Below are 115,343 nucleotides of genomic sequence, written 5' to 3'. Positions count from 1 at the left end.
TGATGTAATGATGTCATTATATCCATCACCACTTAAATCACCAATAGCAATTGATACCGGACTTAATCCTGATGCAAAGTTTACTCTTGGATCAAAGGAAGTTGCATCAATAGTTCCGCCACCCGGAAATGTTACAATGAATGGTTTTGCTGAATAGGCAGTAAGTCCACTTGGAACCAGAACTGAAATATTCTGATAGGTGGCGCCAGTGGGAACGGTTACCGTAAGTGTAGTAGCAGTTGCGTTGATGACGTTGCCTTTTGCGGCTCCGAAATAGACAATATTGTTTGTGTTAAGAGGGTCAAAGTTTGTACCGTTAATTGTAACAGAGCTTCCTCTTGCGCCGCTGGATGGAGTGAATGACGTGATGGTTGGCTGAGCCAATGACCAGCATGAAATGAAAATCATTGCGGAGAACAGCAGTAATTTTATTCTGGAAAATCTGAGAAGGGGTGTCATTTCAAAGTGCTTAAATTGAATCAGGTAAATTTAATCCAGTTGCCAGCAAATTTTCATCAAGAGAAAGAATTGTATCAAAGATTTTAGCCAACTACGCTTTTTACCTAGTGAATGATACTTAAACTAAAGTGATATATACAAAATATTGATTTGGAAAGGCATAAAAAAATGGCTCACGATCAACTCGCAAGCCATTCTTTCTCTGTTTTTGTTTTTTATTCCTTGATGCCAACAAGATCCAGCATGAAAGCCTGACGTAACGCTTCGTCCTTTATGGCGCGGAAACGACCCGAAGCACCACCATGACCTGCATCCATATTCGTGGACAGAAACAAGAGACTCTTATCTGTTTTCATGTCACGTAATTTGGCAACCCACTTAGCTGGTTCCCAATATTGTACCTGGCTGTCATGCAGACCTGTCGTGACTAATAGATTTGTATAATCCTTTTTTTCCACCTGGTCATATGGAGAATAAGAAAGCATGTATTCATATTGCTCCTGAATATTTGGGTTACCCCATTCGCGCCATTCGAAAGTCGTCAAAGGAATACTCTCGTCCATCATCGTAGAGATCACATCAACAAAGGGTACGGCAGCGATGATCCCTTTATAAAGATCAGGGCGCATGTTGGTGATGGCACCCATCAATAATCCGCCCGCGCTTCCACCATAGGCAAATAATTTATCCTTCGATGCATACTTGGATGAGATCAAATACTCTGAACAATCAATAAAATCATTGAAAGTGTTTTTCTTGTTCATCATTTTCCCATTCTCATACCACTGTCCTCCCATTTCCTGACCGCCGCGCACATGTGAGATAGCATATACAAATCCACGATCGAGCAGGCTTAGGCGATTCGAACTAAACGATGCATAAGAACTTGAACCATATGAGCCGTAAGAATATTGAAGAGTGGGATTCGTTCCGTCTTTCTTGAACTTGTCTTTTCTGTAAACGATCGAAAGCGGAATCTTTGCTCCATCACGGGCCGTCACCATCACTCTTTCTGTTTGATAATTGTTTGGATTAAATCCACCCAGTACTTCTCGCTGCTTTAATAACTTCTTTTCATGTGTATCCATTGTATAATCATATACAGATGAAGGGGTCGTCATAGATTGATAATTATATCGGATCAGATTCGTATCAAACTCACGATTATTGTCTATACCCGCAACATATGCTGGTTCTCCAAAGTCGATCGTTGATTCCGATTTGTCTGCCCATTTGATCAGGCGGATCTTTACCAACCCTTCACTTTGGTCCTCCACCGCAAGATAATTTTTGAAAAGCTCATAGCCACCGAAAAAGATATCAGCTCTGTGTGGAATAACATCTTTCCAGTTTTCTTTTGCTGGCTTTTCGGGAGAAGCTTCCACCAAACGATAATTGGTTGCATTTAAATTCGTACGGATATAAAACTTATCATTGGCATGATCAACGCTATAATCAACATCGTTTTGCAAAGGTTCAATCAATATCAATTTGCTGTTGACGTCGTCAGCGCTCATGAATTGGGCAAAAGAAGCGTCAGTACGACCTGAAGTAACGATCATGTACTTGTCTGACTTTGTCTTGTAGATATAACATGACAAGGTTTGATCCTTTTCCTCATAGATCATCTTATCATCTTTTGTGGATGAACCCAATGTATGACGGAAAATCTTATCGCTCCTAAGTGAATTTGGATCCTGAGTTCCAAAGAAAAGAGTCTTATTATCATTTGCCCACTCAACATTTCCGGTAGTGTTTCCTATTTTGTCAGATAACATTTGACCCGTTGTCATGTTTTTAAATTTTAAGGTATAGAACCTCCTTCCAATAGTATCTATTGCCAGTGCAATGAGTTCATGATTTGGACTATTGGAGATAGACATGCTGAAATACTTTTGATTCTTCCCAAGATCATTGCCATTTACGATGACCTCTTCAGGACTTTCAAGCGAACCTTTCTTGCGGCAATAAATTGGATAATCATATCCTTCTTCATAACGGGTGTAGTAATAGTATTCTCCATCCTTAACAGGAACGGATTCATCCTTCTCTTTGATCCGCCCCTTCATTTCTTCATATAGTTTTGTTTGAAGTGCTTTCGTGCCGGACATCATAGTGTCGAGGTAGCGATTTTCAGCAGTCAAATAATTAATAACAGCAGTGTCTTCTCGCTCTTTTAACCAATAGTAGCTATCGATGCGTTTGTGGCCGTGCTTGGCTACAATTTCAAAAGGCTGTTTTTTCGCAACCGGAGGCTTTACATCCGGACGTTGAGTGCTTTCTTTTCCCGGAGAGCAGGCGCCCAGGAAAGTGATGACGGAAAATAATAGAATGACATTGCGTAGACTTCCTGACATATGGTGGATTTTAGGCATTCAAGATCGTAAAAATCCCACCACCAATCCAACAATATCCTCTGACTTTACAACTTATCTCTTTAAGGAGATGTATCCGTTCTGTGTTTTTCTGCCAGATTTGAAATCAATTCGGTAGAAATAGGTGCCACTTGGCAACTGACTTCCATTTTTACTAAGTCCGTTGAATACTCTGTCGAGGTTATTATAGTTGTCAATTTCAAAAACTGAATCTCCCCAACGATTGAATACGGTAATATGATTCTCTTTTGTGTCTTCTAATACATCGATATTCTGAATGATCCATGAATCGTTTTTTCCGTCATTGTTTGGAGATATCGCATTGTAGATCATGATGTCCCCTGCAAAATCAACTGTAAATTCTTTTTGTGAACAGAAACCTGAAAGATCACAAGCTTCTACCGTGAACATATCCGTACCGGAAAATGTGATCCCTGAATAATTAATGGTAAGTACTGAGCTTGAACTGATAGAGGTTGGTGCTCCACTGATAGGAGCAATCTTTACGTTAAACGTCGAAGCATCGAGATTACCATCTTCATCACTGATCTGATTGAGCAGATCGATGGTAACTGTTCCTCCAGGTCCTGTCGTGGAGAATACTGGTCGAATGATCGGAGGATGATTGACAGTACAATTGTTGATAGTAGCAGTTACGGGCGTCCGTACGCTTTCGCATGTTCCATTGTTGATGGCAACGTAGAAAATAGTCGTAGCAGATATCAAAGGAGTTATGTAAGCGCTGTTCGTTTGTGCACTTGCTGCTCCTCCGGATGCTACCTGATACCATCGGTACTGGCCAGCGCTTCCTCCTGTTGCATTGACTGTAACCGAAGCAGTAGGTCCGCAAGCTGAATTACCAGTAGTTGTTGGTGGATTGACGGTAACAATGGTTGCGGTTACTGGAGTGCGTGTGCTTTCACAGGTTCCGTTATTTATGGCTACATAATAAACTGTGGTGGCTGAGATGACGGGTGTTGTGAAAGTGCTATTGACCTGAGCACTCGCTGGTCCACCAGAAGAGGCAGTATACCATCTATATTGTCCGGCACTTCCGCCACTGGCACTTACAGTAATGGAAGCAGATGGCGCGCATCCTGAATTATTAGTAGTCGTAGGTGGAGTGACGATATCAATTGTTGCAGTTACGGCTGTGCGTGTGCTTTCACAGGTACCATTGTTAATAGCAACATAATAAACTGTAGTGGTTGAGATCACAGGTGTTGTAAAAGTGCTATTCACCTGCGCACTGGCGGGTCCTCCGGAAGAGGCAGTATACCACCGATATTGCCCTGCACTTCCACCCGATGCACTCACAACAACCGCTGAAGAAGGGCCGCATGCTGAACCAGGAGTGGTGGTAGGTGGTGTTACCGTATTTATGATCGCCTGAACAGATGTCCTAGTGCTTTCGCAGGTACCATTATTGATCGCAACATAAAAAGTTGTTGTTGTTGAAATAGAAGGAGTGACAAAAGTATTGTTCACCTGAGTACTGGCAACTCCACCTGAGGATACGGAGTACCAGCGGTATTGGCCCGCACTTCCACCTGTTGCAGTAAGCGTTACCGTGTTTGTTGGTCCACATGCGGAGTTTGGCGTTGCTCCTGGCGCTGTTGGCAGTGCATTGACAGTAAGATTTGCAACACTTGAAGTAATGGGTTTCGCGCCAGTTGAAGATACAATGCATCGATAAGATCCTTGCGCAGCTGTTCCTGTTGTTGCTGTATTAATTCCCAGGGTAGTCGTAGTGGTTCCTGAATATCCCCCTGTGTTTGTAAGATTATTCCAAAGCCCAAAGGTTCCGTCAAATTTTTGCCATTGATATGTAACAGTAGTGAATGCGGATGCAGCGATGGTAAAAGATGTTGTTGATCCAAGACATACCGATGTTGTGGTGGGTTGTGTATCTATTGTAAACTCTGTAAACATAACATTGTCAAGCCTGGATTGTGTGTTGATGGAAGAACCATACCGTCCGCGGATATCAAAATTTAAAAGACTTGTTAAAACATTCTGAATCTCTGCCTGAGTAGCAGCAGTTCCGGTAGATGAATTTGCTGTTTTCCAGTTACCTGAAAGCTCATTCAGATTAACTGCATACTTTGTCCAGGTGGGATATACTCCTGGTGTAGGTGTTACCGGGCTAAAATAATAAATCGAAATGCCGGCACTGTTAGTAAGAATAATATCGGCACGCTGAACAGCTGCCTGAGTTGTTACAACAGATACATCAAAAGAGATTGTTCCATTGTAATATGATGAACGATTGCCGGTGAATTTTCCGGGAGCTCTGTAATACCAGAAAGTGGATGCCAACGCTGGGTCGATACCAAAAACATAACCCCCTGGATTACCACCTGTGGCGCTGTACTGAATTCCTGTTGAGGAGGAAGGAGCTATCCAGCCCTCATTATTACTTGTAAAATCACTCACAATCTGAGCAGATCCACTTAAGATTGAGAATACAGCAATTCCAAAGACGAGTAGAAATCTCTTCATTTCCTTTAATGTCTCAAGAGGCTTGAAGGTAACAAACAGGGTATTATAAGAACGCTCCATTACCAATAGGTTTTTACACTATCACGCAGTTCGATCTGAAAACGTAATGGTGATGATTAAAAATTTAAACTAACTGGCTGGGGGAGAGCGAAGTTAAATATTTTTTTAAATAATAATGAGAGAAGTAAATGCGACCTAGAATGTTTTCAAAACCTTGTCGTGGTTGCTGAGTAATCCAAGAGAAATACCTAGCGTAACCTCATGGCTTGTAAAATTCAGGCTTGATTCGGAACTGCCGGGCAATTCAAATACATATCCAAAGCGAAGCCCTTTTACAAAGACCTGAGCCAGCAATCCGTATGTTTTAAAATTGCGGGTGAAAAGCCCTGCTGTATAGTATTCTTTGAAGTTAATACTCGCATTCAAATCTGCGGAAATAGGAGAAGCTTGTGTTCCACGAAGCAATACTGATGGTTTGAATCTTACATTTTCTGAAAGAAATATAATATAGGATCCAAACAAATAGAAGTTCTGCTTGTAAACCTGAATCTCCTGACCACCCTGACTTACCGTGGAAGGAAGCAGTCGCGGAACCGACAGGCCAATCATATAACGGTCATTTTTCAAAAGTAAGCCAGCACCGAAATTGATTTTTGATTCACTAAGACTTGTTGTAAAGACGGGATCATTTGGATCTCTGAGTGATAAACCTGTAGGATCATTTGTATAACGGATCAGTCCTGCCTGCATACCAAACGAGAGCGTAGCATTACTCAATTGAAGTTTGTACGAATAAAGAGTATTGAATTCGGTATTCTTTGAATCACCAATCTTATCCTGAATTACCTGTATTCCTAAACCTACTTTGTTTTGGAATACAGACATGTGACTGCTAAAGTTTGCCGTCGTTGGATTTCCATCAAGTCCAGCCCATTGTGTACGATATTGAATTCCTGCATTGAACATATTATTACTTCCTGCATATGCCGGATTGATAATCATAGGATTATTCAGGTACTGGGCATAAATAGGATCCTGCTGGGCCTCAGTGGTCAATGCAATTAAGGAAGCAGAAATAAAAAACAGTAAACGTTTATTCATAATTTCTAATGTCAAATTATTTCCTCAACGAAATGTATCCACTCTTCTCTTCGGTGCCGCTGCTGAAAATGATTTTATAAAAATAAGTCCCCGCCGGCAATTCGCTACCACTATTGTTAAGTCCCTTGAAGACACGATCTACATTATTGTAATCAGTTACTTCAAAAACAGGATCGCCCCACCTGTTAAAGATAGTGACTTTATTTTTTTGTGTAGAGGGCAACAGGTTGATGTATTCAATATAAAAATATCGTTTAAGCCATCGCCATTTGGTGAGATGGCGTTGTAAACATGATAATCTCCTGCAACATCGACCGTAAAATCCTGCTGGGCACAATGAGCTGCCTGATCGCAGGCTTCCAACCTGAGGCGGTCGGTTCCAGCAAAGGAGATCCCGGCATAATCAACTGTCAGCATTCCTGCCGTTACCGTTGCTCTTGCTCCACTCACGGGTTGCTGCACCACTCTGATTGAACTAACATTAATAGGATTATTTATCGTCGTCACCAATGATGTAATATCTAATGAAACTTCTCCACCAATCTGGGTGGCAAGTGATGCAGTCGAGATCGAGGGGGTGCAGGATTTTATTTCTGCTGTCACCGAAGTTCTGGCGCTCTCACATGTACCGTTGTTAATACTTACGTAATACGTTGTGGTAACTGTAAGAATGGGTGTTGTGTACGAGCTGCTGGTTTGTCCGGGGATGGCACTGCCTCCTGTTGCCAATGTGTACCACCGATATTGCCCCGCAGTTCCGCCAGTTGCAGAAAGAGCCACGGTTGAAGAGGGAGCGCAAGCTGAGCCTGAAATCGTAACAGGTGGAGGTGGTAAAGAAATGGCTGTGGCGATTACTGAAGTCCGTGAACTTTCACACGTAGCGATTCTTCTGGATACATAGTAAGTTGTTGTATTCGTCAACGGTGGTGTCGAGTAGGTGTTATTGACCTGACCTGCAATCGCAGTGCCTCCCGATGCAACTGTATACCACCTGTATTCACCGTTTGTTCCGCCAGTCGCGGTTAAGATAACGTTCGTGTTTGCGCATCCGGAATTCCCAGAAGTACCTGGCGCTGTGGGAACAGAATTGATAAACAATCCCCGATCAGTGGATATAACTTCAGTTGCCAGTGTTCCATTAACACGACAACGATATCTTCCGATTCCAAAACTGGCCGTTGTATTTATGGTCAATGTGCTAGTAGTAACGCCAGAATAATTTGCGCCATTAACGATGTCTGTAAATGATATCGGACTGTTAGGGCTAAACTGCCATTGATAGGTAATATTAGAAGCACCAACAGCGGTACAATTAAAAGTTGCGGGACTTCCTTCACAGGCAGTAAAATCAACTGGCTGCTGAGTGATGGTTAGTACTGGTGCAGAAGCGTCGTTCAAAACTCTTGCAAAGTCGTTTCGTACCACTCCATCATAATGCGAAAAATTTCCCACGATAAGTATTTTCTGATCCGCCTGAATGGCCATGTCGTAGATCTCATATTGAGAAATGTTAATACCTGTTGTAAAGGAGCAATCCAAAGTACCGTCAGAATTTAGTCTGGCCAATCCGCTTCTCGAATAGGTGTTGTAATGGGAAAAGTTTCCGGCAATAATGATTTTACCATTGCTCAACAGCTGTACAGAATACGTTTGAATGTCAGTGCTATAGTCGAGACCATTGGTGAGATCGAAAGATGAATCAAGGCTACCGTTAGCATTCAAGCGTGCAATGCCTCCGGCAGGCACTCCATTATATTCGGTGAATTGACCGACAATAATAATCTTGCCGTCCGGCTGAAGAGCCATGTCGAATATGGGATCATCGACGTTTGTCCCAGGATCAAAACTTGGATCATTGGTGCCATCTGAGTTCAGCCTGTCAATTCCAAAATGGCCTGCTACTATGATTTTTCCATCAGGCTGGATTTTTATAACTTCTACTCCAAATGATGCATCGGGATCAGTGAATGAATTGTCTTTCAAACCGTTCGACTGAAGTCTGATCAATGAATATTCTCCTTCAAAGGAATCATAAAGCCCTACAACAATTTTGCCATCAGGCTGAAGCCCAAGAGCATTAACATAAAGACCACCCGTTATCGCTGGGCTGATAAATCCGGGATCTTGAGTTCCATCAGCCAGATATCTGGCAACTCCAAGCTCTTGTGCGGAGAGAATCTTGTCATCTGGTTGTATCAGCAATGTTTGTTTTGACAGATATCCTATCGGAGAAGGCGTAAAACTATTGTCGATCGTTCCATCCGAATTGAATCTATAGATACCGTCCGTGTACTGTACCCCATTGATAGTATTCTCGAATAGACCAACAATCATTTTTCCTGTTGATTGAAGTTCAATCATATTAATACCGTTTTGATCATTGACATGAGGATCGAAAGGAGCATCAATTCTGCCATCGATACGCGGTCCGCACTGATCATCGATGCCGACAATATAAGTAGCAATAAGTATCAGATCAGGAGCCAATGGACTTGAAACTTCTACTTCATAATAACCAACATCGGCAGTGGTAATAGAAGGAATGGAGAATGTTGGAGAATTCTCACCGGTAAGAAATCCTCCGTTTGCATACCATTGATATTGATTGGCAGTACCCGGAGTTGATAAAGGAATAACTAATGGAGATCCCAGCGAAAGTAAAAACGAGCCTCCAGGCAGTGGAGCCTGTGGACTGTAAGTAACGGCATCACTTAATATATTCGGCTCAATGTCTTCGAATGTGAAATAATTATTTGAAATATCTCCTTCCAAGTCGTTGCCTAAATTTGGAAGGTTGACAAACCTATTGTTCTCGATATTTAAGAATTGTAAGGCTGTACCCGCCAGACTTGCCGGAACATCTCCATGAAGGAGATTATTAGCAACGTTGAGCCGTACCAGGTTGGTCAGATCTCCCATTTCTACTGGCAATGTTCCAACAAGATTATTTTCGAAAAGATCAATTTCTGTCACATGACAACCAACTATTTTTACCCCGAGCCAATTAGAGGGATTTACTCCTAGCCAGTTTTCATTATCCATCCAGTTGGGCCCATCCGTTGCATTGTAAAGAGCTTCAAGGGCAGCGAGCTCTGCAGCAGGTATGCACGGTGCATCAAGGACTGTGAAATCAAATTCACTTGGAGAATCGAACAGGCATCCTTTAGAAACTCCAACGGGACCTGTTTCTGCACCAAGTGGAACGGTAGTAGTAATGGATGTCGACGTACTGCCAGTGATAACCCCTTCAACACCTGCGGCAGTTGGTCCTGAGAAAAATACTTTGAGGGTTGTCATGTCTGTACTGAAATTTCTTCCAGTAAAGACAACTGTGGCGCCAACATCTCCATCTTCCGGATTAGTACCACTTGAATAAATACCAGGTCTTGAGACCTGCTGAATCTCTGTATCACTCAATGCTCTTGACCACAGTACGATTTCCGCAGCATCTCCGTTGAAGAATTGTGTTGGTGTTTGAAAATCATTACTCGCTCCAAAGAACAAAGGCTCACTATCATAAGCAATGCTTGCCGTACTGGTGTTTTGTGTCACCATACAACCATTGATGTAGAGCTTTTGAGTATTCGTTGCATCATCAAATGAAAAACCGAGCTGATACCATTCTCCAATGATGGGAGTAAAGGCAGTGCTGATGATGGTACCTAATCCACCTGTGTTTCCGATAGCACCCCGCAGCTGACCACTTTCAAACCACATCTCATAAGAATCAAGGCCTGCTACACCGAGATGTTTATTAACCAGCATCTGTACCCCTGACGTATTATTAAACTTGAAGTAGCCTGATATCGTAACATTCACCCCACGAAGTGTAGCAGCGTCGGCGACGGAAATGTGGGAAGATCCATTAAAAGCATAGGCATCATCAGCATTGCCGAAACGATCCGCAGTAAGGATAGCGCCAACGGCAGTTCCTGTATTTCCATTACCACTCAGATCAAATGTATTATCTGATAAGCCCCAGTAACCTGCAAGTCCTGATGTGGGAATATTTGCCGGAAGAAAGTCAGGCGAATAATTCACTGAACTGGTAGCAACCAAACATCCGACTGTGACAGTTATTTTTCCAAATACTGCTCCGACAGGAATAGTCGCACTGATCGTCGTTGCGGTACTGCCTGTGACCGTTGCTAATAAACTTCCTCCATTAAACCTTACGATATTTTCAGAAGGCACTATACTGAAATTGGTACCTGTGATCGTGATAGGATTTCCTGGAATACCTCGTTGAGGTGAAAAAGAAGTTATCGTGACAGGAGTATTGAAGACATTAGAAACAGTACTCACCTTCTGCATGAACATATCCACGCTGCCGGCAGTGCCACTTTGATTATAAAAGCAGGATCCTGGCGCAAAATCGACCGCACCAATAAATCCACCTGTAACATAGACTTCACCCGTTGATGAACTTAAAATGCTTCCGGCAAAATCTATATTGACACCTCCAATGTTATAAGCCCATACAAAGTCTCCATTATTGGAAAGTTTGGAAACAAAAATGTCTGGCTGCGCAGTTGAGACAGCTGTGATATTGAATGTGCCCGCACCTGGATCAAAATCTGCTGTACCTGTAAATTCACCAGTTGTTAAAATGTTTCCGGATGGATCGAGGTCGATTGATTTCCCATAGGTTTCTTCCGACGTAGCGGTGTTGGGCCCACCCATTCTCACGGCCCAGATAAAATTACCACTAGCATCTAATTTCTGAACATAGGCTTCAGTGTAGTTTGCAAGAATGGTGAGATTGAATGTTCCGGCACCAGGATTGAAATCTACAGTTCCAGCAAAGTATCCTGTTGAATAAATATTTCCTGATGCATCAGTCGTTACACCAAATCCCCAGTCGGTACCGGTTCCGCCGAAAGTTTTTGTCCATACAAATCCTCCGTTTACATCCAGCTTGGTGATAAAGATATCGTCACTTCCGTAAACAGGCGCCGTGGAAGTACCCGGTCCTGGATCAAGGTCAATGGCTCCATTGTATCGTCCTGTTAGAATTACATTATTGGAAGCATCAAGTGCAAGTGAGTAAGAAGTATCGAAGCCTGTTCCTCCAAAGCTTTTCGCCCACACATAATTTCCGGAAGCGTCCAGCTTTACAACAAAAGTATCGTGATTTGAAGTGCTGCTATTCAGAATTGCTGTTCCTGCACCGGGATCAAAATCAACATTGCCTGCAAATATTCCGACAGTATAAACATTACCAGAAGCATCGGTCTTTATTCCAAAACCCTCATCGAGACTTGTGTTTCCAAACTTTTGTGCCCAAACATAATCTCCGTTGATATCCAGTTTCAATACATAAACATCCCGATTACCAAGAGAAGTAAGATTGTTGACGCCAGTACCCGGATTGAAGTCGGCAGTTCCAACAAACATTCCGGTTATTAAAATGTTTCCAGAATTATCAATCGTGACAGCATTACCCTGATCGATGTTTGTGCCTCCAAATGCTTTTGCCCAAATAAGTTGTCCGTCGGAATTGAACTTGGTAATGTATGAATCACGTTGACCGGCGGAAGCTGTATTTAAGGTAAAGACACCTGAAGAAGGATCAAAGTCAGCCGAAGTTGTAAAGTATCCTGTATAGTAAAGATTTCCGGCAGCATCTTTTGCAACGAAAGTTCCAAGATCAGAACTTGATCCTCCGATTTTTCTCGCCCAATTTACATATGGGGTTTGCTGGGCATACACAGATAGAGCAAGACTAAAACTGATGATAAGAAGGGCGGTGGCCTTAAGGAATTTCAAGATTTTGGGTGTTTTTAGCTTGAATCAAATCTCACCTGATTTAATCTTCCTTGAAATCACATAATGATGTGAGGTATTTTTAGACCAGCTTCTCGTGAATGGCTTTGGAGACTGCTTCTGTCTGGGAATGGACATGAAGCTTTTCGTAGATCTTTTTGATGTGAGTGCGAACCGTATCCAGACTGATGTCAAGATGGGAAGCCATTAATTTGTAACTGTTGCCCTGACTTAATAAGGTCAAAATCTCTTTTTCACGGGCGGTCAGCTGATATGGATTCTCCTGGATATTCTGCATGGAATCAATAACCATCCGTGCAACCGAAGGTGACATCGGCGCGCCGCCATCCATCACTTCCTCAATAGCATTAAACAATTTGGTGGAAATATGCTTTTTCAGCAGATAACCCGATGCTCCTGCACGGATAGCCTGAAACACATGCATATTGTCATCGAATACTGTCAGCATGAGAATTGGAACTGATGAATTGATGGTCCGGATCTGCTTCACCGCTTCAATTCCTGTCATTTCTGGCATGTCAATATCCATCAGGATGATATCAGGCTGATGAACTGCTACCTGTTCTTTTACCAGCAATACGTTCTCATAAGCATCGGAAAGACGGAGCGATCCATTTAATTGAAGCAGGCTAGCCAGGCTTTCGCGAAGCAACTTATTATCCTCGTAGATCAGAACCGACAGCGCCTTAGACATATATATTATGTGTGTAAATAAGTACTATTTATGAAGCCATTGAAATACCCCAATCATGTGATCGGAACTTTCAACAAAACGATAGTCCCGTTTCCGGGCTTTGAATCAATTTCCAGTGAAGCCTTGATGTTATGGGCCCGATGCTTCATGTTTTTCAAGCCATTACCCTTCTCATGATTGATGATTGCAAAGCCCTGTCCATCATCTTTCACTTCGAGATAAATGGACTTTCCTTCATTGTTTAGTGAGATCGTGATCTTTTTTCCCTGACTGTATTTTGCGGCATTGTTAACTGCTTCTTTGAAGATCAGGTAAAAATCCTTTCGTGTTCCAAGGTCCATTTTAATATCATTGAAATCACCAAGCTGAAGAAACTCATATTGAATATCCAATGGCTCCAGAATTTCTGTAGTAAATTCTTTCATTCTGAGGATCACCTTACTCATGGTGTCGTTCTCAGGATTGATTGCCCATACAATATCACTCATGCTTTCCTGAATCACCGATGCATTCTCGCGGATGTTCTTAAGATATTTCTGTGAGATGAGCGGTTCATTTTTTTCGAGTGCGATCCTGCTCATGATGTTGATACTTGATAGGGTAGATCCCATATCATCATGCAAGTCACGGGCTACTTTACTCCTTATCTGATCTTCAATAAAATATCTTCCAATCTTTGCGCCGCAGATAGCAGCAATCTCTTTCAGCATATTTAAGTGCCATGAGCTGAAGAAATTTCTGCTGATGTGTTCAGACTGAATCACTGCAAAAACTCTGTTCTCAACAATAACGGGGATTGCGATCTCCGAAAATTTCTTTCCGTCAACCTGAACGTATTGAACTGATGCATTACCTGTTTGAGCTGCCTTTCCTATAATTCCTGTCCCCACGGGGATTTCGACAAACAAACCCTTTTGAGTCGTTCCATCGATTGACAAGCCACCAGATGATTTTAGTATCAGCTTATTTTCTTCTTCCGAAAGAATGTACGCTTTGCAGTTCTGGAAGTGAAGGAGGTCAATACAATGATTGACAACAGTTGTAAAGACCTGATCGATTGTTTTCTGATTGTACATCGATGTGGCCACCTGTTTTAATATTTTTTGCGCCACCACCTTTCGCTGTAGCGAACGGATCCAAAGCATCAGGGAAGACAGAACAAGTAAACTCATGATGAGAATGAACCACCATGTTTCCCAGAAAGGAGGATCAATCACAAAGTTGATGCTGGCAATATTGGCAGAGGTTCTTCCGCTATGGTCAGTCGCGCGGATTTTAAAAGTATAAGAGCCATTGTTGAGGTTGGTATATTTTGCAATATGACCATTGCCGCTGTTGATCCACTGCTTATCATAGCCTTCCAGTTGATAGTAATAATTTACTTTTTGAGGAAGCGAATAAGTAAGTGCCGAGAACTGAAAGGTTATATCATTTTGATGATGAGTGAAAAGATGGCTTGTGTGAGTATTCAGCATGCTGTCACCAACCAGCAAAGAGGTGATGACTACAGGAAACCCGGCAGTAGAAATTGAAAGACTGTCGGGATTAAACCGTATGAATCCATTCGCGATACCGGACATTAATTCACCACCGCTACTTTTCGATAAGGGATTGCTGTAGTTTGAGAAGGGGAGTCCGTTGCTGGCATCATAATGTTTTATGACCTCTCCACTTGTCTTAATGGTTGTAAGTCCTTTGAATGATGCCAGCCATAGGTTTCCATGGGAGTCAGTCTCAATGGCATTAATAGTATTCTCCGGCAATCCGTTTTCAATTGAAAAACTTATGAACTCTTCATCTGGTTTTGTGCCGTAACGAAATTTACTTACCCCACCTGAATTAGTGGCTATCCAGATATCGCCATTCAAATCCTGAGTAAGGTCATTAATAAGCGAAGAATGGAGACTATTAATATTCGAGACATCTGCATTGAAATGGCTGAACTCTTTTTTCTTAAGGTCATAGCGGTAGACGCCAAAACCAAACTCCCCAATCCAGACTGCGTTATGTGACGGATCAGAAAGGAGTGATGTTACCCGCCTGCCAAAGAACTCTTCCTTAGCATTTGGGTTGGACCATGTTTTGGTTTTTGAATTAAAGAAGAACAATCCATTGTGAAGAGAAGCGAACCAGAAATTGCCTTCAGCATCTTCAATCATTTCAATAAAACTTGTATCCATATTTTTGTCAGGATACGGAAACATTGTAAATTTTTTTGTTAACCTGTCGAACAGGAAAATATTTTTATAAGTGAGCACCCAAAAATTGCCCTTACTATCTTCAAAAGTCTGGGAGCATTTGGTCAATGGAATGCCCAACGCAGAAGGGTATTGTTCTAATGCACCATTCCGCTTGTCAATTACCAGTAATTTGTTTCCTGCGTACGAGCTTACATAGAACTTTTCATCTTGTTTGCTGTCAGTGATGTGAAAAAGGTTTCCAGTCACAGGACGAATGCTGTCAGGATAGATCTTTACATATCGGAAAACATCAAGCCGCGAGTCATATTTCCGAATGCCTTCCGATGTACCAATCCAGGTGGTGCCATCCGGATCTTTATATACTACTTTAATACTGTTAAGATGGATTGAAAACGGATCCTCTTTTTCTGTTGCTAACGGGATTGCATGAAGCGTTTTCTGATTGATAGAAATTAGTCTCTGGGTAGTGGGCATTATTAAAGAAGCATCAGGTTCCATCATGATCTGATTGGTCCTGTCTAAAATGACATCTTTGAGTGTTTTTGTATTGCAGTCGTAAGCGAAAGGTTTGTTTTGAGTGAAGAATAAAACATTTCTTCGGGCATCAAAGGCCATCGCAGTAAAATCAACGGGATCTTCCCCGCCGATGTATTCGAATTGCTTTGTTTTGATATCAAAGCTGAAAAGTCCTGCTGTTGTTCCAAGCCAAAGCTGATGATCAGATCGCGGTAATACTTTTTGAATTGCGGTGTATTGCTCCTGGTTTCTGGATGGAAGTTCCTTCTTTACAAACTCACGCCATGGAAAATAGCTAAACTCTTTGGTCTTGGGATCATAAACCGAAAGGTCACGGGCATCCAGTGCCATCCATACTTTTTGATCAGGATCAATATAAATGTCCCAGACAAGACTACTGGCAATAGTTCCTTTTTCCTGATAGTCGACATCTTTTTCACGGGTAAAAAATGCGATTCTGTCAGTTTCAGGATCCAATACCGTAAGCCCATTCCATGTCGCTATCCACAATCTTCCAAGGTTATCCTGTTCGATATCATTAATGTGTTCATGAGAAATGGAACGAAAAGGAATTCCTGGTTTATATATTTTAAACTCATACCCATCATATCGATTCAGACCGTTGGCGGTGCCGACCCAGAGAAATCTGTTTTTGTCTTTCAGAAAGGAGGTAACGCGATTATCGGAAAGGCCCTGAGTCTCCGTTATTTTTTCAAAATGATGGTACTGACCACAGACAATAAGCGGACAAAGGTTTATTAAAAGTAAGGGCAGGATCAGGTAACGCATGAAGTTTCTAAGTTACGGTCTGAATCTGTAGCTCAAAAATGAGAATACCTGTTAAACTTAATCTTTTTAAAGCCTGATGAGGGTTTTTGGATTTGCGCAAGCTTGCAGAGGCATTTACGTTTCTAACACGATTTTCTTAGTTTTGAGTACTTTTTAAACTAATGGCAGAAAACACCTACAAGTCCAACACCTTCAAGAAACCCGAGAAAGAAAAAAAGAGTAAAAACGGAAAGCCGAAGTCACGATTAAATCTTGATTTCTTCAGAGACCCCCGGTTCCACCTGGCTTTGGGATTTTTTCTTTTGATCGTCTCGCTGTATTTCTTTACTGCATTCATCTCATATCTGTTTACCGGTAAGGCTGATCAAAGCGTTGTCGAAGGAATGGGAGGAACCGCTATGGTTGAATCCGGAAAAGATACTGACAATTGGCTCGGTCTTTATGGAGCGATTACATCTCATTACTTTATTTTCCGCTGGTTTGGTATCTCTGCATTCTTTATTCCACCATTATTATTCTTACTCGGATTCAGACTCGTTTTTAAACGCGAGCTTCTGACATTTTTCTCAGCGTTTGTTTTTTCCCTCTTTGCTGGATTGTGGTTGAGCTTGCTGCTTGGCTATCTCACTCATAGCATTACTGGCGCTACCGAGATCAGTTTTCTCAGTGGAGGTCTTGGGTATGAGCTTGCTTATCTCGCCAATAGTTTCTTAGGCTGGGGAACATTTTTATTTCTTGTACTCACGCTCTTCATCTTCATAATTTATTTCTTCAACGTAACCTCCATCAACGCATTCCAGGTGAAAGATCCCAAGCCAATGGGAAATGAAGCACTGGAATCTACTGATGATCTGAATATCGTTCCTACATATTCTGATGATCGCGATAACTGGCAGGGTGAACCTGAGCCGGAACCATTCCTTGTTGTCAAGAATGCTGACGAGCCTGTTGCTCCGGATAACGATACAATTGTTCCGATCCCAGCTTTGGATCTGGAAGTCACTCCCGTGAAACCTGAAAAGAAAAAAGAAGAGCCTGTATTTATTGTTGAGGAGGCGAAAACGGATACTGACATTGTTGCGGAAGGACTTGTGGAAGCGCAAGGATTCTATGATCCAACACTTGATCTGGCGAGTTATAAATTTCCTCCATTGGAATTGCTCAATGAGTATGAAGTAGGAAAGGTTCAGGTTACACAGGAAGAGCTTAATCAGAATAAGGATAAGATCATTGCTACTCTCACCAATTTCAAGATTGGCATTCAGAGCATCAAGGCAACCATCGGACCTACTGTTACCCTTTATGAGATTGTGCCGGAAGCAGGTGTCAAGATTTCCCGAATCAAGAATCTTGAAGACGACATCGCTCTAAGTTTATCGGCATTAGGAATTCGTATCATCGCACCGATCCCCGGAAAGGGAACGATTGGTATTGAAGTGCCTAATAAGAACCGTGAAATGGTAAGTATACGTTCAGTACTTGCGACAGAACGTTTTCAAAAGACAGATAAAGATCTTCCTATCGCCATTGGTAAGACGATCTCAAACGAGCTGCTGATCATTGACCTTGCCAAGATGCCTCACTTGCTGGTAGCAGGTGCTACAGGTCAGGGAAAATCAGTGGGATTGAATGTAATCCTTACTTCATTGCTTTATAAGATGCATCCAAGTCAGCTGAAGTTTGTTTTGGTGGATCCGAAGAAAGTGGAAATGTCATTGTTCAGTAAGATTGAAAGACATTATCTGGCGAAGCTGCCGAACAGTGAAGAAGCGATTATTACGGATACCAAGAAAGTTGTTCATACCCTCAATTCACTTTGTATTGAGATGGAGAACCGCTATGAAATATTAAAAGATGCCGGCGTCAGGAACATTAAGGAATACAATGTTAAGTTCATTGCAAGAAAACTGAATCCTAAAGAAGGACACCGTTTTCTTCCTTACATCGTTCTTGTGATTGATGAGTTGGCAGACTTGATGATGACTGCTGGTAAAGAGGTTGAAACTCCTATTGCACGTCTTGCCCAGCTGGCACGTGCCATCGGTATCCATCTTGTGGTGGCTACCCAGCGACCTTCTGTGAACGTTATCACGGGTGTGATCAAAGCTAACTTTCCTGCACGTCTGTCGTTCCGTGTAACTTCTAAAGTTGACTCCAGAACAATCCTTGATTCCGGTGGTGCCGATCAGTTGGTGGGAATGGGAGATATGCTCTTCTCCTCAGGATCTGATGTCATACGCATTCAAAGTCCCTTTGTAGATACTCCTGAAATTGAAAAGGTCTGTGACTTTATCGGAGCTCAGCGTGGATATACTTCCGCTTACATGCTTCCTGAATTTGAAGGAGAGGATAATGCAGCCAGTGATATAGATTTATCTGACCGGGATGCCCTTTTTGAAGAGGCTGCAAGGCTCATCGTCATGCATCAGCAGGGCAGTACTTCTCTGATCCAGCGGAAGCTGAAGTTGGGCTATAACCGGGCCGGGCGTTTGATCGACCAACTCGAAGCCGCAGGTATCGTCGGACCGTTTGAAGGATCCAAAGCCCGTGAAGTTCTTGTAAAAGATGACATGAGTTTGGAACAATTATTGAGTAGTCTTAAGGAAAGGCACGGTCAATAATTAAATTTGTGCCCTTGACCTGTTAAAACCCATTCCTGCTGATGAAAAAGCTATTTTCTCTCATACTGTTCTCCATCATTTCCAACGGACTTTTCGCACAATACGATCCAAAGGCGCTGGAAATACTCGAAGCGATGGCAAAGAGGTATAAGGTGATTCCTTCTTTTGAGGCCACTTTTTCCTATATACTCACCAATGATGTTGAGAAAATCAATGAGGAGTTCAAGGGTAAGATGACGGTGAAGGGCGACAAGTACAAGCTGACCTTGCCAGAACAGGAAGTTGTCAACAATGGCACTACTATCTGGACCTATCTGCCAGACGCCAAAGAAGTTAATATCGATAATTTCGATCCTAAATCAGATGATCTGAATCCTTCCAAGTTCTATGATATTTATAAGAAAGGCTTCAAGTATGTACAGCTGGAAGATAAAACTGAAGGCGGTGTATTGTGTGAAGTGGTAGATCTTATCCCTGAAAAGAAGGATGCGCAATATTTCAAAGTGAGAATGAATATTGTAAAGAAAGATAAGAGTGTTCAAAGCTGGGTAATGTTTGATAAAGCTGGCAATCGCTACAAGTATCTGATCACGAAATTCAATCCATCGGTGAAAGTGGAAGATTCATTCTTTACGTTTGATCCAAAGAAGTACCCTGGCGTTGAAGTGATTGACCTCAGATAAATCTGTTATAGCTAATCGTAAAGTGAGGTGGGTGCTTGCGATTGCTAATTGACAATTTAATTTTCATAATGACGCGTCAGGAACTCATCAATCAAATCAGGAAAAAGCGCTCCTATCTTTGTGTTGGTCTCGACACAGATCTAACGAAAATTCCTTCCCATCTTTTAAAAGAATCGGATCCTGTATTTGAATTCAACAAGCAGATCATTGATGCCACCCATCAGTATTGCGTTGCTTATAAACCGAATCTTGCATTCTATGAAGCACTGGGTCCAAAAGGTCTTGAGAGTCTTCAGAAAACCATTGAATACATCCCAAAGGATATCTTCACAATAGCCGATGCGAAGCGCGGTGATATTGGCAATACATCATCTTTATATGCGAAAGCTTTTTTCGAGCAGATGAATTTTGATTCAGTTACTGTTGCTCCTTACATGGGTGAAGATTCTGTAAAGCCATTTCTGGAATTTGCAAACAAATGGGTGATCCTTCTTGCTCATACTTCAAATACGGGCAGTGCTGACTTTCAACTGATGGAATCAAAATCAGGAAAGAAGTTCTATGAAGAAGTTATTATTAAATCGCAAGCATGGGGCTCACCGGAAAACCTGATGTATGTTGTCGGTGCAACGCGGGCAGATAAAGTTGCAGAGATCAGAAAGATCGCCCCTCAACATTTTTTTCTTGTGCCAGGTGTTGGTGCACAGGGTGGAAGCCTTGAAGAAATATCAAAATTGGGAATGAATAGCGATTGCGGTCTGTTGGTTAACTCCTCCCGAGGAATCATCTATTCTTCATCAGGAAAAGATTTTGCTCAAATGGCTGAAAAGGAATCTGCGAAGCTGAAATTTGAGATGAGCAATTACCTGGAACAAAATAACATCTGACAACAGCTCTCAGGATTTTGCTCTCTTACAAAAACCTGAAATGCACGAATCTTTTCTATCCTATCTCTGGCAACTCCAGTATTTTGATAAACGCGATCTGAAAACAACGGATCACGAAAAGATTGAGATTTATCATCCTGGATTTATAAATACAAACGCCGGCCCTGATTTTTCGAATTCACGTATTAAGATTGGTTCGATGGACTGGGTGGGCAGTGTCGAAATTCATACAGTTTCCTCTGAGTGGTTTGCCCATCACCATGATACTGACAGAGCATATGATAATGTGATACTTCATCTGGTGTGGCAACATGACAAGGAAATTGTAAGAACTGATAACACAATATTGCCAACGCTTGAACTCAAAGGCAGAGTGGACGAATCACTTATCAAAACCTATCGTCAATTGGTTAGCAGCTCCTTTTCTATTCCCTGCCAGCGGTCTATCATGAATGTCGAAGGCCTTACAAGACTTTCGATGATAGAGAAAGCAATGCTGGAGCGATTGGAACGGAAAGCAATTGAGATCACTGCGATATATTCTCAAAATGGAAATAGCTGGGAAGAAACTTTTTATCAGCTGCTTGCACGCAACTTTGGTTTTAAGATCAATTCTGAACCATTTTTTCAACTCGCGAAACTGCTTCCTTTAAAGATCATTCAAAAGCAAGCAGACAAAAAGGAGCAGGTGGAGGCATTACTATTTGGTCAGGCGGGATTTCTGGAGCCAACTAAGGGTGATGAGTATTTTTTAAAACTTCGACGGGAACATATTCTGCTGACGCAGAAATATTCATTATTGCAGAATAAAATGTCGAAAGCGCAGTGGAGGTTTCTCAGATTGCGCCCGGCAAATTTTCCATCGCTTCGGCTTGCACAATTTGCCAGCATTCTTCATTCGAGGCAGAATATCTTTTCCGCAATACTGGGATTGGAGGATATAAAGTCAATTGCAAATTTGTTTTCAGTAACAGTTTCTGATTACTGGTTGCATCATTATCAATTCTCAAAGCAATCCAAAAGTGATGTACACGAATTGGGAAAATCCAGCATTGAGAATATTATTATCAATACTATCGTGCCCGTCTGGGTTGCCTACGGAAGAATGACCCATGAACAGCGATGGATCGATCTTTCTGTTCATATTCTCCAGCAACTGCCTGCTGAAGAGAATAATATCACACGAGCGTGGAAAGGCGTGGGCATGGATGCGAATAATTCTTTCGACTCGCAGGGATTGATAGAATTATATAATAACTTTTGCCAGCAAAAGAACTGCCTTAACTGTACTATTGGGGCATCACTGATGCGTCCTGCAAAATGACTTATTTAATAGCATTCATAAATCTTCTTGTATTGGGATGTGTTGCAGGCTCGATTTATAATCGTCAGCCGGATAACATGAAGCCTCTCTACAGAACTGCCTTGGTGGTCAAGTTGCTTGCTGGTTTCGCTGTAGGATGGCTTTACTTTTATTATTATGGTGAAGGAGATACAATAACATACTGGCAGGATGGGAAAATTGTTTCTGATTTAATAATGGATAATCCATCAGGTGCTTTGAGATTTTTCTGGAATGAAAACGCAGATCCTGAACTCCTCCCCGGACTTATTAATCTTCAGCAACGATCACTCTTTTTTGCCAAGATCTCTGGTATCCTGTCTCTGCTCACAAGTGGAAACTATTGGCTGATGTCAATACTGATCTCGTCTGTTTCATTTTTGGGAGCATGGTATATATTCAGGAGGGTTACTGATTTCTTTCCATCATCAGATCAGGCGGCAGCTTTGTCATTCTTATTTTTCCCCTCGGTGGTTTTTTGGTCTTCAGGATTAATTAAAGAAAGCCTCGGGCTGGCATCTATATTTTTTTTAACGGCGATCTTTCTGAATCTATGCCAGTACAAAAAAGTAAAGTGGGGGGATGGAGTTCTGATAATTCTTTCGTTGTGGATTGGTTGGAATCTAAAATACTATTGGATAGGTGTCTTTGTACCGGTAATTCTTACAACAGCTATAATTATAAGACTGAAGCATTCTTTTGTCTTTTTTCAACGGTTTGATGGGGCAAGCTGGGTGGTTCTGTTTGTAATTATTTTTCTTACAGGAACCAGCATTCACCCCAATTTCTATCCTAATCGGTTTTTGGAAGTCATCGTTGAGAATAACCGTGAGTTTATGCTGTTGACATATCCCGACAATGCGGTTCATTACAATGATCTGTCTGCTACGTTTGGCAGTGTATTGATGAATTCTCCCCAGGCACTCGTAGCCGGATTCTTCCGTCCTTTTATCTGGGAGGGTCATCATATTATCTCCGTTGCAGCGGGTGTTGAGAATACGGTCTTATTGATATTGTTCATCACTTCAATAATTTCTATTAAACGATTCTTTAGTTCACCTGACCGGTTAATGGCCCTGGCTGCTATTGCTTACTGTGTTGTCCTTGGAATTTTTCTTGCATTATCTACTCCGAATTTTGGCACGTTATCACGCTATAAGATTGGCTTTCTTCCTTTCCTTGTCTTTTTAACTGTGTATAAAAACCCTTTCGTGAATAAAATGACGGGTTTGGCCGGTCGCTGATTCGCGCTACCTTTGTTGATCATTAATTAAGCGATGGAAAATCCTGTTATCATTTTTGGAGCAAATTATCTTGGAAGAGTTGCTAAAGAAATTTTCGAAAGCAACGAAGTAGTAGTCTATGGTTTTCTTGACGACAACAAAAAATTACACAATACTGAGATTGACGATGCGGTTATTCTTGGAAGCACAGATGATGATGGTTTCCTGAAGCTCATTGGTAAGAAATGTGAGGCCTTCGTTGCGGTCGACGATAATAAACTCAGAAAGACAATCGTGAAGATGCTCCAGGAAGTGAGGCACATTCAGCCGGTAAATGCTACGCATAAGCAAGCCATGCTTTCTCCAAAAGGAATCATCGGTCATGGGAATTTCTTCGATATAGGTTTTAGTTCAGGCCCTGGTTCTACGATCGGGAGTCATTGCCTGATGCATGCAAAAAGTCATGTAGGTGCTGAGTCGGTTATTGGCGATTTTGTTCAGATAGGAGCAGGCACCATCGTCAGTCCGAACGTTACCATCGAAGATGAAGTTTTTATCGGATCAGGATCTGTGATCATTTCAGGAATTACCATTGGTAAAGGGGCGCGAATTGGCGCTGGTTCTGTAGTCATCGGGCCGGTGAAGGAAGGCGAAACAGTATTTGGTAACCCTGCACAAAAAATTAAGAGTTAGATGAAAATTTCTCCGACAGATCTTATTCTCAATTCTGATGGCAGCGTTTATCATCTCAACCTGCTGCCTGAAAATATTTCGAACACGATCATTACAGTCGGTGATCCCGGAAGAGTACATAAGGTCAGTCAGTACTTTGATGATGTTGAGTTTGAGATGAATAAGAGGGAGTTCATTACACACACTGGTACGATCGGTGGCAAGCGGATCACGGTGATGAGTACAGGCATGGGTACTGACAATATTGAAATATTTTTCAATGAAATCGATGCGCTCGTGAATATTGATTTGAAAACCCGTGAGCCCAGAACTAAAAAGAAAAAGCTAAAGGTCATCCGAATCGGAACCTCCGGTGCCTTGCAAGAGGATATCAAACTTGGTTCTCATCTTGTCAGCGATAATGCTGTGGGCTTTGATAATCTGATGACGTTCTATAATCTTCCCATGAATGCTCAAGAGGTAAAGCTTTCAAAAAAACTCAAGACTGCAACAGGACTTCCTTTTGCTCCCTATGTAGTGAAAGGGTCTCAGGAACTTTTGGAAACGATCGGTAAGGGAATGATTGTAGGTAATACAGTAACATGTCCTGGATTTTATGCCCCGCAGGGAAGAAGCCTTCGTCTGTCTTTAAAATTTCCGAAGCTTCTGGAAGATCTTAATTACTTCCATGTAGATGATTTCTGGCTTACCAATTTTGAAATGGAAACTGCCGGGTACTATGCTCTTGGAAGATTGCTAGGGCACGATGTGATCAGCGTTAATGCGATCCTGGCCAACCGGATCACCAATAAGTTTTCCAAAGATCCTGACAAGGTTGTGGATTCTTTGATTAAAACGGTGTTGGAGAGAATCTAGGTGGATTTGAAGATCATGGCGTTTTGGACTCTGAATTATCAGTATCCATCAAAAAAACAGCCTTCAAGAAGCCGAAAGCCGTCTTTTCCAGTGCTTTGCCTTAGTCTTCCCCATATCTTCTCAGACTCTACCCATTTGAAACAGGGGGAGTGACCGCTAGGTGACCACTCTTTTGATTGAGTTTCTTTGAATTGACGCTGGAAACATCGGTGCACGCTCAAAAAGCGTGCAACTGATCAAATTATTAAGTTTTTGGATTTCTTAAACTAATAATCGCCAATTAGAGTGTTTTTGCCAGCGATTCCATCTTTATAATATGCTTCGCTGCCTTGAACGAATCATTATTATAAAATCCGGAGAGAATCCTGTGGGCAATTTGCTCTACTACAAGTTCTTCTTCTGACTTTCCTTCCTTACCGATCCAGAAAACCCTCTTCGGATGATTTTTCATATCGTCAACATAGGATTTCGCATGTGAGTATTGATCATCGGTGAAGGTGATCGTGAAGCAGGTACGGACTTGTTGTGTTTCCATGATGGTTTCGTGTTTACAAGACTAATGCCACAATTAAAGTACTATTTTAAAGAAAATATTCAGATTTAGTCAATAGTGACGACCGCTTACGGGCGTTTATGTTCGCACTTGAGACAGATCGCCTGTGAGGTTAACTTGCGGCTTCATATGAGAGAGCACTTTATTCATACCCTGAAAAACGGGATCAGAATTATTCATAACCGTGTTACCAGCACTAAAATTGTCCATTGCGGCATCATGCTGGATATTGGAAGCAGGGATGAAACTCTGGTTAACCAGGGAATCGCTCATTTCTGGGAGCACATGGCCTTCAAAGGAACCCGCAAGCGAAAAGCCTTTCATATTCTCAATCGCCTTGAGACATTGGGTGGAGAGTTAAACGCATTTACTGACAAGGAGAAAATAATGTTCTTCGCTTCTCTTCGTGACGACCATTTTGAAAGAGCACTGGAGCTTCTTACTGATATCACGTTTGAATCTATTTTTCCTGCCACTCAGATTGATCGTGAACGGCATGTGATCCTGGAAGAAATGTCGATGTATGTCGATGATCCGGATGGTTCTCTTCAGGATGAGTTTGATGCAGTAGTATTCGCAGGTCATTCACTGGGAATGAATATTCTGGGAACAGAAAAAACAGTTAAAGGATTTAGGCACAAGGATTTTAAAGCATTTATCAAACAACATATTGATACCCGCCGAATTGTTTTTTCAGTGGTGGGTAATATTTCTCAGGAGGAAGTGATTAGGTTAACAGAAAAACACCTGGGTCATATTCCAAGGATCATCTCATCCCAAAAGAGGAAGAAGTTTTCTGGCTATAAACCAAAAGAAGTAACACTCAAACGTCCCATCAAACAGTCGCGCTGCGCCATTGGAAGAACCTCATATTCACTTCAGGATTCTAAAAGGGGAGCATTTTATCTGTTGAATAATATCCTCGGAGGATCGGGCATGAATTCACGATTGAATCTTTCCCTTCGTGAGAAGCATGGCTTTGTTTATTCTATTGGTTCCATGACAGTCCCTTTCACAGATACGGGTTTGTTCGCCATTACCTTTGGCACGGAACCAACTCAATTAAAGAAGAGCATCAAGCTTGTAAAGGAGGAGTTGCGCAAGCTAAGGGATGAAAAGATGGGTACAAAGCAATTGTCTTCCGCGAAGGAGCAGATCATGGGTCAGGTCGCAATGGCGGAGGAGAGTAATATCAGTTTTATGATGATGATGGCAAGGAGTATTCTTGACCTTGGAAAGATCCAGTCACTTGATGAGATCTTTGCAAGAATTCAGGGAACTTCTGCAGAAGATATTATGAGGATGTCCAATGAAATGTTTGACGAGGATAAGTTGAGCATATTAATCATGGAACCTGAGCAGTAGTATACAAGATTGACTCATATGAATTTAATCAGCGAAGCTTTATCCCAATATTCCGAGGATCACACATCTCAGGAATCTCCTTTATTAAAACGAATCAATCGTGATACACATGCCGGCATTTTAAAGCCTCGAATGCTTTCAGGGCATCTACAGGGAAGATTGCTTTCTATGGTCAGTAAAATGATCCGCCCAAAAACGATTCTGGAAATAGGTACTTATACAGGATACTCTGCGCTTTGTCTTCTGGAAGGATTGACTCATCATGGAAAATTAATAACACTGGATATTAATGAAGAACTGGAAGGACGCGTTCGTGGTTATTTCAAGGAGTCGGAGAGAGGTGAAGATATTGATTTCAGAATCGGAAATGCTTTGAAGATAATTCCTGAGCTAACAGGACCTTTTGACCTGGTATGGATTGATGCTGATAAGGAAAACTATGGGAATTATTATGACCTGGTTATTGACAAGGTTCCTTCCGGAGGATTTATACTAGCCGACAATGTGCTGTGGAGTGGAAAAGTGGTGGAGGCAAAGATTGATAAAGACACTCGTGCGATCATGGATTTCAATAAGAGAGTTCAGGATGATCGTCGCATAGAGAATATTTTACTGCCAGTGAGGGATGGCATCATGATGATGAGGAAGGTGTAGTTAATAGCTTCCCTTTTCGCTTTCCGCGAATTCCTCTATCTTTGTTGCCAATGAAGTTTTTTGCTCCAGCACTTATTTTTTGCGGAGCGGCCGCCTTTGGCCAATCTCCGCAAGTGCCCGCCAAAATGCAGTTTGCAGGTCTCACCCTGACAATCCGTGATGATGCGAGGCGGGAAATCCAAAAGGATGTAGATGCACTGACACTGCACCCCAAATATTTCAATATAAAAGTTGAGCGGGCGCGTACATACTTTCCTATCATTGAAAAGATTTTTGCAGACGAACGTCTTCCTGAAGATTTTAAATACTTAGCCTTACAGGAAAGTGCTTTGATACCAGACGCTGTATCTTCTTCAAACGCGGTTGGTTTCTGGCAGTTCAAAGAATCCACTGCTCATGAGGTGGGACTTCGTGTTGATAAAGAGATTGACGAACGAATGAACATCGCCAGTGCAAGTCGTGGGGCGGCCCGTTATCTTAAACAATGCAATCATTATTTTAATAACTGGGTGTATGCTCTTCAGTCCTATCAGATGGGAGCGGGCGGCGTTATGCGTGCCGTTGGTGACAAAGATATTGGTGGAAGGCACATGGAAATTAATGCTGAGACATATTGGTATGTGAAGAAATTTATTGCTCATAAGGTAGCTTTTGAAAATGCTACCAGTGGCAAGGGTACCATTGAAGTAACCAGAGTAGCTTCTTCCGGTGGAAAAACTTTGCAAGAGATTTCTGCTGAGACATCTGTCGATGAACAGAAGCTTCGGGATTTTAACAAATGGCTTAAGACGGAACGAATTCCTGTTGATAAAGAATATGCAGTGCTCATTCCAAATGGTGATGGAGTCTCAGACTTTGGAGTTCTGACAATAGCCTCTACGGCAAAAACGAAACCTTCAACCGAAGCCACTTCGATACAGGCGCAGGAAAAGATTGAAGTGAATGGCGTCCCAGTCATTCGGGCGATAAAAGGCGAAACTCCCCAATCAATTGCTACACGCGCAGGCATCAGTATCAGTTCATTTCTTCATTATAATGATATGGAAATTGACAGGCCTGTGAAGGCTGGTGAATTGTATTTCCTGGAGAAGAAAAAGAAAAAGGCAGATGAAGAATTATACACATTAAAAGCAGGTGAAGATATCTGGTTGGTTAGTCAGCGCTTTGGTGTTCAGGAAAAATCCATACTCAGATTCAATAAACTAGAGAAAGGATCGAGGGTGTCCTCTGGCGTTACACTTTATCTTAACAATCGTAAGCCTGCAGGAGTCAAAGAAGATGAAGATGATGGTACTATTGCTGTGCTGGATGAAGATGATTCCTTTAACTGGGATCAGCCGGGATCGAAGAAGACTACTGCGGTAGTTGTTCCTTTAGCTTCAATAACTAAGCAATCTACTCCGGTTGAGGTTATTACAGATATTCCGGTTATAAGGGATGTTAAAATTGACAGCGTAACTGTTTCCGGTCCTTCTGTGTCGATTCATGAGGTGAAATCGAGTGACACATTATATAGTGTTGCCAGGCAGTATGGGGTCACTATTAAAGAACTGATGGATTGGAACGAAAAGAAGGATTTCGCCCTTTCTGTAGGCGAAAAATTAAAAGTTCGTTCTCGTTAACCGTTTTTAGCCGTTTTAGATAATAACCTTACCTCAGAATCCCCATTATTTTTCAATAGGGTTTTGTTTTTGGATAAAAAAGATAATTTTGCGGCACTCCATATTACAAGGAGTCAGGTATTTAACTAAAGAAGATGAGCACAGCGGTGAGGACAATAGACTTAGTAATGCTGGTGGATGACAACGACACCGATAACTTCATCAGTAAACGGATAGTAGAGATTACAAAATTTGCGAAAAGAGTTGAGGTAAAGAATTCAGGAAAAAGTGCTTTGGATTACCTCACAGAGAATCAGAATACTCCCGAAAATCTTCCAAATATCATCTTCCTTGATATCAATATGCCAGTAGTCGACGGCTTTGTTTTTCTATATGAATTTGAAAAATTCAAAGAGCTCGTCCGTACTAAATGCAAGGTTATTATTCTCTCAAGCTCTGACAATAAGCGCGATATTGATCGGATCGTTAATAACAATTACGTTATTAAATTCATCACCAAGCCACTGACAGAATTGGCGCTGGATGAAATCAAATTGAACAATATTTGATCACGGAGGTCGGTTTCGTACTTTTGCCTTCGAAACCCTCCAATCATGATAAAAAATTTCCGAAAGGTCTGTTTACTGGCTTTTGCAATCGCTTTACTTTTTCTTTTGTTGCCACTGAAACTCTTGCGCAGAATATCAAGGTAGACACCACGTCTAAATGGAAGAAAGCTTTCAAGGCTGGACTTAATCTCAATCAGGCGGCCTTCTCTTCCAATTGGAAAGCCGGTGGTGTGAATTCTTTTGGTTTCAACGCACTGTTAAATTTTAAGGCTAATTATAAGAATGGGAAAACTTCCTGGGATAATGAAATTGACTTGCTGTATGGTATGGTCAATAACGGTGGTCAGGGTTATCGTAAAACTGTCGATCGTATTTTCCTGGACACAAAAATCGGGCACGCGCTATCAGATAAATGGGACCTGTTCTTTGCTGCAAATGTAGTATCGCAGTTTGCAAAAGGTTATAAGTACGTGAAGGATGTTAATGGCATAGAACAAGGTCAGTTAATATCAGATTCATTTGCTCCCACTTTTCTCACTGCATCAATAGGAGCTGAGTATCATCCGGTGGAATATTTTAAAGTCCGTTTATCACCTTTCGCTCCGCGTGTTACTTTTTTAGGCAATAACGATGGGCGATATGCTGCAGTGGATTCTATTCGTCCTTACGGTGTGGATGTAGGCAGATCCACCCGTTTTGAGTGGTACGCATTCCAGATGCTTGCGGAATTTAATAAGGACATCGCAACCAATATCAATTTAAAATGGCGTTACGTCCTCTTTGCTAACTATGAGACCCTTGAAGCAAAGAAAATTGACCACCGTGTTGATTTGAATCTCACCGCAAAGGTGAATAAGTACATCAACGTAAGCATCGGCGGTATTTTCCTGTATGATTATGATCAGGATGCAGACGCGCAGTATAGTCAGGCATTATCACTTGGAATTCTCTATACGTTTCAAAACTACGAGGAGAAGAAATAGTTCCGGAATACACTGATCGTTATTTATGGTAGAGATCCGACCGGCGCTGCCGAAAGATATTCCCTTGTTAAGAGAGATTTCCATTCAAACACAAATAGACACGTTCGCCAAGGATAATACTCCTGAGAATATGGCTGCCTACGTTCGTGATGCTTACGAACCGCTGAAGTTTGAACGTGAGTTCTATGAACCTGATTCCATTTATTATATCGCTTGGGAGGGAGAGGAGGCAGCGGGATTTTTGCGTTTGCGTGTAACAGATGAAGCAGAGGCTCACCTGGGGAAGAGCGCCCTTGAATTACAGCGGGTGTATGTCTCCAGGAAATTTCAAGGTAGAAGGATTGGTCTTATGCTGATGGAAAAAGCAATCGGGTATGGACGCGAAAGGAAGTTTGACTGGCTGTGGCTGGGTGTATGGGAAAAGAACTTCAAAGCGCAGGCCTTTTATGATAAGCTTGGGTTTAAGCGGTTCTCAGAACACGTGTTCCAGATGGGAGATGATCCTCAAACAGACTGGCTGCTGAAGTTGGATTTGAGGATCCAGGATTAGGTATCCACTTTTAGCTACTTTCAAACGGATTCGATAAATTTTTTAAGGAAGTGGGTTATTTTTTAACCTATTGTTACGAAATTCAACCAAAATTTTGTTGACATAGGCTATGAGCAGACCCAAAACCCGATGGATCGTAATTTTTATAGTGTTAGCAGCCCTTCAGCTCCTGGTTTTATTGACCGGCGGTAATCCAGAATCGGCTACACTCGATACAATCGATAAGGCTGATACAGCCTGGATGATCGTTGCCACCGCTTTTGTTCTTTTCATGACTCCCGGCCTTTCTTTTTTTTATGGTGGAATGGTCTCCGTTAAGAACGTGATCTCAACAATGCTCCAAAGTTTCATAGCTCTGGGTGTAGTCAGTTTATTATGGTACCTCGTTGGATTCAGCCTTGCCTTTGGAGAAAGCTGGCATGGCTTGATTGGCAATCCCACGACTTTCTTTGCTTTCCGCAATGTAGGCTTAAGCCCTCATCCTGATTTTGCGCCAACATTCCCATTCCTATTATTTGCACTGTTCCAACTCAAATTTGCCATCATCACACCAGCACTTATTACCGGAAGCTTTGCCGAGCGTGTGAAATTTACTTCTTACCTGATTTTCATGTGCCTATTCTCACTGATCATCTATTGTCCTTTGGCACATTGGACATGGCATCCGGAAGGATTTTTAAGAGTGTGGGGAGTGCTTGATTTTGCAGGAGGTACTGTCGTTCATATGTCAGCAGGATTTGCGGCATTGGCTGGAGCCTTCATTCTTGGAAAACGTCAGCATAATAATCATCAACCTGCAAACATTCCATTTATCATCCTCGGTACAGGAATGCTGTGGTTTGGGTGGTTCGGATTTAACGCCGGTTCTGCTCTTGCTGCCAACGGACTTGCAGTGCAGGCTTTCGCGACAACATGTTTTGCTTCCGCATCAGCGATGATGACGTGGGTATTGTTTGATGCATTGGTAGGAAGAAAGATATCTGCCATGGGCGCCTGCATAGGAGCAGTAGTCGGATTGGTTGCCATCACACCTGGAGCTGGATTTGTGAATTTAGGTCAGAGTATTTTTATTGGATTTGCTGCAGCGATCATTAGCAACCTTGCCGTATACTATAAGCAACGCACCACATTGGATGACACACTGGATGTGTTCCCATGTCATGGTGTGGGTGGTATTGTAGGGATGATCCTGACAGGTGTTTTTGCCAAGGATGTCGGTCTGGTCTATGAAGAGACCAAGACGTTTATGTATCATCTTCTTGCATTGGTAATCGTATCGGTCTTTACGTTTGTTGGTTCTTTCATTATATTCAGGATCACCGGAATGATGACAAAGCTGAGAGTATCACCAGATGAAGAGCGTATGGGGCTTGATCTCAGCCAGCATTCAGAAACATTGCAAACGGAAGCTGCTGGAACAACGACCGGACCAACAAATCAGAAAATGGAAGTAGCTGCATAGCTCATTCCATCTTCAGATAAGGTCTTACCTTTTCCAGCCAATCATTCGTAAGAATCTTGATCTCTTTCAGTTGTTCAAGAGATGTGATCTCGCCGTGTTGCTTGCTGTAGGCAATGATCGCATACAATTCTTTCCTTTTTATATAGGGATGCCTGATCTCCTCTGTCTTCAAAGATTTAAGATTGATCTGTTGAGGAATGAAATCTTCGGCAATAAAAAATTTCCTCTCCAGAGCTTTTATGACAGTGGAGTCAAGTCCCCACACTTCTTTTAGTTGATTCATGGAAACAAAGCCTCCAAGCCTATCGCGATATGCCTGTATTCGTTTTGAGAGTCCGGGGCCAATTCCATAGACTTTTGAAAGTTGAATAGTGTCTGCAAGGTTAATGTCGAAAGTTTCCGTGGCATAAATTCTCTTTTCGGTTGGATATAATGATTTGGGTTTGGCAGGAATGGAGGGAATTGTAATAAAATCTCTTGCTTTGCTGAGCCATAGAGAGTCCATACCATAGATTTTTGCAACGTCCTCTTTCTTTCTGAATAAACCCCCTTTTTCGCGAAAGCGGATAATTCTACCAGCGAGGAAGGGCGACAGACCAAGTTGAATAAACTTTTCTTCTGACAAGGTATTTGGATCAAATGAATAGAAGCTGACATCTGATGGAATAGAATTCGGCTTTGTGAATTTTGGAGTATTGGAAACACAATCAATCTTAACGAACGTTAACGTGCTAAGAAGACTATCCAGATATCGCTGATCCTTACTCAGGTCCAATGGTTGTCGCAATTTCCAGTGACGATAGACAGGTTCTGAGAAGAGAACGATTACCATTAGCGGAAGCAAGACAAGAAATGCGTTTGTTTCCCTTCTTGAGAATCCAAAGAAACCTCGTATCCATACCCTGATGCGCATGATGAATTAAGATATGTTGATCCGTGTTGCGAAAGGCAAGTATGTATGACGGAAAATGTGATGATTTTGATTTGAAAGTAACGATCAGCTACCTTGGCCTTTATATGAATAGATTTGCTGAATTGACTTTGTATGGATGCGGGATATTAACAGTTCTGTTATTAAATGCGGGATTATTCTCCTGTACTTCATCAAAGGGAGAGCAAAAACAGCCCGAAATTTCCGACTCTATTCCTAAATCTCATTTCGGGATTGATCCGTCTTCGCCAAATCCAGTTGTAATTGGAGGAAGGCTTATGACATTTTATGAGATTAACTTCGATAATTTCACAAAGGACACAGTGAGGCTTGATGGGGTTAAGATCATGAATGCTTATAACACCACAGCAATTGCTTCTTTTAGTGGAGGTTCTCTTTCGGCGATTCATACGTTGAAAAATAAGGCACGCGTTGGGAAGAATATTATTCCTCCAGGAGCTTCGAGCACTGTTTATCTCGAGATAGCCTTGCCCTCCACATCAGGAAATTTGAGTATCTATCATAATATTGAATATACCCGCAGTCTTGAAACGCGTCATTTTTCAGGAGCATCTATTTCTATTCTCCCTTCGGAAAGGAATATTCTGGGACCGCCATTAGGTGAAGGTTTGTGGGCTGCTGTTTATGACCCGAACTGGGAGCGAGGACATCGTCGTGTTCAGTATATCGTTGATGGAAAGCCATGGCTGCCGGGCAGATATGCGATCGATTTTATTAAGATGGATGAGAAGGGTAAGTATGCAAAGGGTGATGAAGATCAAATAAAGAACTGGTATGGATATGGTGCAGATGTCCTGGCGGTTCAAGATGCTTACGTGATAGCAGTTGATACAACGTTTACGGAAAGTCCAACCTTATCAGGTCACAAAGATTACTCACCGGAAAGAGCAACAGGAAATTACATCTGCCTGTATTTTCCGGGTTTCTTTGCATTCTATGAACATCTTAAGCCTGGAAGCATCAAAGTAAAGGAAGGTCAGACCGTTGCGAAAGGAGAGGTGATTGCCTCACTCGGCTATACGGGAAACACAACCGGACCCCACCTGCACTTTCATTTGGCAAAGGGAAAGTCACCGTTGGGCTCTGAAGGGAAGCCATATGTTTTTGATCAATTCACATTGATGGGTAAGTATGATGATTTTTCGAAATTCGGTAAAGAGCGATGGACTGATCTGAAGAAAGGGAAGCGAATTATTAAAGAGGAATTCCCGGTATCCAATACTATCATCAATTTCCGATGAAAGCTGATCTTCAGGTGAATCCGTATTGATCATCAAATCCACTTATTTCTTGTAATTTTCCATTCTAACTACGAATAACATGGGTAGTAAAAGGGTTCCTTTCATACTGATATTGTTGGCATTTTTTACAACTGGTTACAGTCAGGTAAACGATCACAAATGGTGGAAGGAAGCTGTTGTGTATCAACTATATCCAAGAAGTTTTAAAGACAGCAACGCTGATGGTATAGGTGACCTGAAAGGAATTATCTCTAAGCTTGATTATCTCAAAAGCCTTGGCATTGACGTTGTCTGGCTGAATCCTGTCTACAGTTCCCCCAACGATGACAATGGTTATGATATCAGTGACTATCGTAATATCATGAAAGATTTTGGAACCATGGAGGACTTTGACGAATTACTGAAGGGACTTCATGATCGTGGAATCAAGTTAGTAATGGATGTTGTTGTGAATCACAGCAGTGATGAGCATGAATGGTTCAGACAGAGTCGCAGTTCAAGAACGAGCCCATATCGTGATTACTATCATTGGTGGAACGCTGACAAAGGAAAACCTTCTCCACGTTATAGTTTGTTTGATATCAATCACGATGCATGGAAGTACGATTCGTTGACAAATGCCTATTACCTGCATTACTTTTCAAGGAAGCAACCAGATCTGAATTGGGAAAATCCTAAGCTTCGCCAGGAAGTTTATGGAATTCTGAAATTCTGGGCAGACAAAGGGATTGATGGATTCAGGCTTGATGCATTTGGCTTTGTAGCAAAGGATATTTCATTTCCGGTGTTTCCGGAAGGATATGAAAAGAATTTTATGAAGTATTATTCTATGGGGCCGCATCTTCATGAGTATCTGAAAGAGATGAATCTGGAAGTGTTCAGTAAGTATAATGTGATGACGGTTGCTGAAGGAGCCGGCAATACAATGGAAGATGCACACAACCTCGTTGACGAAGATCGCCATGAGCTTGATATGGCTTATGCATTTGAAGGTGTGGACATCGCAAAAGAAAGTGGTTACAGTTTGCTTCATTTTAAAGAAGTTTTTTCGCGTTGGGACAGTGCTTTTGCAAAGAAGGGATGGCTTTCAGTTTTTTTGGCCAATCACGATCAGGCACGAATGGTGAGTCGTTATGGAAATGATACTCCGCCATACCGCGAGCTTTCATCGAAGATGCTTACGACATTCATTATGACGATGCGTGGAACTCCTTACTATTATAATGGTGATGAACTGGGAATGACGAATGCGGGCTTTGAGAAGATTGAAGATTACAACGATATGCCAACATTAAATGAATATCAGCATCAGAAAGATATTGGTGGGGATTTGCCGGCGTTTATGAAAGCAGTGAAGTTCGGGAGCAGGGACAATGGACGTACGCCCTTTCAGTGGGATAACTCTGTCAATGCAGGATTTACAACAGGTAAACCATGGATCAAGGTAAATCCTAACTATACAATAATTAATGCTGTGGTTCAGGAGAAAGACCCTAATAGCTGTCTGAGTTATTTTAAGAAAATTGTCAAGTTGAGAAAGGAGAATCCAGCCCTGATCTATGGTAAGTATACATTATTGGATAAGGGGAACGCCAAAATCTATTCGTATCTGAGGGAATATGAGGGTAAGAAGTTTTTGATCATGTTAAATTTCTCAGCGACTAAAGCTCAGGCAAACATTCCAATGGGGACGACCAATGCAAAGCTCGTCATGTCGAATTACAAGGAAGCCCCAGCAAAGAACAGATCAAAACTTTCAACTGCCTTACGTCCCTATGAAGTAATGATTTTTAAAATGTAAAATTTTCGGGACAAAGTGGATTAGTAACTATTCTGGAATCAATCCGTATTAGTCTTAAATTTTGACTTATGAAATTCCCCTGGCTCGATCAACTGGAGTATCCTTTTAAATCCAACTATTTTACTATCAACGGACAGCAACTCCACTATATTGATGAAGGACAAGGGGATGTTCTTCTTTTTGTTCACGGAACACCATCCTGGAGCTTTGACTTCCGAAACGTCATTAAAAAATTAAAATCCTCTTACAGATGTATTGCCATTGATCATATTGGGTTTGGCTTATCTGATAAGCCTGAAGATTATGATTATTCAACGGTGAATCACAGTAAAACCCTTGAGAAGTTTATAACCGATATGAATCTTCAGAATATGACGCTGGTGGTTCATGATTTTGGTGGACCCATCGGATTGAATGCTGCCATTCATCATGCGGAAAGGATTAAGAGTATGGTTGTTCTGAACTCCTGGCTGTGGAGTAATACTACGGACCCGGATTTCATCGCCTTCAGCAAGATTCTGAAAAGTCCGTTGCTTCCGTTTTTATATCGCTATCTGAACTTCTCACCAAAATTTGTTTTGCCTCAGTCATTTGGAGATCACAAGCTTTCTGGAAAATTGAAGAAGCAATACACTCAGGCCTTTGCAAATAAAACTGAACGTAACGGTGCTCTTGCATTTGCAAAATCATTGTTGAATGATCAGGACTGGTTTGAAAGTCTTTGGAGCAAGCGACAGGCAATTTCTTCAAAGCCAACCCTTTTCATATGGGGTATGAAGGATCCTGTTGTTAAACCAAAATACCTTGATAAATTCTTATCTGGTTTTACTCAGACGAAAGTTATTAAGCTTGAAAAGAGCGGCCACTTCCCACAGGAAGAGGAATCTGACAAAGTGAGTGACTCTATATCCTCTTTTCTTAAGTAAACGAATCTTCTGATGTTTTCATTAAAATAGTATTTTAGTGAAAATAAAGGAGATGAAGAGTTTGCTATTGTTTCTATTATTGCTGAGTTCATTTGCTCTCTACAGTCAGAAAATTGCCACTTCTTTCGATGATGCAATTAAGAATAGGGGAATTACTCTTGAAAAACTGGACGATAGATATAAAAGCGCTCTTGGCGATGACTCAACCAAAGCGGCATTCTGGGGTCAGGAAAAGGAATTTATCGCTGGCTATACTTCTTTGCTAAATGATCTCGGGAGATATCTTAAAAAGAACAATTTCTCATGGGGTAAGACTACCCGATGTTTCAACCGGATCTATATAAATAGTGATGGGCGCATTGACTACTTTCTTTTCAATTTTGCTCCCGGGACAATTGAGACTTTAAAAGAAACTCAATTCAAAAAACTGGTGAATGAGTTCATCAAGACTTATAATTTTCCTCTAAAGAACAAAATTGCTTTTGCGCAATGCAGTCCAGTGAAGTATAGCGACTGATGATCTCCTATAACATAATCCTATATCTTGCTGCCGGCTTTGTCATTGTACTTTTAGCCTTTCTCTATGCCCGTTCAAGAGTCAATCGCCTTCGAAAGAAAAGGCTTGAGATGATCCGTGAGAGTTGGGGTAAACCAAAGAATGAGGCGTTTCTCTTCGACCGAATTGATAAGTATGCTTCTGTGTCTGGCGAAAAAGAATTCCATCAACTCTCCAATCAAACAATTGATGACATTGACTTTTACAGGCTTTTCGAATTTCTTGATCGCACAACGAGTAGAATTGGTCAACAGTTCTTATTTAGAAAACTCATTCAGCCTGGAAGCAATTCCGACGATCTTAAAAGATTAAGTGAAAGGGCGGATGAACTGAATGGGAATGCTTCGCTACGGGAAAGTATTCAAAAAGAGCTGATTCGCCTCAATAACAATAATGCTTATTACATAACTTCTCTTATGGAAGATAAGCTTTTGGAAAAGCCAGTATGGTTTAATTATTTATTTCTGGATATCCTGGTAGTTGTTACGTTGCTCGGTCTTTCTTTCCGGTTTCCGATTTTACTTCTGTTTCTTATAATTCCAGTTATTATTAACATGATCATTCATTACTGGAATAAAAGTAATGCGATGAGGTTTGTGAAATCCTTTCCTCAATTGAATCTCCTGATCAGCATATCTGAGAGGATGATGAAGATTTATCCAAATCAGAATCCGGGTGATATTGAGAAGAGTATTAAAGACCTCTCCTCATTCAAAAGAAATTCAACTATTCTGAACCTTACTCAGACTGGTGATATCCGCGATGATCTTAGTCAGATAGGGCTCTATTTTGTGGAGTTGATAAAGATCTTTTTCCTGGTGGAAATTTTCACTCTTTTTTACCTGATCAGAGAACTGGAAACAAAGAAATCCAGTGTCACAACACTCTATCGTTACATTGGCGAGATTGATACAGCTATTTCGATAGCTTCTCTCCGTGCGGGTTCTAAAACCTGTCGCCCTACATTTATCAATAATGGAAAATCTTTAAGGGCAGTTAGTCTTTATCATCCGTTGATTGTTAATTGTGTTGAGAACAACATTACCGTCAACGGCAAAAGTGTATTGATTACCGGTTCCAACATGTCTGGGAAGACAACTTTTTTGCGAACGGTTATGATCAATTCAATTCTTGCGCAAACACTTTATACTTGTTTTGCTGAAGAATTCAACGCTCCGATTCTAAAGCAATTTTCTTCTATCAGAATCGATGATAGTTTGCTGGAGGGCAAAAGCTATTACTATGAAGAAGTAAATATTATGGCTTCTCTCATAGAAGAAGCTAAGTCTGGAAATCAGAACTTATTTATTTTGGACGAAGTATTTAAGGGTACCAATACAGTAGAAAGAATTGCATCCGCCAAGGCAATCCTGTCTTATCTCAATGGAGGAAATAATATTGTTATCGTTTCCACACATGATATTGAACTGTCGGCACTGTTGAATCAGGAGTATGATCTGTATCATTTCACGGAAACGATCGAGGATCAGCAGCTTCATTTTGATCATATGATTAAACCCGGATCTTTGACAACAAGGAATGGGATTAGAATACTTGAGCTTTCGGGTTATCCTAAAGAGATCATTGATGAAGCAAAAAGATTAAGTTCATAATGACTTATGAACGTCTGAATTTCAGGAAAGTAGATTTTAGAGATTGAATGTTATTTCCGCCTATCATTAATTTCAGCAATCTTCGATATTAAATCCTCCTTTTTCGGGTTGGAATGTGTATTATAGAGTAATCTTACCGATACCAAAATCCTATGAAAAAAATTACAACTCTGGCAGTTTGCTGGCTTGCCGCAATCTGTGTTTTTGCCCAACCATCTTACTACAAGACGGAACCAAGATTCACTGAAAGTGATTTTGAAATTAAGCATCATGTCGTCCGGGGTGAGAGGCATGGCATCAGCTATTTCAAAAAATTCAAATTCAAGGAGGTGGAATATAAAGCTGGCGACAAACTGACATTTGATATTTATCACACGCCCGATGTTAAGTATGCGTGGTACAGAAAATGGGCAGAGAAATATCCTGATATCACTGAATTGTATGAGGTTGGAAAAAGCTTTGAGGGCCGCCCCATTTTGCAAATGACCATCACTAATAAAAAGACCGGAAAAGATTTTGAAAAACCTGCCGCCTATTTTGAAGGTGGACGCCATAGTGGAGAAATCACCGGAAGTGAATCCATGCTTTGGCTCACTCAGTATTTGCTGGAGAACTACGGCAAGGATCCTGCTATTACGAAACTGATTGATACAAAGACCATCTATATGCGTCCGGAAAACAATCCTGATGGTGCAACACTTTACTTCTTCACAGCGCAACGCAATCGCAGTACAGTACATCCAAAGGATAATGATCGTGATGGATTATTGGATGAGGATTCAGAAGAGGATATGGATGATGATGGAATTATGTATCAGATGAGAAAGAGGGCTGGCAAGGATGAGATGGAGAAAGCGAACTACACTCTTGATTCCCGCGACCCTTCCGGCAGATTAATGAAGCACGTTCCGGATGGTCAGGGTGATTGGATTGTATACACGGAAGGCATTGATAATGATGGTGATGGAAAGTATAATGAAGATGGTATTGGTGGTCTTGATCTTCATCGTAACTATACTATGAACTGGCGTCCTGATGACGGAGGAGATTATAGCGGCCGTGGATATACTCAGGGAGGTGCAGGTGAATATCCACTAAGCGAATCCGAAACACGCGCAACAGTTTTATGGTTGCTGAGTCATCCTAATGTTTCCATTGTTAATTCAATGGATACCAGTGTGCCAATGCATCTCAGGCCTCCTTCCACATCAAAGCCAGAGGAAAGCATGTTTCCATCGGATAATAAAATCTATAAGCACATGGACAGCTTAGGGCTTTCTTATACACATTATCCATGGGCTGGCGATGTTTATGAAACATTTAACATGCGATCAAAAATTAACAGCTGGACAGGTCAGCCATCAAAACCTACGCCATTATTCGGCCACGGTCCTGATTTTGGATATTTCCAGTACGGCTCCATCTGGTATGGTGATGAGCTTTGGAACAGCGGTGCAATGAAAGATTATAATAATGATGGTGAGTATGATGATTATGACGCATTGCGCTGGGATGACGAAGGGAATGGTGGTAAAGGATTTAAGCCATGGAAAAAATTCATTCATCCAGTACTTGGCGAGGTGGAAATCGGTGGTTTCCATCCAAAGTTCTTTACCCAGAATGGCCCGCCATCACAACTGGAAAGCTGGGCTGCAAAGGAAGGGCGTTTTAATCTTGCGATGATGATGGAGCTTCCTCAGATTGAACTAACAGATGTGACTACAAAAGCGCTTGCCAATAATGAATATGAGATCAAAGTTCAGTGGACTAATTCCGGGAAGCTACCAGTGGCATTGGAACAAGCGAAACTGGTGAAGATCGTTCAGGAGGATAGAGTCATGCTTGACGTCGATAAGGCCTTGTTGAAGGGAAGTAAGGATGCGAAAGTGATTATTACTTCACCCGAAATTGGAGATAAAACAATTTATGCGGGTTATACTGGTGTTGGACAAAAGAAGGATGTTACTTTTAAGGTGAAGTTGAATCAAAAAGGCCCTGTTAAAATTAAAGTTAAATTGCTTTCAACACGGGGAGGATATAAGGAGAGGGAGATTACGATTGGGAATTGATTGGGCCTGTAAATTGAAAAGATAGTTTAAAAATAGAATTTAAGAGATTATGCGAGTATTGGTTTTGATTTTGGGAATTGGATTGATTTCGTTTCACTCCATGAGTCAGGTAAAATTCTGGCCAAAGGCTGGATTTAATACGTCAGGTGTTAAGTTCACTAATTCGAATCCTGCAAATCTCGGATTGTATGATGCAACAGTAGGGAAAGCTTATCCCTTAAGTAGTTCAAACACCTCCACAACTTTGGGTACTGGTTTTTATTTTGGTTTGATGGTTGATATTAGACTTAATAAGCATTTCTCTATCCGACCGGAATTATTGTATAATCAGAATAACGTCAAGCTGACCTACCAAAATGTGGCAAATGTGGATCCAAGTATCTTTCTTCGTCTGACCTATGAACAAAAAGAAAATAGGAGGTACTTGACAATTCCACTGAATCTTGTTGGTCACTTTAAATTTCAGGAAAATGATCTTCAGATTTCTTTAGGTGCTTACGCAAGTTTGGGAATGAATAGCACCTTTCAAGGTGAATTTGTCTATGAGAAGGTGAAAATGAATGGGATATATCGGTCAATTATTTTTTCAGAGACGGGTTCCGATGGAAGTACACAACTTTTAGCCGAAAGAATTCCCGTCAATACGTTTACGTATGATAGATACTATAATCCATTGGATATAGGAATGGAAATAGGCTTAGGATATCAAGTTGATAGGGTTCTTATTTCCGGAAAGTTTGTGAACGGAGTCAGTAATTCAAGCGCTCATTATGAGGACGAGAACCTGGAAGCAACCAGAGATAATCTGGTGAAAAGAAATATTGGATTCTCCTTAGGACTTGCTTATAGGATAGATAAAGTAAAATTGTAAAAAGCAAACTTTGATGAAAGCAATAAGAATTGTCTTGATTTTGGTATGTATAAGCACTGTTGGATATTCACAAGTCACGATCTGGCCTCAGGCAGGGGTAAATTTATCTACATCTGTCTATAATGATGATTCACCAACGGATGGATCCAACTTTATTTATGTCGCTTTTGACGGAAGCCCGGCTCCAACTGATTACAGAATATACAAACGCAAAGTGTCTGAATCTTTAAATTTTGGATTCTACGGCGGTGTTGCTGTGGATATAAAAGTAAATGATCAGATATCAATACGTCCGGGATTAATCTACAGTTTGAATCAGGTGAGAGTAGTTGTGGAAAACTGGGCTGTAAGTGGTGGATTATATTCTTATACTGGAGTTGAGAGAACGCAAAACAGAAAGTATATAACACTTCCTGTTAACCTGGTGCTTCATCATAAACTCTGGAAAAGTGAAGTTCAGACTTTCATTGGGCCTTACGTGGGTCTTGCACTTGATGGAGGTACTTATTCAGAAAAAGGAGTCGCCGGATCAGGTACAAGCTCTGGTGCCATTACCCAAGCCAGTTTCTATACTTTATCTTCTAAGATGCAGACAAGGAATGTGCCTGAAGGAAATAGTTTTGGAGAAGGGCAGTATTATAATCCATTAGATATTGGATTTAATTTTGGTGTCAGTTATCTCATTGGTAGAACAATGATCTCCTTAAAAATTGTGAGAGGTTTTACAAACTCGCAACCTCATTTTGAAGGAAGCCGAGAGGATGATAGAAGTCAATTAGGGTCAAGAAATTTTAATGCATCTCTTGGACTTTCTTACCGGATTTTTTGAATAGTCAGTAAAGCCCAGCTCTATAAAATAGAAAAGGTGCAAAGGATTAACCCTTGCACCTTTTCTTACGTTAACTTTCTTAAATCTACCAGATTTTAATTCTGTCCTCAGGCTTCTTGTATAGTTTGTCACCTGGTTTGATGTTGAATGCTTTGTACCACGCATCCATATTGACAGGTGCTCCAATCGTACGATATTCTCCAGGAGAATGTGGATTAGTAAGAATCATCTGCGCCTTGCTTTCATTCAATTGATTGCCTCTCCATACCTGTGCCCATGCGAGGAAAAATCTTTGATCAGGTGTGAATCCATCAATTTTTGTGTTGGACTTGCCCTGAGGGGTCATCTTGAAGGCCTCATAAGCAGCATTCAAGCCGCCAAGATCACCAATGTTCTCACCCATCGTAAGCTTTCCATTCACATGAAGTGTGTCGAGTACCGTGTAGGCATCGAATTGCTCTTGTAATTTTCTAGTTTTCTCATTGAACTTTGCACGATCTTCTGCAGTCCACCAGTTCTTTAGTGTTCCATCTGCCTGGTACTGACTTCCTGAATCATCAAATCCATGTGAAATCTCGTGACCAATCACTGAACCGATTGCACCGTAGTTAAATGCATCGTCAGCATCCATATTAAAAAATGGATATTGTAGTATTCCGGCAGGGAAAACAATTTCATTCAATACGGGGCTATAGTATGCGTTGACAGTTGGAGGTGTCATTCCGAAACGAGTACGATCAACAGGTTTCCCCAATTGTGCTACCATTTCATTGTATTGCCAGATACCTGCATTACGAAGATTCTGAAAGAATGCATCGCTACTAATTACTAATCCATCATATGTGCGCCATTTGTCAGGATAACCAACCTTAGGGGTAAACCCTCTTAATTTTTCAAGAGCCTTTACCTTGGTTGCTTCGCTCATCCAATCGAGTTGTTTAATGCGGATCTCATAAGCTTTCACAAGATTGTTGATCATCTCTTTCATGCGTGCTTTTGCTTCAGGCTTGAAATGTTTTTCAACATAAAGTTGTCCAAGCAATTCACCAATCGTGCCATCAGTCAACGTTGACATACGTTGCCAGCGTGGTGTCTGGATCTTCTGACCTGTCACTGCCTGATTGTATGCAAAGCTTGCATCTATAAAAGGTTTACTGAGAAAAGGTGAAGCGCCTCTCAGAATGTTCCATTGCAGATAAGTCTGCCATTGCTGAATGCTGCCATTTTTCAAAAGACTGTCTGCAGTGACAAAAAATTTAGGAACATTCACGAGGATACTGTCGCTTCCTCCAACTTTGAATTTATCCAATGTATTTTTCCAGTCAAAGGTTGGGGCCATTTTACTGAAATCGGCAATCGATAACTTATTGTATGTCTTATAAGGATCACGCATCTCTACGCGGCTCATTTGCGCTGCAGCGAGCTTCTTCTCCATTGCATAAACTATTTCTGCTTTTTTCTTTGCAGTTGCTTCATCATCACCAGCAAGCTTGAATAGTGTCACCATGTATTTGGTGAAAGCATCCTGTATCTTTTTTGAGCGTGGATCATTCTTCAGATAATAATCACGATCACCCATCGTGATACCACCTTGTGATATTTGTGCTGCCATGATCTGTGGATGTTTGCGATCCTGGCCAACAAAAAGCCCAAACAATGGAGAACCGATTCCCTGAATGCGCTCCAAAACGATCTCATCAATTACTTGCTGAGTGTTTTGCAATGATCCTGCACGAGCATAGTCAGCTGCGATAGGAGAGAATCCTGCTTTTTCAATTCCAAGACTATCCATTCCGGAAGCATAGAAATCACCTACGCGTCGCTTTACTGAACCAGCTGGAGCGGTCTTATCGGCTGCCGCTTCAGTGACAATCTTATAAACCGCTTTTTGATTAAAATCACGAAGAAGACTGAAGCTTCCCCAGTTTGTTTCTTTAGCTGGAACAGGATTGTTTTTAAGCCATACACCACCTGCATATTCTCTGAATTCATCACCGGGCTTTACAGTGAGATTCATATTAGCTGGATCGATCAATTTTGCTTTTGATTTTTCCTGCTGCGCATTGACGGCTGATACCCCGGCAAGGAGTAGGAGCAAAAGGATATTTACTTTGAAGGATAAGATTTTTGTAATCATAATTTGATTTTTTTTCGGAGTGCTAAAATAGCCGTTTTCAAGCCTGGGCATCGGAATTATTTCCGAACGGGTGAGTGCTCGTATCAGTGGCTTAAACAGGTGAAAAGAATGTATATTTCGTGGGAGAAAGCGTTTTAAATGGCTATTTTGTGTTACGGTAGTGCTAATGATTTTGATATGAAAACATTTAAAGAATCGCAGTTTGGATGGCCTACAGTGCTGGTTATGATACCGGCTCAGATCTTTATCATCTGGAGTTTTTTTGCGGGAGCAGGCAAGAATTCAAGCCTTGGTTCGATGATAACAATCTCTTCTATTTTTATCGTGGTTGGTATATTTTTCTACCGGATGAAAACCGTAGTGGATCAAAAAAGAATTACTGTTTCTTTTGGAGTTGGCATCATCCGAAAATCAATTGCGATGAGCAGGATCAAGTCGATACGTGAAGTAAAAAACTCATGGTTTTCGGGATGGGGTATCCGTTTTTTGGTAAACGGAATGCTATATAATATCACAGGCTTCAAAGCTGTGGAGATCAGTTTTTATGACACCAATAGGTTTGTCCGTATTGGAACTAAGGACCCGGCTTTGCTTAAGAATGAAATTGAAATGAAGATGAGTGGTCCTTTAAATGGGCTCATATAAATATATAGATAATCAAGAACCCTTTATTCTTTGGCTTTTAAGTTTTATGCAATTCGGTTCAAGTCATTCCAGAAAAAGAATCCGGTCTTCCCGCTCACCTGTAAAGCAATTTATCAGGGAGAATTTAGGTGAGAATGTCTATTCTATTGTTCGTTGGATTACAAATCCTAGAAAAGCTGCCTACAATCTGGTATACAATAAGACATCTAATAGTTATATGGTTGCTACCATTTTTCTAACGATGATAGGAGTTTTTCTTTTCGTGATGCTGGTCCTGCAGATTTTAAAATTTATCAGGCCTTCGGCTTAGATATCCGATACCCCTTAAACAATAAACATCTTGTTCTGTGCAAGACAATCCGCAAGATGCTGATAGGTTTCTTTAATATTTTCAAGCGAAGCATCTCTGTTCATCGATCTGAGAATGCGATCGGAAAGTGTCCCGTCATTCAGAATAACTGATAATTCCGGTTCCCATTTTTCCAACGTTGCATTTTTGCTTTCCAGTAATTTTGAAAAGATGTGCTTCCAGAGATCCTTAGCGATGCAAGGAGCTTCTAATCCAAAAGCTTCCGGATATTCCGATGATAAAATTTCAGTTTGCTGTCCGGTTTGTGAAGTATCATCTAAAATTCCGGCAAGGATTTCCGTCTTTGCACGCATCTGTTGTTCAAGATTGCAGAATTGCTCACTGACCAGCGCCTTGATTGTTTCAATCACCAGCGTCTGAATGGCAATGTCTGCCGGCGGCGCTTCCTGAATATCCATAATGCGGATCTCAATAGAGCCTCTGTCAAATCGTGGGATTGCTCCCCGGGAGTTCAGCCAGATTGGATTGAGAATATTTTCAGGATCGTAGGATGCAATATCATTTTTGATACGGTCGTAAATGCTGTTGGAATATTGTCGTTTGGAAAAGACTCCCTCCGGTACCACCCTTCCTGTGATGGACGGGATCTTCGCAAGCTTGTTCTTGTAATACTCCATTCTTGAATCCAGAGCGCCGGTAACTTTACCTTCAATGATTGGCGAACTGGCGCATAACGCAGGAAGAATAGGCAATACGAGACGAATTGCTGCATGAAGCTTTACAAATTCTTCATCATCGTAAAATGGTAAGTTTAGATGCGTGCTTTGCAGATTACTCCATCCATGACCACTACAGCTGAATATTCTATCGTAAACCTTGTAGACGTCATTGCTTCCATGGGGCCAGAATTTTGTTTCCTTCATAGGATCCATCCACGGGTGGGCAGCAGTTGGTAAAAGCATCGCATCCCATTGTTCCAGAATTGAGTTGATCCGTTTTACGTTATCCGCAAAAGCACTTTCCAGGGTATTGAAATTACTTTCGGGTTTTGTCGCCTTTAGCTCAATAACATGCAGGACTCGTTCATTTGACCACGTTACTACATCATTTTCAAAATTGGTTCCGATATGACCCAGCTCGTGCTTCAACAGTTCATCAGCAATCGGTCGGATATCCAGCGTTTTGCGATCAACGATCATATATTCCAACTCTACGCCGTAAGCCTGAAAAATGTGCAAACGTGATGGTTGGGTCATGATTAGAATATTATGAGTTTATCGCCGACAGAGTGTTAATGATAACGAATTTTAGTTCCAGTTGTTATCACGTTGATAAGCCGCTGTTCTCAAAGATAACCGTAAAATCACCTTTAATAATTTGTCGTTTTCCTGAAAAGACTAATATTGCACCATTCCCTAAAGAATTATGAAAAAGAAACTATTAGTGCTCGGAATGTTGTGTTTTGCCATGGTACAGGCATTTGGCTGGGGGGCCACAGGTCACCGCGCTACCGGGCTGATCGCAGAACAATACCTGAATGCCAAAGCCAAAAAGAAGATTGCCATGATTCTTGAACAGGAATCTATTGCGATGGTCTCAAATTGGATGGATGAAATCCGCTCTGATTCTACTTACAACTATGCTACCGACTGGCATTGGTCTACAATTCCGGATGGTAAAAAATATGAAGATGTTGAATCGATAGCCAATCCGGATGGAAGATTGATCATGATGATTGAAAAGGTAACAAAAGAACTGAAGTCAGGGAAGCTCACAGCCAAGCAGGAAAAAGAGTTTTTGAAAATGCTCATTCACATGATCGGTGATGTTCATCAACCGTTGCATGTTGGTAAGCCTGGTGATAAAGGTGGAAATGATGTTAAACTGAAATGGTTCCGCAACGACTCCAATCTTCATCGCGTGTGGGATAGTGAAATGATCGACGATAGTAAATTGAGTTATACTGAGCTGGCAAATGGAATTGTAAAACCTGATGCATTAGTTGTAAAGAAATGGCAGGCTACTACTGTGAGAGATTGGGCATTGGAGTCAATGGGATATCGTCCTCAGGTGTATGATATTGGTAATGGAAATCTGAGCTACCAATACGGTTTTAAGTATTTTGGAATAGCAAAGATGAGAATCCTGCAAGCTGGAATAAGAATGGCGGGCGTTCTGAATGATATTTATGGTAAATGAGGTGTCAAGTCTAATGGCACGCCTGATTGTACTTCTTCAGTTTAAAATAGTTATACGGTAGCGGGGCTAAAAATCCTGCTGCCATTGCAATCGCCAAAGCTGTCCAGTACATAGGATTCTCAAAAGCTGCCTTACCTCCGGTAATCATAAAATCCGTTGCGTTCATTACAATCTCCATCGCAATCATCGAAATGAATGACATAGAGATTGCCATTTTGAATGAACTATTCCAGGAAAGTTTTTCACGACGATGCAATAACACAGTTTCAAGAGATACGGAAGTAATCAATCCTGCAATCACTGCCAACACCATTTGAACTCCCATGGATGTGGCTGGGTAGTATCGCTGAAGGAAAATGATCATAAGAAAATCTCCTATTGAGCATCCAATAAGGCAATTCAGGGTATTTGATGAAGCTCTTTTCCAGACTTGATTGTCCTGCCAGAATTCATTTGCGGTTTTGACCATATCTTTATAATTACCGTCTTCAGATATCTGGTAAGGATATTTTTGCAATGCCTGTTGAAGGATCGCCGCTGGAATATGATGATCCATCGTGATTTCGGCAGTTGATTTGCTAAGATCAATCTTCACATCTTCTACATTCTGGACAGATGAAAGTACACGTTGAACGGTACTGGCGCATCCGCCGCAGGTCATCCCTTTAACTGAATATGTATGTGTCATTTTGAATTATTCCTGAATACGTGTGTAAATATACGGCTGAAGCTGCCGGTAGATATTACATAATTCAATGAAAGAGTTACACTTTGTCGAGCGGCACTCTTTTCTCCGCTCCTATCTTTTTGAAGTAGCCAGGAGTAAGTCCAGTAATCTTTTTAAATTGATTGGACAAATGTTGTACGCTGCTGTAGCTCAGTTGATCGGCGATCTCTCCCAGTGAAAGTTCTGCGTACACCAACAGTTCTTTTACCCTTTCGATCTTCTGAAGGATCAAATAATGTTCAATGGTTGTTCCTTCAATAGTGGAGAAAAGATTGCTGAGAGATCCGTAGTCCTTATGGAGAGTTTCTGACAGGTATGAGGAGAATTTCAATCTTTTATTTTTTGATTCCTCATCACGAACCCATCCGATAATAGTTTTTTTTATCTGATTCACTGTTCTTGCAGACTTGTCTTCCAGTAATTCAAACCCCAATTCCTGAAGTGAGCTGCTGAAACTCTGAAGAGAATTTCTGGAAGGGAGTTCTTTCATCCCGACTTCGCCTAATTCGAGGGAGCTATATTCAATCCTGTGCTTTTCAAGCTCTTTTTTTACGGCTGATTTGCATCGGTCGCAAACCATGTTTTTGATATAAAGGATCGCCATAGATAGTGTTTCAATATTAACCTTTTGTGACAAGGGAAAGTTGCAGAAACATATTGAAAACTCATCGATTCTTTTTTACGGCTAATTCGTCAACCCTTTATACCTTTAAGGTTTTCAAAACAGAATTATGGAGGAAAAGAGCTTAAACTTCCTGGAAGAAATTGTTGAAAATGATCTGAAGGAGGGGAAATTCCAGGGAATTATTACCCGTTTTCCGCCCGAGCCTAATGGATATCTTCACCTGGGGCATGCTAAAAGCATATGCCTAAACTTTGGCCTTGCCCTCAAGCATGGCGGTAAAACAAATTTGCGCTTTGACGACACAAATCCGGTAACGGAAGAAACCGAATATGTAGATGGCATAAAAGGGGATGTGCGTTGGCTGGGATTTAACTGGTCGAATGAATTTTATGCATCCGACTACTTCGGAAAACTCTACGAGTTCGCCACAGTGCTTATTAGAAAAGATCTCGCATATGTAGATGATAGTACTAGTGAAGAAATTGCTGCGCAAAAAGGAACCCCTGTTAAGCCAGGAGTTCCATCTTCTTTCAGAAGCAGGAGTATAGAGGAAAATCTCAGGTTGTTTGAAGAGATGAAATCAGGAAAGTACAAAGACGGGGAAAAAGTACTTCGTGCAAAAGGAGATCTCGCAAGCCCTAATATGCATATGCGCGACCCTATCATCTATCGCATCAAGCATGCTCATCATCATCGTACGGGTGATACATGGTGTATCTACCCAATGTATGATTTTGCCCATGGCCAGAGTGATGCCATTGAGAACATTACTCACAGCATTTGTACCCTTGAGTTCATCCCGCATCGTGAACTATACGATTGGTTTATATCCAAGCTTGGTATTTATCCATCGCATCAGTATGAATTTGCACGATTGAATCTCACTTATACCATCATGAGCAAACGCAAGTTACTGCAGTTGGTGAATGATAATAATGTAACCGGGTGGGATGATCCTCGCATGCCGACGATCTCTGCTTTGAGAAGAAGAGGCTATACACCGGAGAGTATTCGTGAATTTTGTGACAAGATCGGTGTCGCAAAGCGTGAGAACCTGATTGATCTTGGAGTTCTTGAGTTTTGTGTGCGTGAGCATCTTAACAAAATCTCATTGAGAAGAATGGTGGTCTCTGATCCAATCAAGGTTGTTATCACGAACTACCCTGAGGGAAAATCGGAAATGCTTCCCAGTGAAAATAATACAGAAGATCCAGCCACAGGGTCAAGAGATATTCCTTTTAGTCGCGACCTCTATATCGAAAAGGATGACTTCATGGAAGTGCCAGCGAAGAAATACTTCCGTCTGGCTCCCGGACAAATGGTTCGATTAAAAAGTGCCTATATTATTAAGTGTGACGAAGTTATCAAAGATGCTTCCGGTAATGTGACTGAACTTCACTGTACCTATATTCCTGAAAGCAAGAGTGGTTCAGATGTTTCAGGCATAAATGTCAAAGGAGTTATTCATTGGGTGAGCGTGCCGCATGCGTTGGAAGTTGAGGTAAGATTGTATGATCGTTTGTTTAGTGTTGAAGACCTTAGCCAGATCGAAGATGATTTCAAAAATCATTTGAATCCTGAATCTCTGAAGATACTTCCCAGAGCATATGCAGAACCTGCATTGGCGGAAGGTAAAGCTGAAGACCGGTATCAATTTATGCGCGTTGGATATTTTTATCGCGATACTGACTCGACAGAGAAAAAACTTGTATTCAATCGCACGGTTACGTTAAGGGATATGTGGGCTAAAGAGGCTAAGAAGGCTTAGGTTGAATCAAGAAATTATTGATTCAACACAAAACTGACTCCCTTATTCTTATATTCTCCAATAATCTTTTTCAGATCTTTGAAAGTTTCATAAGGAGCCTGAGGAGCAACGGAATTTACCATCCAGGCTGGGACTGATCCACCAAGATCAATTTCAATATAGTAATCAACCTTAAGCCTTGAAGCACTTAATGCTTTTACAGTGTATTGGGCTTTGGAATAGGGAACGCGTATTACGTTTTCTTTTTCAGGAATGTATTTCGGCAGACTGACAAGATCCACTTGAAGATCTTTTGTCTGCTGATTTTGATTTACTGTCAGCTTAATAACAAAGTCGCGATTACTTGTCAATATTGGGGCGGCTGCCTCGGTATAATAAATAACTTCCCCGTTACTCACTTTTTTCAAAACCATTGCTTCCAGCGTCTTGTATTGCCATTCTTTATATCTGTCAATATCAAGAACTGCTGCTGCAAATTGAGAAAGTGTGCTCTCGAGTTCGAAGGATGCTTTTACTGATTTAAATTTTGAATTTTTAAGTTCACAGGTGTAGACCTTAATGCCGTTTTTATCCACCTTCAAATCGCAGTCTGTCTGAGCTGCAGTTTGTAAAAAAGTGGATACTACCAGAATGATTGAAAGAATGAAATAGTTCATTGTAGTAACTATGTAAAAATCATTCCATCATGGTATGGGAACTGAAAATGAATACTTTTTATCAACACCGGAGAAGTCATCTTTAAGGAAGTGCGACAATACCAATAGATTTTCTTTGCTTCTTAGAACCGTTAGGTAGTGAAACATGGGCTTATACTTTCCTGAAGAGTCTTCGATTTTTATGCCCAATGGCTGATGAAGCCCGCCACCACCGCCAATAACAAGAAAATCTTTTCCAGATTTCTTAAAATGTTCAAATGTGTGGGAGTGTCCGGTGATAAACAGTAATCCTTTTTTTGTTTTCAGATAGGGTTTCACAAAACGCTCTTGCACAATCGTAGATGATCCCACCAGTTTGCTATTGGTGTATGGTGCATGATGACAGGTGACAATGGTTGCTTTTATTGCAGGATCTTTATCTACAGCATCAAGCATTTTTTCATACCAGGATTGTTGGATAACAATGGCTTCTGTTTTCAGTTTCGAGAAATTTGAATTCACAAGAATAATGGCAACTGAATCGACTATGCTCACATATCCGGTACGCACATGATCGGGGAAACGCTTTTGAAAATTCACTTCTCCTTTTGCCGCGCGTCTCATGACATCATGATTTCCTAATACTGCATGGACTTCAATCCCTTCTTTTCTACAGGCCTCAATATATTTATCCATGTCTCTCCATTTTTTATTACGGAAGCCAAGAGAAACTACGTCTCCCAGAATGTAAACTGTTCGTGGTTTAGTCTTAACAATATCTTCAAAGATCAATCGTGTTGCCTTTTTGTTTTGGTTGCCTTTCAGATAAATGTTCTCCATCCACAATGGCGCCTGTGTATCACTTACGAATGCGATTTCATTTTTGGCAGTAGCAATTTGGGCATTGACAATCGTCGTGAGGGTGATTAGAAAAAGCGCTAATGAAATGGCTCTTGGCATGATTATTTAATGGTTAAACTGACCCTCTAAATTTCTAAATTCTTGTGATTCCTATCAAAAAAGCTGTTTTCCTTCTATCATTTTTAATGATTTTCAATTGCTGTTTCTCACAGGAAAAGAAGGTTGAAAAAGAGTTTGATATTATTCATGCGAGTTTGTTCTATCCCCAGACTCCAAAGTTACGCAAGATTAAAGTTGCCATCCTCATTGAGAAATTCAAATTTCCTGAAGCATGGCTGGAAGGTGCTTATCATATTCCTTTTCTCAATGTTCAGGGTCGCATGGGGTTGCATAGGAATTTTACTGCCCATCTTAATCTTGGTACGGTGATTATCTCCAATCAACTTGCTATTGGTGTAAAGTGGAATAAGCAATTCAATGATACGTTCTCTTTTAATATTGGTTATGATCTTGCGGGCGTCATTGGCGCTTTGTCCTTCGCTGACTTTAATACTGATGTAAGGGCGATTATCCATAATCCGAATTTCTCATTTGGCTACCGGTACAAAGACGTGGCATTTACTATTAAGAGTGAGTTGAGTGTTGTAAGTCACGTAAAGATCAGGACAGGAGAGAATGTAATCTCAGATGAGAAGAATTTTTACAATGGTTTTAGCGTGGGGTTATATATGGAGCAGCGACTTTGGAAGGACAATGTCATTATTCTTGGACTCAAAAATCACTATACCAAATTTGATTACATCGCCTGGCCGGCATTCAGCACCTTTAATCGCTTTTATAATATTCCTGAAATTTCGATTGGACTTATACTATGACAAAGAGAAATTTCTTCGGTTTAATTTTTATTCTTCTGATGCTTGCGGGCAGCTGCATTCGTGAAAACAATGCGTTTATTCCTTTTCTTCCCAATTCAATCTTAAAAGACGGAGATAGGATGCCAGTTGCTTCAAGACCTTATATGGAAGGAGTGTATGCAATTACAAAAGGAAGCAATCTTTTTGGTCCTTTCGCAGTGCTGAAATGGCATGGTAACGATTTTTCTTTATTCAGCGAGGTGCAGGGATGCTACTTCGTAATGAAAGCGGCTCATCTGGATTCAGTGATCTTCATGGAAGGTTACTGGCGTTACTCTTCCAACAATAAGACGGGTTTGATCAGTTTACGTATTTCAAAAAATAATGGTGCGAAAGATATTCTAAATAAAGTTCAGGGGAATCCTATGATTACCGGCGCATATGGTGAAGGGCCAAGTCTGCCATCCACTGAAATACAAATGGAGTATGTGCGTCCGTTTTCCGAAAAGATCAAGACTTCTGATTTTTATGTAATGGCCCATCGGTCTGGTGGAAGAAATTCTGATAATCTTCCGCACTCAGAGAATAGTATCGATATGATCCGCTACACCAGAAACTTTGGTACAACGGGTATTGAAATTGACATCCGACTTACAAAAGACAAAGTGCCCGTGATCTATCATGATGAGGATCTTAACATAAGATCCACAACAAAAGGACCACTCATTGGAGCTGTTGAAGAGTACACTTTTGACCAGATATCCACCTATGTGCGGCTTCTTCATGGGGAAAAAATCCCTACACTTGAGGAAGCTCTGACTTTTGTTGTTGATAGTACAGAGTTGCGTGCCGTATGGCTTGATATGAAGGATAATCCTAATGCTTTAAAAGCGGTGATACCATTGCAACAGAGCGCATTGGCAAGGGCAAGAGCTGCTAATCGCAATGTAGAAATATGGATAGGCCTTCCGACGGATGAAATGATCAATGAATTTCTTGCGTACCCTAACCATGAAAATATTCCGGCTCTGTGCGAATTGACACTGGAGCAGGTTCGTAATACAAATGCTAAAGTATGGAGTCCACGCTGGACACTTGGCACGCAGGTTGAAAATGTTGAGTTGATGCACTCAGAAGGAAGAAAAGTATTCTGCTGGACCATTGATGATCAGAAGTTCATGAAGCAGTTTATCACCGAAGGAAACTTCGACGGATTGCTCAGTAATTATTCGGCGATGACAGCATACTATTTTTATATACAGGAATGAAGAAAGGAATTACTCTGTCGGTTTTATTGCTTTTCGCATTCCTGCAAGGAAGAGGCCAGGAGATGGACACCACTTTAAGAATGTCTATCCAGGTCGGTACTGGATGGACACACTATTATAATAATATGGTGATTGGAAGAAGTTCTATAACTAATGATTACATAGGAAGTTCAGTCCGGATCATGTGGGAGCCGGAGCATCGGTTGAGTCTGGGGGTTGAATCAGGATATTACAAATTGTATAATGTTGGCCTGGAAACCGGTGATGGAAATGTGGATCTGGCGATCATTCCACTCATGGCAAATTTGAGAATGCGAATCTTGAAGAATTTTTATATAACAGGGGGAACAGGCGTGGTGATCATGAAATCCCAGATCAATAGTACCGGGGCTGAGAGTAGTAAGAGCACAGTAATTTCCTATTCCAATGTTCAGTTGTCCGGACTTTACCTTTATAAGATAACAGAACAGGTAGGGATAGGTGGAGAGGTAAAATTTATGTGGATAGATAAAACCAATGATTTCATACATTCCATCCAGGCAGTGGTTTCCTATAGGTTCTAAATCAGGTGAATCTTTTTCCACCACCACTGAAATACAACAAGCCCCCAAATACGCGCATGCACATCTCCAGGATTCATGGAGAATAATTTTCGCTTCAGTTTTTTAATTTCTGTGTAATTAAAAATTCCCTGTTCGTTGACAAATTTATCAGAGAGTAGATCATTCTCAATTGTTGATTTCATTTCTGATCGAAGCCACTTAAGCAATGGAACTTCGAAACCTTTTTTCGGCCGATTGTATAATTCTGCTGGAAGCATCTCACGGAATGTATCCTGAAGAATTTTTTTCCTCATCGATCCATCAATTTTATACTGATCAGGAAGACTGAATACAAAATTTACAAGCTCATAATCGAGGAATGGCACCCTCACCTCAAGACCATGTGCCATACTCATCATGTCAATCTTTGTGAGCATATCGTTCGAAAGAACAAGATTAACATCCGTCAGAAAAATATCATTCATTGACTCTTTTGAAGGAATGAATTTCAGTAATTCTTTTTTACGTGCAACATAATCCTGTTCGGAAAATTTCTGAAGACTTTGCTGAGACAGGATTTTTTTTGCATTGGTTTCAGGAGTAAATGCTGCCCAGCGCCAATAACGCTCTGATGAGGTAAGTGATGCGCCTTCCGCAAATCGATCCAACTGACGAAATGTATTTGAAAGTGAAGTATGACGGGATTTAGGAAGCAGTTTCCACAGGGGACCCAGCCCGGCAGCGATATTTTCTTTCCAACCAGGATGAAGTGTGCGATAAAATGCAGCATGTTTATTATAACCACCCATTAGTTCGTCTGCACCATCGCCAGAAAGAGCTACAGTAGAATGCTTGCGGGTTTCCTTGCTCAAAATATAAACAGCTATAGAGGAAGAATCTGCAAAAGGTTCATCCGTAGAATCAAGTATTGAATTAAGATGCTTATATAAATCGTCATTCGTGAGAGAGAATACGGTATGTTCTGACTGAATCTTTTGTGCTACTAATTGTGCATAAGCTGTTTCGTCAAAGAACTTTTCGTCTTTGAATCCAATCGAAAAAGTGTGGAGATCGGGTTTGTGCTGTTTGGCTATCATAGCGACAACGGAGGAATCTACTCCACCGCTGAGAAAAGAACCTAATGGAACATCCGAAACCAGTCTTCTCTGAACTGATTTTTCGAGCAAAGCCTTAAATTTTTCTTTAGCCTTTTCGTAAGAGATAGGATTTGTGACAGCTTTGACTTCATCAAAAGGAACCTCATAATATTTACCAATGGTCATTTGTCTGTTCGTAACTCTGGCAAAATGACCAGGCATCAGTTTTTTGACTTTTGAAAAAATTGTATCCGGTGCTGTGATATAATTAAGCTGCAGGTAAGTAAAGAGAGAACTATAGTCGATCTCTTTTTCAATACCGTAAGCCAGGATTGATTTCATTTCTGATCCAAACAGAAATTTATCATCATCCATGACATACAGGAGTGGTTTGATGCCGAAACGGTCTCGTGCAATAAAAAGGGATTGTTCTTCACGGTCGTATACACAAAACGAAAAGAATCCATTGAGTCTGGAAAGGCAATTCTCTTTTTCATGAAGGTACATCTTCAGTAAAACTTCAGTATCAGACTCTGAAAAAAAGGTGACGCCTTTCTCTTTCAGTTCTTCCCGAAGCTCCTGATAGTTGAAGATCTCTCCATTGAAGACAATGCAGTATCGCTCACTTTCGTCCCACAATGGTTGATTGGCGATGTCGCGGGTGTCAATGATTGATAGTCTTCTGTGTCCAAGGCAAACCCACTCATCTACGTGGATGTTTTGAGCATCCGGACCGCGGTGAGCAAGAGATTCTGTTGCCGCAGCAATATTGATTTTGCTGAACTTGCCAACGAGGTTAAACGCAAAGACTCCGGTGATGCCGCACATAGTCTGCAAATAATGAAATTCTTAATAAACAAAACAATTTTCCTGTTCGTCCTGATATGCTTGTTTGGTAGGCTTGGCGCAGATGGAATTAAACCGTATTTTAATGATCGTACAAAAGTATTTTTCAATGCGACAAAAACTCCTCAACGAAGGTGCCAGTGAACTAAGCTATGAGATTCGCGAGATCGTAAAGAAGGCAGAGCAACTTGAAAAACATGGTCTTCGGATCTCATGGGAGAACATCGGCGACCCTATTCACAAGAACCATAAGCTGCCTTCATGGATCAAAGAAATTATTGCAGATCTGGTTCGGTAGGATAGTACTTATAGCTATTGTCCCTCCAAGGGAATGCTAGCTACCCGTGAGTTTCTTGCGGCTCAGGTCAATGCGCTGAATGGTGTTCAGATTGATGCTGAAGATATTTGTTTCTTTAACGGACTCGGTGATGCCATTGGAAAAGTGTATCAGTACATAGTTCCAACCGGGCGTGTGATCGGACCATCACCAGCATACTCTACCCATTCCAGCGCCGAAGCTGCTCATGCCAATCATGAACCGTTGACCTATCGGTTGGATCCCGACAATAGTTGGTATCCTGATCTGGATGATCTTTATAATAAGGTTAAGTACAATCCTAATATTGCAGGGATCCTCATCATCAATCCTGACAATCCTACAGGAATGGTTTATCCTCTGGAGATGTTGAAAAGGATTGTTTCGATTGCAAGAGAATTCGATTTATTCATCGTTGCTGATGAAATTTATATCAACATAACCTATAATGGTGCGCGAGCCTATTCACTGGCAGAAGTTATTGAAGATGTTCCTGGAATTTCAATGAAAGGTATTTCAAAGGAGCTTCCATGGCCGGGAGCGCGATGCGGTTGGATGGAATATTATAATCGTCACAAAGATGTTGAGTTTAATAAATATTGTCAGGCGCTGGATAATGCTAAAATGATTGAGGTTTGCTCTACGAAGCTTCCTCAATTGGTAATTCCAAAAGTATTAGGCGATTCAAGATTCAAGACATATCGTCTTGAAACAAATCAGAATATCGGAAAACGAAGTAAAGTGATTGCAAACATTTTAAAAGATATTCCGGAATTGACATTCAATGAAACGTTTGGTGCTTTTTATAATACAATCATTTTCCGAAAGGGAGCTTTAAAGCCTCATCAGAAAATGAAAATGTCCAATCCTGAGATCAATGAACAGGTCGAGCGTTGGGTGGAGAAGGATATTCCCCTGGATAAGAGGTTTGTCTATTATCTGCTAGGGGCAAAAGGTGTTTGCGTAGTGCCTATTTCTTCTTTTTGCTCAGAGCTTAGCGGCTTTCGTGTAACCCTCCTTGAGGAGAATGAAGAAGTATTGATTGATACGTTTACAAGAATTCGTGATGGAGTCATCGAATACATTCATTCATAGGTATATCGGACCTGGCTCATTGAAATAAAAAAATAGCACAGGATATTCTCCTGCGCTATTTTACTGACTTGCGGATCGCCTTACTAAAGGGTTTTGATCATCACATTCCTGAACCAAACCTCATGGCCATGATCTTGAAGATCAATGTATCCGCTGGGAGCTTTTCCATATCCTGGGAATTCTTTCCATTTGCTGGCTGCGACCTTTTGTTGCCAGTCATCCCCATCAAGCTCATAAGAAACTACTTTCGTTCCGTTAAGCCAATGTTCAACATTATTTCCATTGACAATGATCTTTGTTGTATTCCATTCCCCAATCGCGTTTGATTTAGCTTCAGAAGGAGCATAAACGTCATAGTCAGCACCTGTGAAATGCTCAGGAACTTCTTTTGGATAACCCTTATCATCGATCAACTGATACTCAGGACCTGTTGCGTAAGGAACGTCATACTCTTCTGTTACGCGATACATTACACCACTGTTTCCTTCTTTTGAAATCTTCCAGTCGAATGACAATTCAAAATTCTGATACATCTCAGTAGTCATCAGGTCAGCGCGCTTGGAAGAAGTCTCGGTAGTCGGTTTGCAATGCAGCGTTCCGTCGATCACTTCCCAGGTATCGTTTTCTTTACCTTTAAATATTCTCCAGCCGTCCATTGTCTTTCCATCGAATAACAATTTCCAGCCGTCTTTCTTTTGTTCCTCTGTAAGTTGATTGGAGGTGCCTGATCCACCGCAACTCGATAGAAGCACGATGACAGAAAGGATTGCAATAATATTTCTCATGTTTAGATAGGTTTTGGATTTTGGTTTGATAAAGGTAACGTTTGTGATCAGAAGATTTTCCCCGGATTTAAAATACCATGTGGGTCAAAAACCTTTTTTATACCGCGCATCAAATTCAGGTTCACTTCACTCATTGCAATGGGCATGTAAGGACGTTTTGCAATACCGATACCATGTTCGCCGGAAAGGGTGCCGCCAAGGCTAACGGTAAGCTTAAAGATCTCTCCAATACCTTCAGGAATTTTTGTCTCCCAGTCTGCTTCACTGATATTTTCTTTTAAAATATTAACGTGAAGATTTCCATCACCCAAGTGTCCAAAACATACAGTATTAAAATTATAAGCCTTACCAATCGCTTTAATACCTGATATCAACTTTGGCAAATTGCTTCTTGGAACCACTACATCGTCCGATTTCGTCAGGGTATACCAGTTTACTGCGGGTGAAATATTTTTGCGGATTTTCCAGAGCTCTTCCTTTTGGGCTGCGCTTTCAGCAAACAACACTTCACCTGAATTAAATTTCTCTATAACACCCATCACGCGTTCAGCATCGCGCATCAGGACTTCTTCATCATTACCATCCAGTTCGCAAAGAAGGTAAGCGTTCATCCCCTCTGTAAGTTTGGTTGTCACTGGACTATTCAAAACCTTTTCACAATATTCAAATGTTTTAAAAGCAGCTTCCTTTTCGAAAAATTCCATTCCGGAAGGCGTGATGCCTGCCACAAAGATTGCGGCAATGGCACTGCAGGCTTCTTCATTGGTAGTGAAGGGAATCATCATCAACACGTTCTTCTGGGGAAATCCTCTAAGCTTGAAAACAATCTTGGTGATAATGCCAAGCGTGCCTTCACTTCCGCACATGAGTTGTGTGAGATTATATCCCGTTGAATTCTTCAAAACATTTGCGGCCGTCCAGATGATCTCACCGGTTGGAAGCACCACCTCCATGTTGATCACATAGTCTCGTGTTACTCCATACTTGACAGCTTTTGGTCCGCCAGAATTGTTGGCTAGATTTCCGCCAAGGAAACAAGATCCGCGACTGGCTGGATCAGGTGGATAGAAGAGTCCTTTTTCTTTTACGGTGTTTTGAAATACTTCCGTGATCACACCAGGCTCTACAGTTGCCTGAAGGTTGAGCTCATCGATGTTTAATATCTTATTAAATCTCTCCATTGAGATCACTAATCCCTGCTTGATGGGAAGAGCGCCACCACTGAGCCCGGTGCCTGCACCTCGTGGAGTAACGGGTATTTTATTTTCGTGACAGATCTTCAATATCTCACTGATTTCCTGCGGAGTGCGGGGCTTGACAACAACATCCGGCATGAAGAAATAGTCTTCTGTCTTGTCGTGAGCATAATCCTCCATGCCTGTGCCATCGGCCATGACGTATTCGTCACCCACAATCTTCCTGAATTGTACTATGATGGCTTCCGCAACGTTACTCTCCTGCACTTCAACCGCTTTACCGTGTCCCATGAATCGTGTAGATTTGTAGTGTTCTATTTAATAATGAGCAAACCGTTCAAAGTTACGCAAATCCGTTTTTACAAAACGTGTCTTTTGCTTTTCCTTTTTGCTGGAGTAATCGGTTGCGGATCAGCTCGCAAGGCAAACAGCCACGACAAACAAGTCGATGCTGTGATCCAGAAAGCCCGCACTTTTACCGGCACACCTTATAAATGGGGCGGTACAACCCGCTCAGGACTTGATTGCTCCGGATTGACCACCAACGCTTACAGTGCTATCAACATTTCGTTGCCCCGTCAGGCGGAAACGCAATCGACCATGGGAGAGAAGATCAAGATAAAAGATGTTCAGCCAGGCGATCTTTTATTTTTCGCCACTGGCAAGAAAAAGAAAGAGATTACTCACGTGGGAATTGTGACTGATGTGAAAGGCGGAGATAATGTAAAATTTATTCATGCCTCGACAACACTGGGAGTTGTTGAGACTAATCTGTACTCGGATTATTATATTAAGAGATTTCGATTGGCGAGAAGGATCATTGACAAGTAATGTGATATTTCTCTTATTTTAACTCCAAAGTTCTTTCATTACTTAAATTTCCTTACATGAATTCCTCTAGAAGAAAGTTTCTCCAGGCAGGTGCTATTCTTTCTGCGTTGCCATTTGCCAGACTTTTTGCAAAGTCATCACCTGCTCCGACAAAACCAGTTGTTATTTCTACATGGGACTTTGGAAAGCCTTCCAACGCCGAAGCCTGGAAAGTTTTATCAGCGAAAGGTCGTGCATTGGATGCCGTTGAAAAAGGTGTTCATGTGCCGGAGGCGGATCCGACCATTACTACGGTTGGTCTTGGCGGTGCACCAGATCGCGATGGTCATGTTACGCTCGATGCCTGCATCATGGACGAATTTTCAAATTGCGGATCAGTGGCAGGACTCGAGCACATCGTTCATCCTATTTCTGTTGCGAGAAAAGTTATGGAGAAGACACCGCACGTTATGTTGATTGGTGATGGTGCTCTGCAGTTTGCTCTTGCAAATGGATTCAAAAAGGAAAATCTTCTTACGCCAGGTTCTGAGAAAGCATGGAAAGAGTGGTTAAAGACAGCCCAATATAAACCAGTTGCCAATATTGAAAATCACGATACTATCGGAATGCTTGCCCTCGACATGAATAGCAACCTATCTGGTGCGTGTACAACCAGCGGTATGGCTTATAAGTTAAGGGGAAGAGTAGGGGACTCACCCATCATCGGTGCCGGCTTATTTGTGGATAATGAGATCGGTGCAGCAACTTCTACAGGAGTTGGAGAAGAGGTAATTCGTATTTGTGGTTCGCATCTTGTCGTGGAGTTAATGCGTCAGGGAAAATCACCACAGGAAGCATGTGAAAGTGCAGTACAACGAATTGTTAAGAATCAGCCAACGAAATCGAAGCAAATGCAGGTGGGATTTCTAGCCATCAACAAAAATGGAGAATACGGCGCATATGCATTGCAAAAGGGATTCACCTTTGCGGTTTATTCTAATGAAGTGAATAATGAATTGTTTGAGGCGAAGAGCTATTATTAATTGAAAATTACTTCTTGAAAATGATCATTGAGGTTGTTGTCTACAATATAGAGTCTGCCTTTAAGGCACAGGAGGGCGGAGCAGATCGTATTGAGTTATGCGACAATCCAGGAGAAGGCGGCACAACACCCTCGTTGGGGACTGTGGAAGTCGTGCGCGCGAATACTACCATGGATCTCTATGTTATGCTGCGACCTCGTGGTGGGGATTTTCATTACAGCAGTTATGAATTTCATACTATGAAGCGCGACCTGATCCAGTGTCAGAAGATCAGCGTTGATGGTTTTGTCTTTGGAATATTAAATTCTGATGGAACCATTGATAAGAAGCGCTGCAAGGAGTTGATTGATAAAGCAAAACCCCTTAAAGCTACATGCCATCGGGCTTTTGATATGACCCGTGATCCTTTTGAAGCACTCGAGGATTGCATTGAAGCAGGTTTTTCAAGAATTCTAACCTCTGGTCAGCATCCTAAGGCTCATCAGGGAATTGATCTCATCAGACAGCTGGTAGAGAAAGCAGGTAATCGAATTTCGATTATGGCAGGTTCCGGTGTGAATGAAGAAACAGTAAAAGACATTGTTACCAAAACAGCTGTTAAGGAGATTCATTTCTCAGCTTCATCCAACCGATCCAGTGCCATGTCATTTAAAAATGAAAAGATATCTGCAATGGGTGACGAGGGGAGTGATGAGTACCAGGTCCGTACCGTTGATCCGGAAAGGGTGAAGAAGATCAGACAGATTGCCGAGCGCAAAGAGTAGAAGTTAAGACCTGACAGAATGTTGCTGGTGTTATAGGCAATTCAAAAATTCTCCGGAAAATGCCTTTTGAAAGTTTCTATCAATGTCTCTTTGCTCAGAAATTTGTTTTTAAATCCCTGAACGTCCGGAAACTTACCAGCTTTTTCCTGATCATCCGGATTTAAAGAGGTCGTCAGCATTACCAAAACGATCTTTGCCTTCATGGTGGCATCAAGTTTTTCATATTCCTTAAGAAACTCCCATCCATTCATTTTGGGCATATTGATATCAAGGAAGATCATAGCAGGTACAGGATATGTGCCGCTCACGGCTGTCGTCAGGAAATCTAAAGCCTGCTGCCCATCGTTTACAATAGCAACAGAATCGGCGCAATTCATTTTCGTCAGCAATTTCTGATGATAATAATTGCAGTCATTATCATCGTCGATCAGCAAAATACAATTGAGCTTCTTCTTCACAACGATCCTGTTAAAATGGTGAAATAGAATCTGCTCGAGTTGCCGGGAATAGACTCCACCCAGATATTTCCGTTGTGCAGCTCTGCGATTTTTTTGCAATGTGCCAGACCGATCCCTGTTCCTGAATATTCATTCTTGGAATGAAGTCTTTGGAACATGATAAATATTTTTTCGCGATCTACTTTTTCAATACCCAAACCATTATCTCTTACTTCAAATTTCCATCCGTCACGAACGGATCTTGCAGAGATATGAATTTCCGGACTCGTATCATTTCTCCGGAATTTAATAGCATTGTCAATAAGATTCTGAAAAAGCATATTCAGTTCCAGGGGATATGCTTTCAGGGTTGGTAATTTCCCGAAAGTAATTTTTGTATCGGTAGAAGAAATCAGTGAATCAAGATCTTCTTCCACATGTTTAATAATCTCATTGCAATCTACTTCCTGCAATTGTTTGATTCTGCTAAGTCTGGAGTAGTCAAGTAGACCCTTAATCAACTCTTCCATGCGATTTGCGGCGCGTGATATGGATTGCGTATACCGCCTTCCTTCTTCCGGAAGATTGTGACCGTAATCTTCAATTAGAAGTTCGATGTAATTTTTAATTGTCAGTAATGGCTCCCGCAAATCGTGCGAAGCAACATAAGCGAACTGTTCCATCTCCTCGCTCTTGGACTCAAGAATGGAATATTTCCTTAGCTTTTCTTCTGATGCTTTGCGTTCAGTAATGTCATGACTCAGACCCACCAGGCCATAGATTTCACCGTTAGTGCTCCTCAATGGAATTTTAGAAGTCAGGAACCAACTATAGTTACCATCATTCTTTAAGCTAAACGTTTCACGATTGATGATTGGGTCACCTGATTGGAAAACGTGGCGGTCCTCATTCGTGGAGGATACCGCAGATTCATAGGGATAGACGTCAAAATCATCTTTGCCCAGAAGATCTTTTTCATCTTTAATGCCGAGGTATTCCAGCTCTTTCTTGTTCACAAGCATCTTACGCGACTTGAGATCCTTTACATAAACATTTAATGGAATATGATTAACGAGTGTACGCAAAAGCATGCGCTCTTCTTCCATCTTTTTTTCTGTGACCTTGCGAATAGTAATGTCAACCGTGTACATGAGAAGGCCTCCGATTTTATCATCATCGTCATACCAGGGGCGAACATCCCATGAGATCCACTGTTCCGTTCCGTCTGCACGTTTAAAATATGCTTCTTCACATTTGTTGACGGCTCCCCTCAAACATTCCTGATGTATGGCTTTCCAGTCATCACCTATTTCAGGAAAAACTTCATAGTGAGAAAGGCCAATGATATTCTTTCCCTGGAGCGAATATTCCTCCATCCATTTCAGGGATGCAGCAATGTATTTCAACTCCATATCAAACATTGCTATTGCTGTTGGAGACTGTTCTAAAAGTATTTTATTGTTCATGACGGTATCGGAATACCTTATTTTGGTTTAGTTAAAATGTAATCAATGGTTGTTCTGCTTTTGGTGAATGATTTATTGGGTGCAAATCTACCGGTCGGTAAATTTTGGATAACGGATGTTAAAAGGAATTGCTTTCTGATGTAAGAAATCTCTATGAATCTCTCAATAATTTGAAAGCAAAATCGATTGCGAAAGAGAAGCCTTAAATTACTTCCAGGTGCGATTTATTTTCCATGCCCTGACAGAGATAACCCCGTCATTATTTTCTGAATAAGGGATAACCCTCGCATCATTGGCCAATGGAAATACCTGCTCACATAAAGTTTGTTCTCCATTATTGACAAAAACTTCAACGATTGAATGATCGACAAAAACCTGAAGTTTTATTTTGCCTGTAGAGGCATCAATCTTCACACGATCAATGCTTGCAAATTCCTTGTGAAACCCGACATCTCCAGAATGCGTGCGGTCAATGAATACCTCTTGCGTTGTTGCATCATATCCAATGATGGTCTCTTCGCTTTCGCTTTTCAGAATTTTGATTCCCGCTCCCTTTGATTTTGCAATGTCTATTTCAACCTCCAGTTCCAACTGATTTCCGGAAATCTCACCTTTCATCTCATCTCCCCGCAAGGATGAAATTGTTTTCAATGGCTGTTGGATGAGGCGAAGACCAGCGGCCGTCTTCTTGAGTGAAAGTTCCCGCGGCAATGCCATGGCACTTCTCCACGTTGATGTAGGTATCTGATTCCCATAAGCCCAGTTATTGGCCCAGCCGATCATGATGGTTCTTCCATCTTCTTTTGGGATGTTGTTATAAATGATTCCTGCATAGAAGTCTTTTCCAAAATCCATGTAGAGTGGAGCTTGTGTAGATTGGTCAGGAATGAAAGTATTTCCATTGAACACACCCACAAAGTATTGCATGCCCACAAATTTCCCACCGGCAGGATGACTTCCTGAAAGAGATAATATCCATTTTGTTTTACCTGGTTCGCCTTCAACGGGTAATTCAAAGAGATCAGGACATTCCCAGATTTTTGATGTATCTCCAATTCCCCCAAATTCTCCTAAGGCAGTCCACTCTTTTAAGTTGGTTGATTTATAAAATACGACTTTAAAAAGATCGGGAACTACCATTGCAGCGATCCATACGTTTCCTGTTTCATACCAGAATATTTTCGGATCCCGAAAATCCTTCCGTTGAATATCGAGGACAGGGTTTTTATCATATCGTTTCCATGTTCTTCCCTTATCGTTACTGTAAGCAAGACTTTGATGCTGAAGTTTACCCTGTCCGTCTTTATGAACATGTGAAGTGTAAACAGCAATCAGGCAATCTTTTCCTTCGCAAAAACCGCTGGAATTATTTTTATCGACGACCACTGTTCCTGAGAAGATCATGGTACTGTCACCTGATGGATTTTGATATTCAGCAATAGCGACAGGAAGTTGTTCCCAATGCAGCAGATCTTTGCTGACGGCATGCCCCCAACTCATATGTCCCCAGGTATTTCCATACGGATTGTATTGATAGAAGATATGGTACTCACCTTCATAATAGACCAAGCCATTAGGATCATTGGTCCAGTTTTTATCAGGACTGAAATGATATTGAGGCCGGTATCTTTCTGAATATTGAGTGCTATCGTTCGTGACGATACCGGTTTCTTTTTTGCTGCAACTTAAAATGATGATTAAGAAAACCGGTATCAGCCATTTCATAGGATCATGCTTTTGATTTCTCTGCTAAAACAATCGATGCGGAATTGATACAGTATCGTAAACCACTGGGAGCAGGACCATCCGGAAAAATGTGTCCAAGGTGGGCATCACATACATTGCATGTTACTTCCACCCGAACCATACCATAAGCATTGTCTTTGTGGTAAGCCACTACATCCGGAGTGTATGGTTGAGTGAAGCTGGGCCATCCCGTTCCTGACTCGAATTTCAAACTTGAATCGAAAAGCAATGTTCCGCAGCACCTGCATGCATAAAGGCCAGGATCATGTGCCTCACAATATTCACCTGTAAAGGCGCGCTCGGTTCCTTTTTTTCTTGCGATCGCATATTGATCGGGTGTGAGGATTTTTTTCCACTCTTCATCACTTTTTTCAACACGCTTAGGTGGAGTCGGATTACCCTTTGACGCAAACACCAACACATCATTCCATTTTAACATACACGTAAATTAAGTTTTAGATAATGGGAAGCTCAATTCAAAAACGGAGCCAATTTCTATTTTCGATTTTGCTGTAATCGTTCCATTCAGTTTAATAACAGCTTCTTTTACGATGTACAGTCCCAGTCCGGAGCCTTCAGATTTTTCATGCGCCTGAAAGAACATATCGAAAATCCTGGGAAGATATTTTTCAGAAATTCCCAAACCATTGTCCTCCAAACGGAATTTGATCTCAGTATACGTTTGTTGAGCTGAAATACGAATGAAGCAATTTTTCTTGTGCTGATCTACATATTTAAATGAATTGGAGATCAGATTGCTAAAGATAATCTGAAATCGGGTAGCATCCGTATGCATAACAAGATTGGAATCAATGATTACAGCTACTGAAATCTTCTCTGCGCCAGGGTAAAACTTCAAATGATCGATGATATCGTTGATTGCTTTTTGAACCGGTATGGGTTCGTGATTCACATCGGTACGCGCATTCCTTGAGTAATCGGAGATATCCTTTATAAACTTATTAAGACTCGCAAGACGTTCTTCCATCATCTCCAGGTAGGTCTTTGTCTCCTTCGGATCATTCGTCATCTTGGTCAGCTGTATCAATCCCAGCACAGAGCTTATCGGTGATCGAAGATCATGTGAAGTACTATACATGAATTTGTCAAGCTCAGCGTTCACCTTGGTTAATTCCTCATTCTTGGCACTCATTTGTTGCTCATTTTCCAGAAGAGCGCTTTCTGATCGGTGATTCAGGTTGATGAGAAAATAGATTATAACCGTTGAGGAAATAAATGAAATGGTGAAATTGAGAAAGACATTGTACTGTATGTATTCATTGGTTCCTCCGATCTTGGGAATGTTGGTAATATCAGTGAACAGGGAGAGTGTAAACAGGAAAAAGGAGAATGAAATAAAAAGAATTGCAAGTTTTTTTTCTTCAAAACCAAAAGCAGCAATAGTGCCTACGTTTACAACGATAAAGAAAAGGTACAGTCCGATAGGCAGGGGTTCGGATTCTGAAAAAATAAACAGAGTAATATTTACCACCAGCACCAATATGATCTTGGCGGCGGTGTGTTTTCCTTTTCTATTGAGAACCAGACTTGTTGCTGCTGCCACAGCACAGACAAATTGTATGATCAGGGAGTACAGATTGGGATGAGAGAGGATATCAATTGTAAAAAAGATAATACAAATGAAGAACGTCAGAATGCTCAGCTGACTGGTCAATACAACGCGCTTGTATTGCGACCGCGAAGGTATGAAGGGATGTTCTCCCAGAATTAATTTACGTATCCTGCGCGTTGGCATATGTCAAATTAGAAAAACCAGAGTTTAATTGCCATCCCAATAATAGAAATAATCATCACCCGTTTGATCCACACTTCTCCCGCACTCACTGACCAGCGACTTGCATACCATCCTCCCAGAGAATGACCAATCGCAAGAACAAGTCCGGTGGTCCAATCAATTTTTCCCTGCCAGGCAAAGACAATTACCGATACTCCCGTATAAACGATTGCTGCAAAGACCTTCACAAAATTGCTTTTTACAAGACTAAGATTATTCACAAGGCTTAGGACAGCAATCACAAGAAAGCCAATCCCCGCCTGGACAAACCCTCCGTAAATTCCAATAAAGAAAAAGCAAAAACTTCCAATGATCTGACTTTTTGCATCTAGTTTTTCCTGACCTTTTGATTTGAATGGATCATAAATGATCAGGATAACCGCAAGAACCATCACACCCACAAATATTTTGGTGAATATCTCGTCAGGAACGCGGGATGCAACCAACGATCCAATGAGCCCTCCTCCCAAAGAGGCAATGCCAAGATAAAGGCTGTAAGGCCAGGGTAGTTCTATTCCCTTACTCTTAAAGCCTCCGACAGCAAATAGGTTCTGGAAAAGAAGTGCCACGCGACTGGTAGCATTGGCAGTGGTGATAGGCAACCCAAGAAATGTTAGAATTGGTACTGAAAATAATGAACCGCCACCCCCAACGGTATTAAGAAACGCTGCGCCGAAACCTACAATGATCACCAGCAGGTACTCATACCATTCCTGCATTATCTTACTTTCGCTTTGCGAATAATTTTTGCAAGAATGCCTGGCATGTATCGACTCAGGTAGACAGCAGACACTTCTTTCAGGCCGCCGATATAGACTTCATTTTTATGTCCTTCAATCGCGCTGATGATCTTCCTTGCAACAACGCTTGCATCAAGACCCTCGTCCGTAAGCGAATCCATCTGATTCAGTTTTGTTCCGTCTCCAATCAAAGCATTCATGGAAACATTTGTTTTCACCCAACCCGGACAAATCATGGTAACATAGATCGATTTACTTTCCGACCATAGTTCAGCACGCAGCGAATCAAAGAATCCATGAAGTGCATGCTTCGCTGCAGAATAGCCAGAACGATAAGGTGTGCCCACATGTCCTGTTACACTGCTCACGGTAACATAATGTCCTTGTTTCCTTTGCAGAAAATGGGGAAGTAAATTCTTTGTTAATGCAACCGTTCCGAAGTAATCAACTTCCATGATCCTGCGATCAACATCCAGCGTCGTTTCCTTTGCAAGACTTCTCTGGCTGATGCCTCCATTATTAATAAGTACATCGACATGACCAAACAACTGGATGGCTACTTGTGTGGTAAGACTCAGGACCGAAGTTTCAGAAAGGTCGAGGGGCAATATCCTGATGTTCGGCTGTGCTGCAGGATTACAATTTCCCTTCACGCGCTCAAGCTCTTCTTTCCTGCGTGCAGATAATATCAGCTTTACATTTTTATGCGAGAGTTCGTAAGCAAGTGCCTCACCAATTCCGGAAGATGCTCCTGTGAGCCAGATGACTTTCGATGATATCGTCGACATGTTCAGTAAATGTTAGGGAGCTGGAACAGGTCTTCTGTCTTCAGCATAAACCCATATCGTATAAATTCCCAACGCCGTTCCAATGGGAAAGGAAAATAATTTGAAACACCCCATCACCAGCAAAAGAGTAAGTGCCCATGGCTTTCCATTCAGAATTCCCCATCCACCCACGATAGACGGAATAGAGAAAAAGAGAACAACAGCAACAGAAATGACCCTTATCAATGGAACGATCCACTCCATGAACCAGACCGCTTCAACATCCGGCTGAGTGAAAATAAAATGCATGATAATGGATATTATAGTGGACAGGAAAATCATTCCTATGATCTGAAAGGCTCCTGAAATAATGTAAAGGATGCCGAGAATGCGTTTGTGTGAATCCATGTGACCAATATAATGAAAAGAATGATTAGGAATTCCGCTCGTACACAACAAAGTCAAAAGCGTAAGCATGTCGCTCATCAGCTGTATGATGGATCCTCGACTTCTCTGTCCACTCTGATCTTTTTATTTCTGGAAAAAAAGTGTCTCCCGATAACTCCGTCTTTATTTCGGTCAGGTAAAGCCTGTCGGCAAACTGCAACCCTAGTGTGAATAATTCGGCTCCTCCGATGTTGAATACTTCTTCATCATTTCCCTTTCGCACAAGTTGCATGGCTTCTTCCAATGAATGAACAACCGAACAACCCGGTGCTTTGAAATCCTTTTGCCGTGTCACAACAATATTCGTTCTGTTTGGGAGAGGTTTGAACTTTGCTGGTAGAGAATCATAATTCTTTCTACCCATGATCACTGTATGGCCCTTCGTTGTACGATTAAAGTACGCCATGTCATCTGGTAATTTCCAGGGAAGGTCATTGTTCTTGCCAATGACCCGGTTTGTGGTGAGGGCTGCGATGAGAGATATGATCATTTCGTTCCTAGCTGATTTTATTTCCTCTGAAAAAATCCTGAATGCTCATACGCTTTTTCCCATCAGGTTGAAGTTCTTCAATAGAGATCCAGCCATCAGAAGTTTTAACGTAAAGATAAGTTTTGTTGTCCGTCTTAATCGTTCCCGGCATTTCATCTGATTGCTTAGGCTCTGCTTTTTTTGCTGAGAAGATTTTGAAATTCTTGCCATGAAGAATTGTCCAGGCAGCAGGATACGGACTTAGCCCCCTTATAAAATTCCTAACGGTTTCAGACGGTTGATCCCATCTAATCTCACACGTTTCTTTAAAGATCTTGGGGGCATGTTTTATCTCAGCTGATTCAGTTTGAGGAGTAGAGGGGTAGCTTCCTGTTTCAATAGCTTTAACAGTCTTCAAGACAAGCCCGCCACCTTTCTTCATCAGTCGTTCGTAAACGGCTCCCACATTATCATCTTCATGAATGGGCTCCTTTTCCTGAAAAATAATACTGCCGGTATCAATCTCGTGTTTAAGAAAGAATGTTGTAGCACCTGTCTCTTTTTCACCGTTGATAATGGCCCAGTTAATGGGAGCCGCTCCTCTATATTGTGGAAGGAGAGAAGCATGAAGATTAAAGGTTCCGATTGAAGGCATGGACCAAACTGATTCAGGCAACATCCGGAAGGCAACGACAACCTGAAGATTCGCCTGATAGCTTCTAAGCTCCTCAATGAATTCGGGTGATTTAAGATTGGTAGGCTGAAGGACAGGAATATTGTATTTCAATGCACCCTCTTTAACAGGAGAGCCCGTCAGCTTTTGGCCACGACCCTGCGGCTTGTCCGGAGCTGTTATCACCGCCACCACATTGAATTTGTTCTCCACCAGGATCTCAAGGCTCGGCACCGCAAATTCAGGCGTGCCCATAAATATGATTCTCAGTTCCTGCATTGAAAATTTTAAGCTGCAAAGCTATACGGTGTCAGACGCCTTTTTAGCTATTGCATAGCCTTCTGGCACCTTTTTTAATTTTTTTAGAAACTTTTCCTCTAATTAATTTTGATACCTCATAGTTCGATATATCTTTGTCCTATGTATTCAAAAGAGCTACTAAAAGGCACTATTTCGGCCATGGTGTTGAAATTACTGTCAGAACAAGAGAGAATGTATGGATATGAGATTTCCATGCGCGTCAAGGAATTGTCAGATGGAAAAATTCTCCTGAAGGATGGTTCACTTTACCCTGCTTTGCAAAAAATGACCAGCGATGGACTCCTTTCTTTCAAAGAGGAAACGGTAGGCGGAAGGGTTCGCAAGTATTATTACATCACTCAAAGTGGTCTGAAAGAAAAGACGGCCCACGTAAACGAGCTTCAGGATTTCATGAAGACGATGAGTAAGATTGTTTTTCCTGAGTTGTCACTTAAATCCTATGGAGCTCTCAGTCACTGAACTAAATATCATCCGGAAGGAGTTGGAGAAAAACGAAGTCACCCTTACGTTACTTCGTGATGACCTGCTTGATCACTTGTGCTGCGATATCGAATTGAGGATGATGTCGGACATGAAGTTTGAAGCGGCGATGGAGGCGGCTATTGGCGAACTCGCACCAGAAGGATTGTATGAAATTCAAAATCAGACGAATCAACTATTATACTCAACTAAATTTATCCCAATGAAAAAACTGACCTATGCAATCGGACTCATCTCCAGCATGATGATGGGTACCGGATGGATCATGAACATGCTGCACATGCCTGGTGCCGGAAGTCTTGCCAACGTTGGCATTGGAACATTCGGACTGATTGGATTTGTCGTATTCTTCATTCCAATGTTTGTGATTTCGAAATTCAAAGGAAGTCCTCCCATGCCGCAGTATGAAAAAATAAAGATCATTCTCGGAATGCTCAGTGGAATAATAACCTCCACAGGATTACTCTTCAAAATTTTGCACATGCCTGGCGCAAATCTTCTTTTGCTGACAGGAACCATTCTCTTTGTTTTTGGATTCCTTCCAATGCTATTCTTCGGAATGTATAAGAAATCCGTAGCCTGAACCGCACTCTTTAGTTTCCACTAAAATACTCTTAAGCTTTAAAGCATCTTCAGACAGATGCAACAGGAAAATATTGTTTAAAAATTAATAACAGACCATGAATCTTATGAAAAAACTAATCTTCCTTTCAGGATCCGTATCCGCCATCTGCATCAGTGCCGGATTTTTCCTGAAGGTGTTGCACTGGCCCGTCTCTCAAACCTTTCTGAGCATGGGCTTAATGATCTTGCTACTGGTATTCGTTCCTCTGACCTGGTTTTATTACAGTGAATCAAATATCACCCGCATGGCATCTGAAAAGTTTCGCTTTGCATTAGGAATGACGTGTGCCATCCTCATCGGGATCGGCTGGGTGCTTAAAGTTTGTCACCTTCCCGGCGGAGATATGATCCTGGTTACAGGAGGCATTATTCTCAGCTTTGGATTTATTCCAATGGTGATCTACCGGATGTACAAAAATGAAGTAGGATTGTAAATTGATGAGAATGAAAGACGGAAGGTTGAGGTTTAATCTTTCGTCTTTAAACTCTCTCTGATATATTTCTTACAGATCGGGCAGGTCTTCCAGTCATGCCCTCTTGCAGTACAGTACTCTCTTCCAAAATAGATGATCTGAAGATGAGCCTTATTCCATTTTGATTCCGGAATAAGTCGCTTGAGATCTTTTTCAGTAGACTCAACATTTTTTCCATTGGTCAATCCCCAGCGATAGGCAAGCCGGTGAATGTGCGTGTCCACCGGAAAGGCCGGTTTGCCAAACCACTGCGTCATGACAACGGAAGCTGTCTTATGTCCCACAGCCGGCAAGTCCTCAAGCTCTTCAAAGGTCTGCGGCACCTGCCCGTCATATTTTTCAACAAGGATCTTTGAAAGTCCGGCAATGCCTTTAGATTTCATCGGCGACAAACCACAAGGCTTGATGATCTCACGGATTTCTTCAACGGAATATTTCATCATATCCCAGGGATTGTCAGCCATCTTGAATAATGCCGGGGTGGTTTTGTTGACCCGCACGTCTGTGCATTGTGCCGAAAGCAAAACCGAGATCAATAACGTATAGGCATCCTTATGATGAAGCGGCACTTCCGGATTCGGATAAAGCTTATCCAGTATTTTGAGAATGTCTTTTACCTTATCGGATTTTGTCATGAATAATTTTCTTACTGGTAGAGCAGATATTTCTCTCTCTTCACCTTAAACTCTTCCAATCCCTTCTTCCAGCTTTCGCGAATCTGTGCTTCTGTCAGTCCATCTTTTATCTGTTGCTTCAGCGTATTCGTACCCGCAAGCTTGTCGAAATAAGGAATGAAAAACTTCTCCTTATCCGGATATGCCTGATAGAATTTTAACAGGTAAGAAAGGTCAAGCTTTCGATCCACCCTGACTGCTCTCAGATCAATTCCATAACATAGCTTTCCCTCTTGTGGAGGATGAAGTGAAAATCCTTTGATCGGAACAGGAGTGAATTGAAACGGCATCTCTTTCAGCTCCGGATTGCCAAGCACCTGGAAGGGCATAGGAGTTCCTCTGCCCAGACTTATAACAGTTCCTTCAAAAAGACAGATCGATGGATACAACCGTATCGACTGATTATTTGGGAGATTGGGAGAAGGAGGAACCGGCAGCAGATACTCATCAGCATGCTTCCAGTTTTTTATAGTGATCACTTTCAGTGCGCACTTCTTTTTATTCTCCAACCATCCTTCTTCATTGATCATTCCTGCAATTTCTCCGACCGTCATGCCATGCACAATGGGAATAGGATGTAATCCAATAATAGATTTCAATGCAGGTTCCAGGATCGGTCCATCAACATAATTGCCATTGGGATTAGGCCGGTCCAGGATGATAAGATTCTTTTGTGTGTCTGCACAGGTTTCCATCATCCAGGTAAGCGTGCTCACATAGGTATAAAATCTTGCCCCCACATCCTGAACATCGAATATGACGATGTCTACATCCGCCAGCATAGCGGGAGTTGGCTTGTAATTTTTTCCGTAAAGGGATACCAGAGCAATGCCGGTTTTCACATCGACACTATCATTCACAAGTTCTCCATCGGCAGCGTTGCCGCGAAAACCATGCTCCGGAGAGAAGATCTTTACAATATTGACGCCCTTTGATTTAAGCGTATCTGCAAGATGTGTTTTTCCAACAATGGACGTTTGATTCACAACCAATGCAATCCTTTTACCGGCAAGTTCAGGCAAAAGGATATCTAATCTTTCAGCGCCCACCACTGCTTTTGAAGACTGAGCGTTACAGGCTCCCGTCACGATGATGACAAGAAAAAGAAAAAGTCTGTTCATTTTAGTTTCTTTGCAAATACGGTAGCCAAAATTACGCCACAAACTTGAACCTTTCCTACTTCCTTGCCCAACGCATCAGTCGTGAACAAAAGGGTGGCTTCGCATCGACCATTCATACCATCGCCGTCGCTACACTGACCGTAGGACTTGCGGCCTGCATTGTTTCCTTTCTTATTATGGAAGGATTCCAGGAAACGGTGAAGAACCGCATCTATAGTTTCAGTGCCAATATCCTCATCACCAAGCTGAGCCTTAACAATTCCATGGAGGAACAGCCTTTCGATTTTAACATCGATGTCTACAATCATCCTGAACACTTTGAGCAAATAAGTCATATCCAGGAGTTCAGCCATAAAGTAGGTTTGATCAAAAGTGAGAATGATGTACTGGGAATCGTTCTCAAAGGTGTGGGAAGAAGCTTTGATCAGAATGCCTTTAAGGAAAATCTGAAAGAAGGAGAGTTCATCCACTTCAGTGACTCAGGATATTCAAAGGAGATCGTGATCAGTCAGACCATTGCGAACAAGATCAACGCAAAGGTGGGAGATGATATCACAGTTCACTTTTTTCAGGACCCTCCGCGGTTCAGGAAGCTTACGATCTCCGGCATCTATGAAACCAATCTCTCAGAATATTTCGATAGCAAAATAATTATCGGTGATCTCAAGCTGATCCAGCGACTCAATCAATGGCCCGATAGTGTTGCCGGCGGACTTGAAGTTTATGTCAGGGATCTCAAAAAGACAGATGAAGTTTATAATCAGATCGGAGAGAGCATGGACTACGATCTCTTTATTGAAAAAGTAAGCGATAAGTATGTTCAGGTATTTGAATGGCTTGGTCTTGTCAGCCGGCAGGTGGTGATCCTCTTATTCATTATCCTGACGGTAGTGTGTGTCAACATGATCTCCGTGATCCTAATCCTGGTGATGGAGCGTACACAGATGATCGGTTTGCTTAAAGCAATGGGCGCTCAGGATTCCATGATCAGAAATATCTTTGTCCACCAGGGAATCCGACTTATAACCCGCGGACTTCTTTTTGGAAATGCACTGGGTCTTGGACTTTGCTTTCTGCAATATCAATTCCAGTTCATCCATCTCAATCCTCATGACTATTACATGAGCTATGTTCCCATCGGATGGAACTGGCCGATCGTGATTGCTTTGAATGTGCTGATCTTCATTGTGGTGACGGTTGTACTACTCATACCCACCGCTGCGATATCAAGAGTGAATCCGATTAAGGCAATACGGTTTGACTAGGAATTAGTATTTCGTAAACCAGCTGCCGATCTTCAATCCGATCACGCCGAAAAAAGCTTCTTTAAAAATTCCGCTTGACATCTTGGATTGTCCCAGTGTGCGGTCTGTGAAAATGATAGGCACCTCCACGATCTTGAATTTGTATTTCCAGGTGTTGAACTTCATGGCGATCTGAAAACCATAGCCCACCAGCCTGATCTTATCCAGTTGAAGTGTCTCCAATACTTTTCTACGATAGCAAACAAATCCTGCAGTGGTATCCTGAATCGACATGCGTGTGATGAAGCGTACATACACACTTGCGAAATATGACAACAACACCCGGCTCATCGGCCAGTTGACAACATTTACTCCATTGACATATCGGGATCCGATAGAGAGATCAGCGCCCCCTTCTGAGCAGGCGATGTAAAGACGATTAAGGTCTTTGGGATCGTGGGAGAAATCTGCATCCATCTCCAGCATGTAATCATAGCCGCGTTGCAGTCCGAACTTGAATCCGGTGATGTATGCCGTTCCAAGCCCCTGCTTACCGGACCGCTGGATCAGGTGAAGTTGTTCCGTTGATGTGTTAAGTTCCTTTTGAAGATTCTTGATAATGTCTGCAGTGCCATCCGGTGATCCGTCATCAACGATCAGCAAATGAAAATCCTTCGGTTGTGCAAACACAGCTTTTATGATCGCCTGAATGTTTTCGGCTTCATTGTAAGTAGGAATAATAACAAGTGCGTTGCTCACTGAAATAAAGATTCTCGCTTAAAAATATGAAGAAATGAAGTGTGTTCAAATTGCTAAAATAGCTTGTCAAAGTTCTTTTTAACTGGCTATTTTGCCCATCGCAACTCAATACTCAACTCTTTAAATGCAATCCTTCCTTTCAAAGTGGATGTTTCGTAATTACACGACGATTCTCACGATCTATATTCTGGTCGTTGCCGTGATCACCATTCAGTCCCTTCTGTTGGAGAATAAAACCTTTGCACCGGGAGGGATCGCCTATCCTCAATACAATAACTACCTCATTTTTAAACAATCGTTCTTTCATCTGATCAATAACCAGGACTTATACGCGAGCTATCCCGCCGAGCAGGGTGACTTGTTTAAATATAGTCCCGCGTTTGCATTGTTCTTTGCTCCCTTTGCATGGCTTCCCGACAGCTTCGGATTGTTTTTATGGAATGCTCTGAATGCCCTTTGCCTCTTTGCAGCATTTGCCATGTTTCCAAAAACAGATCTGAGATCAAGGATACTCATGATGCTCTTTGTCCTGGTGGAATTGGTTACGGCCTTGCAAAACTCTCAGAGCAACGCTTTGATTGCAGGAATGATGATCCTGGCTTTTGTCATGCTGGAGCGCGATAAGCTTTTTCTGGCGGCATTGCTCATCACAGGTACGGTTTATATCAAGCTCTTCGGCGTATTCGGGTTTGGACTTTTTTTATTCTATCCCAACAAGATGAAGTTCATTCTCTATTCGGCATTATGTATGATCCTTCTGGCGGTGGTGCCGCTGGTCGTCATATCATTTGATCAACTAAAATTTCTTTACTCAAGCTGGCTGAGCTTGCTGGGTTATGATCACGACACCAGCAATGGATTGTCAGTACTGGGTTGGATTACCACCTGGTTTGGCGTAGCGATGGATAAGAAAGTTTTGTTGCTGACAGGGGTAGTGCTCCTCGGATTACCATTTATTCAAATCAAAAAGTTCGGCTACTTTCAATTCAGGACGGCCATGCTTGCTTCTATTCTACTATGGATCGTGATCTTTAATCATCGCGCTGAGTCTCCCACTTTCATCATTGCGATGGCAGGCGTGGCGGTTTGGTACTTCACCAAACAAGCCTCCAGAGTGGATTTCATTTTAATAATGCTGGCACTCGTCTTTACTTCTTTGTCGACGACCGACCTCTTCCCGAATTCCATACAGGATAATATTTTCGACCCGTATGTGGTCAAGGCAGTTCCCTGTATTATTATCTGGGGCAAAATAATTTTTGATTCTTTTAAGCAGAAAACATTATCTGCTGCACATTAATAGCATTGAATGAACAAAGCAGTTTTTCTGGATCGCGATGGTGTATTGAATGAAGACAATCCATTATACACCTATGAAGTTGAAAATTTCAAAATACTGAAAGGAGTTCCTCAGGCATTGCAGCAATTGCATGAGGCTGGCTATCTTCTGATCGTTGTCACGAATCAATCCGGGATAGCAAAAGGCATCTACACACAAGCTCAGATGGAGGCGTGTCATCAATACATGCAGACCAACTGCAATCATGTGATCGATCATTTTTATTTCTCCCCTTATCATCGGACGGTCACCAACTCTCTTATGACCAAACCCGGTTCGCTGATGTTTGAAAAGGCAATTGCAAAATTCAACATCGACATCTCAGCATCATGGATGATAGGCGACCGCGGCCGTGATATTATTCCAGCCCGGCAGTTAGGAATAAAAACCATTCAGATCGGCGACGAAGTAGAAGAAGCCGACAAAGCTGATTTTAAAGTAGAAAGCTTGCTGGAAGGAGCCGGGTTGATTTTGAAAAAGAAGTAATAGGTATTTCACCTATCTGAGATGCGTTGCCCATTTCATCTTTCATCTTCCTCTTAAAATTGAGATATTTGAAAGTTGGCAAGCAAATTGTTTATACCGACTAACTAAAAACTAAACACCTATGAAGAAATTAATGATGCTGGCATTACTGCTGTTCGTAGTATTTCAAAGCCAGAGCCAGGGATTTGAAGGAAGTGTAAAGTGGACCATGAAGATGGACATTACAGATCCCAAGCTAAAGGCTCAAATGGAAGCAGGTCAGGCTCAGATGCAGGCACAAATGAACGATCCAAAGATGCAGGCTCAAATGAAAGAGATGAAAGCAAAAATGGAAGACCCTGCTTTCAAAGCTCAATTGGATGCCAATCCTGCCCTGAAGGCTCAGATGGAAACGATGATGAAAAGCATGAGTGGCGGTGCAGCTCCCGGCGGCTCAATGACTCCTTCCGGAATGACCATGAAAATGAAAGGTGGCAACACCCTTACTTCTATGGACGGTGGAATGTTTGCCGGAATGGAAACTCTTTATCTGCATGATAAAAATCAGGCAGTGAAACTGGATCGCAAGAACAAAACATATTCGCTTCTTCCTACCACTCCTTCCGGAAAACCTGGTTCTACCAGCACTATGTCTACTCCCAAGTTTACAAAGACCAGCGAAACAACCAAGATCCTCGGCTATACCTGTACGAAGTACATTGTTGAGATCACAGAAGGAAAAGAGAAGCTAACGCAATTCATCTGGACGACTACCGACATCAAGGATATTGACTTCAAAGCTTTATCCAGCCAGCGTGTAAGTCAGAGCAACCACACCATGCTGCCTGCAGGCGTGGAAGGAATTCCTTTGAGAATTGAAAGCTCCGTTCCGCAAGGTAAAATGATCATGGAAGTTACTGAGATCAAAAAAGAATCTTTGCCAGCTTCAGACTTTACCATCCCTTCCGATTTCAAAGAGACTAAGTTTGGTTTCTGAGATCAGGATTTTAAATCACAACTCATAAAAAAACACCTGTCGGCATGACAGGTGTTTTTTTTATAAGACATTTCGCACTCAGATCTTCGCGCTTTCCTTCGTCTTCTTGTAGCCCAGCACTTTCATCATGCTGTCGCTGTTCTGTTCTGGAGCGAAGAGTTGTGTGGTGATCTCACCATCCTCATTTCTGGAGATGAGCACGTGTTTTGGTGCAGGCACCAGACAATGCTGTATTCCACCATATCCTCCCAGTGATTCCTGATACGCTCCAGTGTGAAAGAAGCCAATGTAAAGCGGCTCTTCGTCGTTGATCATCGGAAGGAACACCTCTCCAATGTGTGCTTCTGAATTATAATAATCCATACTGTCACAGGTAAGGCCTCCGATATTGACTTTATGATAAGGATCGTCCCACTTGTTGACGGCGAGAAGAATGTATTTCTGATTTAATCCCCATGCATCCGGCATCTGTGTGATGAATGATCCGTTGATCATGTACCACAACTCTTTATCGTTCTGAAGCTTCTGATCCACGACAGAATATAAAGTAGCGCCGCTTTCACCAACAGTATAGCTTCCAAACTCTGTGAAGATGTTAGGAACCGGTACATTGTTCTTGTCACAGATCCATTTGATGTTCTCCACGATCTGCTCGATCATGTATTTGTAATCGAATGTAAACGTGAGAGATGTTTTGATCGGGAACCCGCCACCGATATCAATAGAGTCAAGCGTATCGCAAACTTTACGCAGTTCACAGTATTTGAAAATGAAGCGGCTTAGCTCACTCCAGTAATATGCCGTGTCCTTGATCCCGGTATTGATAAAGAAGTGAAGCATCTTGAGGGATGCCTTAGGATTGTTGGCGATCTTCTCCTTATATAATGGAACGATATCGCTGTAGCGGATGCCAAGGCGTGAAGTATAGAACTCAAACTTTGGCTCTTCATCCGAAGCTACACGGATACCCACCTGATAGGGGACATTCACCTTTTGTTCATAGACATCAATTTCGCCCAGTGTATCCAGGATCGGGATACAGTTGGAGAAACCGTCATTGATAAGGTTGGATATGTTTTCTGTGTACAACGGCATCTTGAATCCGTTGCAGATCACGAATGTTTCTTTGGAGATCTTTCCACTTTCATGCAGGGAGCGAACGATGTTGATATCAAACGCAGAAGACGTCTCGATATGAACATTGTTTTTCAGCGCCTCTTCCAGGACAAATGAAAAGTGGGAAGACTTGGTGCAATAGCAGTACGTGTACTTTCCATTGTACTTAAACCGCTCCATGGCATTATTAAAGGTAGCCTGGACAAAACGAATGTTCTCGCTGATGCGGGGGAGGTACGTAAGTTTCAGCGGTGTGCCGTACTCCTTGATGATGTCCATTAACGGTACATCGTTGAACAGTAACTCGTGTTCCCAAACCTTAAATTCTTCCTGGGGAAATTCAAAGGTTTGTTCGATGAGTTCACGGTAGCTCTTCATTTCACATTAATGGGTTTAAACGGAATAGGGATGGATTATCGCGTAAAAACGCAATATTGCTATAAAATTGCCATCTTTGCAATACAATTGACAGTATGATCATCCGCCAGTTTCTTATTTCATTCTCTTCGGCGCACCCCTTGCCTGATCTCTGACAAGGACTCCCTTCTTTATTAGTACAAGTTAGTCCTTCTTTCAATTATTGTTAATCATTTGGTCGTGAGCGAGAAAATAAAAATCATACAGGTAAAATCCGAGATCGGCGCCGGCACACGCGGGGCTAGCTTGGGTGTGGAGGCAATAAAAATTGCCAGCCTGGATGCTAAATCTGATTTCTTCCGCGTCAATGAAAGCATTGAAGTGGAAAATGTCAACGAATTGCTCTTCAACAGCGCCGAACATACCTATGCCAAGTTCATCGATGGGGTGCTCATCATGGAAGAACGCGTCTGCCTTGAAATCTATGAACAGATATGGGATGATTTCTTTCCCATGATCATCGCCGGTGACCACAGCACTGCCTTTGGAACCATCGCCGGTATTAAAAAAGCACATCCCAGGAAAAGACTTGGCGTGATCTGGATTGACGCTCATGCCGATTTTCACTCTCCTTACACAACTCCTTCCGGCAATATGCACGGTATGACGCTTGCCATGGCCTGTGACATTGATAATCTTGAGTGCAAAGTCAACGACCCAAGAGGAGAGACTCTCGAGTACTGGGAACAGATCATGAATGTTGGTATCCCGGGACCAAAAATTGTCCCTGAGGATCTTGTGTTTATTTCTGTGCGCGATCTGGAGAAGGCCGAGAACTATATTATTAACAAATACGGCATTCCGAATTTCACCGCTGCCGAGGTAAGAAAAATGGGACCCGTTGCCGTTGCCGAAGAAACTTTAAAGCTGCTGGATCATTGCGACCTCATCTACGTTTCTTTTGACGTTGATAGCATGGACAGCCGTATATCTTCCGGAACAGGAACTCCTGTGCCGAACGGTCTCACCGTGGAGGAAGCTAAAATCCTTAACGTTGAGCTTGCGAAAAGTCCAAAGCTATGCGCCTGGGAAGTGGCAGAAGTTAATCCTACTCTCGACACTCAGAATAGCATGGCAGAAAATGCGTTTGAGGTAATGGAAGCTACCATGAGGGTGATCAAATCCAGGCAGATACCTGTAGGCGCGAAGGCCTGACCATCAATTTAGTCTTCTGCATATCGTACTCCTCCCTGTCTTCTGATCTCATCACTCGTCTCTGCCATCAGCAGGCTCATGCTGTGCGGCATCTGATCACATTCTTTCTTTCCCGCTTCAAGACATCGCACAACTTCCTGTAACTGATATTCAAATCCGTTGCCGGAATGAGGGAATGCATATTCAGTGATCTCACCTGAGTTGAGCCGCACGGTAACTTTTTCAGACTTGTGCCACGGCGTATTTAATATTATTCGTCCCAGCGTTCCCATGATGTGACCGTCTTTCGGCGAATCTGTAACGATAGACGAAAGTATGTGTGCCGTCGCTCCGCTTTTATATTTCAACAATGCATGGGTCGTTGTGTCTGCGCCGGTGGAGGCCAGCTGACTGAAAGCCTTTATCTCATCGGGCTTTCCAAGTACCAGCAATGCAAAGAACATCGGATAAACACCAACATCGAGTTGTGCACCGCCGCCCAACTTCATATTATAAAGTCTTCCTTCCGGATTGGGGATGCCGGAAAATCCAAAGTCGGCGTGAAGGGCTTTGATGTCTCCGATCACACCGGATTTAATAAGGTCAAGGGTTTTGTGTACAGCAGGAAAAAACCGTGACCACATTCCTTCCATCAGAAACGTGTTGGTCTCCTTTGCCATGTCGGTCATTTGCCTTACCTGTTTCAGGTTCAACGCTAATGGCTTTTCGCAAAGCACAGGCTTGCCATGCTTCAAACACAATAATGTCTGCTCAAAATGGAAAGGATGAGGAGTGGCAATGTAAACCAGATCGACAGCAGGGTCTTTCAAAAGTTCTTCATAGGAAGAATAATACTTTGAAGCACCATACGTCTTTGCAAACTCCTTTGCCTTTCCGGCATCGCGTGAAGCAATGGCATACACCTTTGCCTGTGGAACATATTGAAAGCATGAGGCAAAGCGGTTCGCAATTTTACCCGGACCGATGATCCCCACATTAAACACCTTGCTCATTATTTAGATATTTTATTGAAGCGGACTTTTTCTGCACGCGAAGCACTTACCGTAAGGCCGGTAATCGTTCCCTGCTTGTTTCTTGTAAACTCTACCAGATCGCCGGAGTTGCTTGTGAAAGCATCCTGAAATTCAGGAGTTAACTTAAAAGATGGCAGCGGTGTCTCATGAACCCACAGTGTATTGTCCCTGATATCGATCAGCAATGTGCCATCGGCTTCGTCACTTCTGAAGGTGCCGGTGTAATCTTTAAGGCTGAACTGGGCCGATACAGGCTTTACCCTGTAATAGCTTGATGTATCCATTGAATTCTTCACCATCACCTTGTCCTTCGACAAATAGATCCATTGAAGGTTATCATTGAAAAGTGTGTTGGCATCACTTGAGAACAATGCCCTGCCATTCTGTTTGATCTTCCCGTCACTGAATTCAAGTGTTAGCAGATCAAAATTCCGTATGCTTCTGTACTTGCCTTCAAATTTTTTCAGCTCTTCAGGCTTTACACTGATCGCAGTAGTTGAAGCTTTCGGGACTTCCTCACCCAGATATATTTTTGCGATCTGTGCGCCAACAGTCGCTGGATTAAAGCCAGCATCATTGCTGAGCATGATCACCGTCAGCTTCTTTTGAGGATAGTACGCCAGCCATCCGCGATAGCCCGCTGTCGCTCCGCTGTGATTGATCTCATCAAAGCCATTGATCTTTGCGATGAACAATCCGGAAGCATAGCCAATCTCACTTCCATTGTTAAGCTTGCCTTTCCTGATCCTTTCTTTATAAATATCATCGCCACCGATCTTATGATTCTCCAGTAGTGTATTCCATTTCATTAGATCGGAAGTGGTGGTGAGCAATCCTCCATGACCATAAATATTTTCAAAGGGCATATTTTGTTCATAGCCTGTCCTGGTGCGTGAATAGGCAATGGATCTCCCCGGAATAATTTTACGGAAGTCGGATCTCCATTGTGTGTTCTTCATTCCCAATGGTTCGAAGAAACGGATGCGGGTAAAGTCTTCCAGTGACATTCCTGACAGCTTCTCAACGATGGTCGTCATTAATGTATAACCGGAATTGCTGTAGGAATATTCATTTCCCGGTGTGAAGTTCACTGACTTCTGCCGGAAGATAATTTCCAGCGCAAGCTCATGGGTATAATTCCTGGTGGTGCGTGGCCAGCCTCCCAATGCGCCTACCGATCCCCAGTCTTTCAAACCACTGGTGTGATTCATCAGGTGCTGGATCGTAATGACCTTATCATAAACCGGAAGTTCCGGAATATATTTTCTCACATCATCATTCAGGCCAAGCTTCCCTTCTTTCGCCAGTAACAGAATCGACATGGCAGTGAACTGCTTGGATACCGATCCGCATTCAAAGATCGTCTCAGTAGTGTTGGGTGCCAGATGCTCCAGGTCAGCGAGGCCATACGCTTTCTGATATAAGATCTTGTCGCCCCGTGCTATGAGGATTGAACCTCCCGGTGTTGCATTATTCCACCTGGCAAAATTTTCATCAATGCGGCGGAGGGTGTCAATGGACTGCGCTTCAAGCTGACCGTAACCAACGATCAGCAAAAGGAAAATGAGCATACGTTTCATAACTGAAAGTTAGGATTAATCTGAACTCAAATCCTCACTGGCATCCACAGGAGAGACCTCCGCATATGAACACATTTTTTGTATTTTCGCCCAAATTTTACACGCACCATGAGCCAAAACCGACCTATTTCCGATTTCATTGAAAAGAATTACCTCCATTTTAACTCTGCCGCCCTCGTTGACGCTGCCAAAGCCTACAAGAAGCACATTGCAGAAGGTAAAAAAATGATGGTGACGCTGGCAGGTGCGATGAGTACCGCCGAACTCGGAATCAGTTTTGCCGAAATGATCCGCAAGGATAAAGTCCAGATCATCTCCTGCACAGGTGCCAACCTTGAGGAGGACATTATGAACCTCGTGGCTCACTCACACTATAAAAGAATTCCCAACTACAGGGACCTGACTCCCGAACAGGAGTGGGATCTCCTTGAAAATCATTTGAACCGTGTTACCGACACGTGTATCCCTGAAGAAGAAGCATTCCGTCGCTTGCAGCAGCACTTATATAAAGTGTGGAAAGATGCAGAAGACAAAGGTGAGCGCCTCTTCCCGCATGAGTTCATGTTCCGCATGATCAACAGCGGTGTGCTGAAACAATATTATGAGATCGATCCAAAGAATTCATGGATGATCGCTGCCGCGGAAAAGAATATGCCGATGGTGGTTCCGGGATGGGAAGATTCTACCATGGGAAATATCTTCGCTTCATACGTGATCACAGGCGAACTGAAAGCTTCTACCATGAAGTCGGGTATCGAATACATGGTATGGCTTGCCGACTGGTACACAAATAATTCAGGCAAGGATGGCATAGGCTTCTTCCAGATTGGTGGAGGTATTGCCGGCGACTTCCCGATCTGTGTGGTGCCGATGCTTCATCAGGATCTTGAGCACGACAGCATTCCATACTGGAGCTACTTCTGCCAGATCAGCGACTCTACTACCAGCTACGGTTCTTATTCCGGAGCTGTTCCAAATGAAAAGATCACATGGGGTAAGCTTAGCATTGAAACTCCGAAGTTCATCGTGGAGAGCGACGCAACGATCGTAGCACCGTTGATGTTCGCCTATATTTTAGATATGTAACAGGAATGAATCTCGATCTCCTTCTTCGTTCTGAAATACAGAAAGCAACCGCCGCTTTATTTGAATCATCTATCGCTCCTCAGCTCCAGCCTACCAACCAGGAGTTTGAAGGATCGCATACTGTTGTCTGTTTTCCTTTCACGAAAGTTTCAAAGAAAGGTCCTGAAGAAACTGCCAGACTGATCGGTGAGCATCTGCTTGCCAATTCAGGACTCGTCAGCAAGTATAATGTCGTCAAAGGATTTCTGAATCTATCCATCAGCGATGCTGTATGGGTAAAAGTTTTTGAATCGATCTTTTCCGATAAGTCGTTCGGTCAGCATCCATCCAACGGCAAAGAAATCATGGTGGAGTATTCTTCACCGAATACAAACAAGCCTTTGCACCTGGGTCATTTACGTAACAACTTCCTGGGTTGGAGTGTAGCGGAGATCTACAAAGCCAATGGCTACAATGTTCATAAGGTACAGATCATCAACGACCGTGGTATTCATATTTGTAAATCCATGGCCGCGTGGAAACTATTCGGCAATGGAGAGACACCACAGAGCAGCGGCCTCAAAGGAGATAAGCTCGTCGGAAAATATTATGTCGAGTTCGACCGGAATTTCAAAGCGCAGGTAAAAGAACTTGAAGAGAAAGGAACGGCTAAGGAAGTCGCAGAGAAAGAAGCGCCGATCATGAAGCTTGCTGTTGACATGCTTCAGAAGTGGGAACAAAAAGATCCTGAGATTCTTTCTCTCTGGAGCACCATGAATGGATGGGTGTATGATGGCTTTGCTGTCACCTACAAACGCATGGGTGTTGACTTCGAAAAATTATACTACGAATCACAGACCTATCTTCTTGGAAAAGAAGAAGTATTAAGAGGTGTGGCGCAGGGAATATTCTTTAAGAAAGAAGATGGTTCGGTGTGGGTCGACCTTACCGGTGATGGGCTGGATCAGAAAGTGCTGCTTCGTTCCGATGGCACTTCCGTTTATATGACACAGGATGTAGGTACTGCCATCCTTCGCTTCCGCGATTTCCCAAAGATTGAAAAGCAGGTTTATACTGTCGGCAACGAACAGGAATATCACTTCAAGGTATTGTTTCTGATCCTTGCCAAACTTGGATATGCATGGGCAAAGGAATGCTATCATTTATCGTATGGTATGGTGGACCTTCCTTCCGGAAAAATGAAAAGCCGTGAGGGTACGGTTGTCGATGCTGATGACCTGATGGAAGAGATGGTGGAGGAAGCATCGAAGCAGACGCAGGAGTTGGGCAAGATCGATGAGATGGAAGCCGGTGAACTGGAAAAACTTTCCGAGATGATCGGACTGGGCGCATTGAAGTTCTTCCTGTTGAAAGTAGATCCAAAGAAACGGATGCTGTTCGATCCTGCAGAGTCAATTCAATTGCAGGGACATACCGGTCCGTTCATTCAGTACACGCATGCACGCATTTGCTCAATACTGAGAAAGGCGGCCACACAAAATATTGTTGGGGATGTAAAAGGAGTTGCAGCGCTGGAGCCGATGGAACGTGAGGTGATCTTCCGTATCAATCAATACATGCACAAGCTGGAAGAAGCAGCACGTGAATATTCACCTGCCGTGATTGCAAACTATGCTTATGAGCTGGCGAAAGGTTATAATCAGTTCTATCAGGCGATACCGATCTTCAGTGAAACTGATTCTTCAAAGCTTGCATTCAGAATTGCATTCTCAGGAGTAGTCGCCAACGTTCTTAAAAAGTCAATGGGACTTTTGGGAATCCAGGTTCCGGAGAGGATGTAATATTTTATTAGATTTATATTTCCAGGGTTTTAAATAAGTATCCGATGAAAGTGCTCATAAGAAAATTTGACGCCCCGGATACAGAACCCTTACTCCGGCTCTTTTACGATACGGTGCACACCGTCAACAGCAAAGACTATCCGAAGGAACATCTCAACGCATGGGCGCAGGAAAGTCCCGATGTGAAAAAATGGAAGGATAAATTCAAATCTCATAAAACATACGTTGCCCTTCTGGATGGAAAGATCGTCGGCTTTGGAAGCCTCGATAAAGATCATACGTCAGTTGGAATGCTGTACGTTCATAAAGATCATCAGCGTCAGGGGGTTGCTACGGCACTGCTTGAAAAGCTGGAAGAGAAACTGCAGAAGGACGACATAAAAAATACAGAAGCAGAATCCAGCATCACGGCCCGTTCCTTTTTTGAGAAGAGAGGATATGTCGTTAATAAAGAAAACCGAAAGATGCTCAACGGCATCGAATTCCTGAACTTCATTATGGAAAAGAAATTAGCACCCAAAGAGAAGAGTGACATGAAAGAGAAAGTAAAAGAAGCGAAGCCCTTCAAGTGGCGCGATCTGTTCTTCAACAAGGTCTTTGATCTCATGATCGTCATCGTCGGTGTCTCGGTTGCCTTTCAGCTGAACAACCTCAAGCTGAGTTCCGATCAGCAATCCCTGGAGCAGTTTTATATGGAGAGCATGATCGGTGATCTGCGAAAAGATAAATCCCAGATCGAACAGATCCTCGTGGAGCTTAAGGCCGATCAGAAAAGTATTAACGATTACCTGGCCGCCAACACCAACTCATCTGACTCATTGGGAAGAGTGGTCTTCAATATTCTGTCTCTGGAAACATTTACTCCGAATCAGAACACCTATCAGATGCTGCTGTCGGGCAATGGACTCACTGCTATCAGCGACCGGGAAGTAAGAAGCCAGACAACAGAATTCTATAACACCTATTTGTCCATCAAGCGCTTTGAAGAGGTCGATACACAGCTGGTGTTTGAGATCTTTGGTTATTTCTCTCCGTACTCAGATATAGGGGCAGGAAAGATCCTGGATCCAACGATCGTTCAAAAGCCTCAGACCAAAAACTACCTGCTGGCAACTTCTGCCCAGCTGAGTGATGGTATCGACGCGCATAGCATTGCGCTGGAGAAGGCAACAAAGTTAATTGAGACCATCGAGAACAAGCTGAGGAGGCTTTAGAATCTCCCCCTTAAATAGGTCTTTTCTGTGCTGTAAATCTGCATTCCATTAAAGGGATGCGGGAAACTGCATTTTCCTGCATCTCCATCGGAATGCACTAAATTTCCCGTTACTTTGTTGTGTACAACACAAGCCTATTCTTCTATGAAAACAATCCTCGTAATACTCTTAAGCTTTATGACCACCGCTACATCTGTTTACGATTTCAAGCTTCCCGCCATTGACGGAAAGACCATTGACTTCGCACAATTCAAAGGAAAAAATATCCTGATCGTAAACACCGCATCCAAATGCGGATACACTCCACAGTATGCTGACCTTCAGAAACTGAATGACACGTATGGCGGTAAGGTTACGATCCTGGGCTTCCCTGCCAACAACTTCGGCGGACAGGAGCCAGGTGCCAATGCTGAGATCGCTTCATTCTGTCAGAAGAACTATGGCGTTACGTTCCAGATGTTTGAAAAAGTTTCTGTGAAAGGTGATGACCAGGCTCCGTTGTTTGCATGGTTGAAAGAGAAGACAGGGCAGGAGCCAAGCTGGAATTTCTGCAAGTACCTGATCAAGGCCGATGGATCCGTTAAGTTTTACAAGTCTGCTGTCAATCCAATGGCAAAAGAAATAACCGATGAGCTCTAAGCGAATCATATTCATTATCATCGGAGGAGTAATCTTTATGGGCTTAATGGCATTTCTGACGGGCAAACTATCCTCTTCCAAAAAGAGACCGATATCCGGTTCGATCTATGACTTCAAATTAAAATCTCTGGAAGGTAAGGAGATCGACTTTTCGAAATACAAAGGCAAGTACATGCTCATCGTGAACACGGCATCCAAGTGCGGGTACACGCCGCAATATGCTGATCTCGAAAAGCTTCATGAGAACTTCAATGACAAGATTGCCGTGCTGGGATTCCCCGCCAATAATTTTCTCTGGCAGGAGCCGGGCGACAATGCCGAGATCGCTACCTTCTGTGAAAGAAACTACGGAGTGAAATTCCAGATGTTTGAAAAGGTCTCCGTGAAGGGAAAAGATCAGGCACCTCTTTATGACTGGCTTGATGCCAAGACCGGCGAAACACCTTCCTGGAATTTCTGCAAGTATCTTATCAGTCCGGAAGGAGAAGTCCTTGGATTCTTTCCATCCAAAGTGAAGCCGATGGATGAGGCGATCATGTCGAAGATCAAACTTTGATTAAAGTAAGCTCATCCTGTTTACAGATATTTTAATTGACTCATTGAGTAGTGGCTGACAGTAATAGTCTTGATATAAAATCCTGGGTCGGGGCGTTTCGCCTGCGTACCCTTCCTCTTTCACTTTCCTGCATTGGTATGGCTGGCTTTCTTGCCGCTGCTGCGGGAAAGTTTGACGGCCTGATCTTTTTCCTGTGCTGTCTTACCACCATCTTATTACAGATCCTTTCCAATCTTGCCAATGACTATGGTGACTCTGTGAATGGTGCCGACCACGCCGGAAGAAAAGGTCCATCGCGTGCGGTGCAGTCGGGAGTGATCACTTCAGCACAGATGAAAAGTGCGATCATTCTTTTCACGGTGCTGTGCCTGGCATCGGGAATCATTCTTTTGCTGGTAGCCTTTGGGTACGACTGGAATTCATTGCTCTTCTTTTTATTGCTGGGATTGTTATCCATTGCAGCGGCCATTGCTTATACCGTTGGAAAAAAACCTTATGGGTACATCGGACTGGGAGATCTTTCGGTGCTGATCTTCTTTGGACTGGTGGGAGTGATGGGATCATTGTACCTGTTCACGCATGAGATCGATACGATCACGCTGTTGCCGGCGCTGAGTTGCGGATTATTTTCCATTGCGGTGCTGAACATCAACAACATGCGCGACATTGAATCTGACAAGGCGGCGGGAAAGTATTCTATTCCGGTGCGCATCGGAAAGAAGATGGGCGCGCGCTATCAGTGGTTTCTTCTCATGGGCGGTGTGATCGCTGCGATTGCCTATACGATACTGAAGTATCATTCACCGTACCAGTTTCTCTTTTTGATATCCGTTCCTTTATTCATGCGGATCGGCATGGCCGTTTACAGCAAGCCTTCTGAGGCACTGGATCCCTACCTGAAGCAGATGGCACTATCGACGTTGCTGTTTGTGGTGTTGTTTGGAGTGGGGAATTTGTTGTAGTTCGTATTCATTTCGGCCACGGCGTTGTTGGTTAAAAAGCTCGAAATAGTGAAATTTAATAGAGGGCTATAAGGCAGAGTGGCTTATAGCCAGACGTTGTGGGTAATTGGGGAACCATACACAGACAAATCAATTCAATTCAAGACTAGTGATCAATAGACTAATACTTTTATTTTCCATTTTGACAATAATTATTTCTTGTCAGTCAATTCCAAAGAACCTCTATGAAAGCAAGGGATTGAATTTTAACATAACCGATGACTTTAAAATAACTGAGACAAAGACGTGGAAACATAACCATGCGACATACATAAAGATAGAACCAAGAAATAAAGATATTTATGCGAAGATTTCTGTGTCATGGCTACCTAAAAAGTTTGATTTGGACAAAGAGCTCCAGAATTTTGTGGAATCACTAAAAGAAGGCTCTGTGGATGATCTACAGAATACTCCTGTCTTCGGTGAAGTCAGATCAATAAAGTTCGGATCCAATGTGGCAAGACATATTGACTATGTAATTGGTAACGGACAAAAAAGTGGTTCTTACACATCTTTTCATTGCGACAGTCTAACAGTCATTATTGGGCAACATTACAACCCTGAAAGTCAAGCGATGACAAATCGATGTCGACAGATAATTGAAGAGACGCACAATTGCGTTGGACAAGGAATCAAAAAATGATGAGGGAAGCCAACTACCCACAACACAATGCATAAGCAATGGCTGGTTTGGTTTAAGGTAAAAGTGTTATCTTTCAAAATACGTTTTTGCAACGGGGACAGTGTGGCACAACTTACACCCGCCACTGCTCATGCACAAACGTTGTGCACCATTTAGCCATGGACAAAGTAAACCATCATTACGAGTACAAGTTTGGATTCGGACAGTTTTTCAATCTCTTAATAGGATTTGGACTGTTGGGGAGCTCAATGTTTCTTTTGATACGATTCCCGGTGGACAATACATTGATTGTAGTTGCTTCGTTTCTGGCAATAGTTGGACTGATACCAATTTGCTTGACGGCTCATTATTTGAGAAGAAGTCTCTACCTCCAGGTGCGCATTGACCAGGACAATGGAATATTTGAAATCACCAGAGACGGACGGAGACAAATTTGGAAACTCAATGACGTTAGGTCGGTTGACATTGAAGAACAAAAACAGATCGGACTACTTGGATTCGACTTTGACTTTGCCAAGTACACATTCACGGACGGGACGTATTGTATTGTGACAAACATGATGACGAGCGAGTATTTCATCCCGGCTGGACTACACCCGACAATAAAGCAGACGATTTTCCCAGTTATCTGGCGTGGGACTAATGTCTAAACGGTGCACAACAATGGCTATAAAACATATGCTATATCGTAGGTTCTTAAAGTGTGTGCTGTTAAATTTCGGCAGTAACGTGGGACAAAGATGTAGGTATTTAAACGCATACGTTTTATAGCCGAGCGTTGTGGGCAATTACATTGAAAGAGTGGAAAATGAATAAGATATTAATAGCTATATTTTTTTTACTGTTGGTTTCTTGCGTTCTGGAACCAACGCCTGATGATCGATTATTAATTATTAACCGTTCAGGTAAAGTGATTTGTTTTGACTATGAAGTGGATACAGTTCTGCATGTGCCCTCAATTAATAAAAAGGAGTTCTTTATCAGAGAAAGACTAGACCCCGGGGACTCGACTCGTGTTGAAAAAGTGAACAATAAGGATCAATGGGTGTGGGACGTTAGTCATGGTAAAGATAGCACCTTAAGTATCTTCATATTTGATTATGAGCAAGTTCTTAAGACTGACTGGGACACTTTAAGGGCGAATGGAAGATATAAACGATTAGATTATAAACTGTCGGATTTAAATAAAAACAATTGGACCGTGATCGTGAAGTGACTGTAACTGCCCACAACACAAGCTATAATGCATTGGCCTTTTTTCTCTATTTTTAAATTAAGGTAAGGCCAACGCCTCATGGCAAAACGTTGTGTGCAATGCCTTAGCCAATAAAGACCTTGAGACGAAAGATTAGTTTGTCGATATCAGCTACAACTACTGCCCTGCTCCTGCTGGGCAAATTAGCTCATGGACAAGATTGTGAGAAGCTTGAGGACGGTAAGTACAGGGTAAAGTTTAATAAAGAGTTCGGCAGCGCTTCTTATGTTCTCTCACTAGAAGGTGATTACTTCACTGAGCTCAAAGACGGTCGAGAAATTAAAGGCAAAATCGATGGCAACGAGAATTGCACATTGCGTTTGAACTATATGATAACGAGTGATACGACTAGCAATGCCGTGCAAAGGGTGCTTTCCAAGTCCTCGAAGCCGTATTTTGAATTTCAAACTACTCGCGGAAGGAGACTAAAGTTTAGGCTGACAGGTTATGCCGGACCTCACACTACTTCTGGCGAGGGTCAATTCATAAAAAAGCGTTGAGTGTGACCCGGCACTGCACACAACATGGGCTATAAGTCATTTGCTTTTTAATGTTTATTTTTATTTGGACAAAGCAAACACCTTATAGCTAGACATTGGCAGCTATAACTATTGACCATTGAGTTCATGATAAGAGCAATACAGTTCCTCCTGCTAATAACAGTTATTGGTTGCACGAACAAAGAAAGTGGAGATGAAATAATTAAACCTAAGTGGGACATTGGAGACTACAGGCTATTTACAGAAAAAGGATACTACTTTGCCAAGGTTAATGATGACACCATAGCCAATGTGTCCTATGAGAAGTCAATAAAGATTACTGTGTTTGACAAGAATCAAATGGGTTACATTTTACAGGTTGAAATACTGCCTCTCAAAGAACTAGCGATAAGATCTTCAGAGGACTCATTGGAAACCAAATACAACAGCGCGCTCGATATTTTGAAGGACTTGACGAAGCATAGCTTGCCATATCAATTGCGCATTAGTTCTTTGGGAGAATTTACAGAAGTTGTGGATTTCGAAAACTACTATGTACGATGTTTGAATGAGCTGTTCAAAGTTGCGGACACTTTGAAAATTGAAGAAAAGGATAGGCAAACGTTATTGCAGATTACGAAAAGTGATTCTTCAACAAAGGAGAGGTTCCGAGAAAATCTATGGAACGGCATTGACGACTACTTTGCTCTCTACAGTAAAGTAAATTCGATCAATCAGGATTTCTCTGAGGAGGTGAGTATGCCATATCCAAAGACAGGAGAACCAACTCCTGCCACTCTGACATATCACACAACGTCAGTCGATGGGGACATCCAGGAAATTGAGCTGACAGTAAAACTTGGCCAACCGTTAAGCAGTATTCAGTCTGATACTTTGAAGATCAATCCTACAAAGAAAATTGATCTCAACAATATGAGAAACGTGACAAAGTATTCTTATAACCAAAGGACAAGTTGGTTGGAGAAGATCGAATCGAATGTCAATTTCAAGACCGACACAGTTGACGTGAGAATTGTAAGCAATGTTCGAGTAGTGAAGTAATAAGTTACGACTGCCAACAAAAGTTAGCAGCAAGCATACTTGAAAATACACTCACGATAACAAAGGAACATGAATAATAACTAATCTGGTGGGAGAACTTCTGGACCCTGAAAGACAACTCGGGATTCAATACTGATAGAGTTGAGGATATTGAATAAGATATTGAAAAACTATTAGAGAAAAAGTAAAACATAGACGTAGTCATCATCGTAATTAAGACACCACTCTGGAAAGCGTCAATAATGAGCAATTCACCTTTTTCCAGGTCTGAAGCTCCCTACCCTTATGGAGACCTTAAGGAGACCTTATCGAGACCTTATGGAGACCTTAACGAGACTTTTTACCTGTAACTCCCGGATGTTCTACCGATGTCCCCCTTATTCCGCTCGGATGTTTGCCTTTGTCTTGTCCTTGTCTCAGCACTGTAGTATCGGTGCATGCACCTTGTAAAGACCTTTGAGCTTCGGTCGCAAAGGCCATCATTCATTTGCCTTTTAATGTTTATTTTTATTTAGGTAAGGATCCAACGTAAAAGGTTTATGCAAACGGACATGGAAAAATCTAACCAGGAGGTTGTTGAACACGTGTGGTACATGCGCCCGGTCTTTTTTGTCTCGGACATACAAAGTGCAATAGCATTCTATGTTGACAAGCTTGGGTTCACAAAGAAATGGCATGAGGCAGATGGCAAGGGCACAGTGTGTCAGGTCGACCGTGGGGGTTGCGAGATCATTTTATGTGAGGACACTACTCACAACAGGCGATCTCGTGTTTTCCTTGAATTGTCCCGCGATGGAGTGGACCAACTGCTTAAAGAAGTTGCAGAGCATTCCGTTCCAACGAAGAAAGTCAGATGGGGATATGATGTACTTCAAATCGAAGACCCCGATGGCAACGAACTATTTGTTTGTCTGGAAAATCTTCTGTGAAACCGGGGGCAAACCTGTATGTGGTAGATTCGCGCCTTTTAAACTGACATACTTTAAGAATCACGAAAGCAAATTTTGATGAAAATAGGTCTTGATGCTTATCTGATAAATCTGGCCATTGGAGTGCTGACCTTTTTCATCTTAAGATTGGTACTCAAAAGAATTATTAAGACTAACAAGACTCTAAGAATTTCGTTGACCTGGATAGGGACTATTATTCTCACACCTATAATTTACATAGGGATTATCTTTTTAATCTTCAGTTGGATGTTCTACGAACCAACCAGGGACTTCAGTAAGGAAAGGTGGTTCTCAGAAAAACAAAAAAGGTATGAGATGAGAGATGACATCGTGGAAAGTGATTTCCTGAAGAATAAAAACAAAGCAGAAGTATTGAATCTCCTGGGCTCACCAGACTTCAGGACGGACACAACAAATGTATGGGAGTATGATTTAGGGACTTCCGGAGCTGGATTCGGCTGGCAATTCAATTCCTTACTAGTAAAGTTTGATCATGAGCAAGTGAGTAAAGTGGAGAAAAGGGAAATAGTTGATTGATATATTCATCGCTGTCAACAAAGCATTAGTTGCGACAAGTTTGTCTATTAATGTTTATTTTTATTGACATGGACGTACCAATCAAAATACTGACCTGGGTTTTCTGGTTTCTGATCATCAGCCTGTCAGTCTATTTTTTTTATTACAACGTCATTGTTTATTTCCTTGGCTACAGAAGCACACTATTCGGAGACTCTTTTTTCCATAATCAACTTTGGGTTTCGTTGCACATGGCAGGCGGGACGCTCATCCTTTTATTAGGACCTGTTCAATTCTGGAACTGGTTTAGAAATAAATTCACTCACATTCACCGGTTGCTGGGAAAGATATACCTGATAGGTGCTGGTCTCGCCGGCTTCTCCGCATTGGGAATTTCACTGATCAGCACTTGTCTGCCTTGTCGCGTCTCCTTATTCTTACTGGCAGTGTTAATGATTGTGTCGAGTGCGTTCGCCTGGATCACGATCAAACAACATAACATAAAAGCTCACAAACAGTTTGTGATCAGGAGCTACATTTGTGCGCTTGCATTTGTGACCGTGAGAATTGACGGGATCGTTCCCCTCGACTTTTTATTCAGCAATATTGAAGACCCGATCTTCAGAAGAACAGTGAATGAATATTTCTTTTCATTCGTGCCTCTTATCATAGCAGAAATAATAATGACGTGGCTGCCGGCTGTTAAAAAGAAACAAGCTTTATAAATCAGTGCTGAGCATTTATGACGAAAATTATTTCTCTGTTGATAACAACGTGGCTCATGTGTCTGGCCAACCAATCGCCGGCACAGCAGATGCCTCTGATCAATTACACTGTTTCGGTGCCGCAGCCTGCTACCCATAAGTATCATGTAGAACTCCGCACGCAAGGCTGGAATAAGGATACCCTTGTTTTGAAAATGCCCAAATGGATGCCGGGTTATTATCAGATCATGGATTATGCAAAGTCGGTTGAAAATATTCTCATAAAAGATGAAAAGGGAAAAGACTTCTCTTTTCAGCGGGTAAGTGATAACACATTACGCATTTCAGGAATCAGAAGCAAAACAATGATCCTGAGTTATGATGTGATGACGACCAAACAATTTGTGGCAAATAGTTATGTCGACAGTGAGCATGCTTATTTAATACCTGCCAATTCTTTTTTCTATGTAGAGGAGTTTCTTCACTTGCCTGTGCAAGTAGAAATTGCAACCACACCCTGGAGTACTATTGCCACAGGATTGGAACCAACCAATAAAGCCAATCACTTCACAGTCGATAATTTTGATATCCTCTACGATTGTCCGATCCTGATTGGAAATCTTGAAGTACTGCCCTCCTTTAAAATAAATGGAATTGAACATCGGTTTATGGGCTACAAGCTCGGAACCTTTGATAAGGTTGATTTTATGGAGAAGTTGAAACGAACGACAGAAGCCGCTGTGGCTGTCATCGGAGATATTCCATTTAAACAATACACTTACATTGCTATTGGTCCGGGCAGGGGAGGTATCGAACATCTGAACAACACCACTGTCAGCTTTGATGGAACCAGTCTCAGCAATGCTGCGACCATCAACAGGATGATGAATTTTCTGGCTCACGAGTATTTTCATCATTACAATGTAAAACGCATCCGGCCATTTGAACTCGGACCTTTTGATTATGAAAAGGGAAGTAAGACAAATCTCCTTTGGGTAAGCGAAGGATTGTCTGTTTACTATGAATATTTAATTGTAAGGAGAGCCGGACTTATGGATGAGCGTGAATTACTTGATAATCTGGAAAAGAACATCAATGCATACGAGAATAATCCGGGACGCTTCTATCAATCCCTGACCCAGGCCAGTTACAACACATGGAAAGACGGCCCGTTTGGAACGCAGGGTGATGAGCCGGGTAAATCTATTTCCTATTACGACAAAGGTCCGGTTGTGGGAATGCTTTTGGATTTTGCTATTCGTCATGCCACACAAAATAAAAAGTCAATGGACGATGTGATGAAAGTATTGTATTGGAAATATTACAAAGAGAAGGGGCGGGGATTTACCGATGCTGAGTTTGAACAAACCTGTGAGGAAGTTGCAGGATCCTCGTTGGCAAGGCTATTTGAATATGTGTACACCACTCGTGAGCTTGATTATAGTATATATTTGGGCTATGCAGGATTGAAGCTGGAGCAAGTGCCAACTGTTGGTGATGATAAGAAGCAGGGCAAAAAATTCACGCTTGGTCGTATCGAAAACCCGGATGCGCTGCAGATGTCTATTCTTAGATCATGGCAGGGTGAGAAGTGATTTTTTATATTGGTAATTATTTAAGGACGACAGGAAATGAAAGCAATCACCCACCAGTCAAAAGACAACAGGACTTTTATAGTAAGAAAACCCATTGAGCAGGATGCTGCCGGCATTATCAGCTATTCTAAGGTATTGTTTAAGTCAACCGACCAGGTACTGACAACGGTGGAAGAATACACGATCACCATTGAGAATGAAAAGATCTGGATCAAGACGTTAAATGATAACCCAAGGTCACATGTATTGGTGGCGGAGCTCGACAACCAGATTGTTGGATTGCTTTTCTTTATGCCCAATACGAAAATAAAGAATGCGCATACGGGAGAGTTTGGTGTCAGCGTTCACCCCGACTTTCAGGGAATTGGAATCGGTCGCGCGTTGATCCAGGCACTACTGGATTGGGCGAAGGGCAATGAGAGTATTGAGAAAGTATATCTGAATGTGTTTGCTACAAATGAGCATGCGATAAAACTTTATAAAGATCTGGGCTTTGTGGAAGAGGGGAGGCATGTGAAGGCTATCAAGCAGGTGACGGGGGAGTATCTTGATATTGTTCAGATGTATGTTGAGGTGAGGTAATGCTTGTTTTCATGGGCGAATTATAAACCATAATCTCGCCCGCCTTGGGGCTTAAATGCACGTTTGCTTTGAAAACCCTGGCCTGTGGCCAGGGCTAATAAATCTCGCCCCCGTTGGGGCTATAATACTTTGTAATTGAAACTCAACTTTCAGCCTCTTTATCTAAAGCAAACACTGTCAGTTATGCTTCCGCAGCTTTAGCTGCATCCGTGTTAATCCATTTTTCTGAAGCAAAAGTGTATTAATTCTTATCCGTGCATCCGTGATGTGTATTTCCTCTAAAGCAAACGTACTATATGGTGATCCTGTATCTTTTCAATAATGATCAAGAGATAAATTAATTCACCTCCCCTCAGTAACATTTCGCCTCCCCAGTCGTCCTCTCCCGTATAAAGTGCCTTTATCGATATGAAAATTATAAACCTGGTATTCTTTTTAGCAACCATAATCATAGCATCAGGTTTGATAGTTGCTCCAAAACGCATTACCGGTATTATACGATCTCTTGTTGCTGTGATCATAGTACTGGCCATTGTGCAGTTTGTACTCGAAGGCTTTTACTGGCAATATCTCCCGACGTATTTACTAATACTGCTTTTGCTGCCAATAGCCTTTTTATTAAGGAGATCTGACAGTAAAATACAACGAAGGCTCCTTCAGATGAGCCTGGTCTTTTTGATTCTGATATCAATAGCTCCCTGGGCGATTGTTCTTCCCATTCCGGAAATGACTGAACCCAAAGGTTCTTATTCAGTGGGAACCAGAATTTTTCGTTGGATCGATCTTGACAGACCAGAGCAAATCACTTCAGATCCGGATGACAGAAGAAACGTGGTGGTTCAGGCATGGTATCCAACCGATCAAAATGCAAAAGGTGTCCATTCAATTTATCTGGATGGATTGGATAATCTCCCTGAAAGAATTGGTGGGATTCCAAAGTTTATATTTTATCACTATGATGAAATCGAAACACATGGAGTGCTGAATGCACCCATATCCAAAGTACAGCGTCAATGGCCTGTTATTATTTTCCTGACAGGAAATGTTGCAGCACGTGCCTTTTATACAAGTCTTGCAACTGGCCTTGCCAGTCACGGCTATGTTGTTTTAGCTATCGACCATCCCTATGAGGCTACGGTGGCGCAACTTGCAGATGGCAGGATTGTAACGACCACCGAAGTTTTCTCAAAGGATGAACCTGACCTCTATAAATTTATGATTCGTCGTCTCGACCTGCGAAATGCAGATATACGTTTTGTAATAAATCACTTAGGCAATACGACAGACTCAACGAGTAATTTATTAGCATCATTGGATCAAAACCGAATTGGTATAGCGGGTCATTCATTGGGTGGCGCTTCGGCTGGTCTTGCCATGGCCTCTGATTCACGGATCAAAGCTGCGGTTAATATTGATGGAACACTCTATGGTGAATTACCAGAACCAACAGGTCCACGCCCTTTCCTGTTGCTGGAAAGCAGGAAAGATCAAAGTGATCGTTTCCTGAGATATGAGAATGGAAATCAAAAGTTCTTCAGACAGTTTGAGGGTGGATACAGATACGAGATAGTGGAAGCGGACCATTATAGTTTTACGGATGCACCGCTACTGCTGGCATTGCCGACTCGTTTGCTTGCTGGACGGTTTTTAAATTTTGGTAATATTCCAAGGGAGACTCATCATGCGACGGTAGATATTCTAAATACCTTCTTTGATAATGCTTTGAATGGCAAGTCGTCAGATATCGATTCAGTTGCTGGCCGGTATCGGGGTATTGTTCGTAAGGAAGTTGATTAGTATTTCCTTCTTATTTTGAAAGAGACGAGCAAAGCTGATTTCTTTGTTTCCTGCAATTGTGCTTGATCGTCGGACCAGGCTAAGACCGAATTATGATTTTGCCTTTTAATGTTTATTTTTATTTCAGAGGCCAATTGCTTGTGATCAATGAGCAGAATTATACTGACGACCATCTGTCTTGCATTTTTTGTGAATGCCTATTCACAACAAAATGATACAACCTATCATGACATTACTGGAGCATTGACTATCCGCAGCTTTGCTCAGTATTACCGGGTTGGAATCATTAACAGGAGCAATTACAACCATGGAAACAACTTTCGAAGTAACTGAAACGAGAAATTTATTAATTTAATAGGATTTTAATTTCTTGTTCTCAAACAAGTAGTTTGTATGGAAGAATTCTCTTCTCAGATTTTTAAGGAGAATAAACAAAAAACGAGAGACGTCAGATTTTCTAAAGAGAAGGTCTACTACATTGGTATTATTATATTTCTTGTATCAATTGTTTTCTATTTACTCGATCTCGAAGAGTTCTCAACCTACCTGGGAATACTTGGAATTATTGTATTGACTGTTGGCCGAATTGTAATGTCGGGCCGTTTACCCGTGATAGGTCACAAGCCCTACAGGTTCACAATTATGAAAGATGGAATACTGATTGGGACGGAAAAAATAAACCTGGATGTAACCAAGGACATTAAGATTTTCATACATTCATACAGGGGCGAGGCAATTGGACAGAGAACAGCGTTCTATCAAACCTATGCAGGTACTGAGAATACCCTTAAGTTTACATATCAAAATATGGAAACGGAATTTAATTTCGTGCTTCATTCCGAAATTGCGAAAGAGGACTTAGTTGATTTCTGTGAAGAACATCAAATAATTTATGAGAAATGAGAATGCACTCGTTAAAGAATGTTTTAGTTGATCCACAATCGATTATCTTTGTCTAACAACAATTGCATCCTATGAAACAGCAGCAGAAATTCACTTTAGGAAGAATCATCATCTTCGGACATCGTGTTGATAAACTGAAATCCTTCTACGTTGAGAATTTTGGTTTCTCTGTAACAGAAGAAACCAAAGACCAATGGATCGTTTTAAATGCTGGAAACGTTGAAATAGCCATCCATAAAATAGGCTCCGGATATGAACCAAAGAACGGAGAACAATTCAGAGTTGAGAGTAATACAAAACTGGTTTTTTATATCAACGACAACCTGGAGGACTTTCGTCAGCAGCTTATCGATAAAGGTGTAGCGATGAAAGAAATTAAATCATTTGAAGGTGTTAAATCATTATTCTGCGACGGAGAAGATCCGGAAGGAAATATGTTCCAGATAGAACAAAGACTCAGTTCTAAAGCTGGTTCTGAAATACTTAAATAAACAGAATGGATTGGAGTTTGCCGTTGCTCATACAAAAGCCCGCTTATCAGGCACTCCTTTTTTTACTGCTGACTCCCATCGTCATTCTTGTAACTCAACCCAGGACTGCTGACAAAGCCTGGCAGATCGCAGCCTATGTATTCATTGTATTCCTGATCGTCAATGCAGGACTCCTGTGGTTCAGTGATAGTCCCTGGCGCTACTTCTTTTATTCCATTGGTTTCGCAATAGGTTACTTGCTCCTCATCGCGATCATGATGCCTGTTCTGCTCAAAGCCTTACGTCCTGAAGCTCCGAAGTCGGAAGAGAGTGCCATGGCTTTTTTGATATTAATCTATCAGCCCTTCGCCTTGCTTTTGGTGATGGTGGTGAAATGGATAATGACGAAGTGGTTTTAGTCCACTGTTACACCGGGTTGATGATAAATTATTACATTGGCCTGACTTAAGTATTCAGACACATCATGCCACGCGTTTTAATAGATAACATCATAAGGCAATTGAATGAAATTCAGGAAGGCTCCTTATGGTTTGATCAATGTTTTAAAGACAAGATTGATGGTTTGTCTGAAGACGAAGCGTTCACAAGACCTATACCTGAAGTTCATAGTGTAGCAGAGCACATCTCACATATGCTGGAGTGGAGAAAGGAATGTATTCTCAGATATCAGGGTGGTAAGATCGAGTTAATGAATAGTCCGGACGACTGGAAAGACAACGATCAGCTACGCAAGTTCGGCTGGACCAATTTAAAGAATGACCTGTACAAGAGTCGCACAGAACTGATTGACCTGTTTGAAGGTCGTGACGACACTTACCTGGAAACCAGATTTCAAAATACTGAGTATAATTTTCACTATCTAATTGAAGGGATCCTTCAGCACGATCTGTATCATCTGGGACAAATAGGGGTGACCATTAAATTGCTGAACTTGTCTTAGGTTGGTGTTTTCACCAACCTGCTGTGAGTTATCTTCACTTCTTTTTGATTATTTTTATTTGAATGTAAACAACATCCCCCCATGGCAAAGACCAAGACCGCCGAAACAAAAGTCAACGTAGAAGAATTCATCAACTCTTTTGCAACCACAGAGGAGAAGCGACAGGACAGTTTCGAGCTTGTGAAGATCATGCAGGAGATCACCGGACATAAGCCAAAAATGTGGGGACCTTCCATCATCGGTTTTGGTTCCTATCACTACAAGTATGAAAGTGGCCACGAGGGAGATTCACCATTGATGGGATTTTCGCCACGCAAGGCAGAGTTCTCGCTGTATGCATATACGGGTTTGAGAGAACACGAATATCTCCTGGACAATCTTGGCAAGATTAAAGTCGGGAAGGCCTGCATTTACTTTAAAAAGTTATCCGACCTCGATCAAAAGGAATTAAAAAAACTTATTAAGGAGACTATCAAGTATATGAAAGCGAATTATGAAGTGAAGTAGGGAAGCGTCCCTATCCCTCACTTCACCAAAGCTTATGAATCTAACAGAATTAGCCACTGCAGAAAATGAACTGTACGCAATAGTACTCCAGGCTCATGGGACAATGGAGGATAAAGCAATTCAACTCCGCAGCAAAGGCGTTTATGATAAGTACAAACAAATACATAAATGGTATGCTGATCAATCTGAGAATGAATTGGAATCCCTGAAGCGGGGTCTCTTTATCCAATGGTATGCTCTGAGCGAACCACCATGCTTTACCGGAATTAATGAACTTGCTTTGGAAGCAGAACGAAAGATCATAAATCAGGTCAACAAACTCATTGCCTCTGATAGTATGGACTACGAACTCAGATGGATGCTTAAGCACTACTCAACCTGGGACTATGTATTTGAGAGATTCATGGATTTCAAAGAACTTCAGGAATGGATCGCAAACAAGAAAGGAGATGAGTTGCCTGATACAATTGACAGAAGTGAGATGGCAAAGAGGGGTCAAACGGGCAGATACTGGAATTCGTTAATCAATTCAAGTAATAAGCACTAGCAAAGTGAAAAGAAGCAGTCTCATCATATTGCATGTAGTGATCTGGCTGACGCTATCCCTTATTTACTTTTTCACTTCCGAAACAATTATTGCGTGGCTACTACCCGGCATTCATGAAGTAGGAGCGTGGTTGATGATGTTGATCTATGGATGGGTATTCATATTTATTCTGGTAGTAACTTCCCTGGTAATTACGTTAAAACGAAGTGCACAGTAAAGAATGCAATTATCCGGCTTATTAGGTGTCAAAGTTCTAGACTATTCAGAGGGGCAACAAAAAGAAATTTAAGACAGTCTTCAGCATCAGCTTTGCTGATGAGTACTCTCAAAACCTGGTGCATCCGTGTCAATCTATTTTCTAAAGCAAAAGCTGTTTTTAATTAATTATCTGTGGGGGTCCGTGTTCATTTTTCTAATAAAAGATTATGCTACGCCCTTCAGTTTCTTATGGTCATTTAGCCGCAATCCTGTATCTTCATTATGTTTTTCACATCACATTCCCAATTTGATCTACTAAAACTCTAACCATGAAATCAAAACTCAGTCTCCTCTTCCTCCTGATCGTCCTCTTCTCCGCTTGCCAGCAAAACAATTCCGTCGAAGGTCCCGCAGTAAAGAAGGGAATGGTAAAGGTCACCATCCTCTATCCCAACTCAGAAGGTAAAACTTTCGATATGGACTACTATTCCACCAAGCACATGCCTATGATAGGAACTCTCCTGGGAGATTCTTTGAAGCTTATCAAGATCGACAAAGGCATCGCAGCCGGCGCGCCTGATACACCGGTTCCTTATCTGGCGATCGGGTATTTATACTTTGAATCCGTTTCTGCTTTTAAGAACTCTTTCGGTCCGCACGCTGAAAAGATCAGGGGCGATGTCAAGAACTATACAAACATTCAGCCAGTGGTTCTGATCAGCGAGGTGCTGCAATAGTAATGGAGTTCGAAACGATTGAAATGGAATTGTTAAAATTGAAGAGATCGAATGATCACGCAGCCATCAGTCGTTTGTATGAAGAGATTAAAAAAATACCAAAAGAGGTGGTGCAGCAAATGCCAGAAGTAGTATATGCCCGATATCTCCGGCTGTTGGCGAAAGCGGAAAATCACGCTCAGAAATAAGTGATTTATATAAGTAAGGATGATCACCATACCCGACAAATCTCAATTCCAGGCCTGGGCGATTAAGCTTGGCAAGCACACACTACCGCCCGAATCTCTGGAAATAATGCAGTGGATTTCAAAACAATTCGGCGTGAGTGCTCTGGATTTCTATTGCGAGAAGAGAGAGACGCCAAAAGGTTCGCAACAGGTTGTTCACCTCATCCTAGAATCAGGAGAAGATATTAAAAAGATAAACGCTGATCGAGCGAATACAGTGTTGATCACTGAACGATTTCTGAAATATTTCACAACAGCAAAATCACTTAACACAGACCCCACAAAGGCAGACGTTTTTCCTGCAGATACCAATCCCTTCCCGAAGGTCATCATCACCTTCCGGCCTTTTAAAGATGTGGACAACAAGATCTTTAAAGAAATGATGGAAGAGGAAAGGCGCGCTATCCTGGATACGTTTGGAAATGTGTGGACCGTATCCATGAATGTTATCTTTTACTATACGGACGCACAGATAAAAGAAAATCTGGAGAACGGCGTCTCAGCAAAGATCATTGAGGCGATGGATCAATTAGAAAAAAGGTATGACTATACTTCAGCATACCCGTATCGCTTTGACAGCAAAGAGTATTTTGACCACGGCTGTGAAGGTAAATGGCATTATTACTGGAAGTGATAATATTAAGCTATGAAACTTAAACTGCCACCCGTTGTCCTTACCCTGCTTAAGAAGCGTGGCGGTATCATGGATGCCAGTCTTCGTGCGTCGAAGGTACAGTTAGTAAAAACATGTAAAGAGTATGGCTATGCATCTCATGCACCAGTCGTTGCCTTCGAAGCAGCATTTGGCGGCCTGGTGATTCCCGATGGACCGAGGATGAAGAAGGATGAGCCATGCTGGCTTTTTGGAACACATGCTTGTCTTACGAAAGGTGGTCACGAAACTCCCCGTGCAGGTGGTAAAGCACGCAAGCTTGTGCCCGTTGTGAACTCACCAAACGATATCATTTACTTCCTCGATGAGAAGGGGCGTGGTTATGCTCAGGATACTATTGAGGACACTGCTCCATTCTTTTATGCTGATGACGGCACGTCGCTCGTGTGTAGGATTATACTTCAGGATGCATTGTTTTCCCGCGATGATACATCGATGGATCTTTCAGGATTACAAGGTGAAGCATTGGCCAAACGTTTTTCTCTCAAGCTGATTGCCAAAGCAAGTGGTAAGGATCGTCGCTTCTTCAGTGACGCTACTGGTGACGTGCTGGTAGTGGAGGACATCAAAGCAAAGGAAACACTGTTTGCAGGCGCAACGAAGAAGCATCTCAGGATGGTTCAGCAACCTGTTGATAAGGAAGCACCGAAGCCATCTGCGGAAATGATTCCATATCTTTATAAAGCGAATGTGCGCATGGTTGGTGAGAAACTCACATCGCTGCCGGAGTTCTTTGAACACTTACCGGATCTCAGAGATCTCGACGTTGCTGTCAATAAACTTGAGACACTGCCCGAGTCACTATGGCGAGCCACTCAACTGACGGAACTGAATCTAAGCTTCAATCCCCTGAAGACATTACCGGAAGGAATTGCCAACCTGAAAAATCTGCAGTCGCTGTCTTTACGCGGTCTTCCCATAAAGGTGTTGCCGGATGCACTTGCCGGTGCAAAGAATCTTACACAGCTTATCGTAACGGAATGTGAAAATCTGGATGTTGATAATGCACTGGCGGTGATTGCCAGCTTGCCGAAGCTCAAAGATCTCTGGATACCATTGGCGCGTTCGCTGACATCGCTGGCACCTCTTGCCAATCTTCCCCTCAACTCGCTATACCTGAATGGCATGTATGTTCAGCAGCCTGAGCGTCTGCCTCCGGGACTGGGACAGTTGAAGAAGTTAAAGAAACTTCGCATTGAATACGCAGATAACATCGCTCTTTTACCTGAGGCACCGGAAGATGTTCGCTCATTACGACTCATCTTCTCCAAAAGTTTCAGTGATGATGACATCCGGCAGAGCGTGCTCAAGCAACCTTCGAAGCTCTACCTGCGTGCATTTGCCGATACGCTGAAAGGATAACAAGGCCATTCAGATAAGATTTGACTGCAACCAATCGCGGGCCTGCCCGTTGATAGGTTTGTCTTTTAAGAACCCCTATCCACCCATGAAGAAACTGTTTAAGATCCTGGCGTATGTCGCATTGGTATTGGTCCTGGCGATTGGCGCGCATTTGTATTACCTCACAACTCTTGCAGCAAAAGAAACCTATCCGGAAGATACGTATCTGGCGCACGTGGAAAACAAGAATGCGTTGATCATCGTGGCGCATGATGATGATATGATCGGAAGCAGCGGCACGATTGCCACACTTTGTAAAAACGGATGGGATATCCGGGAGATGTGCTTCTATCAGAACGGAGGTCTCTATGCAAAGAAAGACAGCATGAAGAATCCTATTCGAAAGAAAGATCTTCAACGGGTTGCCGACATCCAGGGATTGTCGGGAGTCGATCCGGTCGACTTTACCTTCAGAAATAATACACGTTCAGAAGAGTCGTACATGCCGATGCCGTATGACAAGTTTGCGGAGAATTTTAAAATTGATTCACTAACGAAGATCATTGCCGCTTATATCGAAAAGAATAAGCCTACCGTCATTTTCACATTGGATAGTGAAATGGGTGGATATGGACACCCTGATCATGTTCTTGTTTCTAAAATAGTGCTGGAGTATTGCCAGGCACATAAGAGTGATTCAGGATTCAGTGTAAAGAAAATTTATCAGGCGGTTTTTACTCCAACACTATCAGAAAGAGTGATGCGTAACATGCCGGTTTATGCTGCGGCGAAGAAAGTATATCAGAGGGATGGCATGCCGTTTCCTGACGTTCAGTTTAATATAACAGCGAATGCAGCTTTGAAAAAAGAATGCATGCAGGCATACACCACAGAGCAAAATTCCCTTCGCCAGATATGGCCGTATTATCACTGGTATCCTGCATCCGTGTATTTTGGAATATTCGACAGGGACTTTTTCAGGGTAATTGAAATCTGATGGCCCCCTCATGACTCTTGCATTCTGTAATCTGCCGGATTAACTTGAAGCATAATCAGAGCAAGAGATCAAATGAAATACATCGTACTATTAATGTTGACAATCGGTGCATTGAGTTCATGTACTCAGGCGAAGAAGGCTGATACTTCAGAGCCGGCAAAGATTGTAGAGAAGTTCTTTCAGACGTATAACAAAGGACCGGCTGAAGCAGTCAGGTCACTTCTACCGACAAACAAGTACATCTACGGTCCGGTATCCGACAGCGTTGCGATAAAGCTTCAACGACTTGCGGCCGAGCTCGATGATTTTCAGGGATATGAAAAGATAGGTGAGAAATCCTATGGAGATGGCATTGTCTATCTTGTTTACATTGTCAAGTATTCCAGGCAGCCGTTGAGATTTAACTTTACATTCTATAATCCGGGAAATGGATGGAGAATTCAGAACTTCAGATATGAGACTGAATTTCTGGACGAGATGGATGCTACCTTAAGGCCGGATAAATTATAGTTTTGCTATTGTATGAAATTCGAGAAGTCAAACCCCATTCTTTACTCCACTGATGTTAAAAGAAGCATCAGATTCTATACGGAGATACTTGGCTTTGAAGATTCATGGGAATGGGGAAATCCTGTTGACTTTGGTGGTATCTCAAAAGACGGAGTTGAAATATTTTTCTGCCTGAACAACCAAGGTCATCCCGGAACCTGGATAGCCATTATCATGGACGACGTAGATGCCTACTATGCTGCGATCAAAGATAAAGGTGCGGAGATCATCTCACCACCTGAAACGATGGAGTTTAATATAAGAGAGATGCTGGTAAGAGATCCTGATGGACATATCCTTCGATTCGGTCACAGAACCGACTGTGATTAGATCAAGATTGACAGCAACGTTTTGCGTCTTTTTTACGTTTTCACTATATTGAAGAAACAATAAATTCACTGTTATGGAAGCAAGACCAAGAATTAAACTGGCCTTATCGCCCACAGATACAATGTTCGAATTTACGGGTTGGGCCGCATTGGCGGGAGTCTGGGTATTGGCTGTTGTAAATTATTCCAGTTTGCCGGACGTGATCCCTATTCATTTTAATGCAGCAGGCGAATCCGACAGTTTTGGAGGAAAAGGAAATATTCTGATCCTGTCCTTTGTTGCAACTATGATTTTTATTGGATTGACTATCCTGAATAAATTTCCTCATGTTTTCAATTATCCCGCAAGTCTGACAAAGGAGAACGCACCTGCGCAGTATACCCACGCGACAAGGATGATCAGATTTCTGAAGATGACGCTTGTTATAGTTTTCGGACTGATCGTATTCAAGATCATTCAGAATGCCAATGCTCAATCTGATGGCCTGGGAGTCTGGTTTTTACCTTTCGTGCTGGGGCTCATCCTGATACCAGCTGCGTACTTTATTATTAAATCCACCAGGATCAAGTAAGCCGGGATCAGAATAGTTATAGATTTAGCGTATGAAAAAAATTATCACCGACCGTGCACCTGCGGCTATTGGCCCATATTCTCATGGTACCATGACAGGCAATTTGATTTTCTGTTCCGGGCAGACACCTATTAACCCTGCAACAGGAAAGATTGAAGGCGCCACCGTTTCAGAGCAAACGACTTTGGTACTAAGCAACCTTGAAGGTGTTTTGAAAACAGTGGGGGCAGATCGTACACATGTTCTGAAGACATCTGTGTTCCTGAAAAACTTTGCTGACTTTCAGTTGATGAACAAAGCGTATGAAGCTTTCTTCGGAGATCATAAGCCGGCAAGAACGACCGTAGAGGTGAGCAGGTTGCCGCTCGATGCGTTGGTGGAGATTGAATGTGTTGCTGAAAAGATCAAGGAGTAGTAGCGACTACTTCATCAATCCCAGCAGCCACTTCTCTGCTTCCTTTATATCCAGAAAGATCCTGTAATTGAATCCCCTCCTGATGCAAAACTCTTCCCATGAGTGGTAGAGAGGTTCTTCCTTGGAGCTTACTACCATCGCAATGTTGAGCCTGCGGAAAGTAGCATCGTCAACTTCATAAAGTCTAGACAGGTTGAAGGCATCGGTGGTAGAGATAGGAGTGGAGGTCTCACGGTAATCTCCAAGAATATAGTCACAATGAAATTCCTCCATCAGCTGCAATACCTGATGGGTGCTTTCTGAAATGGAGATGAGATTTTTTCTTACTCCTTTTGCCTTGATAAAGATATAGGATGGCCTCTTCTCAATTTCAAACACAAAATCACTCGCGGGCTCCTTTTCCATATCCAGATTCCTAAGATATAGATTTTGAAATAACGATGATAGTGGTTTTCCATGAATGGATTAGCTGCATTACATCAGCTTTATCTTCGTTGGGTGACTCAGCTTGTAATCAATCTTCTGCTGGTTGATCTTGTATGCCTTGTTCACATAACCCTTTTTGTATTCTTTGATCCGTGCTTCAAATACTACCACCGCACCCTCCTTGCCTTCTTTCAATCCGGCATCCTCAAAGCCTTTCGTGAGACTGAACCATACATGATCCGCCACCTGGGTGTTTGTTTCGAGGTCCTTAATGGAAGTTAATAATACGGTGGGCTCGGAATATCCTTTGTAATTTTTCTTGCTGCCGATCCTGCTGAACACTCCGCTGAATTTCTTGCGCTCTCCATCACTCTTTGCCAGCTCTTTCCTCATGACGGAGATTAGTCTTTTAGTTCCTTCTTCACATCATTCTCAATATTTCTGAGCTTTCCTTCACATACTGCTATCAGTTCGTTAGCCTTCTTTACCTTTTCGGCAAGTGTATCGAGTTGAATGCTGTCATCTTCCAGTTCATGGACGAGCTTTTCAAGTGCCGCATAGGCCTCATTATAATTCAATGTCTTCATTTTTTGTCTTTTGAATCACCGTGCTCTCAATCGTCTCATTCTTCAGCAAGGTCTGTATTTGTGAATTTACTTTGATCTTATCAGGATCTGTTACAATCTTATTATCCTGACGGATGATGGCGAATCCTCTGTTTAATATGGTTTCCGGGCTTGAGAATTTCACAAGCCTCTTCATCTCCTTCAGATCATTCTTAGCACTTTCCAGCAGATCATCCACCGTATTGAAGAATCGTTCTTTCAAAAGCTGGAGACTGTTTTCAAAATCAAGATTATGATCGACGATGAGAGAGGCAACTTTCGTTGGAGTTTTTTGTTGCCGCGCCATCATATCGGCGATGCTCGTATTGCGATCATGTCCAATGCCCGTAATAATCGGAATTGGAAAGGCTGCGATGAAACGACATAGCTCATAATTATCAAATGGCTTGAAGTCGGTTTGCGATCCGCCACCACGGACAATGGCTACGATGTCAAAATCCTCTTTTCCCTCAGCCACCAGCACCAGTTGTTGCAGAATGGAAAGGTGTGCTGCGTCACCCTGTATCGGAGTGAGGAACTCCTTTATTATGAAGTGATAACCGTGTTTGTTCTTCTCTGTCTCCTGGCGGAAATCACGCTGACCATCTGAGTTGGGAGCTGTGATCAATGCAATGCGTTGGATCACCTTTGGAAACTGAAGGGAATGATTGAATGTTCTGTAGATTCCATCGAGCACAGAGATGTACGTTGGATTTTCTTTCACCAGTCTTTCAAGAGTTTGCTGGCGTTCGAGTTCAAGTGTACCGAGTGTGTAAGCAAAATCAATCTGCAAGGCCTCCAGGCTCAGGCCGAATTTGGCATGGAACTTTACCCTTACCAGGCACGTGATCTCAATTCCGTCCTCAAATTTTTGTTTGGTGAATTTTTCGAAGTCTTCTATCCAGTTGTAGTAATTGGACCAGAAAACCCCACGAAGCTCTGTTGTGATGGTATTGCCTTCTTTCTCAATGAATTTGAGATAGCATCTTCTTAACGATTCCTGCTTCCTGACATCCACGATCTGCGTGGTGATCCAGTAAGCTTCGCCCTCAAACTGATCCTGGATCGTCTCCTGGATGACATCAACAAGTTCTGAGAGTTTTATTTTACCTGGCATCGTGCGCGCAAATTAACGAATTCGTTGGTTCGTTAATTCTAAAGGTTGGTTCGGAAACCGGGATGAAATTTCTAATTCAACAACTTCACCAGCTTCTCAATCGCCTCCTTGTTAATAGGAGTGTTCAGTGTCTCAACTACACCCTGTTTCTCACGGGTGGTCAGACGCCAGCTGAGGGAGGCACGTGCACTATGCTGACGGATGCTATCCATCTTTTGAAGGATAGGAGTGTAAGACGTTGGCAGATACTGAATATCCACCCGGTCGATCGGATCCTTGAACCATGACCTTGCATATCCTACAAGATTGTCGTTGGTGATATCCTGAAAGTTTTCAAAGTTGTTATACACGCTTGCGATCGGCTGTGTAAAGTCGTCGATGAATGTATTTCCTTTCTCTTCGGAGATCTGAGCCAGCTTTGGTGAATCACGAATGGAGAGAACAATCACGCCGGAAGTATTAGCCGCAATCCATTCGCGGAAAGCATAGATAAACCGGACCGCATCGGTAATCCCGAAGTTGTCTGAGATGCCTGCGTCCATGATCTGAATCGGTGGATTCGTTGGAAGTGTTGTATTCGGTGTAATGTATGGAAACGTTGCACTCATCCGCAGCGCTGACAGAAATCTTAAGTTAGAGCCTCCCTGCTTTTCAAACATCTGCTGAAAGTCTACTCCACTGAACTTGGAATTGCCATACTTCGGAAAATTCAGGATATCAGAATTGAGGTAGGAGATGGGCTGAGGTGAGATGTAAAGCTTGCGGCCGTCATTGATGATCGTCGGTGAAAGGATCAGCATGGGTATGATGGCATCAGCTTCCGGCTTCTGATAGTCCGAGATCTTTTTGTCCATCATGTATTCTGTATCAATATTGAGCTGCTCTTCAAACGTATATCCACGATCGCGTGAATAGCGCTGGCCTGCATATTCAAATTTTGTAAATCCAACAAACAGATCATTCGCCAGCAAGCTGAAGATCAATGGATTTAAATTGTCAGTAGCGATCTTTCTCTGATGACTTGGGGAATAAGGCTTGATATCTTCTCCCATCTTCTTCCGAAGCACTACTTCACGATAATAGCTGGCGCCGATCAATCCTCCGGAGGCACCTGTGATCAGCATGCTTTGATCCATCAGCTTGCCACCGCTTAGACTGTCTGCCTGTTGAAGAGCTGCTAAAGTCCATAGTGCCGCGCGTTTACCACCACCACTTGAACAGATGAACACCATCTTGGGCACAGGCTTGCCTTCAAATTTCTTTTTCCAGTTTTCAAGAATGCTTAAGGTGTTTCTCCTGGCAAATTGAATGGTAGAATCATTGTTGAGACTTTTCAGTCCATCAATGGTGTATTCCACCGGCTCCATTTTATAATTGAGACCAAAGGCCTGGTACTTCTTGGTGAGCCATCCTTCACCAGCGAGAAAATTCAATACCAGAAAGATTCCCATGGCTACTGTGATCGACCATCCACCAAACCAGTAGGAGAATGCTCCTGACAGCATGACGAAGATGGTGAGGAATATCATGAAGCTTGCTGCGGCCGGAAACTGAAATGCAGGGTAATCTTTAAAGATGCCGAGGATCAATACCACTGCAAAGATGAGCAGCTCGATAATGACCAGATTGAACTGGTTCTGATCGAATACCTGAAGGATGGCGGTCTTGTCATAGAACTCATTCTCATCGCTGACTTTCCTGACTTTCAACCTGTGATCGAAGTAGTTGTCAACCCTTACCTGCTT

The 115,343-nt window shown here is 42.1% G+C and carries 110 protein-coding genes and 2 pseudogenes (2 of these 112 only partly in view); 72 read left to right on the top strand and 40 right to left on the bottom strand.

Annotation, left to right across the window (positions count from 1 at the left end; genetic code table 11):
* The 8 genes from HOP08_05240 to HOP08_05205 all read right to left on the bottom strand — a co-directional run.
* Positions 1-459, bottom strand: partial view of a T9SS type B sorting domain-containing protein gene (locus HOP08_05240; protein NOT74313.1) — the start only. 2,376 nt of this gene lie to the left of the window's left edge; the window shows 459 of its 2,835 coding nt (coding positions 1-459); the start codon lies at positions 457-459; its stop codon lies off the left edge, out of view.
* Between the two features lie 215 nt (positions 460-674).
* Complete coding sequence (locus HOP08_05235; protein ID NOT74312.1) at positions 675-2,816, bottom strand: S9 family peptidase; 2,142 nt, start codon at positions 2,814-2,816, stop codon at positions 675-677.
* Between the two features lie 72 nt (positions 2,817-2,888).
* Positions 2,889-5,396, bottom strand: a complete 2,508-nt coding sequence (locus HOP08_05230) for a T9SS type B sorting domain-containing protein (GenBank protein ID NOT74311.1) — start codon at positions 5,394-5,396, stop codon at positions 2,889-2,891.
* Between the two features lie 135 nt (positions 5,397-5,531).
* Positions 5,532-6,437 (bottom strand): type IX secretion system membrane protein PorP/SprF, encoded by a 906-nt coding sequence (locus HOP08_05225; protein NOT74310.1) that lies wholly within the window; start codon positions 6,435-6,437, stop codon positions 5,532-5,534.
* Between the two features lie 16 nt (positions 6,438-6,453).
* Entirely contained in the window at positions 6,454-6,660 is a 207-nt protein-coding gene (locus tag HOP08_05220; GenBank protein NOT74309.1) for a hypothetical protein, read from the bottom strand.
* On the bottom strand, positions 6,594-12,206 hold the full coding sequence (locus HOP08_05215; protein NOT74308.1) for a hypothetical protein: 5,613 nt from the start codon (positions 12,204-12,206) through the stop codon (positions 6,594-6,596). The genes HOP08_05220 and HOP08_05215 overlap by 67 nt, the downstream gene beginning before the upstream one ends.
* 79 nt (positions 12,207-12,285) lie before the next feature.
* Positions 12,286-12,918: a response regulator transcription factor gene (locus HOP08_05210; protein NOT74307.1), complete on the bottom strand. Its 633-nt coding sequence runs from the start codon at positions 12,916-12,918 to the stop codon at positions 12,286-12,288.
* Between the two features lie 53 nt (positions 12,919-12,971).
* On the bottom strand, positions 12,972-16,424 hold the full coding sequence (locus HOP08_05205) for a GAF domain-containing protein (GenBank protein ID NOT74306.1): 3,453 nt from the start codon (positions 16,422-16,424) through the stop codon (positions 12,972-12,974).
* A 161-nt stretch (positions 16,425-16,585) separates the two neighbouring features.
* On the opposite strand from HOP08_05205, the gene HOP08_05200 reads away from it, so the two are divergent.
* From HOP08_05200 to HOP08_05170, 7 genes are all read left to right on the top strand, one after another.
* A complete protein-coding gene (locus HOP08_05200; protein NOT74305.1) occupies positions 16,586-19,045 on the top strand; it encodes a DNA translocase FtsK in 2,460 nt (819 codons plus the stop codon).
* A 41-nt stretch (positions 19,046-19,086) separates the two neighbouring features.
* Positions 19,087-19,728, top strand: a complete 642-nt coding sequence (locus HOP08_05195; protein NOT74304.1) for an outer membrane lipoprotein carrier protein LolA — start codon at positions 19,087-19,089, stop codon at positions 19,726-19,728.
* Between the two features lie 68 nt (positions 19,729-19,796).
* Positions 19,797-20,615: an orotidine-5'-phosphate decarboxylase gene (pyrF, locus tag HOP08_05190; GenBank protein ID NOT74303.1), complete on the top strand. Its 819-nt coding sequence runs from the start codon at positions 19,797-19,799 to the stop codon at positions 20,613-20,615.
* A 40-nt stretch (positions 20,616-20,655) separates the two neighbouring features.
* The gene (locus tag HOP08_05185; protein ID NOT74302.1) at positions 20,656-21,939 is read left to right on the top strand and encodes a DUF2851 family protein; all 1,284 of its coding nucleotides are present in this window, start codon (positions 20,656-20,658) and stop codon (positions 21,937-21,939) included.
* Positions 21,936-23,201 carry a hypothetical protein gene (locus HOP08_05180; protein NOT74301.1) on the top strand — a complete coding sequence of 422 codons (1,266 nt, stop codon included), beginning with the start codon at positions 21,936-21,938 and terminating at the stop codon, positions 23,199-23,201. Before HOP08_05185 ends, HOP08_05180 begins: the two co-directional genes overlap by 4 nt.
* Positions 23,202-23,234: 33 nt before the next feature.
* A complete protein-coding gene (locus tag HOP08_05175; protein ID NOT74300.1) occupies positions 23,235-23,873 on the top strand; it encodes a NeuD/PglB/VioB family sugar acetyltransferase in 639 nt (212 codons plus the stop codon).
* Positions 23,874-24,728: a nucleoside phosphorylase gene (locus HOP08_05170; GenBank protein ID NOT74299.1), complete on the top strand. Its 855-nt coding sequence runs from the start codon at positions 23,874-23,876 to the stop codon at positions 24,726-24,728.
* Positions 24,729-25,008: 280 nt separating this feature from the next.
* Here the strand turns inward: HOP08_05170 and HOP08_05165 are convergent, their stop codons facing one another.
* Complete coding sequence (locus HOP08_05165; protein ID NOT74298.1) at positions 25,009-25,263, bottom strand: hypothetical protein; 255 nt, start codon at positions 25,261-25,263, stop codon at positions 25,009-25,011.
* A gap of 147 nt (positions 25,264-25,410) precedes the next feature.
* Between HOP08_05165 and HOP08_05160 the strand changes: the two genes are divergently transcribed.
* From HOP08_05160 to HOP08_05130, 7 genes are all read left to right on the top strand, one after another.
* Complete coding sequence (locus tag HOP08_05160; GenBank protein ID NOT74297.1) at positions 25,411-26,646, top strand: insulinase family protein; 1,236 nt, start codon at positions 25,411-25,413, stop codon at positions 26,644-26,646.
* 18 nt (positions 26,647-26,664) lie between these two features.
* Positions 26,665-27,300, top strand: coding sequence for a methyltransferase (locus HOP08_05155; GenBank protein NOT74296.1), 636 nt, complete (start codon positions 26,665-26,667; stop codon positions 27,298-27,300).
* 50 nt (positions 27,301-27,350) lie between these two features.
* The gene (locus HOP08_05150) at positions 27,351-28,922 is read left to right on the top strand and encodes a LysM peptidoglycan-binding domain-containing protein (protein ID NOT74295.1); all 1,572 of its coding nucleotides are present in this window, start codon (positions 27,351-27,353) and stop codon (positions 28,920-28,922) included.
* A 167-nt stretch (positions 28,923-29,089) separates the two neighbouring features.
* Entirely contained in the window at positions 29,090-29,470 is a 381-nt protein-coding gene (locus HOP08_05145) for a response regulator (protein NOT74294.1), read from the top strand.
* Between the two features lie 68 nt (positions 29,471-29,538).
* Positions 29,539-30,453 (top strand): DUF3078 domain-containing protein, encoded by a 915-nt coding sequence (locus tag HOP08_05140; GenBank protein NOT74293.1) that lies wholly within the window; start codon positions 29,539-29,541, stop codon positions 30,451-30,453.
* A gap of 25 nt (positions 30,454-30,478) precedes the next feature.
* Positions 30,479-31,003: a GNAT family N-acetyltransferase gene (locus HOP08_05135; protein ID NOT74292.1), complete on the top strand. Its 525-nt coding sequence runs from the start codon at positions 30,479-30,481 to the stop codon at positions 31,001-31,003.
* Between the two features lie 109 nt (positions 31,004-31,112).
* Positions 31,113-32,465, top strand: a complete 1,353-nt coding sequence (locus HOP08_05130; GenBank protein ID NOT74291.1) for an ammonium transporter — start codon at positions 31,113-31,115, stop codon at positions 32,463-32,465.
* 1 nt (position 32,466) lies between these two features.
* On the opposite strand, the gene HOP08_05125 is transcribed toward HOP08_05130, so the two are convergent.
* Entirely contained in the window at positions 32,467-33,378 is a 912-nt protein-coding gene (locus HOP08_05125; protein ID NOT74290.1) for a hypothetical protein, read from the bottom strand.
* Between the two features lie 23 nt (positions 33,379-33,401).
* Between HOP08_05125 and HOP08_05120 the strand changes: the two genes are divergently transcribed.
* The 8 genes from HOP08_05120 (at position 33,402) to HOP08_05085 (ending at position 43,323) form a co-directional block, all read left to right on the top strand.
* Entirely contained in the window at positions 33,402-34,658 is a 1,257-nt protein-coding gene (locus HOP08_05120; GenBank protein ID NOT74289.1) for a M23 family metallopeptidase, read from the top strand.
* Between the two features lie 79 nt (positions 34,659-34,737).
* A complete protein-coding gene (locus HOP08_05115; GenBank protein ID NOT74288.1) occupies positions 34,738-36,459 on the top strand; it encodes an alpha-glucosidase in 1,722 nt (573 codons plus the stop codon).
* 68 nt (positions 36,460-36,527) lie between these two features.
* Positions 36,528-37,385, top strand: a complete 858-nt coding sequence (locus HOP08_05110) for an alpha/beta fold hydrolase (protein NOT74287.1) — start codon at positions 36,528-36,530, stop codon at positions 37,383-37,385.
* Between the two features lie 37 nt (positions 37,386-37,422).
* Positions 37,423-37,902, top strand: coding sequence for a hypothetical protein (locus HOP08_05105; GenBank protein ID NOT74286.1), 480 nt, complete (start codon positions 37,423-37,425; stop codon positions 37,900-37,902).
* Positions 37,902-39,554 carry a DNA mismatch repair protein MutS gene (locus HOP08_05100; GenBank protein ID NOT74285.1) on the top strand — a complete coding sequence of 551 codons (1,653 nt, stop codon included), beginning with the start codon at positions 37,902-37,904 and terminating at the stop codon, positions 39,552-39,554. The genes HOP08_05105 and HOP08_05100 overlap by 1 nt, the downstream gene beginning before the upstream one ends.
* A 152-nt stretch (positions 39,555-39,706) precedes the next feature.
* Positions 39,707-41,623: a peptidase gene (locus tag HOP08_05095; protein NOT74284.1), complete on the top strand. Its 1,917-nt coding sequence runs from the start codon at positions 39,707-39,709 to the stop codon at positions 41,621-41,623.
* Between the two features lie 49 nt (positions 41,624-41,672).
* Positions 41,673-42,494: a PorT family protein gene (locus HOP08_05090; protein ID NOT74283.1), complete on the top strand. Its 822-nt coding sequence runs from the start codon at positions 41,673-41,675 to the stop codon at positions 42,492-42,494.
* A 13-nt stretch (positions 42,495-42,507) separates the two neighbouring features.
* The gene (locus HOP08_05085; GenBank protein ID NOT74282.1) at positions 42,508-43,323 is read left to right on the top strand and encodes an outer membrane beta-barrel protein; all 816 of its coding nucleotides are present in this window, start codon (positions 42,508-42,510) and stop codon (positions 43,321-43,323) included.
* A gap of 85 nt (positions 43,324-43,408) precedes the next feature.
* Here the strand turns inward: HOP08_05085 and HOP08_05080 are convergent, their stop codons facing one another.
* Complete coding sequence (locus HOP08_05080; GenBank protein NOT74281.1) at positions 43,409-45,457, bottom strand: M13 family metallopeptidase; 2,049 nt, start codon at positions 45,455-45,457, stop codon at positions 43,409-43,411.
* A 180-nt stretch (positions 45,458-45,637) separates the two neighbouring features.
* Here HOP08_05080 and HOP08_05075 point away from each other — a divergent pair, with 180 nt between their 5' ends.
* Positions 45,638-46,105, top strand: coding sequence for a hypothetical protein (locus tag HOP08_05075; GenBank protein ID NOT74280.1), 468 nt, complete (start codon positions 45,638-45,640; stop codon positions 46,103-46,105).
* 324 nt (positions 46,106-46,429) lie between these two features.
* Here HOP08_05075 and HOP08_05070 read toward each other — a convergent pair whose 3' ends face one another.
* The gene (locus HOP08_05070) at positions 46,430-47,671 is read right to left on the bottom strand and encodes a glutamate--cysteine ligase (GenBank protein NOT74279.1); all 1,242 of its coding nucleotides are present in this window, start codon (positions 47,669-47,671) and stop codon (positions 46,430-46,432) included.
* 169 nt (positions 47,672-47,840) lie between these two features.
* Here HOP08_05070 and HOP08_05065 point away from each other — a divergent pair, with 169 nt between their 5' ends.
* Entirely contained in the window at positions 47,841-48,614 is a 774-nt protein-coding gene (locus HOP08_05065) for a S1/P1 nuclease (GenBank protein ID NOT74278.1), read from the top strand.
* 10 nt (positions 48,615-48,624) lie between these two features.
* On the opposite strand, the gene HOP08_05060 is transcribed toward HOP08_05065, so the two are convergent.
* Entirely contained in the window at positions 48,625-49,302 is a 678-nt protein-coding gene (locus tag HOP08_05060) for a DUF4396 domain-containing protein (GenBank protein NOT74277.1), read from the bottom strand.
* A 76-nt stretch (positions 49,303-49,378) separates the two neighbouring features.
* Complete coding sequence (locus HOP08_05055; protein ID NOT74276.1) at positions 49,379-49,945, bottom strand: AraC family transcriptional regulator; 567 nt, start codon at positions 49,943-49,945, stop codon at positions 49,379-49,381.
* 127 nt (positions 49,946-50,072) lie between these two features.
* Between HOP08_05055 and HOP08_05050 the strand changes: the two genes are divergently transcribed.
* Entirely contained in the window at positions 50,073-51,734 is a 1,662-nt protein-coding gene (locus HOP08_05050) for a glutamine--tRNA ligase/YqeY domain fusion protein (GenBank protein NOT74275.1), read from the top strand.
* Positions 51,735-51,748: 14 nt separating this feature from the next.
* Here the strand turns inward: HOP08_05050 and HOP08_05045 are convergent, their stop codons facing one another.
* Both HOP08_05045 and HOP08_05040 read right to left on the bottom strand, forming a co-directional pair.
* A complete protein-coding gene (locus HOP08_05045) occupies positions 51,749-52,390 on the bottom strand; it encodes a hypothetical protein (GenBank protein NOT74274.1) in 642 nt (213 codons plus the stop codon).
* 27 nt (positions 52,391-52,417) lie between these two features.
* Positions 52,418-53,329 (bottom strand): metallophosphoesterase, encoded by a 912-nt coding sequence (locus HOP08_05040; GenBank protein ID NOT74273.1) that lies wholly within the window; start codon positions 53,327-53,329, stop codon positions 52,418-52,420.
* A 44-nt stretch (positions 53,330-53,373) separates the two neighbouring features.
* On the opposite strand from HOP08_05040, the gene HOP08_05035 reads away from it, so the two are divergent.
* From HOP08_05035 to HOP08_05025, 3 genes are read left to right on the top strand one after another with little or no spacing between them, the layout of a single operon-like run.
* Complete coding sequence (locus tag HOP08_05035; GenBank protein NOT74272.1) at positions 53,374-54,105, top strand: hypothetical protein; 732 nt, start codon at positions 53,374-53,376, stop codon at positions 54,103-54,105.
* A complete protein-coding gene (locus tag HOP08_05030; protein NOT74271.1) occupies positions 54,102-55,352 on the top strand; it encodes a glycerophosphodiester phosphodiesterase in 1,251 nt (416 codons plus the stop codon). Before HOP08_05035 ends, HOP08_05030 begins: the two co-directional genes overlap by 4 nt.
* Positions 55,349-55,915, top strand: a complete 567-nt coding sequence (locus tag HOP08_05025) for an outer membrane beta-barrel protein (GenBank protein ID NOT74270.1) — start codon at positions 55,349-55,351, stop codon at positions 55,913-55,915. The genes HOP08_05030 and HOP08_05025 overlap by 4 nt, the downstream gene beginning before the upstream one ends.
* Here the strand turns inward: HOP08_05025 and asnB are convergent.
* The gene (gene asnB / locus HOP08_05020) at positions 55,912-57,819 is read right to left on the bottom strand and encodes an asparagine synthase (glutamine-hydrolyzing) (protein ID NOT74269.1); all 1,908 of its coding nucleotides are present in this window, start codon (positions 57,817-57,819) and stop codon (positions 55,912-55,914) included. The two genes, HOP08_05025 and asnB, sit on opposite strands and share 4 nt — an antisense overlap.
* A gap of 127 nt (positions 57,820-57,946) precedes the next feature.
* Between asnB and HOP08_05015 the strand changes: the two are divergent.
* Positions 57,947-59,248, top strand: a pseudogene (locus HOP08_05015) (pyridoxal phosphate-dependent aminotransferase).
* A gap of 83 nt (positions 59,249-59,331) precedes the next feature.
* Here HOP08_05015 and HOP08_05010 read toward each other — a convergent pair.
* A complete protein-coding gene (locus tag HOP08_05010; GenBank protein NOT74268.1) occupies positions 59,332-60,033 on the bottom strand; it encodes a DUF1080 domain-containing protein in 702 nt (233 codons plus the stop codon).
* Positions 60,034-60,080: 47 nt separating this feature from the next.
* Positions 60,081-61,520, bottom strand: coding sequence for an FAD-binding protein (locus HOP08_05005; GenBank protein NOT74267.1), 1,440 nt, complete (start codon positions 61,518-61,520; stop codon positions 60,081-60,083).
* Between the two features lie 33 nt (positions 61,521-61,553).
* On the opposite strand from HOP08_05005, the gene HOP08_05000 reads away from it, so the two are divergent.
* From HOP08_05000 to HOP08_04990, 3 genes are read left to right on the top strand one after another with little or no spacing between them, the layout of a single operon-like run.
* On the top strand, positions 61,554-62,060 hold the full coding sequence (locus HOP08_05000; GenBank protein NOT74266.1) for a C40 family peptidase: 507 nt from the start codon (positions 61,554-61,556) through the stop codon (positions 62,058-62,060).
* Between the two features lie 56 nt (positions 62,061-62,116).
* Positions 62,117-63,082, top strand: a complete 966-nt coding sequence (locus HOP08_04995) for a N(4)-(beta-N-acetylglucosaminyl)-L-asparaginase (GenBank protein NOT74265.1) — start codon at positions 62,117-62,119, stop codon at positions 63,080-63,082.
* Positions 63,083-63,102: 20 nt separating this feature from the next.
* Positions 63,103-63,846: a copper homeostasis protein CutC gene (locus tag HOP08_04990; protein ID NOT74264.1), complete on the top strand. Its 744-nt coding sequence runs from the start codon at positions 63,103-63,105 to the stop codon at positions 63,844-63,846.
* 41 nt (positions 63,847-63,887) lie between these two features.
* Here the strand turns inward: HOP08_04990 and HOP08_04985 are convergent, their stop codons facing one another.
* The 10 genes from HOP08_04985 to HOP08_04940 form a co-directional block, all read right to left on the bottom strand.
* The gene (locus tag HOP08_04985; protein NOT74263.1) at positions 63,888-64,304 is read right to left on the bottom strand and encodes a response regulator; all 417 of its coding nucleotides are present in this window, start codon (positions 64,302-64,304) and stop codon (positions 63,888-63,890) included.
* Positions 64,301-65,749, bottom strand: a complete 1,449-nt coding sequence (locus tag HOP08_04980) for a PAS domain-containing protein (protein ID NOT74262.1) — start codon at positions 65,747-65,749, stop codon at positions 64,301-64,303. Before HOP08_04980 ends, HOP08_04985 begins: the two co-directional genes overlap by 4 nt.
* Positions 65,750-65,956: 207 nt before the next feature.
* The gene (locus tag HOP08_04975; protein ID NOT74261.1) at positions 65,957-67,474 is read right to left on the bottom strand and encodes a glycoside hydrolase family 32 protein; all 1,518 of its coding nucleotides are present in this window, start codon (positions 67,472-67,474) and stop codon (positions 65,957-65,959) included.
* A gap of 4 nt (positions 67,475-67,478) precedes the next feature.
* The gene (msrB, locus tag HOP08_04970) at positions 67,479-67,934 is read right to left on the bottom strand and encodes a peptide-methionine (R)-S-oxide reductase MsrB (GenBank protein ID NOT74260.1); all 456 of its coding nucleotides are present in this window, start codon (positions 67,932-67,934) and stop codon (positions 67,479-67,481) included.
* Between the two features lie 9 nt (positions 67,935-67,943).
* Positions 67,944-69,251 (bottom strand): HAMP domain-containing histidine kinase, encoded by a 1,308-nt coding sequence (locus HOP08_04965; GenBank protein NOT74259.1) that lies wholly within the window; start codon positions 69,249-69,251, stop codon positions 67,944-67,946.
* An 8-nt stretch (positions 69,252-69,259) separates the two neighbouring features.
* On the bottom strand, positions 69,260-70,009 hold the full coding sequence (locus HOP08_04960) for a sulfite exporter TauE/SafE family protein (GenBank protein ID NOT74258.1): 750 nt from the start codon (positions 70,007-70,009) through the stop codon (positions 69,260-69,262).
* Positions 70,009-70,818, bottom strand: coding sequence for an SDR family oxidoreductase (locus HOP08_04955; protein ID NOT74257.1), 810 nt, complete (start codon positions 70,816-70,818; stop codon positions 70,009-70,011). The genes HOP08_04960 and HOP08_04955 overlap by 1 nt, the downstream gene beginning before the upstream one ends.
* Before the next feature lie 12 nt (positions 70,819-70,830).
* The gene (locus HOP08_04950; protein NOT74256.1) at positions 70,831-71,205 is read right to left on the bottom strand and encodes a hypothetical protein; all 375 of its coding nucleotides are present in this window, start codon (positions 71,203-71,205) and stop codon (positions 70,831-70,833) included.
* Between the two features lie 25 nt (positions 71,206-71,230).
* Positions 71,231-71,734 carry a dihydrofolate reductase gene (locus tag HOP08_04945; GenBank protein ID NOT74255.1) on the bottom strand — a complete coding sequence of 168 codons (504 nt, stop codon included), beginning with the start codon at positions 71,732-71,734 and terminating at the stop codon, positions 71,231-71,233.
* Positions 71,735-71,741: 7 nt separating this feature from the next.
* Complete coding sequence (locus tag HOP08_04940) at positions 71,742-72,641, bottom strand: methionyl-tRNA formyltransferase (protein NOT74254.1); 900 nt, start codon at positions 72,639-72,641, stop codon at positions 71,742-71,744.
* 165 nt (positions 72,642-72,806) lie between these two features.
* Between HOP08_04940 and HOP08_04935 the strand changes: the two genes are divergently transcribed.
* The 3 genes from HOP08_04935 (at position 72,807) to HOP08_04925 (ending at position 74,245) form a co-directional block, all read left to right on the top strand.
* A complete protein-coding gene (locus tag HOP08_04935; protein NOT74253.1) occupies positions 72,807-73,166 on the top strand; it encodes a PadR family transcriptional regulator in 360 nt (119 codons plus the stop codon).
* Positions 73,147-73,770, top strand: coding sequence for a hypothetical protein (locus HOP08_04930; GenBank protein NOT74252.1), 624 nt, complete (start codon positions 73,147-73,149; stop codon positions 73,768-73,770). The genes HOP08_04935 and HOP08_04930 overlap by 20 nt, the downstream gene beginning before the upstream one ends.
* Before the next feature lie 106 nt (positions 73,771-73,876).
* Entirely contained in the window at positions 73,877-74,245 is a 369-nt protein-coding gene (locus HOP08_04925; protein ID NOT74251.1) for a hypothetical protein, read from the top strand.
* A 32-nt stretch (positions 74,246-74,277) separates the two neighbouring features.
* On the opposite strand, the gene nth is transcribed toward HOP08_04925, so the two are convergent.
* Together nth and HOP08_04915 are read right to left on the bottom strand one after the other, a co-directional pair.
* Complete coding sequence (gene nth, locus HOP08_04920; protein ID NOT74250.1) at positions 74,278-74,919, bottom strand: endonuclease III; 642 nt, start codon at positions 74,917-74,919, stop codon at positions 74,278-74,280.
* Between the two features lie 11 nt (positions 74,920-74,930).
* Positions 74,931-76,079 (bottom strand): DUF1343 domain-containing protein, encoded by a 1,149-nt coding sequence (locus HOP08_04915; GenBank protein ID NOT74249.1) that lies wholly within the window; start codon positions 76,077-76,079, stop codon positions 74,931-74,933.
* Positions 76,080-76,123: 44 nt separating this feature from the next.
* Here HOP08_04915 and HOP08_04910 point away from each other — a divergent pair, with 44 nt between their 5' ends.
* Positions 76,124-77,344, top strand: coding sequence for an ABC transporter permease (locus HOP08_04910; GenBank protein ID NOT74248.1), 1,221 nt, complete (start codon positions 76,124-76,126; stop codon positions 77,342-77,344).
* Between the two features lie 3 nt (positions 77,345-77,347).
* Here HOP08_04910 and HOP08_04905 read toward each other — a convergent pair whose 3' ends face one another.
* Positions 77,348-78,088 carry a polyprenol monophosphomannose synthase gene (locus HOP08_04905; GenBank protein NOT74247.1) on the bottom strand — a complete coding sequence of 247 codons (741 nt, stop codon included), beginning with the start codon at positions 78,086-78,088 and terminating at the stop codon, positions 77,348-77,350.
* 118 nt (positions 78,089-78,206) lie between these two features.
* Here HOP08_04905 and HOP08_04900 point away from each other — a divergent pair, with 118 nt between their 5' ends.
* From HOP08_04900 to HOP08_04890, 3 genes are all read left to right on the top strand, one after another.
* Positions 78,207-79,382: a DUF2029 domain-containing protein gene (locus tag HOP08_04900; protein ID NOT74246.1), complete on the top strand. Its 1,176-nt coding sequence runs from the start codon at positions 78,207-78,209 to the stop codon at positions 79,380-79,382.
* A gap of 9 nt (positions 79,383-79,391) precedes the next feature.
* Positions 79,392-79,907 (top strand): HAD-IIIA family hydrolase, encoded by a 516-nt coding sequence (locus tag HOP08_04895; protein NOT74245.1) that lies wholly within the window; start codon positions 79,392-79,394, stop codon positions 79,905-79,907.
* 121 nt (positions 79,908-80,028) lie between these two features.
* Entirely contained in the window at positions 80,029-80,883 is an 855-nt protein-coding gene (locus HOP08_04890) for a DUF4412 domain-containing protein (GenBank protein ID NOT74244.1), read from the top strand.
* Between the two features lie 78 nt (positions 80,884-80,961).
* On the opposite strand, the gene HOP08_04885 is transcribed toward HOP08_04890, so the two are convergent.
* On the bottom strand, positions 80,962-82,377 hold the full coding sequence (locus HOP08_04885) for an arginine decarboxylase (GenBank protein ID NOT74243.1): 1,416 nt from the start codon (positions 82,375-82,377) through the stop codon (positions 80,962-80,964).
* 219 nt (positions 82,378-82,596) lie between these two features.
* Here HOP08_04885 and rocF point away from each other — a divergent pair, with 219 nt between their 5' ends.
* Positions 82,597-83,571, top strand: a complete 975-nt coding sequence (gene rocF / locus HOP08_04880; protein NOT74242.1) for an arginase — start codon at positions 82,597-82,599, stop codon at positions 83,569-83,571.
* A gap of 8 nt (positions 83,572-83,579) precedes the next feature.
* Here rocF and HOP08_04875 read toward each other — a convergent pair whose 3' ends face one another.
* Positions 83,580-84,563, bottom strand: coding sequence for a Gfo/Idh/MocA family oxidoreductase (locus HOP08_04875; GenBank protein NOT74241.1), 984 nt, complete (start codon positions 84,561-84,563; stop codon positions 83,580-83,582).
* A complete protein-coding gene (locus tag HOP08_04870) occupies positions 84,563-86,164 on the bottom strand; it encodes a serine hydrolase (GenBank protein ID NOT74240.1) in 1,602 nt (533 codons plus the stop codon). Before HOP08_04870 ends, HOP08_04875 begins: the two co-directional genes overlap by 1 nt.
* Before the next feature lie 108 nt (positions 86,165-86,272).
* Between HOP08_04870 and HOP08_04865 the strand changes: the two genes are divergently transcribed.
* The 32 genes from HOP08_04865 (at position 86,273) to HOP08_04710 (ending at position 111,450) form a co-directional block, all read left to right on the top strand.
* Entirely contained in the window at positions 86,273-87,250 is a 978-nt protein-coding gene (locus HOP08_04865) for a deoxyhypusine synthase (GenBank protein NOT74239.1), read from the top strand.
* Between the two features lie 5 nt (positions 87,251-87,255).
* Positions 87,256-89,031, top strand: coding sequence for an arginine--tRNA ligase (locus tag HOP08_04860; protein NOT74238.1), 1,776 nt, complete (start codon positions 87,256-87,258; stop codon positions 89,029-89,031).
* A 44-nt stretch (positions 89,032-89,075) separates the two neighbouring features.
* Positions 89,076-90,245, top strand: a complete 1,170-nt coding sequence (locus tag HOP08_04855; GenBank protein NOT74237.1) for a GNAT family N-acetyltransferase — start codon at positions 89,076-89,078, stop codon at positions 90,243-90,245.
* A 144-nt stretch (positions 90,246-90,389) separates the two neighbouring features.
* Entirely contained in the window at positions 90,390-90,884 is a 495-nt protein-coding gene (locus HOP08_04850) for a glutathione peroxidase (protein ID NOT74236.1), read from the top strand.
* Positions 90,874-91,440: a glutathione peroxidase gene (locus tag HOP08_04845; GenBank protein NOT74235.1), complete on the top strand. Its 567-nt coding sequence runs from the start codon at positions 90,874-90,876 to the stop codon at positions 91,438-91,440. Before HOP08_04850 ends, HOP08_04845 begins: the two co-directional genes overlap by 11 nt.
* 74 nt (positions 91,441-91,514) lie before the next feature.
* Positions 91,515-92,402: a 1,4-dihydroxy-2-naphthoate polyprenyltransferase gene (locus tag HOP08_04840; protein NOT74234.1), complete on the top strand. Its 888-nt coding sequence runs from the start codon at positions 91,515-91,517 to the stop codon at positions 92,400-92,402.
* An 840-nt stretch (positions 92,403-93,242) separates the two neighbouring features.
* Positions 93,243-93,734: a hypothetical protein gene (locus tag HOP08_04835; GenBank protein ID NOT74233.1), complete on the top strand. Its 492-nt coding sequence runs from the start codon at positions 93,243-93,245 to the stop codon at positions 93,732-93,734.
* Between the two features lie 158 nt (positions 93,735-93,892).
* The gene (locus HOP08_04830; GenBank protein NOT74232.1) at positions 93,893-94,300 is read left to right on the top strand and encodes a hypothetical protein; all 408 of its coding nucleotides are present in this window, start codon (positions 93,893-93,895) and stop codon (positions 94,298-94,300) included.
* 665 nt (positions 94,301-94,965) lie between these two features.
* Positions 94,966-95,880: a hypothetical protein gene (locus HOP08_04825; GenBank protein ID NOT74231.1), complete on the top strand. Its 915-nt coding sequence runs from the start codon at positions 94,966-94,968 to the stop codon at positions 95,878-95,880.
* Between the two features lie 551 nt (positions 95,881-96,431).
* Positions 96,432-96,809, top strand: coding sequence for a bleomycin resistance family protein (locus HOP08_04820; GenBank protein NOT74230.1), 378 nt, complete (start codon positions 96,432-96,434; stop codon positions 96,807-96,809).
* Between the two features lie 78 nt (positions 96,810-96,887).
* Positions 96,888-97,367 carry a hypothetical protein gene (locus HOP08_04815; GenBank protein NOT74229.1) on the top strand — a complete coding sequence of 160 codons (480 nt, stop codon included), beginning with the start codon at positions 96,888-96,890 and terminating at the stop codon, positions 97,365-97,367.
* Between the two features lie 68 nt (positions 97,368-97,435).
* Complete coding sequence (locus HOP08_04810) at positions 97,436-98,071, top strand: DUF2306 domain-containing protein (protein NOT74228.1); 636 nt, start codon at positions 97,436-97,438, stop codon at positions 98,069-98,071.
* A gap of 17 nt (positions 98,072-98,088) precedes the next feature.
* The gene (locus HOP08_04805) at positions 98,089-99,645 is read left to right on the top strand and encodes a M61 family metallopeptidase (protein NOT74227.1); all 1,557 of its coding nucleotides are present in this window, start codon (positions 98,089-98,091) and stop codon (positions 99,643-99,645) included.
* Between the two features lie 36 nt (positions 99,646-99,681).
* Positions 99,682-100,227: a GNAT family N-acetyltransferase gene (locus tag HOP08_04800; protein ID NOT74226.1), complete on the top strand. Its 546-nt coding sequence runs from the start codon at positions 99,682-99,684 to the stop codon at positions 100,225-100,227.
* 408 nt (positions 100,228-100,635) lie between these two features.
* Entirely contained in the window at positions 100,636-102,024 is a 1,389-nt protein-coding gene (locus tag HOP08_04795) for a hypothetical protein (protein NOT74225.1), read from the top strand.
* 147 nt (positions 102,025-102,171) lie between these two features.
* Entirely contained in the window at positions 102,172-102,357 is a 186-nt protein-coding gene (locus tag HOP08_04790; protein ID NOT74224.1) for a hypothetical protein, read from the top strand.
* 60 nt (positions 102,358-102,417) lie between these two features.
* Positions 102,418-102,927, top strand: coding sequence for a hypothetical protein (locus HOP08_04785; GenBank protein NOT74223.1), 510 nt, complete (start codon positions 102,418-102,420; stop codon positions 102,925-102,927).
* A 71-nt stretch (positions 102,928-102,998) separates the two neighbouring features.
* Positions 102,999-103,418 (top strand): VOC family protein, encoded by a 420-nt coding sequence (locus HOP08_04780; protein NOT74222.1) that lies wholly within the window; start codon positions 102,999-103,001, stop codon positions 103,416-103,418.
* 5 nt (positions 103,419-103,423) lie between these two features.
* Complete coding sequence (locus HOP08_04775) at positions 103,424-103,816, top strand: hypothetical protein (protein NOT74221.1); 393 nt, start codon at positions 103,424-103,426, stop codon at positions 103,814-103,816.
* 65 nt (positions 103,817-103,881) lie between these two features.
* A complete protein-coding gene (locus HOP08_04770; protein ID NOT74220.1) occupies positions 103,882-104,358 on the top strand; it encodes a DinB family protein in 477 nt (158 codons plus the stop codon).
* A gap of 81 nt (positions 104,359-104,439) precedes the next feature.
* A complete protein-coding gene (locus tag HOP08_04765) occupies positions 104,440-104,865 on the top strand; it encodes a DUF1801 domain-containing protein (protein ID NOT74219.1) in 426 nt (141 codons plus the stop codon).
* Positions 104,866-104,899: 34 nt separating this feature from the next.
* On the top strand, positions 104,900-105,412 hold the full coding sequence (locus tag HOP08_04760) for a hypothetical protein (GenBank protein NOT74218.1): 513 nt from the start codon (positions 104,900-104,902) through the stop codon (positions 105,410-105,412).
* A 4-nt stretch (positions 105,413-105,416) separates the two neighbouring features.
* Entirely contained in the window at positions 105,417-105,629 is a 213-nt protein-coding gene (locus tag HOP08_04755; protein ID NOT74217.1) for a hypothetical protein, read from the top strand.
* A gap of 310 nt (positions 105,630-105,939) precedes the next feature.
* Positions 105,940-106,347, top strand: coding sequence for an EthD family reductase (locus HOP08_04750; protein NOT74216.1), 408 nt, complete (start codon positions 105,940-105,942; stop codon positions 106,345-106,347).
* 23 nt (positions 106,348-106,370) lie between these two features.
* Positions 106,371-106,535 carry a hypothetical protein gene (locus HOP08_04745; protein NOT74215.1) on the top strand — a complete coding sequence of 55 codons (165 nt, stop codon included), beginning with the start codon at positions 106,371-106,373 and terminating at the stop codon, positions 106,533-106,535.
* Between the two features lie 19 nt (positions 106,536-106,554).
* Positions 106,555-107,208 (top strand): hypothetical protein, encoded by a 654-nt coding sequence (locus HOP08_04740; protein ID NOT74214.1) that lies wholly within the window; start codon positions 106,555-106,557, stop codon positions 107,206-107,208.
* A gap of 12 nt (positions 107,209-107,220) precedes the next feature.
* Positions 107,221-108,609 carry a hypothetical protein gene (locus tag HOP08_04735; GenBank protein NOT74213.1) on the top strand — a complete coding sequence of 463 codons (1,389 nt, stop codon included), beginning with the start codon at positions 107,221-107,223 and terminating at the stop codon, positions 108,607-108,609.
* Positions 108,610-108,694: 85 nt separating this feature from the next.
* Positions 108,695-109,585 (top strand): hypothetical protein, encoded by an 891-nt coding sequence (locus HOP08_04730; GenBank protein ID NOT74212.1) that lies wholly within the window; start codon positions 108,695-108,697, stop codon positions 109,583-109,585.
* 72 nt (positions 109,586-109,657) lie between these two features.
* The gene (locus HOP08_04725) at positions 109,658-110,095 is read left to right on the top strand and encodes a hypothetical protein (protein ID NOT74211.1); all 438 of its coding nucleotides are present in this window, start codon (positions 109,658-109,660) and stop codon (positions 110,093-110,095) included.
* A 12-nt stretch (positions 110,096-110,107) separates the two neighbouring features.
* Entirely contained in the window at positions 110,108-110,464 is a 357-nt protein-coding gene (locus tag HOP08_04720; protein ID NOT74210.1) for a bleomycin resistance family protein, read from the top strand.
* Between the two features lie 73 nt (positions 110,465-110,537).
* On the top strand, positions 110,538-111,035 hold the full coding sequence (locus HOP08_04715; GenBank protein ID NOT74209.1) for a DUF1648 domain-containing protein: 498 nt from the start codon (positions 110,538-110,540) through the stop codon (positions 111,033-111,035).
* A gap of 31 nt (positions 111,036-111,066) precedes the next feature.
* The gene (locus HOP08_04710; protein NOT74208.1) at positions 111,067-111,450 is read left to right on the top strand and encodes a hypothetical protein; all 384 of its coding nucleotides are present in this window, start codon (positions 111,067-111,069) and stop codon (positions 111,448-111,450) included.
* A 6-nt stretch (positions 111,451-111,456) separates the two neighbouring features.
* On the opposite strand, the gene HOP08_04705 is transcribed toward HOP08_04710, so the two are convergent.
* From HOP08_04705 to HOP08_04685, 5 genes and pseudogenes are all read right to left on the bottom strand, one after another.
* Positions 111,457-111,855 (bottom strand): hypothetical protein, encoded by a 399-nt coding sequence (locus HOP08_04705; protein ID NOT74207.1) that lies wholly within the window; start codon positions 111,853-111,855, stop codon positions 111,457-111,459.
* 69 nt (positions 111,856-111,924) lie between these two features.
* Positions 111,925-112,269, bottom strand: coding sequence for a hypothetical protein (locus tag HOP08_04700; GenBank protein ID NOT74206.1), 345 nt, complete (start codon positions 112,267-112,269; stop codon positions 111,925-111,927).
* 8 nt (positions 112,270-112,277) lie between these two features.
* Positions 112,278-112,463, bottom strand: coding sequence for an exodeoxyribonuclease VII small subunit (xseB, locus tag HOP08_04695; protein NOT74205.1), 186 nt, complete (start codon positions 112,461-112,463; stop codon positions 112,278-112,280).
* Positions 112,444-113,619, bottom strand: a pseudogene (gene xseA / locus HOP08_04690) (exodeoxyribonuclease VII large subunit). The gene xseB and the pseudogene xseA overlap by 20 nt, the downstream one beginning before the upstream one ends.
* Positions 113,620-113,669: 50 nt before the next feature.
* Positions 113,670-115,343, bottom strand: partial view of a patatin-like phospholipase family protein gene (locus HOP08_04685; protein NOT74204.1) — the 3' portion only. It continues 525 nt past the right edge of the window; the window shows 1,674 of its 2,199 coding nt (coding positions 526-2,199); its start codon lies beyond the right edge, outside the window; it ends in the stop codon at positions 113,670-113,672.

This window comes from Cyclobacteriaceae bacterium, from assembly GCA_013141055.1.
Lineage (GTDB): Bacteria > Bacteroidota > Bacteroidia > Cytophagales > Cyclobacteriaceae > ELB16-189.
This window is presented reverse-complemented; position numbering and strand designations above follow the sequence as displayed.

What these genes read in the sequence shown, in the direction of transcription:
- HOP08_05235 (NOT74312.1), bottom strand. Translation starts at nt 2,816, where the DNA reads ATGTCAGGAAGTCTACGCAATGTCATTCTATTATTTTCCGTCATCACT.
- HOP08_05230 (NOT74311.1), bottom strand. Translation starts at nt 5,396, where the DNA reads ATGGAGCGTTCTTATAATACCCTGTTTGTTACCTTCAAGCCTCTTGAG.
- HOP08_05225 (NOT74310.1), bottom strand. Translation starts at nt 6,437, where the DNA reads ATGAATAAACGTTTACTGTTTTTTATTTCTGCTTCCTTAATTGCATTG.
- HOP08_05210 (NOT74307.1), bottom strand. Translation starts at nt 12,918, where the DNA reads ATGTCTAAGGCGCTGTCGGTTCTGATCTACGAGGATAATAAGTTGCTT.
- HOP08_05205 (NOT74306.1), bottom strand. Translation starts at nt 16,424, where the DNA reads ATGCGTTACCTGATCCTGCCCTTACTTTTAATAAACCTTTGTCCGCTT.
- HOP08_05200 (NOT74305.1), top strand. Translation starts at nt 16,586, where the DNA reads ATGGCAGAAAACACCTACAAGTCCAACACCTTCAAGAAACCCGAGAAA.
- HOP08_05195 (NOT74304.1), top strand. Translation starts at nt 19,087, where the DNA reads ATGAAAAAGCTATTTTCTCTCATACTGTTCTCCATCATTTCCAACGGA.
- pyrF (NOT74303.1), top strand. Translation starts at nt 19,797, where the DNA reads ATGACGCGTCAGGAACTCATCAATCAAATCAGGAAAAAGCGCTCCTAT.
- HOP08_05185 (NOT74302.1), top strand. Translation starts at nt 20,656, where the DNA reads ATGCACGAATCTTTTCTATCCTATCTCTGGCAACTCCAGTATTTTGAT.
- HOP08_05180 (NOT74301.1), top strand. Translation starts at nt 21,936, where the DNA reads ATGACTTATTTAATAGCATTCATAAATCTTCTTGTATTGGGATGTGTT.
- HOP08_05175 (NOT74300.1), top strand. Translation starts at nt 23,235, where the DNA reads ATGGAAAATCCTGTTATCATTTTTGGAGCAAATTATCTTGGAAGAGTT.
- HOP08_05170 (NOT74299.1), top strand. Translation starts at nt 23,874, where the DNA reads ATGAAAATTTCTCCGACAGATCTTATTCTCAATTCTGATGGCAGCGTT.
- HOP08_05165 (NOT74298.1), bottom strand. Translation starts at nt 25,263, where the DNA reads ATGGAAACACAACAAGTCCGTACCTGCTTCACGATCACCTTCACCGAT.
- HOP08_05160 (NOT74297.1), top strand. Translation starts at nt 25,411, where the DNA reads ATGAGAGAGCACTTTATTCATACCCTGAAAAACGGGATCAGAATTATT.
- HOP08_05155 (NOT74296.1), top strand. Translation starts at nt 26,665, where the DNA reads ATGAATTTAATCAGCGAAGCTTTATCCCAATATTCCGAGGATCACACA.
- HOP08_05150 (NOT74295.1), top strand. Translation starts at nt 27,351, where the DNA reads ATGAAGTTTTTTGCTCCAGCACTTATTTTTTGCGGAGCGGCCGCCTTT.
- HOP08_05145 (NOT74294.1), top strand. Translation starts at nt 29,090, where the DNA reads ATGCTGGTGGATGACAACGACACCGATAACTTCATCAGTAAACGGATA.
- HOP08_05135 (NOT74292.1), top strand. Translation starts at nt 30,479, where the DNA reads ATGGTAGAGATCCGACCGGCGCTGCCGAAAGATATTCCCTTGTTAAGA.
- HOP08_05130 (NOT74291.1), top strand. Translation starts at nt 31,113, where the DNA reads ATGAGCAGACCCAAAACCCGATGGATCGTAATTTTTATAGTGTTAGCA.
- HOP08_05125 (NOT74290.1), bottom strand. Translation starts at nt 33,378, where the DNA reads ATGCGCATCAGGGTATGGATACGAGGTTTCTTTGGATTCTCAAGAAGG.
- HOP08_05115 (NOT74288.1), top strand. Translation starts at nt 34,738, where the DNA reads ATGGGTAGTAAAAGGGTTCCTTTCATACTGATATTGTTGGCATTTTTT.
- HOP08_05110 (NOT74287.1), top strand. Translation starts at nt 36,528, where the DNA reads ATGAAATTCCCCTGGCTCGATCAACTGGAGTATCCTTTTAAATCCAAC.
- HOP08_05100 (NOT74285.1), top strand. Translation starts at nt 37,902, where the DNA reads ATGATCTCCTATAACATAATCCTATATCTTGCTGCCGGCTTTGTCATT.
- HOP08_05095 (NOT74284.1), top strand. Translation starts at nt 39,707, where the DNA reads ATGAAAAAAATTACAACTCTGGCAGTTTGCTGGCTTGCCGCAATCTGT.
- HOP08_05090 (NOT74283.1), top strand. Translation starts at nt 41,673, where the DNA reads ATGCGAGTATTGGTTTTGATTTTGGGAATTGGATTGATTTCGTTTCAC.
- HOP08_05085 (NOT74282.1), top strand. Translation starts at nt 42,508, where the DNA reads ATGAAAGCAATAAGAATTGTCTTGATTTTGGTATGTATAAGCACTGTT.
- HOP08_05075 (NOT74280.1), top strand. Translation starts at nt 45,638, where the DNA reads ATGAAAACATTTAAAGAATCGCAGTTTGGATGGCCTACAGTGCTGGTT.
- HOP08_05070 (NOT74279.1), bottom strand. Translation starts at nt 47,671, where the DNA reads ATGACCCAACCATCACGTTTGCACATTTTTCAGGCTTACGGCGTAGAG.
- HOP08_05065 (NOT74278.1), top strand. Translation starts at nt 47,841, where the DNA reads ATGAAAAAGAAACTATTAGTGCTCGGAATGTTGTGTTTTGCCATGGTA.
- HOP08_05060 (NOT74277.1), bottom strand. Translation starts at nt 49,302, where the DNA reads ATGACACATACATATTCAGTTAAAGGGATGACCTGCGGCGGATGCGCC.
- HOP08_05055 (NOT74276.1), bottom strand. Translation starts at nt 49,945, where the DNA reads ATGGCGATCCTTTATATCAAAAACATGGTTTGCGACCGATGCAAATCA.
- HOP08_05050 (NOT74275.1), top strand. Translation starts at nt 50,073, where the DNA reads ATGGAGGAAAAGAGCTTAAACTTCCTGGAAGAAATTGTTGAAAATGAT.
- HOP08_05045 (NOT74274.1), bottom strand. Translation starts at nt 52,390, where the DNA reads ATGAACTATTTCATTCTTTCAATCATTCTGGTAGTATCCACTTTTTTA.
- HOP08_05040 (NOT74273.1), bottom strand. Translation starts at nt 53,329, where the DNA reads ATGCCAAGAGCCATTTCATTAGCGCTTTTTCTAATCACCCTCACGACG.
- HOP08_05030 (NOT74271.1), top strand. Translation starts at nt 54,102, where the DNA reads ATGACAAAGAGAAATTTCTTCGGTTTAATTTTTATTCTTCTGATGCTT.
- HOP08_05025 (NOT74270.1), top strand. Translation starts at nt 55,349, where the DNA reads ATGAAGAAAGGAATTACTCTGTCGGTTTTATTGCTTTTCGCATTCCTG.
- asnB (NOT74269.1), bottom strand. Translation starts at nt 57,819, where the DNA reads ATGTGCGGCATCACCGGAGTCTTTGCGTTTAACCTCGTTGGCAAGTTC.
- HOP08_05010 (NOT74268.1), bottom strand. Translation starts at nt 60,033, where the DNA reads ATGAGAAATATTATTGCAATCCTTTCTGTCATCGTGCTTCTATCGAGT.
- HOP08_05005 (NOT74267.1), bottom strand. Translation starts at nt 61,520, where the DNA reads ATGGGACACGGTAAAGCGGTTGAAGTGCAGGAGAGTAACGTTGCGGAA.
- HOP08_05000 (NOT74266.1), top strand. Translation starts at nt 61,554, where the DNA reads ATGAGCAAACCGTTCAAAGTTACGCAAATCCGTTTTTACAAAACGTGT.
- HOP08_04995 (NOT74265.1), top strand. Translation starts at nt 62,117, where the DNA reads ATGAATTCCTCTAGAAGAAAGTTTCTCCAGGCAGGTGCTATTCTTTCT.
- HOP08_04990 (NOT74264.1), top strand. Translation starts at nt 63,103, where the DNA reads ATGATCATTGAGGTTGTTGTCTACAATATAGAGTCTGCCTTTAAGGCA.
- HOP08_04980 (NOT74262.1), bottom strand. Translation starts at nt 65,749, where the DNA reads ATGAACAATAAAATACTTTTAGAACAGTCTCCAACAGCAATAGCAATG.
- HOP08_04975 (NOT74261.1), bottom strand. Translation starts at nt 67,474, where the DNA reads ATGAAATGGCTGATACCGGTTTTCTTAATCATCATTTTAAGTTGCAGC.
- msrB (NOT74260.1), bottom strand. Translation starts at nt 67,934, where the DNA reads ATGTTAAAATGGAATGATGTGTTGGTGTTTGCGTCAAAGGGTAATCCG.
- HOP08_04965 (NOT74259.1), bottom strand. Translation starts at nt 69,251, where the DNA reads ATGCCAACGCGCAGGATACGTAAATTAATTCTGGGAGAACATCCCTTC.
- HOP08_04960 (NOT74258.1), bottom strand. Translation starts at nt 70,009, where the DNA reads ATGCAGGAATGGTATGAGTACCTGCTGGTGATCATTGTAGGTTTCGGC.
- HOP08_04955 (NOT74257.1), bottom strand. Translation starts at nt 70,818, where the DNA reads ATGTCGACGATATCATCGAAAGTCATCTGGCTCACAGGAGCATCTTCC.
- HOP08_04950 (NOT74256.1), bottom strand. Translation starts at nt 71,205, where the DNA reads ATGGATTCACACAAACGCATTCTCGGCATCCTTTACATTATTTCAGGA.
- HOP08_04945 (NOT74255.1), bottom strand. Translation starts at nt 71,734, where the DNA reads ATGATCATATCTCTCATCGCAGCCCTCACCACAAACCGGGTCATTGGC.
- HOP08_04940 (NOT74254.1), bottom strand. Translation starts at nt 72,641, where the DNA reads ATGGGCACGCCTGAATTTGCGGTGCCGAGCCTTGAGATCCTGGTGGAG.
- HOP08_04935 (NOT74253.1), top strand. Translation starts at nt 72,807, where the DNA reads ATGTATTCAAAAGAGCTACTAAAAGGCACTATTTCGGCCATGGTGTTG.
- HOP08_04930 (NOT74252.1), top strand. Translation starts at nt 73,147, where the DNA reads ATGGAGCTCTCAGTCACTGAACTAAATATCATCCGGAAGGAGTTGGAG.
- HOP08_04925 (NOT74251.1), top strand. Translation starts at nt 73,877, where the DNA reads ATGAAAAAACTAATCTTCCTTTCAGGATCCGTATCCGCCATCTGCATC.
- nth (NOT74250.1), bottom strand. Translation starts at nt 74,919, where the DNA reads ATGACAAAATCCGATAAGGTAAAAGACATTCTCAAAATACTGGATAAG.
- HOP08_04915 (NOT74249.1), bottom strand. Translation starts at nt 76,079, where the DNA reads ATGAACAGACTTTTTCTTTTTCTTGTCATCATCGTGACGGGAGCCTGT.
- HOP08_04900 (NOT74246.1), top strand. Translation starts at nt 78,207, where the DNA reads ATGCAATCCTTCCTTTCAAAGTGGATGTTTCGTAATTACACGACGATT.
- HOP08_04895 (NOT74245.1), top strand. Translation starts at nt 79,392, where the DNA reads ATGAACAAAGCAGTTTTTCTGGATCGCGATGGTGTATTGAATGAAGAC.
- HOP08_04890 (NOT74244.1), top strand. Translation starts at nt 80,029, where the DNA reads ATGAAGAAATTAATGATGCTGGCATTACTGCTGTTCGTAGTATTTCAA.
- HOP08_04885 (NOT74243.1), bottom strand. Translation starts at nt 82,377, where the DNA reads ATGAAGAGCTACCGTGAACTCATCGAACAAACCTTTGAATTTCCCCAG.
- HOP08_04875 (NOT74241.1), bottom strand. Translation starts at nt 84,563, where the DNA reads ATGAGCAAGGTGTTTAATGTGGGGATCATCGGTCCGGGTAAAATTGCG.
- HOP08_04870 (NOT74240.1), bottom strand. Translation starts at nt 86,164, where the DNA reads ATGAAACGTATGCTCATTTTCCTTTTGCTGATCGTTGGTTACGGTCAG.
- HOP08_04865 (NOT74239.1), top strand. Translation starts at nt 86,273, where the DNA reads ATGAGCCAAAACCGACCTATTTCCGATTTCATTGAAAAGAATTACCTC.
- HOP08_04860 (NOT74238.1), top strand. Translation starts at nt 87,256, where the DNA reads ATGAATCTCGATCTCCTTCTTCGTTCTGAAATACAGAAAGCAACCGCC.
- HOP08_04855 (NOT74237.1), top strand. Translation starts at nt 89,076, where the DNA reads ATGAAAGTGCTCATAAGAAAATTTGACGCCCCGGATACAGAACCCTTA.
- HOP08_04850 (NOT74236.1), top strand. Translation starts at nt 90,390, where the DNA reads ATGAAAACAATCCTCGTAATACTCTTAAGCTTTATGACCACCGCTACA.
- HOP08_04845 (NOT74235.1), top strand. Translation starts at nt 90,874, where the DNA reads ATGAGCTCTAAGCGAATCATATTCATTATCATCGGAGGAGTAATCTTT.
- HOP08_04835 (NOT74233.1), top strand. Translation starts at nt 93,243, where the DNA reads ATGGACAAAGTAAACCATCATTACGAGTACAAGTTTGGATTCGGACAG.
- HOP08_04830 (NOT74232.1), top strand. Translation starts at nt 93,893, where the DNA reads ATGAATAAGATATTAATAGCTATATTTTTTTTACTGTTGGTTTCTTGC.
- HOP08_04825 (NOT74231.1), top strand. Translation starts at nt 94,966, where the DNA reads ATGATAAGAGCAATACAGTTCCTCCTGCTAATAACAGTTATTGGTTGC.
- HOP08_04820 (NOT74230.1), top strand. Translation starts at nt 96,432, where the DNA reads ATGGAAAAATCTAACCAGGAGGTTGTTGAACACGTGTGGTACATGCGC.
- HOP08_04815 (NOT74229.1), top strand. Translation starts at nt 96,888, where the DNA reads ATGAAAATAGGTCTTGATGCTTATCTGATAAATCTGGCCATTGGAGTG.
- HOP08_04810 (NOT74228.1), top strand. Translation starts at nt 97,436, where the DNA reads ATGGACGTACCAATCAAAATACTGACCTGGGTTTTCTGGTTTCTGATC.
- HOP08_04805 (NOT74227.1), top strand. Translation starts at nt 98,089, where the DNA reads ATGACGAAAATTATTTCTCTGTTGATAACAACGTGGCTCATGTGTCTG.
- HOP08_04800 (NOT74226.1), top strand. Translation starts at nt 99,682, where the DNA reads ATGAAAGCAATCACCCACCAGTCAAAAGACAACAGGACTTTTATAGTA.
- HOP08_04795 (NOT74225.1), top strand. Translation starts at nt 100,636, where the DNA reads ATGAAAATTATAAACCTGGTATTCTTTTTAGCAACCATAATCATAGCA.
- HOP08_04790 (NOT74224.1), top strand. Translation starts at nt 102,172, where the DNA reads ATGAGCAGAATTATACTGACGACCATCTGTCTTGCATTTTTTGTGAAT.
- HOP08_04785 (NOT74223.1), top strand. Translation starts at nt 102,418, where the DNA reads ATGGAAGAATTCTCTTCTCAGATTTTTAAGGAGAATAAACAAAAAACG.
- HOP08_04780 (NOT74222.1), top strand. Translation starts at nt 102,999, where the DNA reads ATGAAACAGCAGCAGAAATTCACTTTAGGAAGAATCATCATCTTCGGA.
- HOP08_04775 (NOT74221.1), top strand. Translation starts at nt 103,424, where the DNA reads ATGGATTGGAGTTTGCCGTTGCTCATACAAAAGCCCGCTTATCAGGCA.
- HOP08_04770 (NOT74220.1), top strand. Translation starts at nt 103,882, where the DNA reads ATGCCACGCGTTTTAATAGATAACATCATAAGGCAATTGAATGAAATT.
- HOP08_04765 (NOT74219.1), top strand. Translation starts at nt 104,440, where the DNA reads ATGGCAAAGACCAAGACCGCCGAAACAAAAGTCAACGTAGAAGAATTC.
- HOP08_04760 (NOT74218.1), top strand. Translation starts at nt 104,900, where the DNA reads ATGAATCTAACAGAATTAGCCACTGCAGAAAATGAACTGTACGCAATA.
- HOP08_04750 (NOT74216.1), top strand. Translation starts at nt 105,940, where the DNA reads ATGAAATCAAAACTCAGTCTCCTCTTCCTCCTGATCGTCCTCTTCTCC.
- HOP08_04745 (NOT74215.1), top strand. Translation starts at nt 106,371, where the DNA reads ATGGAATTGTTAAAATTGAAGAGATCGAATGATCACGCAGCCATCAGT.
- HOP08_04740 (NOT74214.1), top strand. Translation starts at nt 106,555, where the DNA reads ATGATCACCATACCCGACAAATCTCAATTCCAGGCCTGGGCGATTAAG.
- HOP08_04735 (NOT74213.1), top strand. Translation starts at nt 107,221, where the DNA reads ATGAAACTTAAACTGCCACCCGTTGTCCTTACCCTGCTTAAGAAGCGT.
- HOP08_04730 (NOT74212.1), top strand. Translation starts at nt 108,695, where the DNA reads ATGAAGAAACTGTTTAAGATCCTGGCGTATGTCGCATTGGTATTGGTC.
- HOP08_04725 (NOT74211.1), top strand. Translation starts at nt 109,658, where the DNA reads ATGAAATACATCGTACTATTAATGTTGACAATCGGTGCATTGAGTTCA.
- HOP08_04720 (NOT74210.1), top strand. Translation starts at nt 110,108, where the DNA reads ATGAAATTCGAGAAGTCAAACCCCATTCTTTACTCCACTGATGTTAAA.
- HOP08_04715 (NOT74209.1), top strand. Translation starts at nt 110,538, where the DNA reads ATGGAAGCAAGACCAAGAATTAAACTGGCCTTATCGCCCACAGATACA.
- HOP08_04710 (NOT74208.1), top strand. Translation starts at nt 111,067, where the DNA reads ATGAAAAAAATTATCACCGACCGTGCACCTGCGGCTATTGGCCCATAT.
- HOP08_04705 (NOT74207.1), bottom strand. Translation starts at nt 111,855, where the DNA reads ATGGAAAAGGAGCCCGCGAGTGATTTTGTGTTTGAAATTGAGAAGAGG.
- HOP08_04700 (NOT74206.1), bottom strand. Translation starts at nt 112,269, where the DNA reads ATGAGGAAAGAGCTGGCAAAGAGTGATGGAGAGCGCAAGAAATTCAGC.
- xseB (NOT74205.1), bottom strand. Translation starts at nt 112,463, where the DNA reads ATGAAGACATTGAATTATAATGAGGCCTATGCGGCACTTGAAAAGCTC.